General features: G+C 62.2%; 91 protein-coding genes, 1 tRNA gene and 19 pseudogenes (2 of these 111 only partly in view). 56 read left to right on the top strand and 55 right to left on the bottom strand.

The features are described from left to right. The 9 genes from flbT to ACQB61_RS16595 all read left to right on the top strand — a co-directional run. On the top strand, positions 1-291 hold the 3' portion of the coding sequence (gene flbT, locus ACQB61_RS16635) for a flagellar biosynthesis repressor FlbT (RefSeq protein WP_430513519.1). The gene continues 132 nt to the left of window position 1, outside the view; 291 of the gene's 423 nt are visible here — the last part of the coding sequence; the start codon falls outside the window, past its left edge; it ends in the stop codon at positions 289-291. 10 nt (positions 292-301) lie between these two features. After that, complete coding sequence (gene flgD / locus ACQB61_RS16630; RefSeq protein WP_430513518.1) at positions 302-706, top strand: flagellar hook assembly protein FlgD; 405 nt, start codon at positions 302-304, stop codon at positions 704-706. 2 nt (positions 707-708) lie between these two features. Continuing rightward, complete coding sequence (locus ACQB61_RS16625) at positions 709-975, top strand: flagellar biosynthetic protein FliQ (protein ID WP_050474405.1); 267 nt, start codon at positions 709-711, stop codon at positions 973-975. Between the two features lie 148 nt (positions 976-1,123). After that, entirely contained in the window at positions 1,124-3,214 is a 2,091-nt protein-coding gene (gene flhA / locus ACQB61_RS16620; RefSeq protein ID WP_430513517.1) for a flagellar biosynthesis protein FlhA, read from the top strand. 2 nt (positions 3,215-3,216) lie between these two features. Continuing rightward, positions 3,217-3,987, top strand: coding sequence for a flagellar biosynthesis protein FliR (gene fliR, locus ACQB61_RS16615; protein ID WP_430513516.1), 771 nt, complete (start codon positions 3,217-3,219; stop codon positions 3,985-3,987). Positions 3,988-3,994: 7 nt separating this feature from the next. Further along, positions 3,995-4,432 carry a flagellar biosynthesis protein R gene (locus tag ACQB61_RS16610; protein ID WP_430513515.1) on the top strand — a complete coding sequence of 146 codons (438 nt, stop codon included), beginning with the start codon at positions 3,995-3,997 and terminating at the stop codon, positions 4,430-4,432. A 14-nt stretch (positions 4,433-4,446) separates the two neighbouring features. After that, a complete protein-coding gene (locus tag ACQB61_RS16605; RefSeq protein WP_430513514.1) occupies positions 4,447-4,938 on the top strand; it encodes a rod-binding protein in 492 nt (163 codons plus the stop codon). Positions 4,939-4,955: 17 nt separating this feature from the next. Then, positions 4,956-5,369, top strand: a complete 414-nt coding sequence (locus ACQB61_RS16600; RefSeq protein ID WP_430513513.1) for a hypothetical protein — start codon at positions 4,956-4,958, stop codon at positions 5,367-5,369. Next, positions 5,317-5,823: a hypothetical protein gene (locus ACQB61_RS16595; protein WP_430513512.1), complete on the top strand. Its 507-nt coding sequence runs from the start codon at positions 5,317-5,319 to the stop codon at positions 5,821-5,823. The genes ACQB61_RS16600 and ACQB61_RS16595 overlap by 53 nt, the downstream gene beginning before the upstream one ends. A 348-nt stretch (positions 5,824-6,171) precedes the next feature. Here the strand turns inward: ACQB61_RS16595 and ACQB61_RS16590 are convergent, their stop codons facing one another. From ACQB61_RS16590 to motA, 7 genes and pseudogenes are all read right to left on the bottom strand, one after another. Further along, positions 6,172-6,651 (bottom strand): hypothetical protein, encoded by a 480-nt coding sequence (locus ACQB61_RS16590; RefSeq protein ID WP_430513511.1) that lies wholly within the window; start codon positions 6,649-6,651, stop codon positions 6,172-6,174. Next, positions 6,651-7,726, bottom strand: a pseudogene (gene flhB, locus ACQB61_RS16585) (flagellar biosynthesis protein FlhB). Before flhB ends, ACQB61_RS16590 begins: the two are co-directional and overlap by 1 nt. An 88-nt stretch (positions 7,727-7,814) precedes the next feature. Then, positions 7,815-8,849 carry a flagellar motor switch protein FliG gene (locus ACQB61_RS16580; protein ID WP_430513510.1) on the bottom strand — a complete coding sequence of 345 codons (1,035 nt, stop codon included), beginning with the start codon at positions 8,847-8,849 and terminating at the stop codon, positions 7,815-7,817. Positions 8,850-8,943: 94 nt separating this feature from the next. Continuing rightward, positions 8,944-9,219, bottom strand: coding sequence for a flagellar motor switch protein FliN (gene fliN, locus ACQB61_RS16575; protein ID WP_371328666.1), 276 nt, complete (start codon positions 9,217-9,219; stop codon positions 8,944-8,946). 110 nt (positions 9,220-9,329) lie between these two features. Continuing rightward, positions 9,330-9,866, bottom strand: coding sequence for a hypothetical protein (locus ACQB61_RS16570; RefSeq protein WP_430513509.1), 537 nt, complete (start codon positions 9,864-9,866; stop codon positions 9,330-9,332). After that, positions 9,847-10,794 carry a flagellar motor switch protein FliM gene (locus tag ACQB61_RS16565; protein ID WP_430513508.1) on the bottom strand — a complete coding sequence of 316 codons (948 nt, stop codon included), beginning with the start codon at positions 10,792-10,794 and terminating at the stop codon, positions 9,847-9,849. The genes ACQB61_RS16570 and ACQB61_RS16565 overlap by 20 nt, the downstream gene beginning before the upstream one ends. A 3-nt stretch (positions 10,795-10,797) precedes the next feature. Further along, positions 10,798-11,690 (bottom strand): annotated as a pseudogene (gene motA, locus ACQB61_RS16560) (flagellar motor stator protein MotA). A 279-nt stretch (positions 11,691-11,969) separates the two neighbouring features. Between motA and ACQB61_RS16555 the strand changes: the two are divergent. The 7 genes from ACQB61_RS16555 (at position 11,970) to ACQB61_RS16525 (ending at position 17,464) form a co-directional block, all read left to right on the top strand. Further along, complete coding sequence (locus ACQB61_RS16555; RefSeq protein WP_430513507.1) at positions 11,970-12,758, top strand: DUF1217 domain-containing protein; 789 nt, start codon at positions 11,970-11,972, stop codon at positions 12,756-12,758. Between the two features lie 3 nt (positions 12,759-12,761). Then, on the top strand, positions 12,762-13,487 hold the full coding sequence (flgF, locus tag ACQB61_RS16550) for a flagellar basal-body rod protein FlgF (RefSeq protein ID WP_430513506.1): 726 nt from the start codon (positions 12,762-12,764) through the stop codon (positions 13,485-13,487). Further along, positions 13,484-14,200 (top strand): hypothetical protein, encoded by a 717-nt coding sequence (locus tag ACQB61_RS16545; protein ID WP_430513505.1) that lies wholly within the window; start codon positions 13,484-13,486, stop codon positions 14,198-14,200. The genes flgF and ACQB61_RS16545 overlap by 4 nt, the downstream gene beginning before the upstream one ends. Then, positions 14,187-15,509, top strand: coding sequence for a flagellar protein export ATPase FliI (gene fliI / locus ACQB61_RS16540; protein WP_430513504.1), 1,323 nt, complete (start codon positions 14,187-14,189; stop codon positions 15,507-15,509). Before ACQB61_RS16545 ends, fliI begins: the two co-directional genes overlap by 14 nt. 313 nt (positions 15,510-15,822) lie before the next feature. Further along, positions 15,823-16,566, top strand: coding sequence for a response regulator transcription factor (locus ACQB61_RS16535; protein ID WP_430513503.1), 744 nt, complete (start codon positions 15,823-15,825; stop codon positions 16,564-16,566). 178 nt (positions 16,567-16,744) lie between these two features. After that, positions 16,745-16,936 carry a hypothetical protein gene (locus ACQB61_RS16530; protein ID WP_430513502.1) on the top strand — a complete coding sequence of 64 codons (192 nt, stop codon included), beginning with the start codon at positions 16,745-16,747 and terminating at the stop codon, positions 16,934-16,936. A gap of 3 nt (positions 16,937-16,939) precedes the next feature. Beyond that, positions 16,940-17,464: a glutamine amidotransferase gene (locus ACQB61_RS16525; RefSeq protein ID WP_430513501.1), complete on the top strand. Its 525-nt coding sequence runs from the start codon at positions 16,940-16,942 to the stop codon at positions 17,462-17,464. A gap of 16 nt (positions 17,465-17,480) precedes the next feature. Here the strand turns inward: ACQB61_RS16525 and glyA are convergent, their stop codons facing one another. Further along, entirely contained in the window at positions 17,481-18,803 is a 1,323-nt protein-coding gene (gene glyA, locus ACQB61_RS16520) for a serine hydroxymethyltransferase (RefSeq protein ID WP_430513500.1), read from the bottom strand. A 107-nt stretch (positions 18,804-18,910) separates the two neighbouring features. Between glyA and ACQB61_RS16515 the strand changes: the two genes are divergently transcribed. The 6 genes and pseudogenes from ACQB61_RS16515 to ACQB61_RS16490 all read left to right on the top strand — a co-directional run bounded on the left by ACQB61_RS16515 (position 18,911) and on the right by ACQB61_RS16490 (position 23,667). Further along, positions 18,911-19,402: a LysR family transcriptional regulator gene (locus tag ACQB61_RS16515; protein WP_430513499.1), complete on the top strand. Its 492-nt coding sequence runs from the start codon at positions 18,911-18,913 to the stop codon at positions 19,400-19,402. Between the two features lie 44 nt (positions 19,403-19,446). Further along, positions 19,447-19,779: a hypothetical protein gene (locus ACQB61_RS16510; protein ID WP_430513498.1), complete on the top strand. Its 333-nt coding sequence runs from the start codon at positions 19,447-19,449 to the stop codon at positions 19,777-19,779. A gap of 115 nt (positions 19,780-19,894) precedes the next feature. Beyond that, positions 19,895-20,928 (top strand): annotated as a pseudogene (locus ACQB61_RS16505) (crotonase/enoyl-CoA hydratase family protein). After that, a complete protein-coding gene (locus tag ACQB61_RS16500; RefSeq protein WP_430513497.1) occupies positions 20,858-21,772 on the top strand; it encodes a TRAP transporter substrate-binding protein in 915 nt (304 codons plus the stop codon). The pseudogene ACQB61_RS16505 and the gene ACQB61_RS16500 overlap by 71 nt, the downstream one beginning before the upstream one ends. 101 nt (positions 21,773-21,873) lie before the next feature. Continuing rightward, positions 21,874-22,293: pseudogene (locus ACQB61_RS16495) on the top strand (TRAP transporter small permease); the annotation flags it as partial. A 51-nt stretch (positions 22,294-22,344) separates the two neighbouring features. Next, positions 22,345-23,667, top strand: a complete 1,323-nt coding sequence (locus ACQB61_RS16490) for a TRAP transporter large permease (RefSeq protein ID WP_430514399.1) — start codon at positions 22,345-22,347, stop codon at positions 23,665-23,667. A 93-nt stretch (positions 23,668-23,760) separates the two neighbouring features. Here the strand turns inward: ACQB61_RS16490 and ACQB61_RS16485 are convergent, their stop codons facing one another. After that, positions 23,761-24,252, bottom strand: a complete 492-nt coding sequence (locus tag ACQB61_RS16485; protein ID WP_430513496.1) for a MarR family winged helix-turn-helix transcriptional regulator — start codon at positions 24,250-24,252, stop codon at positions 23,761-23,763. Between the two features lie 116 nt (positions 24,253-24,368). Here ACQB61_RS16485 and ACQB61_RS16480 point away from each other — a divergent pair, with 116 nt between their 5' ends. Continuing rightward, complete coding sequence (locus ACQB61_RS16480; RefSeq protein WP_430513495.1) at positions 24,369-24,857, top strand: DUF3237 domain-containing protein; 489 nt, start codon at positions 24,369-24,371, stop codon at positions 24,855-24,857. Positions 24,858-24,887: 30 nt separating this feature from the next. Here the strand turns inward: ACQB61_RS16480 and ACQB61_RS16475 are convergent, their stop codons facing one another. Continuing rightward, positions 24,888-25,988 (bottom strand): HD-GYP domain-containing protein, encoded by a 1,101-nt coding sequence (locus ACQB61_RS16475; protein WP_430513494.1) that lies wholly within the window; start codon positions 25,986-25,988, stop codon positions 24,888-24,890. Positions 25,989-26,395: 407 nt separating this feature from the next. Between ACQB61_RS16475 and ACQB61_RS16470 the strand changes: the two genes are divergently transcribed. Genes ACQB61_RS16470 through ACQB61_RS16460 form a run of 3 tightly spaced genes read left to right on the top strand, consistent with a single transcriptional unit; the run spans position 26,396 to position 28,580 of the window. Continuing rightward, positions 26,396-27,211 carry a SulP family inorganic anion transporter gene (locus tag ACQB61_RS16470; RefSeq protein ID WP_430513493.1) on the top strand — a complete coding sequence of 272 codons (816 nt, stop codon included), beginning with the start codon at positions 26,396-26,398 and terminating at the stop codon, positions 27,209-27,211. Then, on the top strand, positions 27,112-27,927 hold the full coding sequence (locus ACQB61_RS16465) for a SulP family inorganic anion transporter (RefSeq protein WP_430514398.1): 816 nt from the start codon (positions 27,112-27,114) through the stop codon (positions 27,925-27,927). Before ACQB61_RS16470 ends, ACQB61_RS16465 begins: the two co-directional genes overlap by 100 nt. Continuing rightward, the gene (locus tag ACQB61_RS16460; protein ID WP_430514397.1) at positions 27,837-28,580 is read left to right on the top strand and encodes a cyclic nucleotide-binding domain-containing protein; all 744 of its coding nucleotides are present in this window, start codon (positions 27,837-27,839) and stop codon (positions 28,578-28,580) included. The genes ACQB61_RS16465 and ACQB61_RS16460 overlap by 91 nt, the downstream gene beginning before the upstream one ends. A gap of 92 nt (positions 28,581-28,672) precedes the next feature. Here the strand turns inward: ACQB61_RS16460 and tcuB are convergent, their stop codons facing one another. From tcuB to ACQB61_RS16445, 3 genes are read right to left on the bottom strand one after another with little or no spacing between them, the layout of a single operon-like run. Then, positions 28,673-29,758 carry a tricarballylate utilization 4Fe-4S protein TcuB gene (gene tcuB / locus ACQB61_RS16455; RefSeq protein ID WP_430513492.1) on the bottom strand — a complete coding sequence of 362 codons (1,086 nt, stop codon included), beginning with the start codon at positions 29,756-29,758 and terminating at the stop codon, positions 28,673-28,675. Next, positions 29,748-31,139 (bottom strand): FAD-dependent tricarballylate dehydrogenase TcuA, encoded by a 1,392-nt coding sequence (tcuA, locus tag ACQB61_RS16450; RefSeq protein ID WP_430513491.1) that lies wholly within the window; start codon positions 31,137-31,139, stop codon positions 29,748-29,750. Before tcuA ends, tcuB begins: the two co-directional genes overlap by 11 nt. Next, positions 31,136-31,804, bottom strand: a complete 669-nt coding sequence (locus tag ACQB61_RS16445) for a GntR family transcriptional regulator (protein WP_430513490.1) — start codon at positions 31,802-31,804, stop codon at positions 31,136-31,138. Before ACQB61_RS16445 ends, tcuA begins: the two co-directional genes overlap by 4 nt. 109 nt (positions 31,805-31,913) lie before the next feature. Between ACQB61_RS16445 and ACQB61_RS16440 the strand changes: the two are divergent. Continuing rightward, positions 31,914-32,929: pseudogene (locus tag ACQB61_RS16440) on the top strand (AbrB family transcriptional regulator). On the opposite strand, the gene ACQB61_RS16435 reads toward ACQB61_RS16440, so the two are convergent. The 8 genes and pseudogenes from ACQB61_RS16435 to ACQB61_RS16400 all read right to left on the bottom strand — a co-directional run bounded on the left by ACQB61_RS16435 (position 32,910) and on the right by ACQB61_RS16400 (position 39,976). Next, positions 32,910-33,875, bottom strand: coding sequence for a D-2-hydroxyacid dehydrogenase family protein (locus ACQB61_RS16435; RefSeq protein ID WP_430513489.1), 966 nt, complete (start codon positions 33,873-33,875; stop codon positions 32,910-32,912). The pseudogene ACQB61_RS16440 and the gene ACQB61_RS16435 overlap by 20 nt on opposite strands. Next, positions 33,872-34,963: a 4-oxalomesaconate tautomerase gene (locus ACQB61_RS16430; RefSeq protein WP_430513488.1), complete on the bottom strand. Its 1,092-nt coding sequence runs from the start codon at positions 34,961-34,963 to the stop codon at positions 33,872-33,874. The genes ACQB61_RS16435 and ACQB61_RS16430 overlap by 4 nt, the downstream gene beginning before the upstream one ends. 62 nt (positions 34,964-35,025) lie before the next feature. Next, positions 35,026-35,379: a hypothetical protein gene (locus ACQB61_RS16425; protein WP_430513487.1), complete on the bottom strand. Its 354-nt coding sequence runs from the start codon at positions 35,377-35,379 to the stop codon at positions 35,026-35,028. After that, positions 35,307-35,609, bottom strand: coding sequence for a hypothetical protein (locus ACQB61_RS16420; protein WP_430513486.1), 303 nt, complete (start codon positions 35,607-35,609; stop codon positions 35,307-35,309). Before ACQB61_RS16420 ends, ACQB61_RS16425 begins: the two co-directional genes overlap by 73 nt. Beyond that, positions 35,609-36,957: pseudogene (locus ACQB61_RS16415) on the bottom strand (tripartite tricarboxylate transporter permease). Before ACQB61_RS16415 ends, ACQB61_RS16420 begins: the two are co-directional and overlap by 1 nt. Before the next feature lie 284 nt (positions 36,958-37,241). After that, positions 37,242-38,135: a tripartite tricarboxylate transporter substrate-binding protein gene (locus ACQB61_RS16410; protein ID WP_430513485.1), complete on the bottom strand. Its 894-nt coding sequence runs from the start codon at positions 38,133-38,135 to the stop codon at positions 37,242-37,244. A gap of 23 nt (positions 38,136-38,158) precedes the next feature. Beyond that, complete coding sequence (locus tag ACQB61_RS16405) at positions 38,159-38,344, bottom strand: hypothetical protein (protein WP_430513484.1); 186 nt, start codon at positions 38,342-38,344, stop codon at positions 38,159-38,161. Between the two features lie 591 nt (positions 38,345-38,935). Continuing rightward, positions 38,936-39,976, bottom strand: a complete 1,041-nt coding sequence (locus ACQB61_RS16400; RefSeq protein WP_430513483.1) for a LacI family DNA-binding transcriptional regulator — start codon at positions 39,974-39,976, stop codon at positions 38,936-38,938. 148 nt (positions 39,977-40,124) lie between these two features. Between ACQB61_RS16400 and ACQB61_RS16395 the strand changes: the two genes are divergently transcribed. The 3 genes from ACQB61_RS16395 (at position 40,125) to ACQB61_RS16385 (ending at position 44,110) form a co-directional block, all read left to right on the top strand. Then, positions 40,125-41,075 (top strand): dihydrodipicolinate synthase family protein, encoded by a 951-nt coding sequence (locus ACQB61_RS16395; RefSeq protein WP_430513482.1) that lies wholly within the window; start codon positions 40,125-40,127, stop codon positions 41,073-41,075. Between the two features lie 62 nt (positions 41,076-41,137). Beyond that, entirely contained in the window at positions 41,138-42,136 is a 999-nt protein-coding gene (locus ACQB61_RS16390) for a TAXI family TRAP transporter solute-binding subunit (protein WP_430513481.1), read from the top strand. Positions 42,137-42,208: 72 nt separating this feature from the next. Continuing rightward, the gene (locus ACQB61_RS16385) at positions 42,209-44,110 is read left to right on the top strand and encodes a TRAP transporter permease (RefSeq protein ID WP_430513480.1); all 1,902 of its coding nucleotides are present in this window, start codon (positions 42,209-42,211) and stop codon (positions 44,108-44,110) included. 51 nt (positions 44,111-44,161) lie between these two features. Here ACQB61_RS16385 and ACQB61_RS16380 read toward each other — a convergent pair whose 3' ends face one another. The 3 genes and pseudogenes from ACQB61_RS16380 to ACQB61_RS16370 all read right to left on the bottom strand — a co-directional run bounded on the left by ACQB61_RS16380 (position 44,162) and on the right by ACQB61_RS16370 (position 48,781). Continuing rightward, positions 44,162-44,926 (bottom strand): DeoR/GlpR family DNA-binding transcription regulator, encoded by a 765-nt coding sequence (locus tag ACQB61_RS16380; RefSeq protein ID WP_430513479.1) that lies wholly within the window; start codon positions 44,924-44,926, stop codon positions 44,162-44,164. Between the two features lie 150 nt (positions 44,927-45,076). Further along, positions 45,077-48,288 (bottom strand): annotated as a pseudogene (locus tag ACQB61_RS16375) (autotransporter domain-containing protein). A 403-nt stretch (positions 48,289-48,691) separates the two neighbouring features. Continuing rightward, positions 48,692-48,781, bottom strand: a tRNA-Ser gene (locus ACQB61_RS16370). Between the two features lie 359 nt (positions 48,782-49,140). Between ACQB61_RS16370 and ACQB61_RS16365 the strand changes: the two genes are divergently transcribed. The 7 genes and pseudogenes from ACQB61_RS16365 to pabB all read left to right on the top strand — a co-directional run bounded on the left by ACQB61_RS16365 (position 49,141) and on the right by pabB (position 55,621). Next, a complete protein-coding gene (locus tag ACQB61_RS16365; protein WP_430513478.1) occupies positions 49,141-49,461 on the top strand; it encodes a hypothetical protein in 321 nt (106 codons plus the stop codon). A gap of 63 nt (positions 49,462-49,524) precedes the next feature. Continuing rightward, the gene (locus tag ACQB61_RS16360) at positions 49,525-49,659 is read left to right on the top strand and encodes a hypothetical protein (protein WP_430513477.1); all 135 of its coding nucleotides are present in this window, start codon (positions 49,525-49,527) and stop codon (positions 49,657-49,659) included. A gap of 15 nt (positions 49,660-49,674) precedes the next feature. After that, a pseudogene (msrA, locus tag ACQB61_RS16355) lies at positions 49,675-50,207 on the top strand (peptide-methionine (S)-S-oxide reductase MsrA). After that, a complete protein-coding gene (locus tag ACQB61_RS16350; RefSeq protein WP_430513476.1) occupies positions 50,207-50,854 on the top strand; it encodes a hypothetical protein in 648 nt (215 codons plus the stop codon). The pseudogene msrA and the gene ACQB61_RS16350 overlap by 1 nt, the downstream one beginning before the upstream one ends. 240 nt (positions 50,855-51,094) lie before the next feature. After that, positions 51,095-52,624, top strand: coding sequence for a methyl-accepting chemotaxis protein (locus ACQB61_RS16345; protein WP_430513475.1), 1,530 nt, complete (start codon positions 51,095-51,097; stop codon positions 52,622-52,624). A 69-nt stretch (positions 52,625-52,693) separates the two neighbouring features. Then, positions 52,694-53,668: a zinc metalloprotease HtpX gene (locus ACQB61_RS16340; RefSeq protein ID WP_430513474.1), complete on the top strand. Its 975-nt coding sequence runs from the start codon at positions 52,694-52,696 to the stop codon at positions 53,666-53,668. 120 nt (positions 53,669-53,788) lie between these two features. Then, positions 53,789-55,621, top strand: coding sequence for an aminodeoxychorismate synthase component I (gene pabB / locus ACQB61_RS16335; protein ID WP_430513473.1), 1,833 nt, complete (start codon positions 53,789-53,791; stop codon positions 55,619-55,621). A 126-nt stretch (positions 55,622-55,747) separates the two neighbouring features. Here pabB and pheT read toward each other — a convergent pair whose 3' ends face one another. The 5 genes and pseudogenes from pheT to ACQB61_RS16310 form a co-directional block, all read right to left on the bottom strand. Beyond that, positions 55,748-58,165 carry a phenylalanine--tRNA ligase subunit beta gene (pheT, locus tag ACQB61_RS16330; RefSeq protein ID WP_430513472.1) on the bottom strand — a complete coding sequence of 806 codons (2,418 nt, stop codon included), beginning with the start codon at positions 58,163-58,165 and terminating at the stop codon, positions 55,748-55,750. 72 nt (positions 58,166-58,237) lie between these two features. After that, positions 58,238-59,319, bottom strand: a pseudogene (pheS, locus tag ACQB61_RS16325) (phenylalanine--tRNA ligase subunit alpha). Between the two features lie 442 nt (positions 59,320-59,761). Further along, the gene (locus ACQB61_RS16320) at positions 59,762-60,799 is read right to left on the bottom strand and encodes a M42 family metallopeptidase (protein ID WP_430513471.1); all 1,038 of its coding nucleotides are present in this window, start codon (positions 60,797-60,799) and stop codon (positions 59,762-59,764) included. Between the two features lie 187 nt (positions 60,800-60,986). After that, positions 60,987-61,472, bottom strand: coding sequence for a bacterioferritin (gene bfr / locus ACQB61_RS16315; RefSeq protein WP_430513470.1), 486 nt, complete (start codon positions 61,470-61,472; stop codon positions 60,987-60,989). Positions 61,473-61,504: 32 nt separating this feature from the next. Further along, on the bottom strand, positions 61,505-61,741 hold the full coding sequence (locus ACQB61_RS16310; RefSeq protein ID WP_334252313.1) for a (2Fe-2S)-binding protein: 237 nt from the start codon (positions 61,739-61,741) through the stop codon (positions 61,505-61,507). Positions 61,742-61,882: 141 nt separating this feature from the next. Between ACQB61_RS16310 and ACQB61_RS16305 the strand changes: the two genes are divergently transcribed. Continuing rightward, positions 61,883-62,647, top strand: coding sequence for an SDR family NAD(P)-dependent oxidoreductase (locus ACQB61_RS16305; protein WP_430513469.1), 765 nt, complete (start codon positions 61,883-61,885; stop codon positions 62,645-62,647). Between the two features lie 198 nt (positions 62,648-62,845). Continuing rightward, positions 62,846-64,561 carry a methyl-accepting chemotaxis protein gene (locus ACQB61_RS16300; RefSeq protein ID WP_430513468.1) on the top strand — a complete coding sequence of 572 codons (1,716 nt, stop codon included), beginning with the start codon at positions 62,846-62,848 and terminating at the stop codon, positions 64,559-64,561. A gap of 60 nt (positions 64,562-64,621) precedes the next feature. Here ACQB61_RS16300 and ACQB61_RS16295 read toward each other — a convergent pair whose 3' ends face one another. Both ACQB61_RS16295 and ACQB61_RS16290 read right to left on the bottom strand, forming a co-directional pair. Then, on the bottom strand, positions 64,622-67,720 hold the full coding sequence (locus ACQB61_RS16295) for a multidrug efflux RND transporter permease subunit (protein WP_430513467.1): 3,099 nt from the start codon (positions 67,718-67,720) through the stop codon (positions 64,622-64,624). A gap of 118 nt (positions 67,721-67,838) precedes the next feature. Then, a pseudogene (locus ACQB61_RS16290) lies at positions 67,839-68,915 on the bottom strand (efflux RND transporter periplasmic adaptor subunit); the annotation flags it as partial. Between the two features lie 167 nt (positions 68,916-69,082). Here ACQB61_RS16290 and ACQB61_RS16285 point away from each other — a divergent pair. The 3 genes and pseudogenes from ACQB61_RS16285 to ACQB61_RS16275 all read left to right on the top strand — a co-directional run bounded on the left by ACQB61_RS16285 (position 69,083) and on the right by ACQB61_RS16275 (position 73,744). Beyond that, on the top strand, positions 69,083-69,766 hold the full coding sequence (locus tag ACQB61_RS16285; RefSeq protein WP_430513466.1) for a response regulator: 684 nt from the start codon (positions 69,083-69,085) through the stop codon (positions 69,764-69,766). A gap of 4 nt (positions 69,767-69,770) precedes the next feature. Beyond that, complete coding sequence (locus ACQB61_RS16280) at positions 69,771-70,811, top strand: ATP-binding protein (protein ID WP_430513465.1); 1,041 nt, start codon at positions 69,771-69,773, stop codon at positions 70,809-70,811. 489 nt (positions 70,812-71,300) lie between these two features. Next, a pseudogene (locus tag ACQB61_RS16275) lies at positions 71,301-73,744 on the top strand (methyl-accepting chemotaxis protein). A gap of 302 nt (positions 73,745-74,046) precedes the next feature. On the opposite strand, the gene ACQB61_RS16270 reads toward ACQB61_RS16275, so the two are convergent. From ACQB61_RS16270 to ACQB61_RS16250, 5 genes and pseudogenes are all read right to left on the bottom strand, one after another. Continuing rightward, positions 74,047-74,844 (bottom strand): FAD binding domain-containing protein, encoded by a 798-nt coding sequence (locus tag ACQB61_RS16270; protein ID WP_430513464.1) that lies wholly within the window; start codon positions 74,842-74,844, stop codon positions 74,047-74,049. Positions 74,845-74,929: 85 nt separating this feature from the next. Continuing rightward, a pseudogene (locus tag ACQB61_RS16265) lies at positions 74,930-77,292 on the bottom strand (xanthine dehydrogenase family protein molybdopterin-binding subunit). Between the two features lie 195 nt (positions 77,293-77,487). Next, positions 77,488-77,976, bottom strand: coding sequence for a (2Fe-2S)-binding protein (locus tag ACQB61_RS16260; protein WP_430513463.1), 489 nt, complete (start codon positions 77,974-77,976; stop codon positions 77,488-77,490). Between the two features lie 68 nt (positions 77,977-78,044). Then, positions 78,045-78,746, bottom strand: a complete 702-nt coding sequence (locus ACQB61_RS16255; protein ID WP_430513462.1) for an SRPBCC family protein — start codon at positions 78,744-78,746, stop codon at positions 78,045-78,047. A 375-nt stretch (positions 78,747-79,121) separates the two neighbouring features. Next, positions 79,122-80,090, bottom strand: a complete 969-nt coding sequence (locus ACQB61_RS16250; RefSeq protein ID WP_430513461.1) for a GAF domain-containing protein — start codon at positions 80,088-80,090, stop codon at positions 79,122-79,124. 236 nt (positions 80,091-80,326) lie between these two features. On the opposite strand from ACQB61_RS16250, the pseudogene ACQB61_RS16245 reads away from it, so the two are divergent. The 7 genes and pseudogenes from ACQB61_RS16245 (at position 80,327) to ACQB61_RS16215 (ending at position 87,593) form a co-directional block, all read left to right on the top strand. After that, a pseudogene (locus ACQB61_RS16245) lies at positions 80,327-81,345 on the top strand (class I SAM-dependent methyltransferase). A 17-nt stretch (positions 81,346-81,362) separates the two neighbouring features. Further along, entirely contained in the window at positions 81,363-82,175 is an 813-nt protein-coding gene (locus ACQB61_RS16240) for a TrmH family RNA methyltransferase (RefSeq protein ID WP_430514396.1), read from the top strand. A gap of 17 nt (positions 82,176-82,192) precedes the next feature. Then, the gene (locus ACQB61_RS16235; protein WP_430513460.1) at positions 82,193-83,047 is read left to right on the top strand and encodes an SDR family oxidoreductase; all 855 of its coding nucleotides are present in this window, start codon (positions 82,193-82,195) and stop codon (positions 83,045-83,047) included. Positions 83,048-83,236: 189 nt separating this feature from the next. Beyond that, a complete protein-coding gene (locus ACQB61_RS16230; protein ID WP_430513459.1) occupies positions 83,237-83,845 on the top strand; it encodes a hypothetical protein in 609 nt (202 codons plus the stop codon). A 13-nt stretch (positions 83,846-83,858) separates the two neighbouring features. Further along, complete coding sequence (locus ACQB61_RS16225; RefSeq protein WP_430513458.1) at positions 83,859-85,544, top strand: methyl-accepting chemotaxis protein; 1,686 nt, start codon at positions 83,859-83,861, stop codon at positions 85,542-85,544. 526 nt (positions 85,545-86,070) lie between these two features. Next, positions 86,071-87,255 (top strand): putative bifunctional diguanylate cyclase/phosphodiesterase, encoded by a 1,185-nt coding sequence (locus ACQB61_RS16220; RefSeq protein ID WP_430513457.1) that lies wholly within the window; start codon positions 86,071-86,073, stop codon positions 87,253-87,255. Positions 87,256-87,392: 137 nt separating this feature from the next. Beyond that, the gene (locus tag ACQB61_RS16215) at positions 87,393-87,593 is read left to right on the top strand and encodes a cold-shock protein (RefSeq protein WP_019963447.1); all 201 of its coding nucleotides are present in this window, start codon (positions 87,393-87,395) and stop codon (positions 87,591-87,593) included. A 179-nt stretch (positions 87,594-87,772) separates the two neighbouring features. Here the strand turns inward: ACQB61_RS16215 and ACQB61_RS16210 are convergent, their stop codons facing one another. Beyond that, on the bottom strand, positions 87,773-88,243 hold the full coding sequence (locus tag ACQB61_RS16210) for an Lrp/AsnC ligand binding domain-containing protein (protein ID WP_430513456.1): 471 nt from the start codon (positions 88,241-88,243) through the stop codon (positions 87,773-87,775). Positions 88,244-88,309: 66 nt separating this feature from the next. Here ACQB61_RS16210 and putA point away from each other — a divergent pair. The 3 genes and pseudogenes from putA to ACQB61_RS16195 all read left to right on the top strand — a co-directional run. Then, a pseudogene (putA, locus tag ACQB61_RS16205) lies at positions 88,310-91,487 on the top strand (bifunctional proline dehydrogenase/L-glutamate gamma-semialdehyde dehydrogenase PutA); the annotation flags it as partial. A 137-nt stretch (positions 91,488-91,624) separates the two neighbouring features. After that, the gene (locus ACQB61_RS16200; protein WP_430513455.1) at positions 91,625-91,888 is read left to right on the top strand and encodes a type II toxin-antitoxin system ParD family antitoxin; all 264 of its coding nucleotides are present in this window, start codon (positions 91,625-91,627) and stop codon (positions 91,886-91,888) included. Positions 91,889-91,992: 104 nt separating this feature from the next. Further along, entirely contained in the window at positions 91,993-92,187 is a 195-nt protein-coding gene (locus tag ACQB61_RS16195) for a type II toxin-antitoxin system RelE/ParE family toxin (protein WP_430513454.1), read from the top strand. A gap of 37 nt (positions 92,188-92,224) precedes the next feature. On the opposite strand, the gene ACQB61_RS16190 is transcribed toward ACQB61_RS16195, so the two are convergent. From ACQB61_RS16190 to ACQB61_RS16160, 7 genes and pseudogenes are all read right to left on the bottom strand, one after another. Next, positions 92,225-93,256, bottom strand: a complete 1,032-nt coding sequence (locus ACQB61_RS16190; protein ID WP_430513453.1) for a histone deacetylase family protein — start codon at positions 93,254-93,256, stop codon at positions 92,225-92,227. Positions 93,257-93,266: 10 nt separating this feature from the next. Continuing rightward, a complete protein-coding gene (locus ACQB61_RS16185) occupies positions 93,267-94,271 on the bottom strand; it encodes an aldose epimerase family protein (protein ID WP_430513452.1) in 1,005 nt (334 codons plus the stop codon). Positions 94,272-94,297: 26 nt separating this feature from the next. Further along, positions 94,298-95,797, bottom strand: coding sequence for a phosphomannomutase/phosphoglucomutase (locus ACQB61_RS16180; RefSeq protein WP_430513451.1), 1,500 nt, complete (start codon positions 95,795-95,797; stop codon positions 94,298-94,300). A gap of 67 nt (positions 95,798-95,864) precedes the next feature. Then, positions 95,865-96,368: a retropepsin-like aspartic protease family protein gene (locus ACQB61_RS16175; protein WP_430513450.1), complete on the bottom strand. Its 504-nt coding sequence runs from the start codon at positions 96,366-96,368 to the stop codon at positions 95,865-95,867. Between the two features lie 71 nt (positions 96,369-96,439). Further along, entirely contained in the window at positions 96,440-97,363 is a 924-nt protein-coding gene (locus tag ACQB61_RS16170) for a ribokinase (protein ID WP_430513449.1), read from the bottom strand. A 26-nt stretch (positions 97,364-97,389) separates the two neighbouring features. Next, complete coding sequence (gene upp, locus ACQB61_RS16165; RefSeq protein WP_430513448.1) at positions 97,390-98,019, bottom strand: uracil phosphoribosyltransferase; 630 nt, start codon at positions 98,017-98,019, stop codon at positions 97,390-97,392. After that, positions 98,001-99,322: pseudogene (locus tag ACQB61_RS16160) on the bottom strand (DUF1688 family protein). The gene upp and the pseudogene ACQB61_RS16160 overlap by 19 nt, the downstream one beginning before the upstream one ends. Before the next feature lie 340 nt (positions 99,323-99,662). Here ACQB61_RS16160 and ACQB61_RS16155 point away from each other — a divergent pair. Then, positions 99,663-100,838, top strand: coding sequence for an MFS transporter (locus ACQB61_RS16155; protein WP_430513447.1), 1,176 nt, complete (start codon positions 99,663-99,665; stop codon positions 100,836-100,838). Between the two features lie 51 nt (positions 100,839-100,889). Here ACQB61_RS16155 and ACQB61_RS16150 read toward each other — a convergent pair. The 11 genes and pseudogenes from ACQB61_RS16150 to ACQB61_RS16100 form a co-directional block, all read right to left on the bottom strand. Further along, positions 100,890-101,883 (bottom strand): annotated as a pseudogene (locus ACQB61_RS16150) (adenosine deaminase). A 136-nt stretch (positions 101,884-102,019) separates the two neighbouring features. Beyond that, entirely contained in the window at positions 102,020-103,246 is a 1,227-nt protein-coding gene (locus tag ACQB61_RS16145) for a phosphopentomutase (RefSeq protein WP_430513446.1), read from the bottom strand. Between the two features lie 117 nt (positions 103,247-103,363). Beyond that, positions 103,364-104,681, bottom strand: a pseudogene (deoA, locus tag ACQB61_RS16140) (thymidine phosphorylase). 1 nt (position 104,682) lies between these two features. Then, entirely contained in the window at positions 104,683-105,468 is a 786-nt protein-coding gene (gene deoC, locus ACQB61_RS16135) for a deoxyribose-phosphate aldolase (protein ID WP_430513445.1), read from the bottom strand. After that, positions 105,461-106,273, bottom strand: coding sequence for a purine-nucleoside phosphorylase (locus ACQB61_RS16130; protein ID WP_430513444.1), 813 nt, complete (start codon positions 106,271-106,273; stop codon positions 105,461-105,463). The genes deoC and ACQB61_RS16130 overlap by 8 nt, the downstream gene beginning before the upstream one ends. 46 nt (positions 106,274-106,319) lie before the next feature. Further along, a complete protein-coding gene (gene cdd, locus ACQB61_RS16125; RefSeq protein ID WP_430513443.1) occupies positions 106,320-106,709 on the bottom strand; it encodes a cytidine deaminase in 390 nt (129 codons plus the stop codon). Then, positions 106,706-107,673, bottom strand: a pseudogene (locus tag ACQB61_RS16120) (ABC transporter permease). The gene cdd and the pseudogene ACQB61_RS16120 overlap by 4 nt, the downstream one beginning before the upstream one ends. 14 nt (positions 107,674-107,687) lie before the next feature. Continuing rightward, complete coding sequence (locus ACQB61_RS16115) at positions 107,688-108,800, bottom strand: ABC transporter permease (RefSeq protein ID WP_430513442.1); 1,113 nt, start codon at positions 108,798-108,800, stop codon at positions 107,688-107,690. Then, a pseudogene (locus ACQB61_RS16110) lies at positions 108,797-110,349 on the bottom strand (ABC transporter ATP-binding protein). The gene ACQB61_RS16115 and the pseudogene ACQB61_RS16110 overlap by 4 nt, the downstream one beginning before the upstream one ends. Before the next feature lie 135 nt (positions 110,350-110,484). After that, entirely contained in the window at positions 110,485-111,465 is a 981-nt protein-coding gene (locus tag ACQB61_RS16105; protein WP_430514395.1) for a BMP family lipoprotein, read from the bottom strand. A 60-nt stretch (positions 111,466-111,525) separates the two neighbouring features. Continuing rightward, positions 111,526-112,521: a sugar-binding transcriptional regulator gene (locus ACQB61_RS16100; protein WP_430513441.1), complete on the bottom strand. Its 996-nt coding sequence runs from the start codon at positions 112,519-112,521 to the stop codon at positions 111,526-111,528. Positions 112,522-113,133: 612 nt separating this feature from the next. Here ACQB61_RS16100 and ACQB61_RS16095 point away from each other — a divergent pair. The 3 genes from ACQB61_RS16095 to ACQB61_RS16085 all read left to right on the top strand — a co-directional run. Further along, the gene (locus ACQB61_RS16095) at positions 113,134-113,889 is read left to right on the top strand and encodes a DUF1194 domain-containing protein (protein ID WP_430513440.1); all 756 of its coding nucleotides are present in this window, start codon (positions 113,134-113,136) and stop codon (positions 113,887-113,889) included. Between the two features lie 149 nt (positions 113,890-114,038). Beyond that, entirely contained in the window at positions 114,039-114,911 is an 873-nt protein-coding gene (locus ACQB61_RS16090; RefSeq protein ID WP_430513439.1) for a DUF1194 domain-containing protein, read from the top strand. Between the two features lie 129 nt (positions 114,912-115,040). Further along, a protein-coding gene (locus tag ACQB61_RS16085) for a methylglyoxal synthase (RefSeq protein WP_430513438.1) crosses the window boundary here: on the top strand, positions 115,041-115,343 show its 5' portion. It continues 141 nt past the right edge of the window; the window shows 303 of its 444 coding nt (coding positions 1-303); it begins with the start codon at positions 115,041-115,043; its stop codon lies beyond the right edge, outside the window.

Raw genomic sequence — 115,343 nt, 5'->3', positions numbered from 1 at the left:
GAGACGACGACGCCGCTGCGCCAGCTCTACTTCGTGCTGCAGTCCATGCTCATGGACCCGGCCAGTGCGCCGCAGGCGCGCGATCTGGCAAACATGCTGCTGGCATCGACCCGCAGGACTTTCACAAATCCGGACATTGTCTCGGGTCTTGGGCAGGTTGATGAGCTCATGGGAGAAGGGCGGCTGTTCGATGCCCTGAAGACCATCAGGAATCTCTATCCGGTTGAGGCGGCCATCATGTCGGGCAGCCTTCCGAAAGAACCGGCCGCTGCCGGCTTTGTTGCAGCCTGAGGAGACGAAAATGACCACAGTTCCGGGTGTCAGTGCTGCGGGCGCAGCCCAGTCCCAATCTGCCAGCACTGCAGCACGTGACCAGCTCATGCTGGACTACAATGCCTTCCTGCAGCTGATGATGGCGCAGATGAAGAATCAGGATCCGACAGAGCCGGTCGACAGCACCCAGCAGCTGGCGCAGCTTGCCAGCTTCTCGCAGGTGGAGCAGTCCATCAAGATGAACACGAAGCTGGAAACCATGCTGGCGAACATGTCCTTCGGCCAGGTCGACGACCTCATCGGCCGGACGGTGACGGACGCAGATGGCGTCACGGGCATCGTCAAGTCCGTGGAAGTCTACTCCGATGGCACCGTTCTCGGCCTCGACAACGGCAAGGGCATTCTGCTTGGCCCAGGTGTGAAGATCTCCTGATCATGAACGAGGCTGACGCGCTTGACCTGGTGCGGACCGCGATCTGGACGATCATCACCGGATCCGCACCGGCGATTATTCCGGCAATGGTCGTCGGTGTCTCGATTGCCCTGATGCAGGCTCTGACGCAGGTGCAGGAAGTGACGCTGACTTTCATTCCCAAGATCGTCGCCATTCTTGCCATGATTGTCATTGCCGGCCCTTTCATCGGGGCCCAGATCTATTCGCTCACTGCATTGGTCTATGGCCGGATCGAAACCGGCTTCTGACGCAAGATTCTGCGGAGCCCTTTGAGCCTGCATAAGGGGCCGGCCATCCTGATGCCTGCCATTGCCGCTCTACTCCCCGGCGCACCATGTTCGCGCAAGCTTCACCGGGCACAGTTGGTGCAGCGATACAGTGTGACCGGGAGTGGGTATGTCCGATACAGTCGTATCAACGAGCGGACCGGATAAGCCGGAGAGCCGCCGCGATATCGGCTTTGCGATTGGCATCGCGCTGATCCTCGCCGTTCTCTTCCTGCCAATCCCGGCCTTCATGATCGACACGGGTCTTGCCCTGTCGATTGCCTTGTCGGTGCTGATCCTGATGGTCGCGCTGTGGATCCAGAAGCCTCTCGACTTCTCGTCCTTTCCGACCATCCTGCTGATCGCAACGATGCTGCGCCTGGCGCTCAACATCGCCACGACACGCGTCATCCTGTCCGAAGGGCATCAGGGCGTGACGGCCGCAGGCCACGTGATCTATGGCTTCTCCCAATTCGTCATGAGCGGTGACTTCGTCATCGGCCTGATCGTCTTCGCCATTCTGGTCACGGTGAACTTCCTCGTCATAACCAAAGGCGCGACCCGTATCGCCGAAGTGGGTGCGCGTTTCACGCTGGATGCGATCCCCGGCAAGCAGATGGCAATCGATGCGGATCTGTCCGCCGGTCTCATCGATGACAAGGAAGCGCAGTCGCGCCGCCGGGAGCTGGAAGAGGAAAGCTCCTTCTTCGGTGCCATGGATGGTGCGTCCAAGTTTGTACGTGGTGATGCCATCGCCGGCCTCATCATTACGGCCGTGAACATTCTGGGCGGCATTGTCATTGGCACCACGCGTTATGGCATGGATCTGTCGACGGCGGCGGATGTCTTCGTCAAGCTGTCAGTTGGTGATGGTCTTGTCTCGCAGATCCCGGCCTTGATCGTGTCACTGGCGGCCGGTCTTCTTGTGTCCAAGGGCGGCACCCGCGGTATCGCCGAGAAAGCGGTTCTTGGGCAGCTCGGCGCCTATCCACGCGCCCTTTTTGTCGGGGCGATGCTGATGGGCATCATGGCGCTGATGCCTGGCCTGCCGACGATCCCCTTCGCCCTGCTTGGCGGCCTGATGGCCTTCATTGGCTACACCATCCCGCGCAAGCTGGAAGAAAAGCGCAAGATGGCCAAGGCGCTGGCCGATGCGGAGGAAGCCAAGGCACAGCGCGAAAGCAAGGAGTCCGTCAAGGAGTCCCTCAAGACTGCGGAGATCGAGCTCTGCCTTGGCAAGCAGGTCGCCGCCCAGCTTCTGATCGGGCACAGCGAACTGGCCCGCCGTGTCGCACGCATGCGCCGCAAGTTCGCTGAGCAATATGGATTTGTCGTGCCCGATATCCGGGTCTCCGACAGCCTGACGCTTCCGCCAAAAGGCTATCAGATCAAGATCCACGGCACCGTGGTGGCGGCGCAGGAGGTGAAGGTCGGCGAACTTCTGGTGATGGCCAGCGACGATCATCCGCTACCGATGCTGGGCGAGCCGACGCGGGAGCCCGCCTTTGGCATGCCTGCCTATTGGGTGCCGATGGCCTATCAGGACGAGTTGAAGCGTGATGGTTTCATGCCGGCGGACAACAACACGGTGATCCTGACGCATCTGTCGGAAGTGATCCGCAACAACCTGCCGCAATTGCTGTCCTACAAGGATATGCGCAACCTTCTGGACCGGCTGGACCCGGAATACCGCAAGCTGATCGAGGATATCTGCCCCTCCCACATTTCCTTCTCAGGCCTTCAGGCGGTGCTCAAGCTGCTCCTGTCCGAACGCGTCTCGATCCGTAATCTGCATCTGATCCTGGAAGCCGTCGCCGAGATCGTGCCGCATGTGCGCCGCGCAGAGCAGGTGGTGGAGCATGTGCGCATGCGTATCGCCCAGCAGATCTGCGGTGATCTGGCGGAAGGCGGCCCCTTGCATGTGCTGCGTCTCGGCAACCGCTGGGACCTGGCGTTCCATCAGAGCCTGAAGCGTGACAGCAAGGGCGAAGTTGTCGAGTTCGATATCGAGCCGCAGCTGGTCGAGGACTTCGGTACCCAGATGTCCCAGACCGTCAAGACACTGGTTGCTGCGGGCAAACGCTTTGCCGTTGTGGCGGCACCTGATGCCCGCCCCTATGTGCGCATGATCGTGGAACGCATGTTCCCGACCCTGCCGGTGCTCTCACATCTTGAAATCGCGCGAGGGGTGGATGTGGAAACAATTGGCAGCGTGTCCTGACCATGGCCGGGGCGGTCCTGTCCCAGTTCGGCGTCGAGGCGCTGCTGGCCACCTTCATGCTGTTCTGCAGGATCGGCGTCTGCCTGATGGTGGTGCCGGGCTTCGGCAGCGACCGCGTGCCGGTGAAGGTGCGGCTCTTCGTGGCGATCTCGGCTTCGCTTGCGCTTGCGCCGATGCTGACGCCTCTGATCCAGACGGCGATGCCGGCCACAGATCTGGAGACGGTCGGGCGCTTCATCCTGAGCGAGCTGTTCACGGGTCTGCTGATCGGCATCATGGGGCGCTGCTTCATCGCCGGGCTGGAGATGATTGGCACCTTCATTGCCATGTCCATCGGCTTGTCGAACATGCCGGGCATGGCCATCGAGGGCAACGAGGCTCTGCCGCCGCTGGCCAGTCTGATGACGCTGACGGCCACGGCGATGATCTTCATCACCAACCAGCACTGGGAGCTCTTCCGGGCGCTGGCACAAAGCTACAACGCCCTGCCACCTGGCGCCGCCATCGACCCTGCGGCTGGGCTCGCACAGCTGACGGACCGGCTGTCCGAAGCATTCTGGCTTGCGCTGCGTATTGGCAGCCCTTTCGTGATCTACGCCGTTGTCATCAACTTTGCCCTGGGGCTCCTGAACAAGCTGACGCCGCAGATCCCGGTCTACTTCATTGCCACTCCGTTTCTGATTGCGGGCGGCATGTACTTTCTCTTTGTCGTCATGGGTGAGGCGATCACGCTCTTTCTTGACGGCTATGCCACCTGGCTCAGATTCGGTTGAGGCAACAATGTCGAAGAACAGCAAGGAAATCGGGCGCATTCTCAAGCTGCAGCGCCAGATCCATCAATTGTCAGCCTGGATGCTGGTCAATCTCGACCGTCAGGACGAGCAGCTTGCCGAGAAGCAGGACCGCGTGCTGCGGGCCCTGTCCGAGGGCGACCTCGCCATGCACGACCGCTTCATCCGCAATGCCTCACAGCGCCTGAAAACCATCGCCGAGGAACAGGCGCAACTTTCTGCGGCGCGGGAGAAGGTGGAAACGGAAATGGCCCGCCAGGGCCGTATGCTGAAGCTCACCGAGCGGCGCCTTGAGACTGTTGCCAAGCTTGAACGCCAGGCGGAGGAGCACTTGAGCCTCGCAGAAATTCTGGAGCGGCACGTGGGCGCGGCAACGCAAGCCTCCCACAAGCTGGACGATCTAGTCTCCAAAGCAATGAAGGCGTGACGAGGACCTTTGCCATGGCGATTTCTCCGATTTCCGACATCGTCCTCGATGTCGCCCGCGCTGCTGATCCGCAGCAGATCCGGGCGGCGGCCGCCAAGCTCGACAGCCTTGCCTATTCGGCTACTGGTGACAGCGGTCTGTTTGAAGACGCCATGGCTGCGGCCGGCCTTTCAGGTGGCCGCGGGCTGGATGGCTCGCAGTGGCCCATTGACGGCTTCATGCCTGCCATCGGCTCCACCGGTTCAGCGCGTGTGGCGATGCTGAACGACACGGCCCTCAACACGCGCACGCTGTCTCCGGCCCAGAAGTTTGAAGCGCTGATGATGCAGCAGATGGTGGAAGGAATTCTGCCTGAAGATGCGGAAAGCGTGTTCGGCTCCGGTACAGCCGGAGGCATCTGGAAATCCATGCTGGCTGAGCAGATCGGTAACCAGATGGCCGCACGTGGCGGCATTGGTATCGCAGAGCTTATCGCCAAGACCCTTGGCCAGCGGGAAACCGCGTGATGGAGCCGCAGCCTGACATGTCTGACGAAGAAAATGCAGAGATTGTTCCGCCTGTTGCCCTGCCGGCCTATGTGAATGATCTTCTGATCATGGCCATCATCAAGGCACATACGGTGGTTGAGGCTGAAACGGCCGCTCTGCGCGAACAGGGCACGGCAGATCTTCGTGCCTTCGAGTTCCGCAAGAGTCAGGCGCTGCTTGAGCTTGCCCGCGCCAGCCGGACGTTGCTTGCGCCAGGCGGGGATGGAGAGCGCGACATCGCCGTCGCCACGGAACTGAGGCGTCTGCGTGCCGCGCTGGAAGCCAACATGCAGGTGCTTTCGCTGCATCTGGATGCTGTCCGTGAGATTGCGGGGATGATTTCCCAGGCGATGCTCGATGCCGACTCTGACGGCACCTATTCCCTTGAACACGCAAGGGCCCGCCCATGATGCGGCTTCTTTTGCCGGCCTTTGGGTTTGCCTGACGACGCTTGGCGCCTCCTATGCCGCTGTCCACTGGATGACGCAGGACGGCAACGGGGCGGCCAGGGACGAGCGCGTCATGGTCGGCATTGACTACGAGCAGCTGCGAGCCATCAACGTGCCGATCATCGAGAATGGCGCACTGCAGGGATATGTGGTGGTGCAGCTCGTGTTCACGGCGGATGGCGATGCACTGCGCAAGAGCGCCATAAAGCCACAGCCGTTCATCATCGATGAGACCTTCCGTCTTCTCTACACTGATGAGACCCTGAATTTCCGCAAGCTTGAGCGCTATGATATCCAAGGCCTCAAGACCAAGGTCCGGGATGCGGTGAACACGCGGCTTGGCAACAATCTCGTGCAGGAGATCCTCGTCGAGGAGTTCAACTACTTCACGAAGTCCGACGTTCTGTCGCATTGAACTGAGTTCGGTTCAGGCTCCGGATCATCTGCATCTTCTGCTCAGCGTCCCGCCCTGCTGCAAGACCCTGCTTGGCTCACGTGCCGGATGAGGCAGCCGAAACTGTCTGCGGCGCCTCATCCCATTTCAGACCCTTGGCAGGGGGCATTGTGCCTTCAGGCTCCTCAGGCGAACCATGGGCAGATATCACCCAGGTTGGCGGATGCCCGCTGTCGGTCTTTGAATGCGGTTGGAGAAGGTAGCCGCTGCGCGAATGCCCTCCTGGCCGGAAGAGCCCTGATCACTGCACGTATGCAGGGCACCTGAGTCAGCTCAAATCACGACACATTCGCGGCGGGACCACTGGCCCTATTGAGGCAGCGGTTTCAGGCGGGCATCTGCCAGCGCCTCGACAAGGCGCCGGGTATTCTCTTCTGGATCTTCCGACGGGTCGGCAAACTCGATGTGATGGATCTCGACGCTCGAGCCGCGGGCATTCAGGGTCAAACTGAAATAGATCCAGACACCGTTGTTGCGGAACTCCAGGTCCAGGCGGACATCCGGCGTCGTGTCCCAATCCGCTTCGACATGGGCGCCGAGGCCGTAGCGCAGGGTCTCGTTCTTGAAGAAGAGCTCTGTCGAGGATTTCACGAGGTCTGAGATATTGGCGTGCTTTTCAGTGCGCACAAAGGCGATCAAGTCCGTGACGTCGATCAGGCGAAGCTCTTCGGCAACGTCAGAAACGGCCTGTGCAAGAGCTTCTTCCCGCAAGCGCACCGAACCCGGAATCCGGGGCATCTGGCTGAAGGAACCCATGCTCATGTCGAAGCCCTCAAAACTCTCGTGCATCACACGACCTTCACTGTCTTGCGCGAATACACGTAACAGATAATTTCCGCAACCATTCTATAGAATTGCGGCGGAATCATTCTTTCCAATTCGGTACTCGCATAAAGTGAACGGGCAAGCTCACGGTTCTCTACGACGGGAATGTTGTTTTCCTCTGCAATTTGCCGGATCTTGAGCGCAATCAGGTCTTGCCCCTTGGCAACAACAATCGGGGCGGCCGTTTCGTCGCGCTCGTAGCGCAAGGCTACGGCAAAATGGGTCGGGTTGGCGATCACAAGCGTTGCCTTCGGCACGGCGGCCATCATCCGGTTGCGTGCCCTGTCGCGGGCAAGCGAGCGCTGGCGGGCCTTCACCAACGGGTCGCCTTCTGCCTGCTTGAACTCGTCTTTCAGCTCCTGCTTGCTCATGCGCAGGTTCTGGCGCCAGTGCATGCGGGCCCACAGCAGATCGACGGCCACAAGAACAATCGTGGCAATGCAGATGCCCGAAAGCAGCTTCATTGACAGATGGAGAATGGTCTCCGGCAGGGCGGAAGGGTCGGTGAACATGGCATTCACCAGCGCGTTGGCGTTCGAGCGCAGCAGCAGAAATGCGACCAGGCTGATGGCGGTGAATTTGAAAACCGACTTGCCGAATTCGACAAGCCCCTGCATTCCGAAAAGCCGGCTCCAGCCTTTCGAGAGCGAAAGGCGCGACAGCTCCGGCTTGATGCGGGTGAGGACCACCTTCGGTGCGTTCTGGAAGAACGAAGCCGCGAGGCCTGCGACCATGAGCATCGCAACGATGGGCGCGAGGAACAGCCCCAGATCCAGGCTGAGGGCATGGGTGAGCTGGATTGCATCCGATCCATTTCCAATGCTGTATCCCCCGCATTGTCGATGAAACCCGAGAGCCCGCCACTGAGACGCTGGACACCCGGCGAAATGACGAAACTTCCAATCAGCAAAACAGCCAGAAAGGCGGAGAGGATCGAGGCCTCCTTGGAAACAGGTATGTTTCCCTTGTCGATCGCATCCCTGATTTTCTTCTCTGTCGGTTCCTCTGTTTTAGAGTCCTTGTCGTCCTGATCTGACATCTACGCGTCCACCGGTTTGCCAGTTCGTCTGCCCTGCTGTACGGCAGGGGCCATTGCCCCGGCTTCTGCCGGGGAGTGTGCGCCAGGCTTACCGCAGGACGGCGCTGTCCTCCTGCTTCGGATTGAGGTCGATCTCTCCGCGGCCTGCCATTTCCAGGGCAAGATCCGTGATGGAGGAGCGCGCCTGAAGCACTTCGCGCTGTCCGGCCGGTTCGCCGCCCGCCAGCTCGTGTTCCACGATCTTGCGCGTCCTCGATGTCATCGACGACAGAATTACCTCGCGGAAGGCGCGGTCGGTTCCCTTCAGCGCCAGCACAATCCGGTCGGTTGGGATCTGATCGAAGATGGCCATGCGCGTACGGGCGTTCAGGTTGATGATATCGTCGAAGGTGAAGAGCAGTCCCTTCAGCAGTTCCGCCGATTTTGGCCGTGCGTCCGTGAGGCTCGACAAGGCATCTTCCATGTGGTCGCGGTCCATCTTGTTGAGGATGTCCGCCATGCGCGCATAGGAATCAGCTTCCATCGTGCCCGAGAGGTTGAGCATGAAGTCTTCATGCAGCGTCTTTTCGACGTCGCGCATGATTTCCTGGACGATGGCCTTGATGGACAGCATCCTGCGCATAAGCTGGTTGCGCAGATCCGGTGGCAGCTGGCTGAGCACCTTTGCAGCGGCAGCCGGCCTGATCTTCGACAGGATCAGGGCCGCCGTCTGGGGGTGTTCCTTCATCAGATAATTGGCGAGCACGGTCTCCGAAACGGTGGCGATCCTGTCCCAGATCGACCGGTTCGAGTTACCGAGCACGTCAGACATGATGTCGGAAAGCTGCTCCTCGGGAAGCACACCCTCCAGCATCTTCTCCACTTCATTTGGCGTGCCATACAAAGTGGTGCCATTGGAGAACTGCATGATGAAGTCTTCGGCGAGCTGATCGAGCTCCTCTGCCGCCACAGTGCCGAGCTGAGCTGCAGCGACTGTGATCATGCGGATTTCTTCCTGATCAAAATGCTGCAGCAGCCGGCGCGAGCTGGGCTTGCCGAGCGCCAGAAGAAGCGCCGCGACTTTCTGCGTTCCCTTCAGGGTGCGCGTCGGCATGAGGGTTTCGGCAGATGTGCTCGCATTCATTTTTGCGGTCTCTCCTGCAGCTTAAGTTCTGCCAAGGCTTTGAGAGGCTTGCGCATCATGCCTTGAAATTGCTCATGCGCTGCACGGCCTGGTTTCAGGCGTCAAGCAGGCTGTTCTGGGCGCTGATGATTTCGGTCAGCGAAACGCCGAAGCGGGAGTTGTCGTCTTCCACGACGACCACTTCGCCACGGGCAACCACGCGGCCATTGACCACGATATCGACCGGCTCACCAACACGGTGATTGAGCGGAATGACGGCGCCGCGGCCAAGCTTCAGCAAGTTGGCGACCAGCATCGTGGCCGAGCCCAGCACGACCTGAATGTTGACCGGAATGCCGAGGATCGTGTCGAGGTTCCGCTCGTCGCCCATCAGGTCGGAGCTGGTCAGCTTTGCGCTCTTGGATCCGCCGGTTTCGACCTTGGCAAATTCAGCCGCACCTGCGGCCTTGGCGGAAGGGGTCTCGTTCATATCATTGCTGCTCATGTCAGATCATCCTTGCGGTGGATGGATACGGATCGGAACGGGCCGGTGGCCAGGTCATCCAGACGATGAACCTTCATTTCCGTTGGCGCGGCTGGCTCGTGGGTGTCGCCTGCTGCCGGTGTGGCGTGACGCAGAACCGTCTCGACAACCGTGGACACCATGTCGCTGGCAGGTGGCTCGATATGTCCGGCCTTGGCACGCATCGCGACTTCGGTGGAAAGCTGCTTCAGCTCGGACCTGAGGACAGATTGCTGGCGCTTGGCTTCCCGGGTGAGGGCGTCGATTTCGGCAATGAGTTCCCTTGCATCGTCCATCCTGGCGCCAAGTGCGTTGAGCACCTGGGCTCCGCGGACGTTGAGCTCCTTGACCGACACCTCGATCCCGTCAAGAGCCAGCGCCGTCTGGTCAAAGATCCGCTGGTAGTCCTCATGATAGGATCCCAGCCGGCGCAGCTCCCGGTACATGGTCACCATCTTGAAGCTCGTGATCGCCAGAGCGATCAACAGCACCGCATCAACGAGATAGGAGATCATCGACGATATCCTTTTCCAGATGGATCAGGTCTTCGACCTGAAGGGTGTAGGAGCCGTCCAGTTGTCCGAGACGGCAGTTGAAGATGGGCTGCTGGTTGCACTCCAGCTTAACCGGGCTGCGGGGCGTGGCCTGCAGCTCAATGATCTGGCCAATCTTCATGTTGGCGATTTCGCCCAGCGTCAGTTCGCGTTCTTCCAGAACGGCCTGAAGCTTCACTTCCGTGCGCTGGATCTCTGCCTGGAAATGCTGGGTCCATTGCTTGTCGCGCCCCGCCATTTCACCCGAGAGCACCTGCGACAGGCGCTGGCGCAGCGGGTTGAGTGTGGAGTGCGGCATCACGACGAAGATCTCGCCGCCACGGCCGATGGCCTGAAGCAAGAGGCGTGCGACAACGGCCGGATTGTTGCGGCGGCCAATAATGGCGAAGTCCATGCGGCTTTCGACACGTTCGATCTTCAGCGTCGTCTCGGCGATGGGGCTGAACGATTCCTGCAACGCATTTGCGGCCACTTCAAAGACCGTACGGGCAATGCGCGTCTCGATGGAGGAGAAAGTGCGCTCCTCGTCAATCGGCGGCTCAGTGCCGTCAGCGCCGAACAGCACGTCAATCATTGTGAAGATGAAGTCCCGGTCAAAGCCGATCAGCAGGCGCGTGTCCCATTCCGGCGAATAGAGCACAGCGACCAGGGCGTTGGATTCGTAGACATCCAAAACATCGCCGATACGCTCGTTGCCGATATCGGAGACGGAAATGTAGGACGGCGAGGCCGACTTCTGACGCATCGCATCGGCAAAGACACGAGCCATGCGGTCGAAGAGCACCGGCAGCATCGGCAACCGGTCGACGGAGATGCCAGCGGCATCCAGCAGGCGGTCGGTGATCTGGGCGCGTTCCGAATGGAACGAGTTGGCAGCGTGATCAAGCATGACTTACGCCGCTCCCTTCATTTCCGGGGCGCTTTCGCCCACGCCGCCAGAGTTCATGGTCTCGTTCTCAACTTCATCGATGGAGGGGCGGTCCGAGGCCGAGATGGTCTTCCGTCCATGCTCAAGGGCGACCTGAGGAGGCGCGCCATTCATGAAGGCAAGGAGGGACTGCTTGACGATCACATAAGGGCGCAGCCGCGCTTCGCGCACGCCCTTCACCTTGTGGGCGACGGGGGCCACCAGCGCATAGGACAGGAAAATGCCAAGGAACGTGCCGACGAGGGCCGAACCGATCAGGGCTCCCAGGATCTGCGGTGACTGGTCGATGGCACCCATGGCCTTGATAACGCCGAGCACCGCAGCAACGATGCCGATGGCCGGAAAAGCTTCGCCAACGGCGGACAATGCATAGTAGGGCTTCATCTGGTCGCGGTGCACCGTCTGCAGCTCTTCATCCATAAGCGCCTCGATCTCATGGGCGCGGGCATTGCCGACGATGATCAGCCGGAAATAGTCACAGACGAAGGTCGTCAGGTTCTTGTTGCGGTAGACGGTCGGAAACGCGCGGAAAATCTCGGAATCCTGAGGGTTCTCGATATGCGGCTCAACCTCGTTGCGGCCCTTGGAGCGCAGCTCGCGCATCAACGCATAGAGCAGCGCGAGGATATCGAGGTAGTCGCGCTTCTTTGGCACAGCGTTGGCCACCGCTTCCTGCACGGCGCGCATGGTGTCCTTGATCGTCTTCATCGGGTTGGCGACAAAGAATGTACCGATTGCCACCCCGACGATGATCAGTACTTCGAACGGTTGCCACAGAACCAGCACCTTTCCCCCATGGCGTAAAATCCGCCGAGGAGAGAGGCCAGTGCGATGATGAGACCCAGCATGATTGTCACGAGCCAGCTCCTGCTTGGTGCGCGTGGGATGTAATGCCATCACGCTAGGAGATGAGGCTTGCCCGAGGCTGTTGAATTTTGCCGGGTTTTTGGCGGGCCGCGATTAACCATGAGCCACCGGCAAGGAGGAGTTGCAGTGCAGCCGGTCAGCCCGGCGCAAGCCTTGGCGGCAAGACTGGATGCAAGAGGTGCGCTATGCGCGCTGGTTTCTGTTGCCTGGCTGTCTGGCCGCGCCGGAAGGGTGCGGACGGATACAAGTTCTCCGGAAGGGCTGCGCCGATGATCAGCACATTGTTCCAGTACCAATTGGTGACGCGGGATCTGAATCGTACACTTGAGCGCACCGCCAAGGAGCCGCAGGTTGAGCGCGAGACAGAATACTATCTGAAGAACATCGAGAATATCAAAACGATCGATGATTTTCTGAAAGATACGCGTATCTTCAAATATGCGATGAAGTCGTTCGGTCTTGAGGACATGGACTACGCCAAGGCCTTCATGAAAAAGGCGCTTGAGGAAGGGGTGGATAGCAGGTCCACCTTTGCCAACAAGCTTTCGGACAAGCGCTATGCGGAGTTCGTGAAGACTTTCAACTTCGCCCGCTATGGTGACACGGCGACGTCCTTTGAACGTGCCAAGCAGCCTGTTGTCGACGCTTATGTCCGGCAAACGCTTGAAGTGAACTCTGGCAGCCAGAACGAAGCCATCCGGCTTGCGCTGTATTTTGAGCGCAAGGCGGCCAGCATTACAGGTCCCTTTGATATCCTGGCGGACAAGGCGCTCGTGAAGGTGGTCTATACGTCGCTTGGCATGCCCGAGAGTTTCGCCATGGCCAACATTGACAAGCAGGCCGCCGTTCTGGAACAGCGCTTGAACTTCGACGAGTTCAAGGACCCGGCGAAGCTCGACACCTTCCTGCGCCGCTTTGCCACTCTGTGGGACTTCCAGAACGGCACCCCTGCAACCTCTTCCATTGCGACCCTCATCATGGCCGGGCCCGGTTCGTCAGCAGCCATTGGCGAGGGCCTGCTCTCACAAATCCAGGCTCTCAGGCTCGGAGGACGTTGATCCATGCAGTCTGCACTTTATGTCGCTCTCTCGGCTCAGGTCGCGCTCTCCAACCGGCTGGAAACGGTTGCCCGCAATCTCGCCAACATGAACACGGCCGGCTACCGCGCTGATGAGGTGAAGTTCGCCGAAATCCTGTCCAAGGCTGGCGCTGATCCGGTCAGTTTTGCCACGGCCGGTGAAACCTATATCTCCCGGCAGGCGGGTGGAGTGACCAAGACGGACAATCCTCTGGATCTGGCGGTTGATGGCGATGGCTGGTTTGCCATCCGTGCTGGAGACACGGTTGCCTACACCCGTGACGGGCGCATGAAGATTGACGTCGATGGCGTTCTGCGCACGCTGAATGGTCATGATCTTCTCGATGCTGGCGGACTGCCGATTCAGCTCGATCTCAATCAGGGCATGCCGCGCATCGGGCCGGACGGAACGGTGACGCAGGGCGAGGATATTGCCGGTGCGGTTGGCCTGTTCCGCATTCCCGATGATGCAAAGCTCAGCCGCTTTGAAAATTCCGGTGTCATCCCGGATCAGCCGGCAGAGCCGGTGCAGGCCTTTGATACGGCAAGCATCGTGCAAGGCTATACGGAAAGCTCCAACATCAACCCGATCCGTGAGATGACCAAGCTGATCATGCTGACCCGCGCCTTCGACAGTGCGTCGAAGATGATCGATACCAGCAATGACACCCAGTCACAGGCTGTGCGCGATCTGGGAGCGGCCTCGTGACGCCGTTGGGGGCTGTGCCTCCGGTCAAGCCGCATGGCTCCCTTGGCAGTGTCGCTTCATCCCGCGAGACCGCAGATGTCTCCACCAGTGAAGCCGGCGGAGGCCTGGGGTTTCGCGATATCGTCGATATCATCAACCCTTTCCAGCATCTGCCTGTCATTGGTGAGGTTTACCGGAATGTGACGGGAGACGAGATCTCGGACGGCGCCCGGCACGCGGGGCATGCGCTTTACGGGCTGGCTCTCGGCGGCCCGCTTGGCATGGCCGGCATGCTCGGCTACGCCATGGCTGGCTCCGCAATAAATGACGCCCTGCAGACGCAGGACGCGGTGGAAGACGCGCAAGCGGTTGTTGGGCAGGTGCCAGATGAGACAGGCCTTCCTTCGGGTAAGCCTGATATTGTTGAGCTGGCTAAGGATGATGCCTCAGCGTCTTCGCAGGGCGTCAAAACAGACGATTTGCTGGGCATGCGTGTTGCCCGCTCGCGAGATGTGGCCGCAGCTGCGCCCGTGAACCTGACGCATTGGCTCTCTGAGCCTGCTAGCGTTTCTGCGCCGCTGCCAAAGCCGTCTTCCGGTTCCCAAGCGCAGCATAACGAACAACCGCCCGCGCTGGATGCGGTTATCCAGCATCCTGCAAACCGTCTGCCCCTTGATGTGCTGGAAACCTTGCGCAACCGTCACAAGGATCTGATCCGCGATGCCCGCGCTTGAACGGCTGGCGCTTGCCATTTCAGCGGCCTCCAAGGAAGTTGACCCGGTCCGGATCGGTGGCCGGGTCATTCAGGTGACACCTGGTGTCATCCGCGTCACCGGGTTGTCGCGCTCTGTCTGCATTGGCGATCTTGTCTCACTTGAAGGCAAGGGCGGCGAGCGGCGCGGCGAGATCATCCGCCTGGATGAGGATGATGTCTATGTGAAGCCCTATGGCAATCTGGCTGATATTGGCATCGGCGCCCGCGCCTGGCGCAAAGGTGCGCTGACGGTGCATCCGCATCATTCCTGGAAGGGCCGGGTGGTCAATGCGCTTGGGCAGGCCGCGGATGGCAAGGGTCCCCTGCGCAGCAGTGCAACAACCATGTCCCTCGACAACGAGCCGCCCCAGATGCTGGAGCGCGCCCGCGCGCGCCAGCCTGTGCGCACGGGCGTCAAGGTCATTGACCTGTTCACACCGCTTTGTGTCGGCCAGCGTATCGGCGTCTTCGCCGGGTCCGGCGTTGGAAAGTCCACGCTGTTGGCGATGCTTGCAGGGTCGGGCGATTTCGACACCGTGGTCGTCGGCCTTGTGGGCGAGCGTGGGCGTGAAGTGCGCGAGTTCGTCGAGGATGTGCTGGGCGATGCGCTGGAGCGGTCCGTTGTGGTCGTGGCAACCGGTGACGAGAGCGCCATGATGCGGCGTCTCGCCCCACGCACGGCCATGAGCGTCGCGGAGTATTTCCGCGGTCTCGGCCAGTCTGTGCTGTTGATCATCGATTCCGCCACCCGTTTTGCCCATGCGGCCCGTGATGTGGCGATGGCGGCTGGTGAGCCTCCGGTTGCCCGTGGCTATACGCCAAGCGTTTTCTCCGATTTGACCCGCCTGCTGGAGCGGGCCGGACCTGGAGCTGAAGGGGAGGGCGCGATTACCGGCGTCTTCTCGGTGCTGGTGGATGGCGACGATCACAATGACCCTGTGGCCGACACGATGCGCGGTGTGCTGGATGGCCATATCGTTCTCGACCGCGCTATTGCTGACGCTGGCCGCTATCCGGCGGTCAATATCCTGTCCTCAGTCTCGCGTCTGTCTCTGCATGCCTGGACACCGGAGGAACGGGAGCTGATCCTGCGGCTGAAAGCCATGATATCTCGCTTTGAAGATACCCGTGACCTTCGGTTGATGGGCGGCTATCAGGCAGGCAGTGATCCGGCGCTCGACAAAGCCGTGCAACTTGTGCCGCGGATCTATGAGTTCATGAGACAGGACGCGCGAGGGTTGCCGTCATCTGATCCATTTGGGGATCTGGCAAGGGCTCTCTCCTCATAGCAGAAAATGACGCTACGGAAGAATAGGGGCAGAAAGCCCCTTGCGCCGCTCATGTTGTGTCACTATAATTTCACAAATGTCACATGATGTGGCCGTGCCCAAGGGTGCGAATCACAATATCTGAGTGACATGAATTTAATCGATTTTTTCGCATCGCTGCTGCAGCGTCGCATTTATCTAAAATATTCAACCTCGGTGTTACGGATTATAGGTCAAAATCACAGGTTTTTTGCCCTGTTTCTTCATGTTATGTTTGACGCGAGCGTCTTCTCCCCATACCACTTGATTGCAAGGCTGTGTTGGGGAAAACACCATGTTTGTGATTGTCGACTCGCGTGAAATCGTCACGGCAGGTTATGCCGCCGGTTTCGAGCGTGAAGGTTTTGCCTGTATGGCATTAACCCCGTCCGAGCTTCCGGAATGGGTGAAAACCGCATCAGAAGATGATCTGGCCTCGATTGAGGCCTTTCTTCTGGGCGAATGTGAGGAACGGCCCGATTTTCCGCGTCTGATCCGGTCCTATTGCGATCAGGCACCAATTCTGGCGCTGGATGAGCGGCCGAGCCTCGACCAGACGCTGGAGCTGTTTGCCTGTGGCGTTGATGATGTGCTGCGCAAGCCGATCCATGTGCGCGAGATCCTCGCGCGTGTCGGCGCCATCCGCCGCCGCACCATGACCGAGGCGGACAATCTCGAAGTCGGCCGCATCAAGGTCTTCTTCGATGGCCGTGATGCCCTCGTCGGCGGTGAGGTGTTCGAGCTGCCACGCCGTGAGCGCCGCATTCTGGAATATCTTGCGCGCAACCATGGACGCCGCGTTACCAAAACCCAGATCTACAACGCCGTTTACGGCCTCATGAATGAGGAAGTCGACGAGTGCGTTGTTGAAAGCCACGTCTCCAAGCTTCGCAAGAAGCTCAAGGCGCGCCTTGGATATGATCCGGTCGAATCCAAGCGCTACATCGGCTACATGCTCAAGGCTCAGCCCCAGGAAGCTGCTGCCCGTCCTGCGCAGGATGCCCGCCGCAGCGCCACCACCCAGGTGGAACGCGTCTGATTTCTCTCCCTTTTTCTCTACCCGCCTTATGGCTGCAGGTTGTTGACGGCAATCTGCAGCCCACAGCTTGCGCCAGCCTGATCAAGTCCGCGAACTACGGCGGGCCATCCACAGACCGCTGGTGATTTCCACAAAGCCCTCTTATTTTCTGCCCGCCATAACAAGGGGGCGTTCACGCATGTCTTCAATCCTGATCATTCAGACCGGATCGCCGCCTGCCGACCTCCGCAAGCAATGGGGTGAGCAGGGCGACTGGTTCCGCTCTGCACTGGCAGGCCTGGGTCTGGATGTGTCCGTGGTGCAGCCGCATCTGGGGGATGCGCTGCCAGAGCCTGCTGAAGTGCAGGGCGCCGCCATCACCGGGTCCTGATCCATGGTGACGGATCGTGAAGGCTGGAGCGAGCGCACGGCGGACTGGATCCGCAAGGCCATGTCTGAAGACCTGCCACTCTTTGGCGTCTGCTATGGGCATCAGCTCATGGCCCATGCGCTGGGCGGGCGCGTAGACTATCATCCTCACGGACCGGAGGTGGGACAGCTGCCGGTGACGCTTTCCGCTGCAGGGCTCGCTGACGCAGCCCTTGCCGGTATGCCGGAACAGTTCGACGTGTTCCTCACCCATGAGCAGAGTGTTCTGGAGCTGCCATCAGGCGCAGAAGTTCTCGCCGGTTCCGCCCATGATCCGCATCAGATCCTGCGCTATGGCCCCAACGCGCTTTCGGTACAGTTTCATCCGGAATTTTTCCCGGACCTGATGCGCAGCTGTATTGAACGCCGCCGTTCGTCCTTCGAGGCAAAGGGAACCGATGTCGAGGGGCTGCTTGGAGCCGTGTCGGAGACGCCGGTATCCCGGCAGATGCTGCGCCAGTTCTGCGCAGGCGCTGCCGGAACCCTTTGACGAAGAGGCTTAGTCTTCAGGCGTGGACATAATGCACGCCGGTGAACTGCCGCCGCAGGGCGGTGGTTTCCTTGGCTAGCGTTTCCGGCTTTCCTTCCGTCAGCGCCGCAGCGATCAATCGCGCCAGCTCCGGCGCGGTGGCGGGGGTAACGCCCCGGCGGACGAGTTCCGGCGTGCCGAAGCGCAGGCCGTTCATATCACCTTCAACCGGTGCGACCGGAAGCCCGATGCCGCTGGCAAGGAACCCTGCCTTGCGCAGGGTCTTTGACGCAGCCTGCCCGCCGCCGAAGCATGCGGCTTCCAGCGCAAACTGATGGCTCTGCGTCATACCGCGCGGGGTTTCAAACACGGGCAGTCCTTCCGCCTTCAAGGCTGTAGCCAATGCCAGCGACAGATCCGCCATGGCGCGGGTGTAGGCGGGGCCGAAATCGCGCCAGTCCAGCATGGTGAGCGCGAGTGCCGCCGATTTTCCGGCATCGAAATTGGCGGTCATGCCGGGGAAGGCGATGTGGTCCAGCCGTTCGGCGATCTGCGCATCGCGGGTGACGATTAGGCCGCCGGCGGGGCCGCCGAGGCTCTTGTAGGTGCTCATGGTCATGAGATGTGCGCCTTCGTCGAGCGGATTGGCCCAGACGCCGCCGGCAATCATGCCGCATTGATGCGCGGCATCAAAAAGCACATGCGCTTCCACCTCATCGGCAATCGCACGGATTTCCCGCACCGGATGAGGGAAAAGGTTGAGGCTGCCGCCGATGGTGATCAGCTTGGGGCGGACCTCCAGCGCCAGCTTGCGCAGGCCTTCCAGATCCACCGTGTAGCCATCGGCCAGCACGGGTGCGGCATGGGTGATCAGGCCATAGAGCCCGGCGCAGCCCGCTGCGTGATGTGTGACATGGCCGCCGATGGAACCTGGCGGGGCGATGATCACGTCGCCCGGTTTCGTCAGCGCCATGAAGCCGTAGAGATTGGCCATGGCGCCGGAGGCAACGCGGATTTCCGCATGGGTGGCCTTGAAGACCTCGGCAGAGAGTTCTGCTGCGATGACTTCGATTTCCTCGATCGCCTCAAGTCCCATTTCGTACTTGTCGCCGGGATAACCAAGCGAGGGCCGTCCGCCGAGGCCACGGGCCTGGGCCGCCTCTGCACGCGGGTTCATCACATTGGTGGCCGGGTTGAGATTGAAGCATTCTTCATCGTGGATCGCGAGGTTTCGGCGGATCAGGTCTTCGATCCTGTTTGCTGTCGCGGCTGACGCCTCTCCCGCCGTTGTGGCTGCGATCTCCATGACGCGGGTTTCGCAGGGCTCGGGAACCCAGGGGCGGCGGACAAGGCTGGTCATGCTGGTATCCTGTAGATGAACTTCGCTAGCCCGACGCTAGGCCGCCTTGCCGCTTGACGGCAACTCAGATCAAGGAAAATCTAGGCTTAGAAAAATTAAGGCTCGCAATGGCTGTCGCACCGCCAAAACCAAGGGATCTGCCGCTCAACGCCCTGCGTGCCTTCGAGGCTGCAGCACGGCTTGGGTCCTTTGTGGCCGCCGCGCAGGAGCTTGGTGTCACGCCGGGTGCTGTAACCGCACATGTCAAGGCACTGGAGAAGACGCTGGGAGCAGCCCTGTTCGAGCGCTCACCGCGCGGGGTAAGGCTCACGCGGCTGGGAGAGCGGGTCAGTCCCGGCTTCACGGAGGCCTTTGATGCGCTGGCGGATGCATCCCGCATTCTTCAGGCAGAGGCTGCGCCCCGGCAGGTGCATATTGCTACCCTGCCATCGCTGGCGCAGCTCTGGCTGTCTCCGCGCCTTCCGGCCTTGCGCGCAGCTGCACCCGAGATCTCCATCTCCATCACCGCCATGGAAGAGCCCCCAATCTCAAGCGCGCCCCCTATGATCTGTGCCTCTTCTATGGGGAGGACGCTGCCGGCTGGCTGGCGCGGGACGTGATTTTCCCTGTCTGTGCGCCAGCTCTTGCAGGGAGGCTGCAGGGGGTGGAAAGCCTTGCCGAAGTGCCGTGCCTGCAGGATGCGAGCTGGGCGGATGACTGGAACCTTTGGGCTGGCGCCCATGCGCCGCATGTGCCGTTGGGGGCTGGCCCGGTCTTTTCCCTCTACGCACTGGCGCTGGAGGAAGCGATCAACGGGGCGGGGGTTCTGATCGGGCATGAGGCGCTGGTGGCACGGCAACTGGCTGCCGGCACGCTGGTTGCGCCTTTCTCAGGAAGGGTTACGCTCCGGCGTGGGCTGCGGCTCTGGTCCTCACGCCGCCCGGCGCCGCGCAGCCCTGCCGCCCGTGTGCGGGACTGGCTGCTGGCCAGTGCTTGAAAGCTGCATCTGAGGCCGTTCCGGCCATGCGTGTTTCCCCTTAAAAACTGCTATGAGAATAAATTGTTCACTGCTATAACAATCTCGATCCACATGGATCGGGAGGGAGGACCCGATGCGTGAAGCAGTATCTGGAACGGATGTCATGCGCGTTGAGGAGCGCGAAGGCATTGCTGTTCTGACATTCAACCGGCCCGAAAAGCGCAATGCCATGAGTGATGCTCTGGTGGATGCGCTGGACCGGTTCTTTTCAGCCCCGCCTGCGCATATTCGTGCCGTGGTGCTGACCGGCTCAGGCGGCCATTTTTGCTCAGGGCTTGATCTGGCCGAGCACAAGGCGCGTTCCGGCGAAGACACGGTCTATCATTCCCGCAACTGGCACAGGGTTTCCGATCTCATTGAATATGGCCGTCTGCCGGTCATCTCGGCGATGACGGGGGCTGTGATTGGTGGCGGACTGGAGATTGCCGCCTCTACCCATGTGCGCATCGCCGAACCTTCGGTGCGGTTTCAGCTGCCGGAGGGACGCCGCGGCATCTTTGTCGGCGGGGGGCCACCGTGCGCGTTGGCCGGTTGATTGGCGCCGACCGCATGCGGGAAATGATGCTGACCGGCCGCAGTTATGGTGCGCAGGAGGGGCTTGCTCTCGGTCTTGCACACTATGTGGTGGGCGAAGGTGAGGCACTGGACAAGGCGATGGAAATCGCCGCCCGCGTTGCCGCCAATGCTCCGTTCTCGAACTATCTGATGATTCAGGCGCTTGGCCGCATCGACGATATGTCGCGCGGGGATGGCCTGTTCGTGGAAAGCCTGGCGGCGGCCATGTCGGTGACGACGCCGGATGCGCAGGAAGGCCTCAAGGCCTTCCTTGAAAAGAGAGCCCCAGCTTCCGCTGAGGGTTCAGGAGGAGGAATGCGCCGCAGCCGGGGTCCGGCTGAGGTGAAACGGGAGGAAAGACATGAAAAAGCGTGGACTTGTTGCATTGATGGCCGCCGGGCTCATGGCCCTTTCGGCTCTGCCTTCTGCGGCACAGGAAGTCACCCTGCGCCTGCATCAGTTTCTGCCGCCGGCCGCTCCGGTGCCTGCCAAGATCCTCAAGCCGTGGAGCGAGGAACTGGCCAAGGCGTCCGGTGGCCGTATCAAGGTTGAGCATTTCGACGCCATGTCTCTCGGCGGGCGCCCGCCGGAGCTGATTGACCAGGCGCGCGATGGCGTCGTGGACATGATCATGACCGTCGTTGGTTACACGCCGGGCCGCTTCCCGCGCACCGAGGTGTTCGAGCTGCCGTTCATGATGACCGATCCGGTCGCCACGTCGCTCGCCTTCTGGAACATGGTCGAGAGCGACTTCCAGAACAATGAGTACCAGGACGTGAAGGTTCTGGGCGCATGGGTCCATGGCCCTGGCGTCATTCATTCCGTCGAGCCGATTGCCAAGCTCGAAGACATGAAGGGCAAGACGATGCGCGGCCCGACCCGCGTCATCAACGACCTTCTGTCCGAACTGGGCGCAACGCCGGTCGGTCTGCCGCTGCCGGGTATTCCGGAAGCGCTCTCCAAGGGCGTCATCAATGGCACGGTGATCCCGTGGGAAGTGACCGCTTCCATCCGCCTTGCCGAACTGGTCAAGAACCACACGGAATTTGGCGGCAAGGAGTCGCTCTACACCGCAACAATCGTGCTGGCCATGAACAAGGACAAGTACGACGCGCTGCCGGATGATCTGAAAGCGATCCTGGACGCAGAGTCCGGCGCCAAACTCTCGGCTTTTGCCGCGAAGATCATGCATGAGTATGACGCTCCGGCACGTGAGATCGCCGTCAAGGCCGGCAACAACATCATCACGCTCGATGAGACCGAAGTTGCCCGCTGGAAGGAAGCATCCCAGCCGGTGGTTGGCCGCTGGGTGGCCGACATGAAGACCAAGGACATCGACGGTCAGGCCCTTATCGATCAGGCCAAGAAGCTGATCGAGGAAAACACTGCCAAGTAACCTGTTGGACCGGGCGGTTTCCGCCCGGTCCTTCCCCGCCAGCAGGATGACGCACCGTGTATTCTTTCTACTCCAAAACCGCTGACTGGGTTGCGCGCACGATGGCCTATCTGGGCGGTGGCGTGCTCATTGTCCTCACAGTGCTTGCCTGTGTCTCGATCATCGGCCGTATCCTGATCCCTTTCGGCCTGCAGCCGGTCAGGGGTGACTATGAATGGATCGAGATGGGCGTCGGCTTTGCCATTTTCGCCTTTCTACCCTGGTGCCACCTCATGAGGGGCCATGCCAGTGTTGACCTGCTGCAGCCCGTCTATCCGGCGCTTATGAACCGGGTTCTGGATGTGCTGATTGATCTGGCGATGCTGGGCGCAGCGCTGGTGATCACCTGGCGCCTTTGGCTCGGTATGCATGACAAGATGCGCTATGCCGAGACCACCTTCATTCTGCAGTTTCCTGTTTGGCAGGCCTATGCGGCTGGCGTCGCAGGATGTGCAGCCTTCATCTATGTCGCCGTGTTCTGTGCTCTGCGCTCTTTCCGGGCGCTGACGGGCAGGACAGGGGAGAAGCGGCAAATGTCTAATTTTGAGCTGGGGCTCTGGTCCTTTCCGGTTTTGCTGGTCCTGATATTCCTGCGCTTTCCCATTGCCCTTGCCATGCTGGCTGTCGGGCTGGGCGGTGCATGGATGGTGACGGGCAGCAACATGATGATGCTGAACCAGCTGAAGAACCTGACTTTCGGTACCTTCGCCAATTATTCCTTGTCCATCGTGCCTCTGTTCCTGCTGATGGGTCAGTTTGCGACCCTGTCGGGCATGTCGTCATCGCTCTTCAGCGCGGCCGCCTCCTTCCTGGGGCACCGGCGCGGCGGCGTTGCCATGTCTGCAATCGGTGCTTCGGCCGGTTTTGGCTCCATCTGCGGCTCTTCGCTGGCCACAGCTGCTACGATGGCTCAGGTGGCTCTGCCGGAGCTGCGCCGCTATGGCTATCCGGGTTCCCTGTCCACCGGCGCCCTGGCGGCCGGCGGCACGCTCGGCATCCTCATTCCGCCGTCGGTGATCCTCGTCATCTATGCCATCCTGACCGAGCAGAACATCGCCAAGCTGTTTGTCGCTGCGATGATCCCGGGCATCCTCGCAGCTATCGGCTATATCATCGCCATCGCCATCTGGGTCCGCGTGTCGCCGAATTCTGCCGCTGTACAGGACCGCGTGCCGTGGTCCGGGCGCCTCGCCGCGCTGGCGAGCGTCTGGCCGGTGCTAACCATCTTCTTCGTGGTTGTGGGCGGCATTTACCTGGGCTTCTTCACTCCGACAGAAGCTGCCGCCGTTGGCGCGGCTGGCACCGGCATTGCAGCCGTCGCCTCTGGCGGCATGAGCTGGCAGAAGCTGCGCAAGGCCATTCTGTCCACCGCCTCTTCCACGGCGATGATCTTCCTCATCGTTCTTGGTGCCGCAGTCTATAACGGTTTCCTGGCCCTCACTCAGCTGCCTCAGATCTCGGCACAGTGGGTCGGCAGTCAGGGCTTCTCGCCCTGGTTCGTGTTGACCATCGTTCTGCTGATGTATCTGGTCTTCGGGTGCATCATGGACTCCCTGTCGATGGTGCTGCTGACAGTACCGATCATCTATCCCGTGATGGTTGGGCTTGATTTCGGCATGTCGCCCGATGATTTCGGCCTCTGGTTCGGCATTCTGGTGCTGATCGTTGTCGAGGTTGGCCTGATCACACCACCGGTGGGGATGAATCTCTTCATCATCAACGGGCTGGCCAAGGACATCCCGATTGGCGAAACCTTCCGCGGTGCGATGCCCTTTGTGATTACCGATCTGGTACGAACGGTCATTCTCGTGCTGTTCCCGCCCATCACGCTGGCGCTGGTGTGGCTCATCTATTGACGGGACTGGCACCTGCCGGACTTGCAAAGACGAACGGCGCGGAGATGATCCGCGCCGTTCGTCTTTATCTCTGTAGGGACTGAGAGGGAGCCGTCAGCCGCCTTCGACGGACCGCCGCACCCGCATCAGCATCTCCAGCAGTTTGGCCTGTTCTTCTGGCGTCAGAACCGAGAAAATCCGCTCTTCATGGCTGAAGACAGCGGCCAGTGCGCGCGTGTAGACCGCTCTGCCTTCCTCGGTGGTATGCAGGGCCTGGGCGCGCCGGTCGCCTTCCACCGGCATACGGCTCAAAAGGCCGCGCTTCTCCATGTCATCGATGATGGATACAAGACCCGACCGCTCGATGCCCAGCTGCCGCGCAACTTCGCTTTGCGTGATGCCCGCAGATTCCACGCTCATGGACAGGACGGAGAACATCCGCGGGGAAATGTCGTCATCCGTCAGGACCTGGCGGAAGTCATTCTGAACGAGAATATAGACGCGCTTCAGATTGTAGCCGATCAGCTGATCAAGCTTTTCCATCGGCTCGGTGGTGCTGGCAGCTGGTTCTGCTTCGCAGTTCACGTTCTCCCCGTCGCCTGTCATGGGGCGGGTTTCCTCCGGTTCTAAGGCTGCTGCCTCCCTTGCATCTTGCAAGAAAAAGCACTGCCTGCTTATGTTGTTTATGAGGTTAACAATATACATCTCCCGGAGGAAAGTCCATGCCCCAGCCCGCCAGCGCGCCCGTTGTCCTGCCAGTTCCGCAACTCGTTCATGTCTGCAATCTTGAGGTGGAACTTGCTCCCATCATGGAGATGGGGGCAGGGCGTGCGGGCAAGCGCCGGATCATCCCCATCATTGGCGGAAAGGTGACAGGCCCGCGCCTCAACGGGCGCATCCTGAACCTGGGGGCCGACTGGCAGACGATCTTCGCTGATGGCCTTGCCGAACTGGACACGCGCTATGCGATGGAGACGGACGACGGGGCGGTGATCGAGATCATCAACTACGGCTTCCGCCATGGTCCGGCCGAGGTGCTGGCTGCCGTTGCACGGGGAGAGAGCGTGCCGCCGGATTCCTACTACATGCGCACGCAAGCAAGGCTGGAAACGGGGGATCCGCGCTACGGCTGGGTCAATCGCACACTGTTCGTGGGAACCGGTGCCCGTCATGCGCAGGCAGTCACGGTCTCGCTCTACGCCCTCGAATAAGCCGAAGGCCAGTCCAGTCGGAAGCGGGTCTCAGAAGCCGCCCGCCTTGCGTTTCACGGTGGCCACCCTGTCAGCTTCAAAGGCAACCTGCCTGAACATCTTCAACAGGTTCTGGTCGATCTTGCGGCCCATGTCGACCAGAATACCATAGGCCTGACGCGGGCTGAGCGCGGGCTTGTACGCCCGTCTTTCTGTAAGAGCGGCGTAAATGTCGCAGATGGTCAGCATGCGCACGCTGTGGCTGATTTCGTCGCCTATAAGCCCATCCGGATAGCCGCTGCCATCGAGATATTCGTGATGATGGACGGCAATATCGACCACTTCGTCAGAGATGCCCGGCTGACCGCTGAGCAGCTCACGCGACTTGACCGGGTGCATCTTGATGGCGGCAAACTCCTCATCCGTCAGCTTGCCGGGCTTGTCGAGGATGGTGAGAGGGATAAAAACCTTGCCTACGTCGTGCAGCAGCGCCGCTGTGCCAAGCCTGGCCCTTTCATCCACCGTCATGCCCATCACATCGGCAAAGGCCAGCGCATAACCCGTCACCAGCATGGAGTGGCAATAGGTATGGCTGTGGTGCATCTGGACGGCGGCCGTCCAGGCGTCCAGCCCTTCCACACGGAAGGATGACAAGGTCAGATCGACGGCCCGGCCGATCTGCGCCAGCGGAAAGGGCTCATCCGAAATGGCGGAGGTGACGCAATCGCCGAGCGCCCTGCTTACAGCCTGCACAGACTTGCGCGTCGCCGGTGGCACGTCACCGGTGACGACAGGCATGCTGTAGGAACCCAGTAGCCGGTCGACATCCTGCAAAACGGTCTTTACCGGGCGGATGCGTGACCAGACGAGCTTGGTGCCAAGCGCATTTGCCTGCACTTCATCCCGGCGGTTGTTTGGCCGCACAAGCGCGACACTCGTCACATTGCGTGTCTCGGAAAGCGCCTGGCGAACCGTTTCCGTGTCGCTGTCATCCGCCTCCGAGACATCGATAAGCACCAGATCGGCCGCGAACAGGCCTGCACGGTGGGCGTCGGCATAGGCAAATAGTTCGGCTGGATACAGCTGGCCGAGCTTGTGCATGATCAGCGGGCAGTGATCGATATTTTTAACTAGTAAGACTAGCTTGAACACAGCTGGTCTCTCCCAAAAATTTGCAATCTTTTGTATGCCGTGACTTCTAAATTTCAGTAAATTCACTTGATGAATTAAATGTTTCCCCAACGTTTGAGGCCGTCAGATCCTCTTTCATACTGTCCTGCGTGACAGGGCGCCGGGTTTGACGCAGCGTTTCAGTACGTGCGGGCGCAGCCCTCATGGGAAAGAACTTCAACGGGCGTTGATGCTTGTGCGCAGGATTGGCTGCTTTGCAAGAGAATGGCTGCAAGCCGCAGATTTCCGGGAAAAAATGGGTTTGCCTCGGCTGGAATCTTCATGCTGTATCGGCTTGCCATGACATTTGCCCAGTTTCAGCTCCAGCTCCTCTCCCGCTTCAGGATGATTTTTTTCATTGAGGGGACCAAGTGTCCGGACTGCCAGCCATGGTCATGAAAGAACATCTGCGATCCGTGACTGCCGGTCTGACGGCAGGTCTCGACAATCTGGGCACGGGTGTTGCCTTTGCTGCGCTGCTTTTTGCCGGGCCTCTGGCGGCCGGGCTTGGCATGGGTGTGGCGGTGCTGCTGCTCAGCGGTGTCATCCTGTCGGTCTACATCGCGCTGCGCAGTCCCTACGTGGGCAATGTGGCCCTGGTGCAGGAAACCAGCATTGCCATTCTCTCTGCGTCCATGGCCGGCATTCTCGCGGGCATGGAAGGGCAGGAGACGGACCGGCAGATTGCCACCATCCTCGCCATTCTTGGTGCCAGCACACTGGTGACCGGGGTGATGTTCCTTTTGTTCGGACGGCTGCGGCTCGGTACGCTGGTGCGGTTTCTGCCCTTTCCGGTCATTGCCGGGTTTCTGTCGGGTACTGGCTGGCTGCTGATCGAGGGGGCGCTCGTCATGGTGACGGGGGAGCACAGCCTCGCCGCCATCGCGTCCGGTTTCGCGGGGGATCTGTCCACCAGCGTGAAAGATCCCGTGTTCCTCGGCGCCCTGTTGCCAGCCGTGTTGATGGCAATTGTGCTTGCGGTCAGTCTCGTCCGCCTGCCACATCCTCTGACCATGCCGCTGGCACTGGCCGGTGCCATGGCTGCATTTTTGCTGTGCTGGCCGCAACCGGAATCTCGACGGATCAGGCGCGCGCCTGGACATGGTTGCCGGACATTCCGGCCGATGCCATTGTCAGTCTGCCGTCACCGCTCTGGATCGCGGGGCAGGCCGATTGGGGTGCTGTCGTGCAGGCGTTTCCGTTGATGCTCGGCATTGCCATTCTCAATATCATCGGTCTGTTGCTCAACACCAGCGGGCTGGAGGCGGCCTCCGGCCGGGAGGTGGATGCCAATGCGGAGCTGCGCGAGAGCGGTTTTGCCAATCTGCTGGCCGGTTGTTTCGGCGGCGCGCCTGGCTATACCGGCCTCAGCCTCACCTTGCTCGCCGCCAGGATGCAGGCAGCGACCCGGCTGACAGGCATCGCTGCCGGGGTGATCCTGCTCATCAGCCTGGCCTTTGCAGGGACGCTGGCCGCCGCCATGCCCGGGTTCCTTGCCGCTGGCTTGATGATGTTCCTGGGCGCGGAACTGATTTACCACTGGGCCATCGCTGCGCGCCGCAAGCTGCCGCAGGGCGAATGGCTGATCGTTCTGGCCATTCTTGCCTCAATCGCTGTGCTGGGGTTCCTCTATGGCCTGATGCTCGGGCTGGCTTTCTCGGTGGTCATGTTCGTCTACAATTACGCCCGCCTGCCGGTGGTGCGTATGGCCGCCGATGGCCGTCAGCTGCGCAGCGGCGTGGATCGTTCGGCGGAAGCCGTGCGCGCTCTGGACCGGGAAGGGAGCAGATCCATGTGCTGCGTCTGCAGGGTTATCTCTTCTTCGGTACCATGGAGCAGGTCGTGGCCCGCGTGCGCAAGCGCGCCGCTCAGGCATCCGGTACGCCGCTGCGGTTTCTCATCATCGACCTTGGCGGCATGAGCGGCATGGACTCTGCCGCGGCTGCCGGCTTTGCCAAGATCCACGGCATGACAGAGCGGGCGGGGGTGCGCCTGATCTTCAGCGCCATGCCGCAGAATGTTGCCGCAGCGCTGGCCCGGTCCGGTCTGAATACGGCGGCTGGAGAAGGAGACAGCGCGCACTGCGTCACCTGCGCGGCCGATCTCGACCATGCGCTGGAGCTTTGCGAGGACGTACTGCTGGTGCAGGAAAAGCTGCTCCCGGCCGGGGCTGAGATATCCCATCACCTGGAATCGATCCTGGGGCCACATCCGCGCCTTGCCGATCTTGCCAGCGCCATGGATCGGATGGAGCTGGAGCCGGGCACCGCGCTGATCCGGGCAGGGGACCCGGCGGACGATGTTTTCCTTGTCGGCGAAGGCCGCGTGCGTGTGGAAATGATGCTTCCCGATGGCCGCAGCCTGCGTCTGCGCACCATGACGGCCGGTGCAGTCGTGGGGAAGTCGGTCATTGCCTCAATGGCAAGCGCACCGCTGATGTGGTGGTGGAGAGCCCGGCCACCGTCTACCGTCTTTGCCGCGCGGATCTTGAGAAGCTGGAGCGCAGCGACAGCGAACTCGCCCTCCTCTTCCACCGCCTCCTGGCAGTCACGCTTGCCGAGAAGCTGGTGCTAGCGAACCGGCTGGTGCAACTCGCGCATGGGTGAAGGAAGGGGTGGCTTCCAAACTTGCGATTTGGGGCCACCCCTTGAATTGCCCGTTCTTCCTTACTCTCCGCCGGCCGGGGCCGGTTTGGCAGCTTCCGCCACAAGGGCGGCGAGGCGGAAGAAGCCGTGCACCATCTTGGAGAAGGGCATCAGCAGGAAAAGCACCATCACGCAGGCCAGATGAATGGCCAGAAGCGGTCCAGTCAGCTCGGTGCCGGTGGCTGCGTACAACGCAAGCCCGGTCAGAGCCACGGCACCCAGCAGCAGGATGAACGCCATTTCCCCACCCCAGACCCGGACTGCGCCAAGCGTGGCATCCGCCCGCAGCTTCAGCCAGGCCAGCCCGGCGGCGCCGGCCACCATCATGACACCGCCTGGAACACCCAGAAGCTTGGGCAGCGAGAACAGCGGGTAGGGGGCTTCCCAGCCGAAAGCGTAGTGCATGACGGTTCCGCTGGCCGTTGCCGCAAAGCAGAGCAGGAAGCCATACATCATCAGCTGATGGAACACGCGGCGCCGGTTGCTGAAGCGGTCACCGTCCTCGAAGTTGCAACCCTCGCCGTGGCCGCCTGAAAGGTTCTTCATCCGCGCGGCACTGTCAAAAGCCCGCAGCACATGGATCAGCCTGAAACGGCCACCGCCGGTCTCGCGCCAGTAGTCACGCACCGAAAGGGCAATGAGTCCGAGCGGCGCAAGAAACGCAGGCACGAAGATTGCCACCATCGTGTTATGTGCCAGATGGGCGTAGAACCCCGCGCCATACTGCGGCTTCAAGGCAGCAAGAGCCCAGAAGAAGAAGGCCAGCGCCGCAGCCAGGAGCCCGGCCATGGCGACACCATGGGTCTGGAACAGACGTGCGATCGCCTGCGGGCGGGCCAGCCGCTCCCAGCTTTCCACACGGACCTCGGCCAGAGCAGCCGGAATGTTCAGATTGAACTCGTGCGGCGCAGTGTACTGGCAGGCGTAGTAACAGCCCCGGCAGTTGTGGCAGAGATTAGCCAGTTGCGTCAGGTCGCCATCAGCAAAGGCCTTCTGCCGGGTCATCGCCGGAAAAACCGAGCAGAAGCCCTCACAGTAGCGGCAGGCGTTGCAGATCTCGATCTGACGGCGTGCCTCGTCAAAGGAAGATGTGGTTTCAAGCGGCATGGGCGGCGGCCTCCTTGCCCGCAATACGTCCGAAAACAGTGCCAATTGTCATGCCAAAGCCGGCCAGATAACCCTGGCCAAGAATGGAGCCGGCCATGATCTCGCCGGCAGCCCAGAGATTGCTGATCGGTCCGGCTGCGCTGTGCACCTGTGCACGGCTGTCAACCTTCAGGCCAAGATAGGTGAAGGTCACGCCGGGGCGCAGCTCGTAGCCATAGAAGGGGGCTGTATCCAGCGGCCGGGCCCAGTTTGTCTTGGGCACGTTCAGCCCTTCCGTGCGCAAACCGTCGAGCTCGGTCGGATGGAAAGGTCCGGGGCGGCAAGCGGCGTTGAACGTGTCGACGGTGCGCCGCACGGCCTCCGGTTCCAGTCCCATCTTCGCGGCCAGCTCCTCGATCGTGTCTGCCTTCACGGGCGGGAAGACGGAGGGCATGAACAGGTCGATCGACTTGGCATCAATGAGCGCATAGCCGACCTGATCTGGCTGGGCGGCCACAAGGCGGCCCCAGATGGCATAGCGTTTCGGCCAGACATCCTCGCCTTCATCATAGAACCGCTCGCCATCCTTGTTGAGCACGATGGAGAAGGGCACGCAGTCGAGGCGGGTGACGATGCCGCCGTCATATTTCGGTGCGCGGCCATCAATGGCAACCGCGTGGCACTGGGTCGGGTCGCCAACGGATTCCGCACCCTGATCCAGCATGTCCCGCAGCACGGTTCCGCGATTATAGGGGGTGCCGCGGATCAGGAAGTTGCGGGCCGAAGGACCCCAGGCGCGAGCCAGCCAGTCGATGTCGGCCTGAAAGCCGCCCGAGGCCAGAACGAAGGTGCGGGCCTGCACGGTGACCGGCTGTCCGGCGATCTCCACTTCGAGGTGGCTGATGCGGCTGCCGTCCAGATGCACGTGCTTGACCTGTGCCTCGTAGGCGATCTTCACGCCAAGGTCGCTGGCCGTGTTGTAGTAAGCGTTCACCAGCGCCTTGCCGCCGCCCAGGAAAAAGGCGTTGGTGCGCGAAAGGGACAAGGTGCCGGAGAGCGAGGGCTGGAACCGCACGCCATGCTCCTGCATCCAGGGCAGGCACTCTTCCGAGGTGCGGATGGCAAGGCGCGCCAGGCCTTCATCCGTCTTGCCCTTGGTCACCAGCATGAGGTCGTGGAAATATTCCTCTTCCTCGTAGGTGCCGGTCAGGGGAAAGGCAGGCCCCTTGTGCATGCAGCGGAAATTGCGGGTGTGGCGTGAGTTCCCGCCCCGGTAAGGCTTCGGAGCCCCTTCCAGGATCAGAACGCTGCAGCCTGCTTCCGCAGCGGTGATGGCAGCGCAGAGGGCTGCATTGCCGCCGCCGACAACAGCAACGTCAAATGTGCCGGGCCAGTCTTTCATACGTCATCCTCCAGCGGAATTTCGCGGCCGCGCATGCTGCGGATTCGGGCCGACAAGGCAGCTTCCACATGGGCACGCATTGCCGCTTCAGCGCCCGCGCCATCGCGGGCCTCAAAGGCGGTCAGCACCGCCGCATGTTCGGCCACGGCCAGCGCAGCGCGCTCCGGGTCTGTCAGCGTGCTGGGGCCGAGAATGAGAAGGGTCTTCTGCAGGGCGCTGATCGACTTCAGCAGAAAGCGGTTGCGGGCCGCATCGAACAGGGTGCGGTGAAACTGCCGGTTCAGCTCACGGGCCTGCGGTCCTGCCGGCGCGGCTGCCAGCTCATTGTTGAGGGCGGCAAGCTCCTCCAGTTCGATGCTGGAGGCAGCGCGTGCAGCCAACCGTGCGGCCGTGCCTTCCAGCACTGCCCGCATTTCATAAAGCTCGACCACTTCCGCATGATCCAGTGTTCGGATCGAGGCGCCCTGCCGGGGCAGATGGACGACAAGACCGTCGGCTTCCAGTTGCCGGATCGCCTCGCGGACCGGCGTCCGGCTTATGCCCAGCCGCTCGGCCAGCTCGGTTTCGCGAAGGCGCATGCCGGGAACCAGGCCGCCATCGCGGATGTCTTCCAGCAAGCGGCGGTAAGCTGCCTGGCCCTGCGGGATTTCATTGTCCTCAGCCATAGGGTAAACTCACTTGTGTCCTTTGGTATCCAGTCGTATACATCTGGATACAAGAAAGCGCAAGGAGGCAAATGTGCCGGCGGACCTGACCAAAAGCATAACAAAAAGGATGATGACGCTTGCCATTGCAGGGCTGGGTGTGGCTGTGTTTTACGGCCTCGGCCTGCCGCTGCCTTTTCTGTTTGGCCCGATGGCCGCCTGCCTGCTGGCGGCGCTGTCCGGTGCCCCGCTGAAGGGAATGGGCACGGTTTCGATTCTTGCGCGGACGGTCCTGGGCGTTGCCGTGGGAGCCTCCATCACGCCCGAGGTGGTTGGGCGCATTCCCCAGATGGCTGGCAGCGTTGCGCTGGTGCCGGTTTATGTGGCGATGATCGGGGCTGTCGGCATGCCATTCTTCCGGCGGCTCGGATATGACCCGGTGACGTCCTGGTACGCGGCCATGCCCGGTGGCCTGCAGGACATGGTGATCTTCGGTCAGGAGGCGGGGGCGAATGTTCGGGCGCTGGCCCTCATTCATGCCACCCGCGTTCTGGTCATTGTCACCCTTGCGCCCATCATTCTGACGTCCCTTTATGGGGCCAATCTCTCGGGTGCAGTTGGTGCACCAATGCGGGATCTGCCGGTGACCGAGCTTCTGCTTATGGCTGCGGCGGCTGTCATCGGGTGGAAGGGGGAGAGCGTATAGGGCTGTTCGGCGCGACGATTCTGGGGCCGATGATCGTGACCGCGGTCCTGTCGCTGAGCGGCCTCATTCACAGCCGTCCGCCCGCCGAGGCGATCCTCGGGGCACAGCTGTTCATCGGCATTGGGATCGGTGTTCAGTATATGGGAGTGACGCTTCGCGAGTTGCGCAGCTTCATCCTGTCCGGCCTTGCCTTCGTCGTGCTGCTGGCAGGGCTTGCAGCTCTTTTCACGGAAATTGTGACGCTCTCAGGCCTTGCTCAGCCGGTCGAAGGTTTTCTCGCTTTTGCGCCGGGCGGGCAGGCGGAAATGACGGTTCTGTCGATCGTGGCCGGTGCCGATCTTGGCTTTGTCATCCTGCATCATCTGACCCGGATCGTCATCGTGATCCTGGGCGCGCCGGTTGCGGCGCGCCTTGTTGGGGTCAAAGCACCTCCGGATTGACCAGGTGCACCGGCTTGCCAGCGGCAAAGGCATTGACCTGATCGAACACGTCGGCGAATTGCAGGTCGAACTCCTCCTCCGTCACAAAGCCGATGTGCGGCGTTGCAATGACGCGTGGATGTGACAGAACGGGATCGCTGGCATCGGTCAGCGGCTCCTCGTCAAACACATCCAGCGCAGCAAGGCCGGGCCGGCCGGCATCCAGTGCTGCCCGCAGGGCGCCGGGCGCGATCAGCCCGGCACGTGAAGTGTTCACCAGAATGGAGCGGAGCTGCATCATGGCAAGGTCTGCGGACGTGATGATGCCCTTGGTCTCAGGCGTCAGGCGCAGATGCAGCGTCACGATGTCCGACCCGGAGAAAAACGCCTCGCGGCTGGCCGCGATTTCACCGCCTTCTGCGGCCGCTCTTGCCCGTCCTGCCTCTGATCCCCACCAGATCACTCTGGCACCAAAAGCTGCGGCATATCCGGCGACAAGCCGGCCTATCCTGCCATGGCCGTAGATGCCGATGGTCTTGCCCTGCAGCGTGCGGCCGACACCGGCCTGCCACTTGCCTGCCTTGGCACTTGCCATTTGCTCCGGCAGGTTACGCAGCGCTGCCAGAATGAGGGCCCAGGTCAGTTCGGCCGCAGCGTGGTTGGGCACCTCAGCCGGCTTCCTGGAGGCGAAAGCGACGCCGTGGGCGGTACAGGCGGCAACATCCACATGCGGCCAGGCACCGCGGCCCGAAATCAGCTTCAGGCCGGGAAGAGTCTTCAGCAGATCGCCGGTCACTTGCGTCCTCTCGCGGAAGAGGCAGACGGCCTCTGCCTCTCTAAGGCGCTCTGCCAGCGCAGCTCCTTCCACATGGTCTGTCCAGACCGTCACCTCATGCCCCTTGAGCCGGTCAAAACAAGGCAGGTGGCGCAGAGTATCGGACCAGTCGTCCAGAATGTGGATCTTCATTTCCCGCCCCACACATCTGCCTGCACCATCACCTCGCCCTTGGCAAGCAGGCGCGCCGTGCGCAGCAGTCCGGCTGACTTCAGTTCAAAGCCGCTTGGGCCATTCTCGTAGTCGACAGTTACGTCGATCACGCCGCCGGGATGCTCGATGAGCACCAGCGCAGGTGTGCCTTGAGGAGCGGCGAACAAACCTTCAGCCACAGTGCCGGGGGTGAGTACGCAGGAGGCAAGGCACTGCGCGCCCGTCACTGCCATGGTGGGGTGGCAGTTCCAGGGCATGAAATAGCGCGCGGTGATGGTGCCGCCATTGCGCGGCGGCGACAGCAAGGCAAACTTCGGAGTCACGGACTTTTCCACATTGCCCATGCCCATCAGTTCGCCCGCCTTGCGGCGGATGGGTTCCATCCGGTCATAGAAGGCGCGGTTTGCGTCCAGTTCCTCGACCGTTTCTGCGCCGCTCAGGCCGAAATCGGAAGCGCGGGCGATGACGATCGGCATGGCCACATCCATGCAGGTCACTTCGATGCCGTCAATCACATCCCGCAGATTGCCGGTCGGCAGCAGGGCTCCGGTGGCAGAGCCCACCACGTCCATGAAATTGAGATAGATTGGCGCGGCCGTGCCAGGAACACCATCAATCGCGGCATCGCCTGCATATTCGACCCGCCCGCCAGGGGTACGCACAACGGCCTCGACCTTGGCGCCGGTGTTGACCGAGAGGATGCGGATGCGGGTTTCGTCACCCTGCGGGGCGATCAGGCCCATCTCGATGGCCGCCGGGCCGACGCCTGACAGTATGTTGCCGCAGGTTGGCTTGAAATCGACCAGCCCATCCTCGACGCTGACCTGGGCGAAGAAGTAGTCGATATCGCATCCGCTCGTTTCGGAGCGCGAAAGCATGGCCACCTTTGTCGTCACAGCAGCACCGCCGCCGATGCCGTCAATGTTCAGCTTGTGCCCGGACCCGAGCGCCGCCACGAGAACACGGGCCAGCGTCTCGCGGTCCTCCGGCAGGTCTTCCCGCCGGAAATAAGGGCCGCGTGAGGTTCCGCCACGGAAAAAATGGAAGGGAATGGCTGTCTGGGCCATCTTGATCTCCTGAAGCCTTTGACTGGCTGACCCGCCCGTTTTTTGGGCGGGTCAGGTTTTGCTTATCGGAATGGCCACGGCAGGTCCATTGCGTCCTGCAGCATTCCAGAGGGGAAGTTGAGGGACAGGGCCCACGCGAGGGTGAGGATGACGCCTGCGGCTCCTGCGGTCATGAGCAGGGTTACGAGCACTCCGGCCCTTGCCCTGACGAGGAGGAAGAAGGGGAAGAACAACAGCATGGCGGCATAGAAGCCGATGAGGGCGGTGAGGCCGACGAGGCCCGCGATCCAGGCAAGGCCGCCCCACAGGTTGCCGATCCCCGGCTGGCCGACGTGGTCTCCGGTCAGTTCCGCATCGAAATGCGAATGATGCCCGGCCTTGCCCCGCACCAGCTGCGGGATGAGGATGGCCAGCATGACCAGTCCGACGAGGGAGACGGACAGGGGAAGACCTGGCCGAGGAAGTCATGCCTGAGCGCATCGTTGAGGGCGACCAGCAAGAGCCCTGCCATGGCCACGGCGAAGGTGATCTGGGGCAGATGCGCGCGCAGGGTCGGCACGTCGGGCGCATCGTCCTGGTTGGGCACCACATGGCCGTGCTCGTCGATGCGGTTGCGCAGGCCGAACCAGATGGAGGCGAGGGTCATCAGGGCGATGACGATGACGCCGGGGCGGAAGACAAAGTCCCAGCCGTTGAACTGCAGCGCCTGATAGAGATAGGTCTCGGCCTGGGGGCCAGCACATAGCCGATCAGCAGCGCCGGGCGCGGCCAGCCGAAGCGCTTCATCAGCACGCCGAGGACGCCCAGGCACAGCAGCGCCACAAGATCGGCGAGCGAGCGGGTGGCCTGGAAGGCGGCAAAGCAGATCAGCACGATCATGAAGGGCGCAAGGCGCTGGAACGGGATCTGGGTCAGCCGCGAGATCGGAATGGCCAGCGCCAGACAGATGCCCGCGCCCATGACATTGGCGAGCGCCAGCGACCAGATCACCGAATAGGTGATGTTGAGGTCCGCGCCCACCATGGAGGGGCCGGGCTGGATGCCGAGCAGGACCATGCCGCCGAGGAAGACGGCCATGGCGCCGGAGCCGGGGATGCCGAACAGCATGGTGGGCAGCAGGGCGCCGCCCTGCATGGCGTTGTTGGCGCTTTCCGGGGCGACGACGCCGCGGATGTCGCCCTTGCCGAACTGCGGGTCCTTCTTCACGGTCTGGACCGCATGGCCATAGGCGATCCAGTCAACGACCGAGCCGCCAAGACCAGGAATGGCGCCGATGATGCAGCCAAGGCCTGCGCAGCGCATGGAGAGCCAGAGGTTCGACCACCAGTCGCGGATGCCCTGGAACCAGCCCGTGCCAAGGGCATTGCCCGAGGCGATGGCGGAATTCTTGCGCAGGAGATCGGCGATCTCGGGAATGGCGAAGAAGCCAAGGCCGATGATGACCAGCGGAATGCCGTCATACAGATAGTCGAAGCCGAAGATCATGCGGAACTCGCCAGTGGCCGGCGCCCCGCCGATGGAGCCGATGATCAGGCCGATGCAGCAGGCTGCAAGCCCCTTGGCCAGGCTCCGCCCCGCCAGCACCGCAACCATGGACAGGCCGAACAGCGCCAGCATGAACAGCTCCGCCGAGCCAAAGGACAGGATCAAGGGCCGTGCGATGACGACAAAGCCGGTCAGGACGACCGCGCCGAAGATCCCCCCGCCATGGACGAGATGAAGGCGGCAGACAGCGCCCGCGCCGCCTGACCCTGCCGGGCCAGCGGAAAGCCGTCCAGCACGGTTGCCTGGCTGGCGGAGGAGCCGGGAATGCCCATCAGCACCGAGGAGAACGTGTCCGAGGTCGGGATCACGGCCACAAGCCCGATCAGCATCGCAAGCGCGCTGATCTCGTTCATTCCATACAGAAACGGCATCAGAAGCGAGAGCCCGGCGATCCCGCCAAGGCCTGGAATGACACCAATCAGAAGCCCGACAGAAACTCCGATCAGCATGTAGAACAGGTGCTGGAAAGACAAAAGCGCGCCAAGCGCAGACAGTAACGTGTCAATCACGGCGGGTGCTTCCGCGTTATGCCATGGCGCAGAAATATGGGCGTAACATGCCCCGGCAGGCTCAGGCTGCAGGCGCCGGCAAGGCAAGAGAGGTCTGAGCACTACCCGGTGCGCCGGGCTCATACAGCCCCGTTGGGGCCGCGCTGCCGCCAAGGATGCGGCATCCACAAAAGATGAGAGACGGCCCCCGGGAGGAGGCCGTCTGATGCGTTGTGACGGAGGCGTTATTCGCCCAGCTTCACACCGTAGTCGGCTGCCAGCATGTTTGCCACCTGTTCACGCAGTTCGGGAGAGATGGTCGTACCCTTCTCGAACAGTGCCTGGGCCAGCTTGCCGGTCACCTGCCCGTAAGTGCCCAGAATGGCTTCTGCGTTGGCCTGGTAATCCGGGTCTGCCTTCATGTCCTCGAAGGCTTTCTGGTAGGTGGCAACGATATCGTCCGGCGTGCCTTTCGGCAGGAACACCATCTTCTGGGCCGGGAAGCCTGCGGTGAAGAAGGCGAAGTAGGCATCGTATTCCGGGCCGGTTGGCTTCTGGCCAGTCAGGGTCTCGTAAGCCTCGACGAAGGACGGCAGGTCCGGGAAGGTCGGGTCACGCACCACGTCACCGGCTTCATTCAGGACGCCCCAGCTGAACAGCGGAACGGCCTGGCCTGCATCAACCAGCGGCTGCACGTTCTTCAGATAGGCAGAGGAGGTCTGATAGTCGATGTTCACTTCGCCGCGTTCAAAAGCGAGGCGGCCGTCGCCGCGGCCCTTGAAGCCGAACACGTGCTGTACCTTGAAGTCCATAAGACGGAAGCCGAGCAGCGGCACAAGGTCGAGCGAGGTTGCGCCCTGGCTGGCATAGACCAGCTCCTTGTCCTTGAGCATGGCAATGTCTTGCGGGCCCTTCAGGCCCAGTTTGGGAGAGGCATAGACGACACCGCCGGTCGGGCCGGCCATAGCGATCTTCCAGTCCTTGTATTCATAGCGAACGCGCGGGTCGCCCAGCAGATAGGGGAACTGGGTCGAGCCAGAGGTGCCAAGGATCGTCAGGCCATCCGGCTTGGCACGGGCGGCAAACAGGTTGGTGCCCTTGGTGGAGCCGCCACCCGGCTCGTTCACGACGACAACCACCGGGTTGCCCGGCAGGTACTTGGTCAGCAGGGGGCATTGAAACGTGCCCAGGTGTCAGAGCCGCCACCAGCGGAGAACGGAATGATCCACTCGATCGTCTTGCCTGCGAAGTTGACCTCTGCCGCAGCCGGGCCTGCCAGCCCGAGAGCCATGGCGCCAGCCGCCAGCCCCAGAGCTACACGGCGCGTGATGTTCAGGTCTTTGATCATTCAGTCCTCCCGTAGATGCGTTACAGCGCTGCCGGTCATGGCCTGTGGCAAGCGCGCCACCGTGCTTGGTTTCTCCTCCGAAGCCCGGCAAGGCTCAGGATCATTAGGCATCTTTCCTGTCCGGAACCTGTCCGGAATGTAAAAAGATGCGCTCCTTGCGTGATGTTCTCCTCAGATCATCCCGCTCTTTGCTGGAGCACCAAGAATGTTGTGAAAGATCGTGTGGCGGAGGTCAAGCATCTTCAAGGCCTCGGCTCAGGTGGTGAAGTGCATCTGGCAGGGATGCGGTGCAGCATATTGAGGGGCTCGATTCAAACAACAACGTTACCTGGCAGTTATTGTTGAGCCTGGCATGCAGGTAAATCCTGTTACGTTTCCTTAGCCAGATTTATGACAAGACCTAAAAGAGCCTTACTCATCGGGTGTTGGCCAAGCCCGTGCGGCGCCCGGATAATCTCAAGGCATGAGGCCTCAGTACCGCATGGCCTGGCGCCGGGCGGCTTCACTCACGTTCCGCCGCACACGCGTATGCCGCCACGCGCAGGGCTGGGGGTGCGCCTATGTACTCTCCGCCGCCGATATTGCCGCAGTTCATTTGCCGCCTTGCGGCGCAGGGGCGGTTGATTTGCGGGGGATCAGGGTTGGGGTGGCCATGCGGATGAGGTCCTGCGGCTTCAGGTCCTCAGCGGCCAGAAGCTCGAATGCGACTGTGGCTATCTGGTCAAAGGGAACCTTGACTGATGTCAGCGGCGTTGGCAGATGGCTGACGATCGGAATGTCATTATAGCCCGCGAGAGAGACGTCACCTGGCACGGACAGTCCCATGCGGCTGAGGGCCGACATGGCGCCAATGGCTGTATTGTCATTGACCGCAAAAATGGCAGTGGGACAATCGCTCAGCTGCATGAGTGCGCGGGCCGCTTCACCGCCCGATTCAATGCCGAAGGTCGATTCCCTTACCCAGCCGGGATTTACCTCAAGGCCTGCTTCTGCCATGGCGGCACGGTAGCCTTCGGTGCGGCCTCTTGCGCTTGAGGCAAAGGCGGGGCCGGCGATCAGCCCAATCCGCCGGTGGCCGAGGTCGATCAGGTGCCGTGTGGCCAGATAGCCGCCAAGGGCATCATCGCCAACGGAGGATCTGCACATCCCGTTGGTGCGCAGGGTGAGCACAAAAGGGACATTCCGGTCCATAAGCTCACCGGTCAGTTCCTCTCCATCCCGCGCTGTCGCCAGGATCAGGCCATCCACGCCCCGCCGCAGCAGCGCGTCGGCGGCGCGCCTGTCGGCTCCGGGCTCGTCTTCGGTTGTTGCCACGATGGTGAAAAGACCAGCTCTTGCGGCGGCGCGGGACAGGGCCTCGTAGACCATCGCCATCACCGTGTCCGTGAGCCGCGGAACAATCACGCCCACCATGCCGGTCTTGCCACGGCGGAGAGAGGAGGCAGAAACATCGCGCACATAGCCAAGGTCTGCCGCCACCTGCCGCACCCTTCGGGCCGTCTCGCTGTCCGACTTCGGCATGCGCTCATCCAGGAAGCGGGAGACACTGGATTTCGAGACGCCAGCAGCCTTCGCCACATCAAGGATCGTGACGCGCACAGGGGAAATCACATCACGTTTGTCACTTTTCATCGAATCGCCCTCTGTCCCTCGCGCCGGGATTTTGACGTTCTACCACTTGACAGCACCAGCGATCAAACAGATATTGGGAACGTTCCCAATATCGTTCCCTTTGCTGATGGACGGCCGTCTGCAGCAAAGTCTGAGGAGGAGAAACTCAATGAACCCGATGGATCTGCGCGGCCTCAGCCCCGCCCCCGTGACCGTGTTTGACCGTGACGGCAACGTCGACTACGCAGCCAATGCCCGTATTGCCCGCTGGCTGGCCTCGATGAAGGGCGTCAAGAGCCTTGTGATCCTTGGCCATGCCGGTGAAGGCACCTTCCTGACCGAGGAAGAGCGCTTGAAGCTCATCGAAGTCTATGTGGAGGCCGTGAACGGCCAGATCCCGATCATTGCCGGCATCACTGGCGAAGGCACCAAGGTGGCAGCAGCCGAGGCCCGCAAATGCAAAGCCGCCGGTGCGACCGGTGCTCTGGTGTATCCGAACCATGGCTGGCTTCGCTTTGGCTACCAGAAGGGCGCTCCGCAGAGCCGCTACAAGGCCATCTGGGAGGAATCCGGTCTGCAGGAAATCCTGTTCCAGTACCCCGATGCCACCAAAGCCAGCTATGATCTGGACACCCAGCTGGAAATTGCCACGCAGGAAGGTGTTGTGGCCACGAAGAACGGCGTGCGCAACATGAAGCGCTGGTACGTTGAAATTCCCCAGCTGAAGAAGGCCAATCCGGATCTTCAGATCCTGTCCTGCCATGACGAATGGCTGCTGCCGACGATGTTCGACGTGGACGGCCTTCTGGTTGGCTATGGCAACATTGCCCCGGAACTGCTCATCGGCCTGATCGAGGCGGGCAAGGCACAGAACTACCCGGAAGCCCGGAAGATCTTCGAGCAGCTTCTGCCCGTCACCCGCGCGGTCTATCACCGTGGTTCGCACATGGAAGGCACCGTGGCGCTCAAGCTCGGCCTGGTCCATCGCGGCGTGCTTGACCATGCCACGATCCGCGAGCCGCTCAAGAACCTGGGCGAAAAGGCAGAGCAGGAGATCTTCGCTGCCTTCGATGCAGCCGGTATCGGCCGCGTCGACCAGCAGCTTCTGGCAGCAGAATAAGGTACAAAGCCCCCGCGGTGAGGCGCGGGGCTTTGCCACAGGGGAGCAAGGGAGGAGGAAACATGATCAATTTCATCAGCAGGTACCTGAAGGCTGGCACCTGGGCACTTGCCACAGCGGTTTTTTGCGGATCGCTGGCTCAGGCCCAGGACATCCGCATCGGCGCCATGCGCGAGGGCACGTCGTGGTATGTCTTTGCCGCCACTCTGGAGCAGATGATCGAACCGGTGCTTGGCTCGAATTCCGTTGAGGTGCTGGCGCGCGGCGGCGGGGTGGCAAATCCCATGGTCGTGCAGTCCGGCAAGGCGGAGATCGCCCTGTCCAATGTGGCTTCGGCAGTCTGGGCGCGTGATGGAAACCCGGTCTATGAAGGCGCTTCCGCACCGGATATCCGGGCTCTGGTGGGCGGGCTTAACGATGTCTACATCGGCATGATTGCGCGCAAGGCCTTTGTAGACCAGATGGGCACAAGTGATCTTGAGGCCATTCTTGCTTCGGGCAAGCCGGTTCGCATTCTGATGAAGCCGGCTGGCTCCAGCGCTGTTCCCGCCGCACACATGATCCTCGAGGCGCTCGGCTCAAGTGCGCAGAAGATCAAGGCGGACGGCGGTGACATTGTTCAGCTGGACACGCCGCAGATCCCCGATGTTCTGCGCAACGGCGGTGCCGATATCTACATCGACACCGTGGTCAAGGGGCATCCGACCATTTCGGAAGTGGCCCTGACGACACCGATGGCCTTCCTCGACATTCCGCAGAAGGCACTGGACGTGATGACGGCCAGTGGCATGACGGCAGGGACCTATGGGCCGTGGTTCGATGGCCAGAGCGTTGCAACGGCCGGTGCCAATCTCGGCACCATGCTGCTCGCCCATGCCTCGCTCGATGAGGAGAAGGCCTATCTGATTACCAAGACTCTCTGCGAGAATGCAGAGACTTTGGCAAAATCCCACGCTGCCTGGGCGCAGTTCAAGCCAGAGACTGCCTGGAAGCCCGAGGCAGTCGGCATCCCGCTTCATCCGGGTGCCGTCCGCTACTTCAAGGAACGCGGCTGGATGTAAGTCCGCCGCAGCCGGTGCCGGTCTTCGGCTCCGGCTGCCTGTCTGTTCGCGCCCTGGGAGGAGGTTCGAAATATGCAAACCCTGTCTGTCCGCTCGGCTGTGAGTTCTACCCGGTTCGTCCTGGGTGTCCTCTTCATCCTGTTTCAACTCTGGATCATTCTTGTGCCGCAGCAGCCGCTGTTCGAGCGGCCCGCCCATGTCTGCATTGCATTGATCCTGCTGTTTCTCTGGTCCCCCTTGCAGAAGGATGGCCGCAGCACCTTTCCAAGGGCGCTTGTGGATGCGGCCTTGATCCTGGCAACGCTGGGTGTCGGCACCTATTACCTTGTCGAGTATGACCGGTTGACCACCCGTATGGAGAATGTGTCGCCGGTACTGCCGCAGGACATTGCCGCCGGCTGTGTCTTCGTGCTGCTGCTTCTGGAAGGAGCGCGGCGTGCGGTCGGCATGGTGCTGGTCTGGGTTCTGCTTGCCTTCATCGCCTATGCGTTCTGGGGCAACCTTCTGCCGGGATGGCTGTCCTTCCGCGGCTTTGATCTGGACGCGGCCATCGAAATCACCACCATGACGACGGCGGGTGTTCTGGGCATCACCACATCGACCTCGGTCAATTTCATCTTCTATTTCATTATGTTCGGTGCGGCCTATGCCGCTGTCGGCGGCGGCCAGCTGTTCATTGATCTTGCGATCCGAATGGCCGGCCGGGCCACTGGCGGCACCGCAAAGGCCGCGATCATTTCCTCCTCCCTCATGGGGTCGATCTCCGGCAGTGCGGTGGCAAATGTGGTCTCGACGGGTGTTCTCACCATTCCGCTCATGAAGAAGACGGGCTTTCCGGATCACCGCGCTGCGGGCATCGAAGCCATTGCGTCGACCGGCGGACAGATCATGCCGCCTGTCATGGGCGTGGCAGCCTTCATCATGGCCGAGATGCTGAATGTGCCCTATGCACAGGTTGCTCTGGCAGCGCTCATTCCGGCCGTGGCTTTCTATGTTGCATTGCTTCTGGTGGTGGATCTGATGGCTCGCCGCGATGGGTTGCGGGCGATGACGGCGGAAGAAGTTGCGGCAACTCAGGCCATCGGCCCGCGCCTTCACCTGCTGCTGCCGCCGCTGATCCTCGTCGGTGCGCTGATGAGCGGCTTCTCGGCGGCCTATTCGGCCGTGGTTGCGGCGGCCTCCTGCTTCCTGGTGCCGTTTCTGCGCAAGAACACGCGCTACAGCTGGAAGGCTGTGATCAATGCTCTCAGGGAAGCTCCGCGGCAGGCCGCAGAGGTCGCCGTACCGATTGCGATCATCGGCGTGGTCATTGCTGTGGCGGTGCAGTCCAATCTGGCGCTTAAGTTTGCCGGCTCCCTCGCATCCGTCGCAGAAGGTTCCCTGTTCGCCTCCCTGATTCTGGCAATGCTTGGCTGTATCGTCATGGGCATGGGCCTGCCGACGGTGGCGGCCTATATCATTGGTGCTGTGCTGTTCGTCCCGGCGATCAAGGATCTGGGCATTCCGCCCCTCGCGGCGCACATGTTCATCTTCTACTACTGTGTGCTGTCCATGGTGACGCCGCCGGTTGCCCTTGCATCCTTTGCCGCGGCTGCTGTGGGCAAAGCGCCGGTGATGAAAACCAGCTTCTCCGCCTTTGGCCTGTCGCTGGTTGCCTTCTTCGTGCCCTTCAGCTTCATCTTTGACCCGGCAATCCTCTGGCAGGGCACTGCAGTCCAGATCAGTCTGGGCGGCCTGTCGCTCCTGGCATCCACAGCACTGTGGGCCGTTGCTTTCGGAGGGTGGTGCGGACGGCCGTTGTCGCTTCAGTCACGGGCAGTCATCGGCGTATTGGGCCTGACAGCCGTCATCGCGCCATCCGGTTCGCTCTTGTGGGTTGGGGCGACCATCGCCGGGTGGCTTCTGGTCGCGGGTCTGGCCCTCGCCGCCCGCTCCAGTTCCTCCGGACTGCTCTTCTCGGCGCCAGCCGAATGACCCGGCGAGCCCGCCGTTGAACGGCGGGCTTGTTGCCGCCGGCCGCGCCCCTTACGTGGCGACGGTGACCTGGACGGCGGCCTGGTCAAGAAGGGCGCGCAAGGGGGCGTCCGGTTCGGCGTCGCAGACGAGCTCGTGGATGCCGTTGAGGCCGGAGAGCTTGACGAGGGCGCGGCGGCCGAACTTGCTGTTGTCCACGGCCAGCACGATACGCTCCGACTGGCGCATGGCGGCCTGCACGGCGGCAACTTCCGCGTGGTCGTCGTCGCCGATATCGCCCGCAGAATCGATGCCACTGACGGAAATGACGGCGCAGTCGAACTTGAACCGGCCAATGAATTCCGGTGTTTCGGCGCGGAACACTCCGGCATCCACCTGCCGCACGAAGCCGCCCGGCACAGCCACGGTGAAATCCGTGCCTTCACTGAGCAGCGTGGCCACCCGCAGGGAATAGGTCACGACCCTGAGGCCCTTGTGGCTGAGCAGGGCGCGGGCCACGGCCTCGCAGGTGGTCCCGGCATCAATGAAAATGGCTGACCCATCCGCAATGCCGCGGGCCACGGCCTCGCCGATACGCGCTTTTGCCGCGGCATTTTCCACCCGGCGGGCGCGCAGCACCAGAGGATCGACTGGCTGGGCGAGAGCTGCTCCGCCATGCAGCCGGCGCACCTTTCCGGCCAGCTCCAGCTCCTGCACATCGCGGCGCGCGGTCTGGGTGGTCACGTTGAATGCCTGGCTGATGTCTTCCAGCGAAAGGTAACGCAGCTTTTCAAGTTGCAGCAGAATTTCTGACTGCCGCCGGGTCTTTTTATCCATTGCCGACCTTCAAGACATAGTTCCGGGTTCATCTGCGTTGCGGCGAAAACTAACCTTCTGCACTGGGACAGGCAATGACAGAGGGCGTGAAAATGCAAAACAAACAGGGCGGATTTCTCCGCCCTGCACTGATGTCTGGCCGATGGATGCTTAGAAACGGATCTTCACACCGGCATTGATGCCATGGGTTCCGCCCTCCGAGGAGAAGCCCCCGGTGTATTTCAGTGACAGGGACGCATTCTCCCGCAGGCTCACATCCACACCCGTCCGGATGAACGCGGTGTCGCGTGCAACGCCTGCGCCTTCGATGCTGAAGGCGCTGCCGCGGTCGAACGCCAGTGTGGCTTGCGGCTTGTCACCAAAAGCATGGCGCCAGCCGGCTTCCGCGGAGACACGCGCCAGCGTTTCCCCAGCTTCAGGTCAGTGAAGGCCCGCAGTCCGAGCGTGGTGAAGGTTGCATCATAGCCGGATGCTGAACCGGACAGGGCCGCTGCACCGCCGCTTTCGGCAAAGGAGCCGCTGTGCACATGCACGTGGGCCAGTCCTGCCAGGGGCTCGAGCGTGACCTTCTCCAGATCAAAGGCATAGGCGGCTTCACCGAACACCTGTGCGGTGGTGCCATTCACCTTGGCCTGAAGGCTGTTGGCGAAGTTGCCAAAGGCAACAGTGCGCTCCGCATCGGCGCGGGAGAAGGAGACGGTGGAGCCATAGGTGAGGCGCAGCTTGTCGATAGCGGTCGCACCATAGAGGCCGATGAGCCCGCTGTTGGCATCTGCAGAAGCCGCCACGCCCTTGCTTGTGAGGTGCGTGTAGCCGTAGCCACCCATGACGCCAAGGCGCGTGGTGCTGTCGATCGCGATGTCCGTGCCGAAGAACACGCCGCCGCTCGTCCGCTTCAGGGTGTCGAGGCCATCACCTCCAGTGCGGCCGAAGGCACCGTAGCTCTGCATCCACGGCTGCCAGCGCCCGTCCGTGAAGCCGGAGGCCGGAGCCCGCATGCGGGAGGTGACTGCGTCGCGGCTGAACTGGCTTTCCTCGGCCAGTGCGCCTGCCATGGAGGCATAGAACTCGCCCGAAAGCTGCTGGAAGCCATCACGTGCCGTTGTGGCATAGAGAGGCAGAAGGGTGTTGAACAGCGGATCGCTGGTACGCATGCCGTCGATGGCCCCTGCAACCGCCCGGCCGTTGGCGCTGCCCGCCACATCGGCAAAGCGCACGTCATTGCGCAGCAGCTGCAGGCTGATGCTGTTGCCGGTGTAGGTCAGATAGGGGTTGAGGAAGGCAAAGCTGGAGGTGACGGAACCGAAGGTGCCCGAGATGCCGCCTGCAGCCGAGAAGATGGTGTAGGCAGTCTGCGGCACGATACTGGTGTTGACCGGCACGAAGTCCAGCGTGCTGTTGTTGATGGTGATCGTGCCCGTGGCTGCCAGCCTGTCGCTGTTGCCGCTCTGGTCCACTTCCACCCGGTAGGTCGAGCCCGGATCGAATGTCACGTCACCATTGACGTTCAGCGTGCCGATGGAGTTGCCGGGCGCCAGGACGCCGCCCCTTGCAATGCGCAGGGCACCCGTGGTGCCGGTGCCGCCAAGCGTGCCGCCGTCCAGAACCGTGACCAGGGATGAGTTGGCGATGGAGCCGTTCACCGACAAGGTGCCGCCGGCGACGGTGGTGCCGCCCGTGTAGGTGTTGACGCCGGTGAGGTTCAGCCGTCCTGCACCTTCCTTGGTCAGGGAGCCCGAGCCGGAAATCGTCCTGGCGATGGTGAGCGAATGACCAGCGGCTTCCACATCGATGGCACCGCCTGTGCCTTCCAGAACCACGGCGCGGTTCAGTTCACCCATGCTGGTGCCCGCAACGCGCAGGCGGCCATCGGCAAGGCGCAGCTGGGCGTTTGAGCCGCCAAGTGCTGCATCCTCGTCAACGATGATGGTGCCACCATTCTTGACCAGGGTTTCGCCGATGAAGCTGTGATCGTCGATGCAGTAGTCGCGGATTGCCTGCTGGAAGCGCGGATCCTTGCTCATGCAGTCGAGCAGGGTCTTCTTCTCGGCCAGCGTCAGATTGGCGAGAAGCGGCATGCCGTCCTCATCGGCAATCTGGCCAAGATAGAGGTCGGTGCGCATGTTGTTGCGCGTCAGGTAGAAGACCTTGTTCTTCTCGTTGAACACGGCAGCTTCCGTGCCCCAGACAAGCCTGGTCTTGTCGGCCGCGCCCTGACCTGCTGCGTATTTTTGCAGTGCCGGGCCAACCCACCTCATGTCATGGGCGGTCAGCTCGTGGTCGCTCAACGGCGTCGTGCCGTTGATGGCATAACCTGTCTTGTCAAGGACGCCGACATAAGGGTCGCTGGCGTCACTGGACAGCTCCCACCATTTACCGAAGGGACGGGAGACAAGGATGTGGTCAATCTTGGCGCGGTCCCAGCTCGGCCAGGTGTTGGTCGCATCCTCTCCGGCGCTGGGCCAGGTGGTGCTGCCATCGCGCAGGTCATGCGGGGCAAACTGCTCACGCTCGCCCGCCTTCTGCAGAAGCATGAACTGCTTCTTCAGCAGGTTCATCGTCTGCGGCGTGTTGTTTTCAACTGCATAGGTCTCGGGCACGAACATCGTGTCCGGAATGTCGGAATTGGCCAGCGTGCGGCCGTTGTTGGCAGTGATGAAGCTGTCCAGCTGCGTGCGGTCCACCGCGTACTGGGTCAGCAGGTCGTAATAGAAGCTGTTGTTGGAGCGCAGATAGCTGCGCAGCAGAAGCTTCTGCTGGTCCACATGATGCAGGCCGCGCTCGGAAACGTCACCGGCGTTGAAGTCACCCGTGACGATCAGCGGGCCATCCACGGTTTTGGCCCAGTCGATCAGGTTGCGCGCTTCCTGAAGGCGGCGCACGGATTCGTCCGCATAGTCGAGGTGAACCGAGGCCACGGTTGTCTGCGGCAGCATGTTCTGCGCGTCGAGCTGGATGAAGCTGAAGCGGTTACCCTGGGTGCCGCTGCCATTCACACCGCCCGCAGTGCCGGTGAGTCGCGACGTGATGCCGGTGTCACCCGTCTGGGTGCTGGTGTAAGTGCCGAGGCCAAGACCCTGCAGCATGGGTGGGACTTGCGCGGCATAGGGGCTGTTTGTGCGCAGCTCCTGCCAGGCAATGATGTCATATTGACCTTTGGCGAAGAAATCCGACATCTGCGACACATCACTGCGGAAACGTTCGCCCCACGTGTTGAAGGTCAGCAGCCGGAAAGTGCCATCTGCAGCCAGTGCCGGCCCGGCAAGGCTTGCAACCGTGGCACTGCAAATCGCAAGGGTGAGACGCGAAACACTGGCAAGCCGCGCAAGACGCTGCGTGCCAGAAAGTAAACTTTGCGACATTTTTAAATCCTGAGATGACGAAACTTATCAAAGATGAGGGCTTTCTCATCTGATGGCGTCGTTATCTCAGGCTAAAATGTAACTTTAATGACATTTTGGACGGCTTGCCGTCATAGACCGACGCTGCCGGCTGCTTAAATCATAATCATACTCTGGGCTGTGCGATTGGAGCGGCCCTTGCGGGTCATGCCTGTACTTGCGAGGTTTCCGCTGGATGAGCTCTAAAGCCTGACCGGCAGAAAGCTTGGGCATATACCGGCTCAGCAGCTGCTCAAGCATCGAAAGAGCGGCTTCTTGCGCGTGTGCAGACAGATGCGATGAGGAATCATGCTCAGAGCAGACAATATCCTGCCAGCAGCAACTTTGCTGCACGCAGGCTGATCACGGTTGTCTTGAAAGAGAATGGCGGACAGAGAGGGATTCGAACCCTCGATACGGTTGCCCGTATACACGCGTTCCAGGCGTGCGCCTTCAACCACTCGGCCACCTGTCCGTCCGCAGCGGGCTTGCCGCTTGGAGTGGGCGGAATATACCCAGATGGACGCGGAGTGCAAGGACCGGCGGCAAATTTTTTCCAGCTTTTCAGAGCGTTGCCGCATAAGGACAGCCAAGCTTGGCTGAGTTTAGCAGAAAGTGGCGGAAAACTGCGGTCTTTTGAAGGTGTTTGGGCGGGCTTAGAACTGTTTTGGGCCGGGGAAAACTTTGCCGTAGCGGTCTTGTCCGCTTTGCGGGATGGTCTTTTGCGGCAAAATCTGAAAAAAGCAGTGAGGCTTGGCTGCCGGGGCCGGACGAGGGTCAGCAAGACCTGAAGAACCGGTGTGTCAGGCTGTGGAAATTGGAGGCTCTGGACGCATGTTTGCCCTCTTGCGCCTGGTATTGCGACTGGGTGGTTTCTTTCTGCTTGGCGTTGCCGTGGTCGCTGCGGTGGTGGATGGGAGCCGTTCCGTCGCTGCATCCGGATTTTCCTTCACGCCCCTGGCCGAAGTCTGGGCCGAGTTTTCCGCTGAAAGCCTCGCCCTTGCCGGCAAGGCTGTCGTGACCCATGTGGGATCCTGGGCGTGGGACTGGGTGATTGGCGCCGTCTTGTCCCTGCCGGTCTGGGCGGTGGCCATGCCTGCAGCCTTTCTGCTGCTCGCGGCAGGCTCAGCCCGCACGCGCCGCGAGCTCATCTGAAGCCGTGAAAGGCTTGCCTGTTTCGTCTGCCCGCCACCATCTGTCTCACAGGGAGTGCAAGACATGTCCTTCATGACCATGCTGAGCCGGAAATTCGTGCTGCCAACGGCGGCCGAGGCCTTGCCGGGCCGGGCAGAGCCGGTGCGCCTTACGCAACCCCACGCCGTGCTGGGCCGTCCGCTCTCTCCCCTGGCCTGAAGGCATGCAGGCCGTATGCTTCGGCATGGGCTGTTTCTGGGGGCAGAACGGGCCTTCTGGAGCCTTGAAGGTGTTTATGTCACTGCTGCCGGCTATGCTGGCGGGCACACGCCAAACCCGACCTACAATGAGGTTTGCACCGGCCGCACTGCCCATGCGGAGGTGGTGCTTGTGGTCCATGATCCGAAGGTTCTGCCGCTGGCCTCGCTTTTGAAGCTCTTTGGGAGAGGCATGACCCCACCGAAGGCATGCGCCAGGGCAATGATGTGGGCACGCAGTACCGGTCGGTGATCTATCTGCCGGACGAGGCCACGCTGGCCGAGGCGCAGGCCTCATGCGCGGCCTATGCGGCTGATCTGAAGGTGGCAGGGCATACGCGTGCCATCACCACGGAACTTGCCACCGGCGTGCCGTTCTATTTTGCCGAGGAATATCACCAGCAGTATCTGGCCAAGAACCCCAACGGCTACTGTGGCCTGCGTGGCACGGGCATCGTCTGTTCGTCTGTACCGCCCATGCCGGAGAGTGCAGAGGAGAGCGGGGCCTGATGCTGGACCGCACCCGAAGCGTTGCAGGTGGAACTTATCTTTCGACCGGAAGTCCGCAGAACGGGCTGGCAGCGCCCCATGGCGCGCCGACGGGCGTTATTCTGCGGGCGATGATTCTTGACGGAGTGATCACGGCGCGGGCGGCCCTGAAGGACCTGCCGGGCCGCGATGCCATTGCTGCGGCGCGCCGGGAGCTCAGGGAAGCGCGCTGGTGCTTCAAGGTCTTTCGCAAGGCGATGGGCCCCGCTTATCCGGCCCGGGCAGCCCGGCTGCAGGCCGCTTCACGCGCCATGAAGCATCTGGCACGCCTTCTGACTGCTGAGACGTCACCAGACCCTGCGGCTCTGGCCGAGCTGGCGGCGGCGGCGGACGCGCTGCTGCGCCGCTGTGAGGGTGATGCGGTATCATTAGCGCCATTTCAGGCGGATGAGGCCCGCTGCAAGGCCTATCTGCGCAAGCTTCGGCGCAAGGCTGCCGGCGGGACGAAAAGGCAGGATGATGGCCCCTTCTTGCAGGAAGGGGAGGCGGAGGACCGCTGGCAGCGCCAGCAGGCGCAGATCGCACTTATCCAGCATGTGCTGGCCTGGGCAGGGCTCTTGCCTGAGGCGGACGCCGTTGCCTTGTCCGAGGCGGTGCAGGGGCCCTGATGGGCTGGTGTCAGGCCCGGGTCTTGCGCTCAGCCGGTAAATCCTGCCTCCATACGCTTGCAGTTTGCCTCGTATTTACACATCGTTAAGCATGATTAGCCTAGCGTTCTCTTGGCTGGGGTGCGTTGTCGTCCGGCTGGCGGTGCCGTCAGCCTTTCCCCGTCCGAACCTTGTGAAAACCGCTGCCGGATGACGGCTGCTGCGAGCGCACCCTCGAGGCGCGCTGAAGGCGAGAACGGCATGATCCGCTACGACAGCCTGCGTGCAGCAGGCTTCAGGCTGCTGATGTTCTTCCTCTGGGCCAATGTTCTGGCCGTGACGGCGGCTGGCTGGTTAAACCCCCAGACTTCGGCCTCCATGGTTTCGGGCGCCGCGCTCATTCTGGGGGCCTGCGCCACGGCCTTGTGGCTGCGGGCGGAGCAGGGCACGGCGGCCCGCATGGTGGCTGCTGCTGTCATGGCCTGCCTGTCGCTCCTTCTGATGGCTTCTCTCACGGATGATCCGGCTTTCATCGCCTGGCAGAACCTTGCGCAGCTTTATGGACTGCTGCTGCTGGCAGTACTGGCGGCCGGGTTGGACTGGCGGATGACGGCGGCCTACGGCACGGCAAGTGCTGCGCTGCATGTTCTGGCCGCTGCCTTTTATCCCTGGGCCATTCCACCCGAGGGCAGCGGCTGGCCGCAGGTGTTCGCCTATGTGGCCGTGACCGGGCTCTTCACAGGCGCGATTTGCCGGTTCCTTGCGCATCTTGAGCGTCTGGAGCAGGCGGACTACGCAGAACTGGCCAGTGCCCAGTCGCGCATCAGCGCGCTTGAGGCGCAGCTGGCAGCGGTGCGACAGCCAGAGCCTTCCGTGCCAGAACCTTCCATGTCTGTCGTGCCTTTGCCAGTCGCAGTCAGTCCCGCGCCGCAACCTGAGCTGCAGCCCTCGGCTGCCTCTGCGTTGAAACGGGCCGAGCTGGAAACTGGTCTGGCGCTGATCTCGGGTCAGATCTCGGATTTACGCCGTCAGGCTGCGGCTCTGGCCTTGCGCATCGGAGATGGCGCGCAAGGCAGCGCTGGTCTGGGCGGCACCGGCAGCGCCACATCGGGCCGGATCGAACGGATCGCCAATGCCTCGGGCGAACTGGCAGTCTCTGCCAGCGATATCGCCCGCAAGGTCGCTGGGGCATCGGGTGCCATCTCCGAGGTGGCGCGCGGCACTGAAGTCTCCAGCCAGCGCATCACCAGCCTGGCCGGTTCCGTGGGCCGCATTGGAGAGGTCGTGGGCATGATCCAGGCCATTGCCGGGCAAACCAATCTTCTGGCGCTCAATGCCACCATCGAGGCCGCTCGCGCAGGTGTTGCCGGGCGCGGTTTTGCCGTTGTCGCCTCGGAGGTGAAGGATCTCGCCACCCAGACAGCCAAGGCAACGAGCGACATCACCGCTCAGATCAATGCCATCGCGGCTGAGACCAAGGGCGCGGTCGAGGCCATTGGCGGAATTACGTCCATCATGGGCACGCTGGATGAAAGCACGGCAGATATCGCCCGTGCGATCTCCGCACAGGAAGAAACGGCCACCCGTCTGGAAGCAACCGCCCGCGATGTGCTGGATGACAACAGCCGCCTTGCCGGAGAGACCGGGGCTCTCTTTGCGTTGACAGCCAGCCTCGGCGCATCGGCCTCCTCGTTGCAGCAGGGACTGGCGGAGCTGGAAGCGCAGGCGGCAAAGCTGCGCGATGCGCTGGAAACCGAAGACAGCAGAGCCCATGGCGCCTTTGCCGCGTGAGGCAGGCCTCAGCAAGCGGGGGTGACGTCAGGGGATGACATTGGCAGCGCATGCGCCTACCTATTTCTCATGAGCCAGAACACAGTCCTTGATGCGGCGCTGCGCAGGCGGCGCGGATTTGAAAACCGGTTGCACACGGCATTCCTCGCCGCCGGCAGCCTTACGCTGCTTGTGGTCTGTGCCTATGTGCTGGGCGGGCAGACGGGCGTGCTGTGGGCGCTGGCAGGCGGCGGCTTCATGCTTTACGGAGCGATGAATGTGTCGCCCGCGCTTGTGCTGAGGCTCTACAAGGCGCGGCATTTGCCGGAACATGTATTTCCCGAGGGCCATCAGGTTCTGACGGTGCTCGCCAGCCGGGCAGGCCTGCCGGCCGTGCCCAAGCTCTATTACGTGCCGAGCCGGATGATGAATGCCTTTGCCGTAGGCCGGGCGGAAGATGCCGCCGTCTGCGTGACGGACGGTTTGATCCGAGGGCTTACCTTGCGCGAATTTGCGGGCGTCATGGCGCATGAGGTCAGCCACATCCGCAATGGCGATGTGCGGGTGATGGCGCTGGCCGATATCGTGGCGCGGCTGACTTCCTCCATGTCTTTCGTGGGGCTGCTCCTGTTCCTGTTCCATATCCCGTCGATGATTGCAGGTGGCGCAGGCGTTCCATGGGTGCTCATCGTGCTGCTGATGGCCGCGCCCACTGTGGGCACACTGCTGCAGCTGGCGCTGTCGCGCACGCGGGAATTCGATGCCGATCTGGGCGCTGCCGAACTGACCGGCGACCCGGATGGTCTTGCCTTTGCTCTGCTGAAGCTGGAGCGTGTGCAGGGCCGTATGTGGGAAGCGATGGCCCTGCCGGGCGCACGTATTCCCGAGCCCTCAATCCTGCGCACTCACCCCAAGACCGAAGAGCGTGTGCAGCGCCTGCGCGAACTGGCAGCCCATGGTGACCCGCTTGTCTTCGACCATGGTGCACCGGTGGCCGGCAAGTCCTTCGTGCCGAATATTGGCAAGCCGCGCTTCCGCGCACGCGGGCTTGGGGTGTGGTACTGACCCGGCACATGGCCTTTCTGCTGGGGGCTGGCGCAGAAGCAGGATGGAATGCCGCTTTGGGGCTTGCCCTAGCGGTATGAGCGCGGCATGTATCCGCCTCCATACCAGACGGATGCTCCCTTGAACGGCACTCACGCGATAGACCCCGGCAACCTCTCTGCACCTTTGCCCGATGGCACGGTGCTGCTGGTGGATGCGTTGAAGACGGGCAGGGCGAAGCTATTTGCTGCGCCGCGCCGTGTGCTCACATGTCACAAACTGGAGGAAGCGCAGGCGTTTCTGGCTGAGCTGGAAGCGGCACGTCAGGGCGGCGCGCATCTGGCCGGGTTCTTTGCCTATGAGTTCGGCTTCGCCTTCGAGCCGAAGCTGGCCGCGAATTATCAGAACACGGGTGAGCTCCTGGGCTGGTTCGGCGTCTACGATGCGCCGAAGGAACTGACGTTGACGGAGGCCCTTGCGCTGCTGGCACAGGCGTCCTGCGGAGCGGAGGCGTCTGTTTCCGGTTTCAGCTACGACATGGACCGGGCACGCTACGCCGAGGCTTTTGCCGCCGTGCAGCATCATCTGGCGGTGGGGGATATCTATCAAGCCAACCTCACCATGCGCGCCCGCTTTGCCCATCACGGGCCGGTGGAAGCGCAGTTTGCCCGGCTGCTGCGCCGCCAGCCGGTGCCTTATGCGGCTTTCATCAAGCTTGACGACCGGGCCATCGTCTCCTTGTCCCCAGAGCTGTTCCTTGAGCGCAAGGGCGAAGCGCTGCGCACCCGGCCGATGAAGGGCACCGCCCCGCGCGGGCGTGATACTGCGGAAGATGCCGCGATTGCCGAAAGTCTCGCCAGCGACCCGAAGCAGCGGGCGGAAAATGTCATGATCGCCGATCTCATGCGCAATGACCTGTCACGGGTGACGGAGGCTGGCTCGGTTGCCGTGCATGATGTCTTTGCGGTGGAGCGTTACCGCAGCCTGCACCAGATGGTCACCGGCGTTTCTGGCCGGCTGCTGCCGGGCATGGCGCTTCCTGCGATCATCGAAGGCCTGTTTCCCTGCGGCTCGATCACGGGCGCGCCGAAGCTCAGCGCCATGCAGATCATCAGGGCGCAGGAGACGGGGCCGCGCGGCGTCTACACCGGCTCCATCGGTTCCATCGCGCCCTCTGGCGATTTCAGCTTCAACGTCGCTATCCGCACGCTGGTGCTGAAAGAGGACGGCACGGGTGAGGCGGGCATCGGCTCGGGGGTGGTGTTTGATTCCGGTGCAGCGCCCGAGTATGACGAATGCCTTTTGAAGCTGCGCTTTCTGACGGCGCCCGATGAGAGTTTCGAGCTGATCGAGACGCTGGGCTGGACACCGGAGGATGGCTATCTGCTGCTTGCCCGGCATCAGGAGCGGCTCACAGACAGTGCTCGCTATTTCGGCTTTACCTGCGATCCGGACAGCATCGAGGCGCAGCTTGAGGAACTGGCCAAGGGCTTCACGGGGCCGCAGAGAGTGCGGCTGTTGCTGTCAGCGGATGGAACCGTGACGCTCACCCATGCGGACTTCGTGCCCACGGCACCGGGGGAAGTGTGGCCCGTTACCCTCTCGTCCACGCGCACTTCGGCTGAGGACCGGTTCTTCTTCCACAAGACCACCCGGCGCGCTCTGTATGACGAGAGCCTCAAGATGGCGATGGCGGCTGGGTTCAAAGAGATCCTGTTTGAGAACGAGGACGGCTTCCTGACAGAGGGCAGCTTCACCAACCTCTTCATCGCCCGTCATGGCCACCTGCTCACACCGGCGCTGAGGCATGGCGTGCTGCCCGGAACACTCCGTGCGGCGCTGCTGGACAAACGGCTCGCCGCAGAAGCAGACCTGACGCGGGGCGATCTTTTCTCCGGCGCGCCCGTCTATGTGGGCAACTCCCTGCGCGGCCTCGTGCGGGTGGAACTGGTTCTGCCGGAGGAAGAAGCCTAAGTCTTCCTGCCAGCGCGCTTGGCACAAGGCGGGTCTGCAAGGATCAGTGGCCGTTCCGCCAAAAACATAAGCCCCGCCGGAGCAGTCTCCGGCGGGGCTTTCTTGTTGTTTCAGGGGTTATCCCGGTCAGCTGCGCAGCGTGCCGCCGGTGGCCTTTTCGACGGCAGCGACGATCTTCTTCGCCACGGTCTCGATTTCCTCTTCCGTCAGCGTCTTGGTCTTCGGCTGAAGGGTCACGTCGATGGCAAGCGACTTCTTGCCCTCGCCAACGCCTGCGCCTTCGTAGATATCGAACAGCGCAACGTCGCTGATCAGCACCTTGTCGGCACCCTTGGCCGCCTTCAGCAGCTTGTCAGCGCTCACATCCGCATTCACCACGAAGGCAAAGTCGCGGCGCACCGGCATCAGATCGGCCACGTCCAGCGCGCCCTTGGAGCGGGTGGACTTGGCTTTGGATTCCGGCACGGCGTCGAAATGGATCTCGAAGCCGACCATCGGGCCTTCCGCATCCATCAGGCCGAGGGTGCGCGGGTGGATCTCGCCGAACATCGCCAGCGCCACTTTCGGACCCAGCTTCAGCGCGCCGGAGCGGCCCGGGTGGAACCAGCCCGGAGCATCGGTGAAGACCTGCAGCTTGTCCACCGGCGCACCGATGGCGGCGAGCACGGCTTCGGCATCTGCCTTGGCATCGAACACGTCAACGCTCCCGGCTGCACCCGTCCAGTGGCGGCCGCCGCCGGACATTTTCGCAGTGCCCCGGCGGATGCCGGCAGCCACCATGCGCTGGCCTTCCGGCGTGTCGTCCACGAAGATCTGACCAACTTCGAACAGCGCCACATCGGCAAAGCCACGGTCGGCATTGCGCTGGGCAGCGGCGATGAGGCCGGGCAGCAGGCTGGGGCGCATGTTGGAAAGGTCAGCCGAAATCGGGTTGGCCAGTTCCAGAGCGGGGTTGCCGCCGCCAAAGGCTTCTGCCTGATCCTTCGAGATGAAGGACCATGTGACCGCTTCGTCCATGCCGCGTGCGGCCAGCGTGCGGCGGGCGCGGGAGCGGCGGATCTGGCCGGTAGTCAGCACCTTGGCACCAACAGAGCCGGAGCGCGGCAGGGGTACGGGAGCGACGCGGTCGAGGCCGACAATGCGCACCACTTCCTCGGCAAGGTCCGCCTTGCCTTCAATGTCCGGACGCCAGCTCGGCGGGGCAACGCGCACCACGTCGCCCTGGCCGGTGACCCAGAAGCCCAGAGCCTTCAGGATCATGTTGATTTCCACCTTGGAAACCTCCAGCCCGGTCAGGCGCTTCACTTCCGCATAGGGGAACTCGATGATGCGCACGTTCTCCGGCACGGTGCCGGTGGTGACGAGTTCGGATGCCTCGCCGCCGCACAGGTCGAGCACCAGCTGCGTTGCCATTTCAAGGCCGGGGATCATGAAGTCCGGATCGACGCCGCGCTCGAAACGGTAGCGCGCATCGGTGTTGACGCCGAGCTTGCGGCCCGTGCGGGCAATGCCGTTCTCGTCCCAAAGGGCCGACTCGATCAGCACGTCCACGGTGGTCTCGTCACAGCCGGAATGTTCACCGCCCAGGATGCCGCCAAGGGACTCGACACCCTTGTCATCGGAGATGACGCACATGCTGCCGTCGAGCTGATAGGACTTGCCGTTGAGGCCGAGGATCTCCTCGCCCTCCTTCGCCCGGCGCACCACCAGATTGCCAGCCACCTTGGCGGCATCGAACACATGCAGCGGACGGGCCTGGTCGAAGGTCATGTAGTTGGTGATGTCCACCAGCGCGTTGATCGGGCGCAGGCCGATGGCCTTCAGCCGGTCCTGCATCCACTTCGGCGAAGGGCCGTTCTTCACGCCGCGCACCAGACGCAGGCCGAAGGCCTTGCACAGGGCATCCGTATCGCCGAAGTCCAGCGTCACGTTCGTGGGGCAGGGGAAGCTGCCACGCACCGGCGTGATCTTGCGCTCCTTCAGCTTGCCAAGGCCGGCCGCTGCCAGATCCCGGGCAATGCCGTAGACGCCCGTGCAGTCCGGACGGTTCGGCGTCAGGCCGATCTCGATCACCGGGTCATTGAGGCCGAGGTAATCGGCATAGGACATGCCGACGGGTGCATCTTCCGGCAGGTCGATGATCCCGTTGTGCTCTTCCGACAGCTCCAGCTCGCGCTCGGAGCACATCATGCCGAAGCTTTCCACGTCGCGGATCTTGCCGACGGAGAGCGTGACATCAAGGCCCGGTACATAATCGCCCGGCAGGCCCAGCACGCCGACAAGGCCGGTGCGGGCATTGGGCGCGCCGCAGACCACCTGCATCAGGGTGCCGGAGCCATTGTCCACCTTCAGCACGCGCAGACGGTCCGCATTCGGGTGCTGCTCGGCGGAGACGACCTTTGCGATGCGGAAAGGCGCGAGCTTGACCGCCGGGTCGGTGACCTCCTCGACTTCGAGGCCGATCATGGTCAGGCGCTCGACGATTTCGTCCAGCGTTGCCTCGGTCTCCAGATGCTCCTTGAGCCAGGACAGGGTGAATTTCATCGGTGCAATCTCATCTTGTTGCCGCCTGGCTGCCGCCCTCGGGGGCGCCCGGCGCAGTCAGAAAATCAGGTCTCAGCTCGACAGGCCGCCGAACAGGGTCGGCAGGTCGAGGGGCGGAAGCCGTAATGCTTCAACCAGCGCACATCGGCATCGAAGAAGGCGCGCAGGTCCGGCATGCCGTATTTCAGCATGGCGATGCGGTCGATGCCCATGCCCCAGGCAAAGCCCTGATACTCGTCCGGATCCAGTCCGCAGTTGCGGATGACATTGGGATGCACCATGCCGCAGCCGAGGATTTCCAGCCAGTCATTGCCCTCGCCGAACTTCACCTCCGCGCCGGAGCGGTCGCACTGGATGTCGACTTCCATCGACGGCTCGGTGAAGGGGAAGAACGACGGGCGGAAGCGCATCTTGATGTCATTCACCTCGAAGAAGGCCTTGCAGAACTCTTCAAGGATCCACTTCAGGTGGCCCATGTGGCTGCCCTTGTCGATGACGAGGCCTTCCACCTGATGGAACATCGGAGTGTGGGTCTGGTCACTGTCGCAGCGGTAGGTTCGGCCCGGAATGATGACGCGGATCGGCGGGGTCTGCGAGCGCATGGTGCGGATCTGTACCGGCGAGGTGTGGGTGCGCAGCAGCAGCCGTTCGCCGTTCTCCTTCGGATTGAAGAAGAACGTGTCGTGCATGTCGCGCGCCGGGTGGCCGAGCGGGAAATTCAGCGCGGTGAAGTTCAGCTCGTCCGTCTCGATGTCCGGGCCTTCGGCAACGGCAAAGCCCATGTCGGCGAAAATGGCGGTCAATTCGTCGATCACCTGCGCGATCGGATGCACGCGGCCCGTCTCGGCGGGGGCGGCGCGCAGCGGCAGGGTCACGTCCACCCGCTCGCTGGCAAGGCGCGCCTCAAGGGCCGCTTCCTTCAGCACCTCCTTACGGGCGGTGATTTCGTCGGCGACGCGGGTCTTCAGGCTGTTCAGCGCCGGGCCCTTGCTCTGGCGCTCTTCCGGGCTCATGGAGCCCAGCGTCTTCATCAGTTCGGAGATGCTGCCCTTCTTGCCGAGGGCGGCAATGCGCACCTCCTCAAGGGCGGCCTCGGTTGCCGCCGCAGCGATGGCTGCGGAAATCTCGGAGTACAGGCTGTCGATATCGGACATGAGCTCTTCGGTCGTTGGTTGGCTGTGGCCGCCGGAGCGGGCCACGGGCTTGAGGCAAATGCGAGGATTGCGGGTCTTTTAGCAGAAAAGGCAGGCGATGCCACAGCCATGCCACAGGTATGTGACGGGCAGCAGGCCTGACGGCGGCCAGAAGCTGGGCAGGTGCGAAAAGGTGCGTGCGCCCGGCTCAGGCCGAGCGGCTAAATCGTCCGCAGGCGGAGCCCTGCGCTGCGGTGTTGCGGAGACGGCGCACGGCAAACCGGCGCGCACAAAGCTCATGCGCGGTGCCAGTCATGTTTGCGATGCAAGGTGCCAGGGTCACGGCAGTTTCATCCCGCAGTCCGGATTGGAAGCAGCGCGAGTATACGTGCCCGCCGTCCGATGGCAAGCCCGCAGGCAAAAGAACCAGCCGCAGCGTGTTACCGCTGCGGCTGGCACTGGATCAGACGCTCTTCAGGTAAGCCGCGATGATGTCGCGGGCGGCTTCCAGATCCTTGCGGGCAATCATCTCGGTGACCGTGTGGATGTAGCGGGTGCCAACCACGATGCCGACGGCGCGGGCACCTGCCGCGGCCTGCTGGGCGGCTGCCCCATCCTGACCGCCCGAGCGCAGCATGGTGCGCTGGTAGGGGATCTTTTCCTTGATGGCCAGGTCCTCGATTTCGCTGACGAGCGCCCGGTCGGCAATGAAGGAACCATCCTTCACATGCAGGCCGAAGCCGCCGCCCATCACCGTGGTGCGGTCCTGCTCCGGCACACCCGGCGTGTCGCAGGCCAGTGTCACGTCGATACCAAGGCCGATGTCCGGCTTGATGGCATAGGCCGCCGTGCGGGCGCCGCGCAGGCCCACTTCTTCCTGCGCGGTAAAGGCCACGTGGATCTCGCACTCATGCTTGGACTTGCCGAGTGCGCGGATGGCCTCAATGCCCAGCCAGCAGGCGATGCGGTTGTCCAGCGCCTTGGAGACGATGCTGTCGCCCATTTCGAGGAAGGGCTCGTCCATGGTCACCATGTCGCCAATGCGCACAATGTCCTTCGCCTTCTCACCGAGGCCCATGTCGATGACGAACTCATCCGGCTCCGGCACCTTCTTGCGTTCTTCCGGCGAAGAGATATGCACCGGCTTGCCACCGGGGTTCATCACACCCTTGAAATCGCCCTTGTCGGTGGACACCAGGACACGGCGGGAGAAGAGGTTGCGGGGGTCGAAGCCGCCGACCGGATGCACATGGACGAAGCCCTTGTCCGTCACGTGGGAAACAAGGAAGCCGATTTCGTCCATATGGCAGAGCAGCATCACCTTCAGCGGTGATTTGGACTTCTTGCGCGGATCGCGCCGGCACAGCAGCGAGCCCATGGCATCGGTGCGCACTTCGTCGAAGAGATCCTTGATCTCGGCTTCGATGAGGGCACGGACCCGGTGCTCATGGCCGGGCACGCCCGGAGTTTCGCAGAGGCGGCGGAGCAGGTCGATATTCATGGAAAGAGGTTCCCGGAGGTGATTTGACGCCTTCAGATTAGGTCATGCCGAGGGGAGACGGAAGTCCCTGCCGGTGGATCGGAGGCCCGGCGGCCGGCCCGTCTTTTCTTTGCCCGGACCAAGCAAAACCCCGGCACCGGCGTGGGCCGGAACCGGGGTCGAAAGATACATCGGATTTCCGCCTGCCTTACTCGGCAGCGTTCGCCGGCTCTGCCTGCAGCAGGCCATAGCGCTCGATGCCGATACGCTCGATCAGTTCGAGCTGGGTTTCGAGGAAGTCGATGTGGCTTTCCTCATCTGCCATCAGCTGCTCGAACAGGGCCATGGTCACATAGTCGCCAGCCTCGTGGCAGACTTCGCGGGCTTCCTTGTAGAGGGCGCGGGCGGAGTATTCGCCAGCCAGATCGCACTCGACGCATTCCTTCAGGGACTGGCCGATGCGCAGCGGGTCCAGAGTCTGCAGGTTCGGGTGGCCTTCGAGGAAGAGGATACGCTCGATCAGCTTGTCGGCGTGCTGCATCTCCTCGATGGATTCCTCGCGCTCCTTCTTGGCGAGCTTGGTGAAGCCCCAGTCTTCCAGCAGGCGTCCATGCAGCCAGTACTGGTTGACGGCCGTCAGCTCATGGCGCAGGGCCTTGTTCAGATATTCGATGACCTTGGTATCGCCCTTCATGGCAGCCTCTCTCTCAGTGGTGCTTGTTGATTTTAGCGGTCTTCTGGCTCGCCTTCCAGTGGCGCTGCCGCTTTTCTTCCCGCCTTATCGGCGTTCTGGTGAATGATATCAATGACATTCGGGAAACATCCGCCGCAGCGCGGCCGGCAGCCGAGCTTGCGGAACACGGCGCCAGGCGTGGGCAGCCGGGCGTCCGGATCTGCACGCATCTCCTCGGCCGCCTGACGCAGCTGCTTGTCGGACAACACATTGCAGGAACAGATGATCATGAACCGGACTTGTCTGGGTTACGGCACAGCTTGCCATGGGCCTTTCATGGACCATCTGGCTATCACGCGACCGGCGGGATAAACTAAAGTTTCCACGCCAAGTCAACTTTATCTAGTGCATCTTTCCGTCAAAGGCCAATCATGAGTGAAGCTGTCACATCTGCCGCCGCTCCGCGCCGGGTTCTCGTGCTCACGGGGGCAAGCCGTGGCATCGGCTACGCCACGGTGAAGCGCTTTTCTGCCGACGGCTGGCGGGTGATCACCTGCTCGCGCCACCCCTTTTCGGACAAATGCCCCTGGCCGTCGGGGCCTGAGGATCACATCGAGGTCGATCTGGCCGACCCGGCGAGCCTTGCCGGTGCGATCGAGGAGATCCGCAGCCGCCTGAGGGCCGACGGCTCGCGTCTCAATGCGCTGGTCAACAATGCCGGTATCAGCCCCAAGGACAAGGGTGGGCAGCGGCTGGATTCATTCTCTACGCCGCTCGATGTGTGGCACCAGGTGTTCCAGGTGAATTTCTTCGCGCCCATCACGCTGGCGCGGGGGCTGTTTCCCGAGCTGAAGGCCGCTCAGGGCTCCATCGTCAATGTCACATCGATTGCAGGCGTCAGAGTGCATCCCTTCGCCGGAACCGCCTATGCCACCTCAAAGGCTGCGCTCGCCTCGCTAACGCGCGAAATGGCAGCTGATTTCGGACCTCATGGCATCCGTGTCAACGCTATTGCGCCGGGGGAAATAGATACGTCGATCCTGTCACCGGGAACGGAGAAGCTGGTGGAGGGCCTGCCTCTGCGGCGCCTTGGGCAGCCGGCTGAAGTCGCTGATACAATTCACTTTCTCTGTAGCAGTCCTTCCTCCTACGTCACGGGTGCAGAGATCCACATCAATGGCGGCCAGCATGTCTGAGGGCCGAGTTTCATCGTATTAGTCACGGTGAAAATACCGGGATATTTGCGTAATAATACGCAAATATCCCGGGGCGCGCCTAATTGCGGGGAAATTTCTATATGTGTGCGGTCCCGAGACAGATGTTTCCTTTTTTACGCGACGTTAAATAGACTAACGGATAGTGGCCTCAGTATTACTCCCTATAGGCCATCTTCGATGCAAAATCCCTTCTCCCGCTTGCGCATCTCGGCAGCCCTTGCCGTTACGAGTTGCGTCATGGTTGCCGCTTCGCTCGCTGTCGTTGGGGCGATTGTTTATTCGGTGATGGTCAATGGTGCGGCAGACGATGCTGTTGCCAAGCAGAACGCCAGCCTGCGAGTGGCGGCGACGATCCTTGAGCGGGATGTGCCCGGGGTGAAGGTGACATGGGCAGCGGATGGCAATGTGAGCCGGATTCAGGCCGATGCCATCCCGGAGTTCGCCGCCCATGACATGATCGATGCAGTCGGCCGTATGACGGGTGAGACGGCGACGGTCTTCGCCTGGGACGCGCAGCAGCGGGACTTTATCCGCAAGACGACAAACATCATCAAGGCGGATGGAAACCGGGCAGTGGGTACACCGCTGGGCCAGAACGGTGCGGTCTATCCGGTGGTGATGAAGGGGCAGACCTACCGTGGTGAGGCGGTCATCCTCGGCAAGCCCTATTTCACCATCTATGCACCGGTCGTGAGTTCCAGTGGTACGCCGGTTGGTATCCTTTATGCCGGGGTCGAGCGCACGAAGATCATGGCTGGTGTCGATACGATGATGACCCGCCTTGGCATGGCTGTACTGCCTGTCCTTCTGGTGGCTGTTGGCGTTGCCGTGTTCGCATCGCGGCATCTGCTGGCGCCTGTAACGAAACTGGCAGAAGTGACGGGCCAGATCGCGGCAGACGATCTTGACGCAGATGTACCCTTCACCGAGCGGCCGGATCAGATCGGCACGTTGGCCAAGGCCGTCGCCACCCTGCGGGAAAGTTCGATCGAGCGCCGCCGCCTTGCCGAAACCGAGGCCAGTGCCGGTCAGGAGCGTCAGGAGCGTCAGCAGCGCATGGAGGATCTGATCGGCGGCTTCCGCCACCAGATCCAGTCCATGCTGAATGCAGCAGGTGAAACGGCACAGGAACTGACGGGAACGGCTGGCAAGCTGGCCGATCTTGCCCGTGCTGGTGCAGCGCGAGCAAGCGACACCGAAATTGCCACCCACGAAACCAGCGGCAATGTCCAGACGGTGGCAAGCGCTGCTGAGGAGCTTTCTGCCTCCATCGGAGAAATCCGGCGTCAGGTGGGGCAGACCACAGGTGTGGTCGGCAAGGCGACCGAAGGCACCCGGATCACCAACCAAAAGGTCGAAAGCCTTGCAGCGTCTGCGGCCAAGATTGGTGAAGTGGTGACGCTCATCCAGGCGATTGCCGAGCAGACAAACCTGCTGGCACTGAATGCGACGATTGAGGCCGCCCGTGCAGGTGAAGCAGGCAAGGGCTTTGCCGTTGTGGCGGCTGAAGTGAAGGGGCTGGCCAATCAGACGTCCAAGGCAACGGAAGAGATTGCCGGGCAGATTGCGGCCATTCAGTCCGCCACCGAAGAAGCTGTTGATGCCATTGGCGCCATCACCCGCACCATGGAAGAAGTCAACAGCTACACCTCCGCCATTGCCTCTGCCGTCGAGCAGCAGGGGGCTGCGACCTCGGAAATCTCCCGCAATGTGCAAAGAGCGTCCGCTGGAACGCAGTCGGTTGCGGGCAACATGAACGAACTGGCCCGTACCGTCGATCACACGGCAGAATCCGCCGATCATGTGCTTGGCGCTTCCGCCGATCTGGCGGGCCATACAGACCTGCTTCGCAGGGAAATCGAAGGCTTCCTGACGAAGGTGGCGGCTGCCTGACCCAAAAACAGCAGCCCTTCCCGGATGCGCCTGCTGGCTGTCCGGGAAGGGCTGCATTTCCTATCTGCCTTCAATCTGTGCTTTTCTCCCGGCAAGACGCATCACGACGGCGAAGAACACGGGCACGAAGAGTACCGCCAGGACGGTGCCCGAAATCATGCCGCCGAAAAGGCCGGTGCCCAGGGCGTTCTGGGTTTCCGAGCTTGGCCCCTTTGCGATGACCAGGGGCAGGATGCCCAGGGTGAAGGCCAGCGAGGTCATGACAATCGGCCGCAACCGCAGGCGTGCCGCCTCGACAGCCGCCTCGTGAAGCGTCGCCCCTTCGCTGCGCAGCTTGCGGGCGAATTCCACGATCAGCACGGCATTCTTGGCCGAAAGGCCGATCAGGGTGATCAGGCCGACCTTGAAGAACACGTCGTTCTCAAAGCCCCGCAGATGCACCGCAATCACGGCACCCAGCACGCCGAGCGGCACAACCAGCATGACCGAGAGGGGAATGGTCCAGCTTTCATAAAGTGCAGCCAGCACCAGGAACACCACAAGAAAGGAGAGGGCCACCAGCAGCGGTGCCTGTGCGCCTGACTGACGCTCCTGAAAGGATTGCCCCGTCCATTCCACGGTGAAGCCGGCCGGGAGTTGTGCGGCAAGGCGCTTGACCTCCTGCATCGCCGCACCACTTGAAACGCCGCTGTTGGCGTCTGCGGAGATGCTGAGTGACGGGTAACCGTTGAAGCGGTTGAGCTGGAGCGGGCTGACCGACCATTGCGGTGTCACCACTTCGGACAGAGGCACCATGCCGCCCCGGTCGTTGCGCACATTCAGCTTCAGAATATCCTCGACCTGCATACGGTCCTTGGCCTGTGCCTGGAGTATGACCTGCCGCAAGTTGCCGGAACGGGGAAAGTCGTTGACATAGGTCGAGCTCATCGTCGCGGCGAGCAGGTCGCTGATCGCAGAAAAAGGCACGCCAAGTGCGCTGGCCTTTTGCCGGTCAATGCGCAGGTTCACGCTTGGCCCGGTGGGCAGGCCATCGACACGTGCATTCTTCAAGAGCTTGCTGCCGTCAGCGAGCTCAATGAGCTGGTCCGCAGCAGCGCGCAGTGCGGCAGCATCGCGCCCGCCTCTGTCGACAAGGCGCAAGCTGACACCGGACGTGGTGCCCAGTTCCTCGATGGCCGGAGGTTTCATGATGAGGACCTCGCCTTCTACCGTCTTCCGCATGGCCTCTTCTGCCGCAGCCATTTCGGCGGCGGTGCTGCCGGTTCTGGCATCCCAATCCTGCAGTGTGGTGAAGGCCATTGCTGCGTTTGCTCCCGAACCGGAGAAGCCAAAGCCCATGATGGACAGGTTGTTGGCAATGTCCGGCCTTGATGCCGCGTGGGTGTCGAAAATCCTGACAAGCTCCCGTGTCCGTTCGGCGGTTGCATCGGCCGGCAGCGTGAAGGATGTCATGAACGTTCCCTGATCCTCTTCCGGCACAAAGGCGGTCGGCAATGCGCTGTATCCGAGGGCCAGGGCGCCGGTGAGAGCGCCATAGATCACCATGATGCGGGCCGGGCGGTTCACAAGCCAGCCTGTCCAGACCGAGTATCGCGCCGTCAGCCGGTCAAAGCCCCGGTTGAACCACGCAAAGAAGCCCTTTCGCTCGTGATGTGGAGCGACTGGTTTCAGGATTGTGGCGCAAAGCGCAGGCGTCAGGCTGAGCGCAAGGAAGGCTGAAAACAGGATCGAGACCGCCAGCGATACCGTGAACTGCCGGTAGATCGCCCCGACAGAGCCACTGGCAAGGCCCATAGGCAGGAACACGGCTGTCAGCACCAGAGTGATGCCGATGACCGCGCCGGTGATCTCCCGCATGGCACGCCGGGTCGCCTCGCGCGGGCTCAGTCCTTCGCTGGCCATGAGCCTTTCGACATTCTCCACCACGACAATGGCGTCATCCACGATGATGCCGATCGCCAGCACCATGCCGAACATGGTCAGCACGTTGATCGAGTAGCCAATCGCCCACATCACGGCAAAGGTGCCCAGCAGCGCGATGGGTGCGACGATGGCCGGGATCAGCGTGTAACGGATGTTCTGAAGAAACAGCAGCATGATGAGAAACACCAGCCCCATCGCTTCGGCAAGCGTCTGCACGACCTTGGTGATCGAGAGCTTCACGAAAGGTGCCGTATCATAGGAGATGGCGTAGGTGACGCCTTCCGGCATCGAGGGCGCGAGCGCTGCAAGGCGTGCTCGGACGCCCTCCGACGTGCTGATGGCATTAGCGCCTGGCGAGAGCTGGATGGCGGCGGCAGTCGCGGGCTTTCCGCCGTCGAAGATCGAAAAGCCCATGGTCTGGGCGCCAATCTCGATCTTTGCGATATCGCCAAGTGTCAGTTTCGAGCCATCAGGGTTGGAGCGCAGCACGATGGCGGCGAACTCTTCGGGTGTTTTCAGTTGCCCGTCGAGGCTCAGCGGAATGCTGACCGCCTGACCGGGAAGGGCAGGCGCCTCGCCCAGCCGTCCGGGCGCAACCTGGGCATTTTGCGTCTGTATGGCCTGCATTATCTCGGCCATGGACACGGAATAGGCCGTCATCAGTGTAGGATCGAGCCACACCCGCATGGCAGCTTCCGAGCCGAAGGATTGCACCCTGCCGACGCCGGGCACCTGTTTCAGTTCCTTTGCCAGCTGGCGCGCCAGATAGTCATCCAGTGCCAGAGGGTCGGTCTTGCCGCCTTCGGAGCGCAGGGAGACAATCATCAGAAAGCCTGATGATGCGGCTTCCACCGACAGGCCCGCCCGGCGGACAGGTTCCGGCAGGCGCTGTTCAATGGCTTTCAGACGGTTCTGGACATCGATCTGCGCCAACTCCGGATCTGTGCCGGGCTTGAAGGTCACGGTGATGGTGGCGGAGCCGGATGAATCGGAAGAGGAATCGAAATAGAGCAGGTTCTTGACCGCCGTCAGCTCCTGCTCGATGGGAGCCGTGATGCTGTCGTTGATTGTCTGCGGACTGGCGCCTGTGTAGGTGGCCATGATGCTGATGCTGGGTGGTGCAATCACCGGAAAGCGCGAGACCGGCAGCTGCGGGATTGCAGCGACACCGGCCAGGACGATGAAGATTGCGATGACCCAGGCAAAGACCGGGCGTTCGATGAAGAACTGGGGCATGGACGGTCTTCTCAGATGTGAGGCTGGGGGCGTTCGGATGGTATGCGACAGGCTCAAGCGGTGCGCCTGTCCCGGCGCGGTCCTGTCCGCGAACCACAACAGTCTCGCCGGCTTGCAGTCCGGACAGGATCAGATACTGGCCGCTATTGAGGGCACCCAGTTCAACAGTGCGGTTGCTGACGGTGTTGTCTGCACCAAGCACGATGACGTGTGCCTCGCCTGATGTATTCCGCAGGACCGCTTCCTGCGGCACGGTAAGAGCCTGCAAATAGATAGCGCTTGGGACACGGGCACGCAGATACATGCCCGGCAGCAGCTGCCGGTCCGGATTGGGCACTTCAAGACGGATGGCAATACTGCCTGTCCCGGTGTCGACAGTGCTGTCCGAGAACAGGATCTTGCCCGTGAAGCCGTAAGGCCTGCCCGTGATCGTGAAAATCTCTACTGGAAGGCTGTCTGCCGTCTCGCTTTTCCGGCTTTCCAGCATTTCTTCCAGCCTCTCCCGGCGCATGGATGGCTGGCGGACATCCAGATAGACGCTGTCGATCTGCTGGACTGTCGCAAGCGCGGTTGCGGTGCCGCTTGAAGCCAGGCCACCTTCGGTGATCAAGGCCTGACCTATCCGTCCTGCGATCGGGCTGCGAACGGTCGCATTGGCCAGTTCAAGCTTGCGGCGTGTCAGGTTGGCCTTGGCCTCTGCCGCATTGGCCCGCGCCCGCGCCAGATCGGCTGTGGCGTCACCAAGTGCTGCGGTGCTGGCCGTGTGTGTCGCCGCAAGGGCTGTTATCCGGTCATATTTGGAAAGCGCATTGGCAAGCTCGGCTTCTGCACGCGCCAGCACCGCAGCAGCTGCGTCGACATCGGCCTCAAATGGCGCAGGGTCGATCTGGAACAGTGGTTGTCCGGCCACAACATCGGAGCCTTGGGTGAACAACACCTTCTGCACGATGCCGGTGACCTGCGGCCTGATCTCTGCTGTGCGAACCGCCGACACCCGTCCCGGAAGCTCATCGTAGATGACCACCCGGCTTGGCTGAACCGTCTGCACGGCAATGCGGACAGCGGTTGTTGCTTCGGCGGATGTCTGGTCTGCTGCCCTGTCCGCCTTCTTGCCATCTGTATCGTCCGAACAAGCGGCAAGGCAGAGCACTGTTGCAGCAATGAAAGCATGTTTCAGCGTGTGGCGAAGGCGCATGGTCGCGATCATCCTATATGCGGCTGCCTGTTTCAGGCGGCATCACCGCATCTATCGGACGGTCAGGTTGGCGCTGTGTGGAGATTGTGTTGCGGTTTCATGGAGAGGTGCGCGTCGTGCTCGACGGCAGCCGCAGCTGATGGCATCAATGGCACAAGGAGAACGCCATGACAGCCCTCGTTCTGATTGCCGAAGACGACGACGAGATTTCCGCAATTCTGGATGCCTATCTTGTGAGGGAGGGATTCCGCACTGTTCAGGCCCGTGACGGCCGGACGGCGCTTGACCTGCATCTCGCGCTCAAGCCCGACCTTGTGCTTCTCGACGTTACCATGCCCCGGCTCGATGGCTGGGAGGTACTGGCGGAGCTGCGCCGCAGGGGCAATACGCCTGCAATCATGATCACTGCGCTCGACAAGGATATCGACCGGCTTCAGGGGCTTCGCATCGGTGCGGATGACTATGTCGTCAAGCCCTTCAACCCGATAGAGGTCGTTGCCCGCGCCAAGGCTGTTCTTCGCCGCTCGGGCGTGGCTTCGGCCGCAGGGGTTCTGCGCGCTGGCAATCTCGCCATTGATCTTGATGCTTATGAAGCAAGCTTTGATGATGGCGCCGGACCTGTGCGCCTGTCTTTGACGCTTACGGAATTCCGCATCCTGGCGCATATGGCCCGCAGTCCCGCCCGCGTCTTCAGCAGAAGCGAACTGGTGGATGCCTGCCTGCCTGGATCCGATGCACTGGACCGCACGGTGGACAGCCACCTCAGCAAGCTGCGCAAGAAGCTTGAGCAGGCGGGCGCCACCGGCCTTCTGCCCGGGGTGCGAGGCATCGGCTACCGGCTGCTGGCGTGACATCATGAGACCGAGAACCGGATTGAGCCGCCAGATCCTGATCGCCATGTCCGCCATCACGGTAATGGCCGGTTTGCTTGTGTTCTTCGGATCCTATCTCACCTATAGCGTCATCATTGCCCTCTATCCGGCGCCTGAGGATCTGGATGGCTGGCTAACTGTGACGGATCTCGTCATCCTCGGGTGCGTTATTCTTCCGGCGCTGGCGATCGCAGCCATTGTGTCGCTGCGTCTGTCGCGCAGAATTCTGGCGCCGCTTGAATCTCTGGCCCGAAGCGCGCGCGAGATCTCTGCCGGTGACCTGACGTCTCGCGCTTCGGCCGGAGACAAGGCCCTCGGTGAGACAGCCGCGCTGATCGGTGACTTCAACACGATGGCGCAGCGCCTGCAGGACATGGCGGCCGAAATGGCCCTGTGGAACGCGACCATCGCGCATGAACTGCGCACTCCGCTGACCATCCTCAAGGGCCGGCTGCAGGGCATGATTGATGGCGTCTTTGAGCCGGATGAACAGTCGCTGCAGGGGCTGATCCAACAGGTGGATGGGCTTGCCCGTCTGGTGGAAGACCTGCGGACGGTGACATTGGCCGACAGTGGCCATCTGGATCTGCAGATCGAGCCGGTTCACCTCGCGCAGGAAGTTGCTGGCGTGGTCAACCTTGTCGGGCATGACTTCCGGGCGGGCGGTTTCCGGCTGGAGCTTGACCTGGAAGACCTGGTGGTTCCCGTGGATGCAACGCGCATCCGGCAGGCGCTTCTGGCGCTTCTCACCAATGCAAGGCGCTATGCTGTACGTGGCCGGATCACGGTCAGTCTCGCCGCGGTGGACGAGCAGGCTCTTCTCTCTGTTGCGGACGAGGGACCGGGACTACCTGCCGATATCGTTTCCCGCGGCTTTGTGCCTTTCGTCCGGGGAGATCCGGTGCGCTCGCGGGAGGTTGGCGGCAGCGGTCTGGGGCTGTCTGTGGTGCGCGCCATTGTGGAAGCGCATGGAGGACGCTTCAGCTACCGGACTAAGCCGGGGGCGGAGCGCTGTTCGAAATAGCGCTTTTGAAGACGAAGCCTTCTGCGGCTGCTGGCGGATTGTGAGAGGAATGCGGCGTTTGCGCCTTCCGGCAGGCCGCAAAGCTGTGGATGCCGCCAGGGCGTTGGCGGGGACAGGGCTATGTTGCGACGCAGTATCGGATCGGGTTTGGATTAAGAATTTATCCCTGTCATTTTTTACAATAAAATCGCCATTTGGTCCCATCCGTTCCTGACGCAGGTGCAGTGCGGCTTCCTTGTTTGCAGGAGCTGCGAAGATTGGGCCTCTTCCCAAGTTTTTCTACTTATTTCACGTTTGAATCGGTATGTTTTCTTTGTTAATTAGATTTTTGATTTATGTCGTTACGTATATTCATGTATTTTCAAATGAAAATACATGAATAACGATTTGAATGTCATATAAATTTCATGATATTCAAGCTGCGGATTAAGATCCAGTTCACTCAATGATGTGATCCAGTGCGGCGGGAGATGAAATTCTTCGGAGCGAATGGATATCATGGGCAGACTATCCCTTTCCTTCACCAACCTCTCGTTCCTGTACAAGGTCTGGGGTGGCTTTGGTGCGATTCTGGTTCTGACCGCGCTTGTCGGAGGCGTTGGCATCGTCACGCTGACGGGTCTTTCGCAGCGCAGCGAGATTGCTGATGAGGCGTTGGCCACCATCACCGAGCTGAAGGCGCTGTCGGCGGCACGCGAAGCTTTCCTGCGGCAACCGGATGCAGACGGTGCGGTTCAGGTCACAGCGGCGCTCAGGTCTCTGGATGCGACGCTAGAGGGTCTTGCCAGATCACTTGTCAGCAATCCTCAGCCTCAGCAGAATGTTGCCGCTGCCCGTGGCATGGTCTCGGAATTCGGGGCGACATTCTCTTCTGTCGAACAGGACACCCAGTCCCTGAAGGACAAGCTGGACGTGATTGAGCGCGCAACGGCGCAGCTCGACAGTCTGACCCGCACCATTGCCAACGAGTTGCAGCGCCAGCAGCGTGATGCGGCGGATGCAGCCACGCTGAGCACCTCCTCTCAGGAAGACCTGCGTCAGCTCGGCCGGATTGCGCAGGACATGCAGGATCGCGTTGCCTTCCTTCATCCAATGTTCGGCATGGGGGCTGACTTCAAGCTGAATGAAGTGACGCCGGAGCTGCGTGTGCAGATCGCCGAAACGCTCGATACGATCAAGAGCCAGGCTGAAAAGCTTGAAGGCTCGCGGTTCAAGGTGGTGCCCGCCGGGTTGATGGAGCAGGCTTCTGCCCTGCATGCTGTTCTGCCGGTGATGCTGGACGAAACCAACCTCTTCAACCGCATGGGGCAGAAGAAGGAAGTGGCAGACCGGATCGGCGTCCTCACCACCCAGATCATGGAAGCCCGCTTTGCCATCTATGGTGCGCTGGACCGGGCACTGGACGATGCCAACGGGTTGCAGCAGAAGCTGGCCACTCTGACGCGGATCGGCCAGCAGGCGCTCGAAATCTCCGGTTCGATCTCCACCGTCAAGACGGACACCACGAGCTTCGTTGCGGATATGGGCGAGACAGATCCCAACGCTGTGGAAGCGGAAATTGATATGCTCAGCATGCATGCCATGCAGCTGGACGGCGCCTCTGCCTATGTGCCGGCCGCTGCCAGTGCAATCGGATCGATGCCGCAGGCCCTTGAGGATTATGCCAGCGCTTTCACGGCCATCCGTGATGCGAAGTCCAGTCTGGAGGCCAACCGGGCCGAACTGGACCGGCTGAGTGTGCAGCTGCAGGCCACGGCGACGGACCTTGCCAGAGCGCAGTCTGCGGCCAACCGGGCAGCCGGATACCGGGCAGTCACCACAATTGCCGTGTCGGTCATTGCCGCCGTCGCACTTGGCCTTGCTCTTGCCGTTGGCCTTAACCGCCTGATTACCCGCCCAATCCGCGCGATGACCTCTTTCATGCGCCGTCTGGCGGATGGTGACACCACGGCTGAGGTGCCCGGTCTTGGCCGAGGTGACGAAGTTGGCGGCATGGCTCAGGCGGTGCAGGTGTTCAAGGATAACGCACTGGAGCGGCTGCGGCTTGAGCATGAACGGGCCGCCAGCGAAGCGGTCAGCTTGGCCCGCCAGCAGAAAGTGGATGCGCTGATCTCCGGCTTCCGGGCCACAGCCCAGAACCTGATTGAAGCTGTCGGCAGCACGGCCGGCAATCTGGATGCGACCGCACATCGTCTCGCCGTCATTGCCCGCGAGAGCTCCGAGCGCGCCAGCCAGACGGCGGATGCCTCGGAAGCGGCGCTTGCTGGGATGGACAGTGCGGCAGCGGCGGCCGAGCAGCTCTCCATGTCCGTGCAGGAAATCGGCAATCAGGTTTCCCGCACCACCCAGGTGGTCAGCCGCGCCACGCATGCCACGCAGGAAACCAGCGCCAAGGTGGACGGGCTTGCGGCAGCAGCAGCCAAGATCGGTGAGGTGATCACCCTCATTCAGGCGATTGCTGCCCAGACCAACCTTCTCGCCCTGAACGCCACCATCGAAGCGGCGCGGGCAGGGAGGCCGGCAAGGGCTTTGCCGTGGTGGCGTCCGAGGTGAAAGAACTGGCCAACCAGACCTCAAAGGCAACCGAAGAAATCGCTGCACAGGTCAGCGCCATCCAGTCCGCCACCAGTGATTCCGTCGCCGCCATCACCGGCATCAGCGAGACAATGGGGCAGGTGGACAGCTATACCGGCGCCATCGCCTCGGCCATGACGCAGCAGAACTCGGCCACCTCGCATATCTCCCGCAGCGTGCGGCAGGTGGCGGACAGCTCGTCTGCTGTTGCTGGTAACATTCAGGAACTGTCTAACGCCGTTTCTGAAACCAGCAGCTCTGCCGACGTGCTGCTGGGCGCCTCTGAAGAGCTGAACAGCAAGACGCGCATGCTCAAGGAAGAAGTTGACCGCTTCCTCGCCGAAGTGGCGGCCGCGTGAGAGAGGGGAAGGAAGGCACCTCCTCGCTCTCCGAGGTCGCCCCGGCCAAGAAAAGCGCGAGCCGGGGTCCACTCGCCTGCAGAGCGGTGAGAGCAGCATCCGGCGGCGCTGCAAAGCTCCAGGGCAATGCGCTCAGGATGCGGAGCCCTCAGCAGACTTTGGCAACCCTCTGGAAATGAGTGAGCCCCGGGTCTTCACTGCGTTCGGCTCGGGGTGACGCCTTGTGTGCCTTGCTGTCCGGTTTTCTTTCGTACGAATGTGAAGCGGGGCAGTGCCCCGCCCCGCCCCGCTTAAGTCTTGCCTCAGGCCGCAGCAACAGCGCGCTTGGCCATCACGGTGACGAGGTTCGCCCGGTATTCGGCAGAGCCGTGGATGTCGGAGAGCATATCATCCGCCTCAAGGGCAATGCCTGCCACCGCATCTGCCGACCACTTTGCCGCCAGCGCTGCCTCCATGGCCTCTGCCCGGAACACGCCGCCCTGACCGGCGCCGGTAACGGCGACGCGCACCGAGCCATCCTTGTGGCGGGCAACGAAAACGCCAGCCATAGCGTAGCGGGAGGCCGGGTTCGGATATTTGGCGTAAGCCGACTTTTCCGGAACCTTGAAGCTGATGGCGGTGATGATCTCGCCGTCCTCCAGCGCCGTTTCAAACATGCCCACGAAGAAGTCCGCAGCGGCAATGTCACGCTTGTCCGTGTGGACGGTCGCATCCAGCGCCAGCACGGCGGAGGGGTAGTCCGCTGCCGGGTCGTTGTTGGCGACGGAACCGCCAATCGTGCCCATGTGACGCACATGCGGGTCGCCAATGCCGCCCGCAAGGCTGGCAAGGCCGGGGATCAGGCGGCGGACCAGATCGGAAGTGGCCACATCCGCATGTTTGGTGCCTGCACCGATGCGCAGCGTGCCGCCGCTTTCGGTGATGCCCTTCAGCTCGGCGATCTGGCCGATGTCCACCAAGTCGCTGGGTGCGGCAAGGCGTTGCTTCATGGTGGGGATCAGGGTCTGGCCACCGGCCAGCAGCTTGCCGTCATCCGCCTTGGCGATCAGGCTGGCAGCCTCCGTGACCGAAGCGGCCCGGTGATAGCTTGTCTCGTACATCGTGTTCGTTCTCCTCAAAGGAAAGCGTCAGAAGAGGGTAGAGCCGGGCGCCGCCATCGGGCGCGCCCGGTTCTGCCGTGTCAGATCACTCAGCCGCCAGAGGCTGGCTTGCGTTGCGGATCGCCTCCCACACCCGCTGGGGCGTGGCGGGCATGGCAAGGTCGCGAATGCCGAGCGCATCCGTGATGGCGTTGATGACAGCCGGAGGCGAGCCGATGGCGCCGGCCTCGCCGCAACCCTTCATGCCGAGCGGGTTGCCCGGGCAGATGGTCTCGGTCGTCAGCAGCGTGTAGGACGGCACATCATCGGCGCGCGGCATGGCGTAGTCCATGAAGGAGCCGGTCAGAAGCTGTCCGCCCTCGTCATAGGCTGCGTTTTCCAGCAGCGCCTGGCCGATGCCCTGCGTCAGCCCGCCATGCACCTGGCCTTCCACGATCATCGGATTGATGATCTTGCCGAAATCATCGGCGGCCACGAAGTTGACGATGGCGGTCTTGCCGGTCTCCGGATCTATCTCCACCTCGCAGACATAGGTGCCTGCGGGGAAGGTGAAGTTGGTGGGATCGTAGAATGCCCCTCCTTCAGCCCCGGTTCCATGCCAGCCGGGAGATTGTGAGCGGTGTAGGCGGCGAGTGCCACCTGGAAGAAGGGCAGGGACTTGTCGGTGCCGGCCACTTTCAGCTCGCCACCTTCAAACACCACATCGCCCTCGGCTGCTTCCATCAGATGCGCGGCGATCTTCTTGGCCTTGGCCTCCACCTTGTCCAGCGCCTTGACGATGGCCGACATGCCGACCGCGCCGGAGCGCGAACCATAGGTGCCCATGCCGAACTGGACCTTGTCCGTATCGCCATGAACGATGGACACAGTGTCCGTATCGACGCCGAAGCGCTCGGCCACAAGCTGGGCAAAGGTGGTTTCGTGGCCCTGGCCATGGCTATGCGAGCCGGTGAGCACCTCGATGGTACCGACCGGATTGACCCGCACTTCCGCCGACTCCCAAAGACCGACGCCTGCGCCCAGCGAGCCGACAGCCGCCGAAGGGGCAATGCCGCAGGCCTCAATGTAGCAGGACAGGCCGATGCCGCGCAGCTTGCCCTTACGGGCGGCTTCCGCTTTGCGGGCCGGGAAACCGGCATAGTCGATGGCCTTGAGCGCAGCGTCCAGCGTCGCGTCATAGTCGCCCGCGTCATAGCACATGATGACGGGTGTCTGATGCGGGAAGCTGCGGATGAAGTTGCGGCGGCGGAACTCGGCCGGGTCGAGCCCGACCTCACGCGCTGCCGTCTCCATGATGCGCTCGATCAGATAGGTGGCCTCAGGGCGCCCCGCACCACGATAGGCATCAACCGGTGTGGTGTTGGTGTAGACGGCCTTCACATTGCAGTGGATGGCCGGGATGTCATACTGGCCCGAAAGCAGCGTGGCGTAGAGATAGGTCGGAACGGAGGAGGAGAACAACGACATGTAGGCGCCGAGGTTCGCCACCGTGCTGACCCTGAGGCCGATGACCTTGTGATTGGCATCGAGGGCCAGCTCCGCATGGGAGCGGTGATCGCGGCCATGAGCATCGGTGAGGAAGGCTTCCGTGCGGTCGCAGACCCATTTCACCGGACGGCCCGTGCGCTTGGAGGCCCACAGGCAGACCATCTCTTCCGGGTAGATGTAGATCTTGGAGCCGAAACCACCGCCCACATCCGGCGCGATCACGCGCAGCTTGTGCTCGGGCGCGATGTTGTAGAAGGCGGAGAGCACCAGGCGCGCCACATGCGGGTTCTGCGATGTGGTGTGCAGGGTGAAATGCTCTTCGGCAGTGTCGTAGTCGGCCAGTGCGGCACGCGGCTCCATCGGGTTGGGCACCAGCCGGTTGTTGGTGATGTCCATCCGCGTCACATGGGCGGCCTTTTCGAAGGCGGCATTGGTGGCCGCCTCATCGCCGATCACCCAGTCGTAGATCAGGTTGCCCGGCGCTTCCGGGTGCAGCTGCGGCGCGCCCGGCTCGAGAGCTGCCACCGGATCAATCACCACCGGCAGCTCCTCATAGGACACCTGCACGGCTTCGGCGGCATCGCGGGCCTGGCCCAGCGTCTCGGCGATGACCACGGCCACCGCCTGACCGGCATAGCGCACGGTTTCCGGCTCCAGCGCGCGCCAGGCGCCCATCTTCATCGGGCTGCCGTCGCGCGAGTGGATCATCCAGCCGCAGATCAGATTGCCAACGCCATCCCCCACCAGCTGCTCGCCGGTCAGCACTGCCTCGACGCCTTCCATCTCCAGCGCGGCGCTGGCGTCGATGCCGGTGATGCGGGCGTGGGCGTGGGGCGACCGCACGAAGGCCGCATAGGTCATGCGCGGTGCGGTCATGTCATCGGTATACCGGCCCTTGCCGGTGATGAAACGCTTGTCTTCCTTGCGCAGCGCACGTGCGCCAATGCCTTGAACTCCCATGGCATAACTCCCTCAGACAGGTTTCCTGCCAGGCCTTTGCCCGCAGGCCGTTTCCGTGTTCCGCAGGGCCGGACGCCGCCTCCTCACGGCATGTGTCCGGCCTTCGGCTTGTCATGTGCCGTGCAGGTTTCGCGTCCGCACGGATGGGGATGCTCGGCGGCGCCTTGAGAGGCTCAAGCGCCGCAAGGGCTGGTCTTATTCGGCAGCAGTCCGCATGCCGGCCATCTGGTCGGCAGCCGCCTTGATGGCCTTGACGATGTTGTGATAGCCGGTGCAGCGGCAGATGTTGCCCTCCAGCTCGTGGCGGATGGTGGCTTCATCCAGATTTGCGCCATGCCGCTCGATCATATCCACGGCGGCCATGATCATGCCGGGGGTGCAGAAACCGCACTGCAGGCCGTGATGCTCGCGGAAGGCTGCCTGCACGGGGTGCAGTTCATTGCCATTGGCAAGGCCTTCGATGGTGGTCACCGTGGCCCCTTCCGCCTGCGCGGCCAGCATGGTGCAGGACTTCACGGCCTTGCCATTCACATGCACCACGCAAGCCCCGCATTGGGACGTGTCGCAGCCCACATGGGTGCCGGTCAGGCCCTGCGCCTCGCGCAGGTAGTGAACGAGCAGAGTCCGGTCTTCGACAGCGGCCGAGACCTTCTTGCCGTTCACGGTCATTGACACTTTTGCCATTCATACCTCCCTCAATTGTTCCCGCTCTCCGGTCGCGTCACCAGCGGGGAAATCGTATCTCATGCTCCTCATATGCTCATGACGGCGAGGATGATGATCACCACCGCCAGTGCGGCAAGGCCCCAGACCATGGGGCCGCCATAGCTTCCCTTCGCCGCCGCAACCTCGACTGTCTCCTCAGCCTCATGCACGGCGTGTCCGATTTTCTTTTCCACGTCCTCGACAGCATGGACCACGGCGTCACCTGCGTGCTCCATGGCCAGCGTCCGGGCTTCTTCCAGCGTGCCCGCGTCAGGCTCGCCATCCTCGGCCGTTTCTGTGGCTGCGGCGTTTCCGGCAACCATCTGCGAGAAGTTGCCGAAGAACTCATCGGCCATCTTGCGGGCGGTGCTGTCGATCAGGCGGCTGCCCAGCTGGGCCAGCTTGCCGCCGACCTGTGCTTTCACGGTGTAGCTGAGGATGGTGTCCCCGCCGTCTTCGGCAAGGTGCACATCAGCGGAACCTTTTGCAAAACCGGCGACGCCGCCCTTGCCCTCTCCGGCAATGGTATAGCTTTCCGGCGGATTGAGGTTCTCAAGCGTGACTGCGCCCTGGAACTTGGCCTTCACAGGACCGATCTTGGCAGTGACGGCTGCCGTCATTTCCGTGGGCGAGGTCATCTCCAGGCTGTCGCAGCCAGGAATGCATGCTTTCAGCACGTCCGGATCGTTCAGGGCATTCCAGACATCGGTGCGCGGTGCCGGGATGCGGTATTCCCCTGTCATGTCCATTGTGTTTCGTGCCTCTCTCTCCTTGGGGGCAGGCTTGCCGCAGCTCTGGCGCCTGCGATGGCTCTCCATCCACATGCCGTCCGCAGTCTGCTCTTCCCATATGGCTCTTGTCTTGCGTCTTCCCAAGGGTGCCGGACTGGAACGCAGCTGGCAAGCCCATGGAGAGAAAGAAGAAAGATTGAGGCCAGAGCCGGGTAGACGTCACTTTCGCGCGTCCTGTCTGCCCCGTGCGGCCTTGCGCTCCTCCCTGAGCTGCCGGGCTGCCACCTGCCCGGCAAGGACCCGAAGTGTGCGCCGCTCCTGTTTAAGGGAAAAGACCTGCGCGGCAATAAAGCATGCCGGATCTGTCGCAGATTTGAGACAGGTGCGGGAGTGTCAGCCGTCGAGGCCGAACACGCCCATCTTGCGGTACATGGTGGCCCGGCTGATGCCAAGGTCTCGGGCGGCGGCCGAAACATTGCCTTTCGCCCTGGCGAGCGCCCGGCGCAGCGCGGCCTTTTCCGCCGCGCGAGGGTCTTCCTCCGCAACGGTGCCGAGATAGGCGGCGGCGCCTGGAGCAGAGGCGAGAACGGCGTCGGTCAGGCCAAGCGTCTTGCGGGCAAGACGGGTCGCACCGGTGATTACATCATCGGGATCCAGCGCCAGAAGAGAGACGCCGCCGTGTCCGTGTCCCTTGGCCACGACAATCCGGCAGCCAGGGTAGGCCATCCGGAACAGGTCGCTCTCCATGGCCCGGGCGCTTTCCGTGACCACCATCCCGAGCACCTGCGCATAGGGGAGGGTGAGGTCGCGCCTGCAACTGGAAATGTCCAGCACTGCGGCAAGGTCGCCAAGATGATCGAAGATCGGCGCGGCAATGCAGCTTATTTCCGTGTTGCTGACGCGGAAGTGCTGATCCTGGTGCACGATGACCGGCCGCTTCTCGATGGCACAGGTGCCAATGCCGTTGGTGCCTTGCTGCGCCTCGCTCCAGACACCGCCTGCCGTCAGGCCCCAGCGGGCAAATTCGCTCTGATCACCTGGCGCTTCGCGGGTCTCCAGTAACAGGCCATCCCTGTCACTCAGCAGGATGCTGCAGCCGCTGGGCGCAAGCGTTGCATTCAGCCTGTCCAGGGTAGGCACGGCGATCTCGAGCAGGCTTCCCATCCGGTCGCGCGCTTGCGCAAGCGTCTGCTCCTCCACCCGCTCGGCAGGCCGGTCCATGTTGGGGTCAAGGCCGTGATACAACATCGAGCGGCGCCAGGAAGCAGCGACAAGCGAATGCGCCGCGCAGCCGTTGTTATCGACCGTTTCCCGCACCCTGTCAGCGTGCCTGCGCATGGGATCATGAGAACCCGGCAGCATCTAATCCTCCCCGACATGATGCTTCAATCACCCTGTATGGGCGCAGCCGATCAAATTCGCACCAGGTTGTCAAAGTAATTTCTGTAGGAATTTCAATCTCAAGTCCAGTCAGCTATGTCCCTTAGGGCAGTTTTCGCAGGGCGCATAAATCAGGGCTAGCCGATTGACCGCAGGCCCGCTCCGCCCTAATGGCTGAGACTATACCGTGTTATCGAGACTTCCGGAAAGTTTTGCCCGTGGCCCAGGCCCCTCAAACCCCGCAAAAGCCCGCCGCCGCCGTTGATACCGGCCATGCCTCCTTGCCAGAGCGCGGGGCTGCCGTTTCTGCTGCGGCCCGTCCGGGGCTGCCGCCCGCGGCCCGCTGGCCGGTGATCCTCGAAACGGCCGGGTGGAAGGACTATGCCCTGCTGGACATGGGGCGCGGGCAGAAGCTGGAGCGCTATGGCCGCTTTACCGTTGTCCGGCCAGAGCCGCAGGCTATGGGCCTGCCTCGCCTCAAGCAGTCTGTGTGGGACAGGGCGGACGCGGTCTTTACCGGCGACGTTGACGAAGAAGGCCCAGGCCGCTGGAAGTTCGCTGGCAGCGTGCCCGAGACCTGGGAAATGGCCTACGGCCCCGCGCGCTATCTCGGCCGCTTCATGTCCTTCCGCCATGTGGGCGTGTTTCCTGAGCAGGCCCCACACTGGGACTGGGTAATGGAGAAGGTTCGCGCGGCACGCGCCGCCGAACCCGGCCGTCAGGTCAAGGTTCTGAACCTTTTCGGCTACACTGGCCTTGCCTCGCTGCTGCCGGCTGCGGCTGGCGCTCATGTCACCCATGTGGATGCTTCGAAGAAGGCGATCGCCTACGCCCGTGAAAATCAGGACCTCTCCGGCCTTGGCGATCTGCCCATCCGCTGGATCCTGGAAGATGCCAGCAAGTTCGTGGCGCGCGAAGTGCGGCGCGGCAGCACTTATGACGGCATCATCCTGGATCCGCCGAAATATGGCCGCGGGCCAAAGGGCGAAGTCTGGGATCTGTTCGTCAACCTGCCTGAAATGCTGGACATGCTGCGCCAGCTGCTGTCTCCCAACGCCCTGTTCATGATCCTGACGGCCTATGCCATCCGTGCATCGTTCCTCTCCGTCCATGAGCTGATGGCTGAAACCCTGTCGAAGCAGGGGGCCTGCTGGAATCCGGCGAGCTTGTCATCCGCGAGGAAAAGGGCGAGCGCTGCCTGTCCACATCCCTCTTTTCCCGCTGGAGCGGCGCATGAGCGAGCAAAGACCCCGCATGGGGGCGGTGAAGCAGATCACCAGCCATTCCAACCCCATCATCAAGGAGATCAAGGGCCTCGTCACGCTGCGCAAGCACCGGACGCAATCCGGTCTCTTCGTGGCGGAAGGGCTCAAGCTGGCAACGGATGCGCTCGATGCGGGCTGGACCGTTCGCTATCTGGCGCTCGGCCCGGAAGCGCGTGAAAATCCGATCGCACAGAAGGCGGCAGCCACGGCCAAATCACGCGGCGCGCTGATCCTTGAGGTGAATACGCCCATTCTTGAGGCCATCACCCGCAAGGAGAACCCGCAGATGGTGGTGGGCGTCTATGAGCAGCAGCTGACGCCGCTGGACCGCATTGACCCGGCCCAGTCCACCGTCTGGATTGCCCTCGACCGGGTGCGTGATCCGGGCAATCTGGGCACGATCATCCGCACGGCTGACGCGGTGGGGGCTTCCGGCGTGATCCTCATCGGCGACTGTACCGATCCCTTCGCGGTGGAAGCCGTGCGTGCCACCATGGGCTCGCTCTTCCATGTGCCGCTGGTCAAGACCTCCGCCGAGGCCTTCAAGGCCGTGATGGCCAAGTGGCCGGGCACTGTGGCTGGCACCCACCTTGCCGGTTCCGTCGATTACCGCACGGTGGATTACCGGGAACCGGCGCTGCTCGTGATGGGCAACGAGCAGCAGGGCCTTTCCGATGATCTGGCGGCCGCCTGCAAGACGCTGGTGCGCATTCCGCAGGCTGGTCAGGCCGATAGCCTCAATCTGGCCGTCGCCACCGGCATCACGCTTTACGAGATCCGCCGCAAGAAACTCAGCCTCTGACCATCCGGGAGACACCCATGCGCCTGTTCATCTTCGGAGTCGGCTATTCCTCGAAGGCTTTTGTTGAGCGCATCCGGCACCGCTGCAGCTGGATCGGCGGTACCACGCGATCCGGGGCCAAGGCAGAGCAGCTGAAGGCGCTGGGCGTCCAGCCGTTTCTTTTTGACGGCAGGCAGCCGGGTGAGGGTATCGGCGCGGCATTGGCCAGCGCGACCCACATTCTCCAGTCCATTGCACCGGATGAGGCCGGTGATCCGGTTCTGCTCCATCACGGCGCTGATGTTGCCAGAGGCCGCCCGCAGTGGATTGGCTATCTTTCCACCGTCGGTGTCTACGGCGACCATGATGGCGCCTGGGTGGACGAAGACACGCCCTGCCGCCCGGTGTCGCGCCGGTCAGTGCAGCGAGTGGCCGCCGAAAACGCCTGGCTGGAGTTTTCGGCACAGGAGGATTTGCCGGTGCAGATCTTCCGTCTGTCAGGTATCTACGGGCCGGGCCGCAATGCGCTCGTGAACCTGCGTGAGGGTACGGCCAGACGGCTTGTTAAGCCGGGTCAGGTGTTCAACCGCATCCGTGTCGAGGACATTGCCGGTGCGCTTGAAGCATCCCTCGAGCGGCCAAACACCCGGATTTACAATGTGACCGATGATGAACCCGCGCCGCCGCAGGATGTGGTTGCCTATGCTGCAGAAATCATGGGAGTACAACCACCGCCGGAACAGGATTTCGAAACGGCGGAACTGTCACAAATGGCTCGTTCATTTTATGGTGAGAACAAGCGTGTTTCAAACGAGCGTATCAAGCGCGAACTAGGGTATCAGTTGCTTTACCGGGATTATAGAATTTCCTTACGTAATTTGCTGAACGATTGAGTATTGTCATATTTTACAATGGATTGATCCTGGAAATTGTATGCAAATTTGATCTTGTTGACTTCAGATTGAGTATTCTTGACCAGATGTGCTCTTATTTTGGTCGGCCTGTTCTTTCGTTGAGCAGTTTCATTCATTCTTAACGCGCTTCTTTCAGTCTCGTGAAAATAAAAATATACGAGGCATGACATGAAGTACCTCTACGCAGCCCCACTTCTAGGACTGGCTGCATTCGGGTTGCAGGCTGCGGCGCAGCCCGCAGTGCCGGATACGGCTGCGCTCATCACGCCGGCGGTGATCGAGGAGATCAGGACGGCGCTGCAAAACCCCATTGTTCCTCTGTCCATCAAGGCGCAGAACCAGTTGCGCGGAAAGCTCGCGCAGACGGATATTGAGGCGCTGGACAAGCAGTGGGTTGCCGAGCGTGAGGGATCCGACAAGCCCTTGATTTCTGCAACCCTTTCGGCACCGCTTTCGATCTATCTCTTGCGTGTGCAGGCTGGCAGCCTCGGGCTCTATGCCGAGATGTTCGTGATGGATGCGAACGGCCTGAACGTAGGGCAGAGCAGTATCACCGGCGACTACTGGCAAGGTGATGAGGCGAAGTTTCAGAAGACGTTTCCGCTTGGCGCCGATGTCGTTTTCGTTGATGAGGCAGAATGGGATGAGGAGCGCAAGATCTGGGTCACGCAGGTCAACATGACGCTGACAGATCCGGATGGTGGAAAGCCCATCGGGGCCGCCACGATCGACCTCAACCTGACCGAACTGCAGCGCCGATCCGGCACAGGCAGCTGACAGGAGGCAAGACATGCTCAAGAATATTTCTGTCACGCAGAAAGGGATCCTGGCATTTGCGGGCCTCTCCCTGATTAGCGCCATTGCCGGGTTTACGACCTACCAGAAAACCGTAGAAGTCAGCCACACCGTCTCAATAGTAGCTGACTTGAACGAGACCGTGTCGGAAATCGATAAGCTCAACGGTCTGATCATCGAACAGAATCTCGACCTCAAGACGTTTCTTCTGACAGGTGACCGGGATTGGCTGCGCCTGTCCGAGGAGAAGTCTCCCGAGATCACCACTGCATTGTCGGGCATTCGCGAGCATGTGGCTGTTCTTGTTCCGGCTGCTGTTCCGCTGGCCGATGAGGTGCAGTCCGCCTGGTCCGATTGGCAGTCCGGCTTTGTGGCGGTGCAGGTTCAGAACATGCGCACACCGGAAACAGTTGATCTTGCGCGGGCGATGGAACTGACAGGTGAAGGCCGCGCCTTGCATGCGCGTGCCGCAGACGGCATCCACAAGCTGGAAGAGGCGCTGAATGCGGCCACAAGGCAGCTTGGGGCGGAGGAAGAGGCGGCACTTTCGTCTGCCCGGATGATCTCCCTTGGCAGTGCCGGGCTGATGCTGGTTGTCGCGCTCGTGTTCGGCTTCCTCAACTACCAGCTGGTGTCACGTCCATTGAAGTCACTGTCTGTCGTGCTCGGGCGGCTTGCCAGCGGTGATCTGACTGCACAGGCAAAACTGGGTGACCGGCGCGACGAGATTGGCGACATGGCCAGTGCCATGGAGATCTTCCGTGAAAACATGTTGCGGACCCGTGACCTTGAAGCCGCTGCAGAGCACCAGCGCGCGGAAGCTGAGGAAGCGCGCAAACGCGGCATGGGAGAGGTTGCCAGTTCCTTCGAGCAAGCCGTGCTCTCCATCTCCGACGAGATGATTGGCGGGCTGACAAACCTCAAGGGTACGGCCTCTTCTCTGGCGTCCATCGCCAGCGAGACAAACAGTCAGGCTGCGTCCGTTGCCGAGGCATCCCAGCACACGACGAACAACGTCAACACCGTTGCCAGTGCCACGGAAGAGCTTTCTGCCTCCATCGCCGAGATCAACGAGCAGGTGCACTCTGCCTCAAAGGTTGCAGCCAAGGCAGAGACTGAAGTTGACCGGTCCAATCAGGCGGTTGGAAAGCTGCAGGATGTGGTGGTGCGCATCGGCGATGTGACGCGTCTTATCAACGACATCGCCAATCAGACCAACCTGCTGGCCCTGAATGCCACCATCGAGGCAGCCCGCGCGGGTGAGGCTGGCCGTGGCTTCGCGGTTGTCGCCAGCGAGGTGAAGGCACTGGCCGAGCAGACCGCCAAGGCGACCGAAGAAATTGACAGCCAGATCTCCGAGATGCGCGCAGCTGCGTCGGAGTCAATTGAAGCAACCGCCGCTGTTGCGGAAATGGTGAAGCTGATTTCCGAACGCACCACGGCGATGGCTGCGGCGACCGAGCAGCAGAACGCAGCTACCAACGAGATTGCCCGCAACGTCTCGCAGGCAGCCAGCAGCACCCATGGCGTGACAGACTCCATCGGCACCGTCAGTGCATCCGCACAGCAAACCGGCGCCATCAGTGAGGACATGCGTCATGCCATTGAGGATCTTCATGACCGCTCTGCCCGCATGCGGCAGGCGATGACGGACTTCCTCAATCAGGTTCGCGCAGCCTGATAGTATGAGCCAAAAATGGTACGGCCGGGCAGAGACGCCCGGCCGTTTTCATGTGGGGGATGCCACCCGCTCTGGCTGGTCTAATTGCGGGTTGTGTTTTGTTTAAAAGTTGTATTTTTCCCATCCATGGAATAGCTGGTAAGTTCTTGGGTGAACGTTGAATAGTCAAAATATTGATTAGAATTTTAAATAAAATCTGCGATGATCTGAAGCTGGCCAAGTCAGATGTTTCGAGCTGGGCGCCGAAAGGACAGCACAATACACGTATTCGAAGTGTGGTGCTGGTTGGCGGGTTGGTAACATGTGTCATCAGCTCTACGTGGGCTGTTCATTCCCTCATGTTGGGGGCGGTTCCCAATTCTGTCTGGATCTTCTTTTCCGCCCTCACCGGACTGGTGATGGCGGCACTTGCGTTTGCCAACCGGCTGCGTGCGGCGTCGATGATCATGGCACATGCTCTGCTGGCTGTTGTTTTTTGGCCAGCCTGTTTGACATGCCTCCCGAAGGTCTCCCCAGATCGATTCACATGAGTTTCCTGCCGGTGATCGCTGCGACCTTCCTGATCTTCCAGAATGAGGGCCGGTATCTGCGGTTGTTTCTGCCGCTGCTGGGCGTTCTGGCCTTTACGGTCTTTTCCCTGGATGCGGCTCCCAGGTTTCTGCCTGAGCTGGCAACACCCAGTGCGGGGCACCCTGTCACTGTCTGGGTGAATACAATTACAGGTGTTGTCAGCACCTGTGCCGTGGTTGCTCTGCTACAGACAAATCTGAATGCGAGCCGCGCCATGGAGAGCGAAATCCGCCATGCGATCGCAAAGGGCGAGTTCTATCTCCAATATCAGCCTCAGGTGGATTCAGCCGGCCGGATACAAGGCGCCGAAGCGCTGCTGCGCTGGAAGCACGGCAAGAAAGGCAATATTCCGCCAAGTGAGTTCATCGCGCTTGCCGAGGAGACGGGACTGATCATTCCCATCGGCGAATGGGTGCTGCGGACGGCCTGTGCCCAGCTTGCGGCATGGGCTGCCTCTCCCCTGACAGCGCAGCTGACCGTTTCCGTCAATGTCAGCGCCTCGCAGTTCCGTCAGCCGGATTTCGTCGAGCAGGTTCGCAGTATCTTGCGGCTGAGCGGGGCGTGCCCGGAGCTTTTGAAGCTGGAGCTGACCGAGAGCGCGCTTGCCGAAGATGCGGCGGTTGTCTGCGGCAAGATGCGGGCGCTCAAGGAACTGGGCATCAGCTGGTCGTTGGATGACTTCGGCACGGGCTACTCCTCGCTTAGCTCCTTGAAGCAGCTGCCGTTTGATCAGCTGAAGATCGACCAGTCCTTTGTCAGGGATCTCCTGAGCGATGACCGCAACCTTGCGATCGTGAGCACCATTCTGACGCTTGGTCAGAGCCTCGGGCTGGAGATCATCGCCGAGGGGTCGAGACACAGGCGCAGTTCGAGCTGCTGCATGAAGCTGGATGTTTCAGCTTCCAGGGCTTTCTGTTCAGCCGCCCGGTATCTGCAAGCAGTCTTGCGGATTGCATCGAGGAAGGCCTGCGAGGTGTACGCGCTATCGTTCCGGATTCTGCACCTATGCGCGCGGCGGAGCTCGCCACCACTTGACATTGCCCCTCTCAAGGCCCATCTGTGTATCCGTGCAGCAATGCCGCAGCCTGCAATAGGATGCGGAGAAGAGGCCGTTAGGCTTCTGTTAACCACGCAAGTGTGAAGCTGACACAAGGCAGCCACCAGTCATTCCTGACCAGAGGTGGCGATCCTCCAATGACAACTGTCATCGAGCCGTCGAAAAAGCCAGCTATAGAGCTGGCCGATGACCTGTGATGTGACGTGAAGAAAGAAGAAAAAATGGACCACGGAAACGTAAAGTGGTTCGACATGCACCGGGGAATTGGTGCGATCGAACCTCAGGAAGGGGACGATGTCCTCGTTGATCTGGCGAGCCTGCGCCGCTCTGGCATTGGCAGCCTGCATGAAGGCCAGCTTGTTGCCTTCGACATGGCCTTCCGCGCTGGCCGCAGCATGGCCGAACATGTGAAAGTGCTGTAAGCCGCTCTACCCCGCGGCTTGCAGCTTGTTCCTTGCCCGCGCGTTTCTGCCTGCGGATGGATGACGTTTCTGGAAGACGGACTGATGCAACGTTCGCCCGGAAATGCCTGCAGGGCTACCATCTGAAACGCGCAAGGCTTCCTACGGCGGTCTCACCGGCCGCCGCCAAACCTCCCCTCTCAAATCGGCAGAACGTGGGTGTCCTTGACATCCTCCATCACCGCGTAGGTGTGCGTTTCGCGCACGCCCGGCAGGTTCAGGATCACCTCTGCCAGAAACTGCCGGTAATGGGTCATGTCGCGCACGCGGCTTTTGATGAGATAGTCAAAGCCGCCCGCGACCATGTGGCATTCCAGCACCTCCGGAGACCGGGCGACGGCAGCGGCAAAAGCGTCGAACACATCCGCCGTCGTCTTGTCCAGCTTCACCTCCACGAACACCAGCAGCCCGAGATTGAGCTTTTGCGGGTTCAGCTCTGCGGTGAAGCGCAGGATGTAGCCGTCGCGGATCAGCCGCTTCATCCGCTCCGAGGTGGCGGTGGCGGACAGGCCGATCTTTTCGGCCAGATCCGTGTTGGTGATCCTCCCATCCTCCTGCAACGCTCCCAGGATTTTACGGTCAATGCGGTCAAGATCCGGAATATTCTCCATCGGGCGGCCTTATTTCAAGAAAATGTCAGGTTTGATAGCCTGTCTTTGGCGAAAACAAAAGAAGGAATGCAGGTAATCTGGTGGAAAGCCCTGTTGCGCCTTGCGCCTGCCGGAGATCCGATCTTGAAGCCTGTGTCTGTCCCGCTTGCCCCCGCTCTCCTTGCTTCCCCTTTCCGTGCGGAATTCGCTCCCGATGATGGCGCACTGGTGCGCCGCATGCTGGCCGAAACCCGGCTTGCCGCTGATGCGGAAGCTCGGATCGACGCAAAGGCCACGGCCTATATCGAGGACATGCGCGGTGCGCGCTCCGGCCTTGGTGGCGTCGAAGACTTCATGCGGGAGTTCGGCCTGACCACCCGCGAGGGCCTTGCCATGATGGTGCTGGCCGAGGCGCTGCTGCGCGTGCCGGATGCGGCGACTGCCGACAAGCTGATCGAGGACAAGCTGGCCGCCGCGAAATTCGGCGAAGGAGAAGGGCGCAAGTCCGACACATGGCTTGTTTCTGCCTCATCCTGGGCGCTGGGCGTCACCTCGCGGCTGCTGCATCCGGGCGATACGCCGGACAGCATCCTCACCAGCCTCGTGCGCCGGATTGGCATGCCGGCTGTGCGCACGGCAACGCGGCAGGCCATGCGCCTGCTTGGCCATCAGTTCGTGCTGGGCGAAACCATCGAGGATGCGCTGAAGCGGGCCAAGGTGCTGGAGCCGAAGGGCTACCGTTTCTCCTATGACATGCTGGGGGAAGGTGCGCGCACACAAGCCGATGCGGAACGCTACTTCCGCTCCTATGCCGCTGCCATCGAGGCCATCGGCAAGGCAGCCGGGTCCCGCCCCCTGCCGGACCGGCCGGGCATCTCCGTCAAGCTTTCGGCGCTGCATCCGCGTTATGAGGCGGTGAAGGAAGAGCGGGTGATGAGCGAACTGCTGCCCCGCGTGCTCGACCTTGCTCGGATGGCCCGCGCCCATGATCTCAACTTCACCATCGACGCGGAAGAGGCCGACCGGTTGGAACTGTCTATGGACCTGATTTCGCGGCTTGTGGCTGACCCGGTGCTGGACGGTTGGAGTGGTTTCGGCCTTGCGGTGCAGGCCTATCAAAAGCGCGGGCAGGAGGTCATTAGCTGGCTTATTGATCTGGCACGCCTTCACAACCGCCGCCTGATGGTGCGCCTCGTCAAGGGCGCTTACTGGGATACGGAGATCAAGCGCGCGCAGGAGCGGGGCTGGCAGACTATCCCGTCTTCACCCGCAAGGCCGCGACGGACCTGTCCTATCTCGCCTGTGCCCGCCGCCTGCTGGCGGCGCGGGACGTCATCTATCCGCAATTCGCCACCCACAATGCGCTCACCGTTGCCCAGATTCAGGAGATGGCAGGAAAGCCGGAGGGCTTCGAGTTCCAGCGCCTGCATGGCATGGGCGAAAGCCTCTACAAGGCCGTGGTGGAGCGCGATGGCTATCCCTGCCGCATTTATGCACCCGTTGGTGGTCACAAGGATTTGCTGGCCTATCTGGTGCGCCGCCTGCTGGAAAATGGTGCCAATTCCTCCTTCGTCTCCATCGTGGGCGATGCCAGCATTCCCGCAGAAGACCTTCTGAAGCGCCCGGCGGAACTGCTGGAAGGCGGTGAGCGGCCCCGCAACCGCTCCATCGCGCTGCCCGCAGATCTCTATGCTCCCAGCCGCCGCAATGCTGCCGGGCTAGAGCTGGGCGTGGAGACAGAGCGCAACGCGCTGCTTTCCGGCATGGCCCGCCAGAGCTTCCCGGCCGTCACCGCCCGCCCGCTTGTGCCGGGCCATGATGCTACCGCCCGCCCGCGTGCCCTCCTTTCCCCCATTGACGGCAGCCTTGTGGCCGGTGAAGTGACCGAGGCTGACGCCAGGCTGGCAGCTGCAGCCATGGAGGTTGCGGCCAAGGGCTTTGAGAGCTGGTCCCGCACGCCGGTGGAAGACCGCGCTGCCGCGCTCGACCGGATGGCGGATCTGATGGAAGAAAACCGCGACCGGTTGATGGCGCTTCTGGCCGTGGAAGCCGGCAAGACCCTGCCGGATGGCATTGCCGAAATCCGCGAGGCGGTGGATTTCTGCCGCTACTATGCTGCCGAGGCGCGCGGGCTCTTCGGCGAAGGCCGCCTGATGCCCGGCCCCACGGGCGAGGAAAACCGCTACCGCCTGCGCGGACGCGGCGTCTTCGTCTGCATTTCGCCCTGGAATTTTCCGCTCGCCATCTTCCTCGGTCAAGTGGCCGCCGCGCTTGTTGCGGGCAATGCAGTGGTGGCCAAGCCTGCCGAACAGACGCCGCTGATTGCCCATGAGGCCGTCCGCCTGTTCCATGCCGCTGGAGTGCCGGAAACCGCGCTGCTCTATGTGCCAGGCGATGGATCGGTGGGCGCGGCGCTGACGTCCCATTCCAAGGTCGCGGGCGTAGCCTTCACGGGCTCCACGGAAACGGCTTGGGCGATCAACGGCACGCTCGCCGCACGGCGCGGGCCCATCGTGCCGCTAATTGCGGAAACCGGCGGCATCAACGCCATGCTGGTGGATGCCACGGCGCTGCCAGAACAGGTCTGCGATGATGTGGTCACGTCAGCCTTCCGCTCCGCCGGGCAGCGCTGCTCGGCCCTGCGGCTCTTGTTCCTGCAGGAGGATGTGGCGGACCATCTGCTGGAAATGATCGAAGGCGCGGCGCGGGAACTCACCCTCGGCGACGCGCGCCTTGCTGAAACCGATATCGGCCCGGTGATTGACCGTGAAGCGCGGGACAACATCCTCACGCATGTGCGGGTGATGGAATCGGCCGGGCGGCTGAAATTCTCCGGCAAGGAGCCGGACGTGACCCTCGCGGGCGGCACCTATGTGGCCCCGCAGATCATTGAGCTGGAACGGCCCGAGGACCTGACGCGGGAAGTCTTCGGCCCGGTGCTGCATGTGGTGCGCTACAAGGCAAAGGACTTCGGCGCCATGCTGGAAAAGATCGCCGCCTCAGGCTACGGCCTGACGCTCGGCGTCCATTCCCGCATCGACGCCACGGTGAAGCAGGTTGTGGACCGGCTGCCGGTGGGCAATGTCTACGTCAACCGCAACATCATCGGCGCCGTCGTCGGCACCCAGCCCTTCGGCGGCGCGGGCCTCTCCGGCACCGGCCCCAAGGCTGGCGGCCCGGCCTATCTGCAGCGCTTCGCCCTCGAACAGGTCATCTCCTCAACACCGCCGCCTCCGGCGGCAATGCCAGCCTGCTGGCCCATTCGGGGAGTAGGGGGAGCGTCATGTGTCTCCCGGCGAGCTTGAGCTTTTCCGTGCCTGCCATAAAACGCTCCCTCTGGCATTGCTGCCAATCGGCATCATAAGTATGATGATGTATGATGATGCTGCAGGAGTTTCCGTCATGGGCGCTGTCGAACGAATGACGATCACTGTACCGGCTGAAATGGCCGAAACCCTGCGTCAGACGGTGGCGGCGGGTGAATATGCCTCGACCAGCGAAGTGGTCCGGGAGGCTCTTCGTGCCTGGACGCGGAGCCGGGATGCAGAGCGGAAGGAACTGGAGGCTTTGCGGGAGGCGATCAAGGCGGGGCTGGACAGCGGACCAGGCATCCCGGCGGATCAGGTGTTCGCAGAGCTTCGTGCAAGATATGCGATGAAGCCCTGATTCATGGCGCGGCTGATCATCCTGCCGGCCGCCATGGCCGATCTGATCGAGATCGGTGACTTCATCGCCCACGACAATCCTGCCCGAGCCCAGTCCTTTGTTTTGTGGCCGAGATCGAAGCCAGGATGCGTCAGGCCGCTGAACGCCCGGACAGTTTCCCTACCCGGGACGATCTTTGCAAGGGGCTGCGTTCAGCCAGGCATGGGCGCTATCTGATTTTCTTTCTCGATGCTGGTGAGGAGGTGCAGGTTGTCCGGGTTCTCCACGCCATGCGCGATCTGCCGGACCTGCTGGGCTGAGCCCAGAGGGCCTGCTATATGCAGATGCCGCCCCTCCTCACCCTCCGAGAAATCCTTCCAGCACGTTGACGCAGTTGGAGCCGAGGGCGTCGACGGCGTAGCCGCCCTCCATAACGAAGAGGGTAGGCTTGCCGAGGCGGGCTAACCTCGCGCCGAGGCGCAGGAAGTCTTCCGGCACGAAGCGGAACTGGGAGATCGGGTCCTTCTCGTAGGTGTCTAGACCCAGCGAGACGATCAGCACGTCCGGGGAATAGACCGTCAGCCAGCGGCAGGCTTCTTCCAGCGCTTGGGCGTAACGGACCCAATCGGTGCCGGGTGGCAGCGGCCAGTTGTGGGTGAAGCCCTTGCCTGCCTTTTCGCCCGTCTCGTCCGCATGGCCGAGGAAATAGGGGTACTCTTCCTTGGGGTCGGCGTGGATGGACAGGAACATCACATCGGCGCGTTCATAGAAGATCGCCTGCGTGCCGTTGCCATGATGATAGTCCACGTCAAGGATGGCAACGCGTGCGGTGCCCTGATCGCGCAGCCACTGGGCAGCGATTGCGGCATTGTTGAGGAAACAATAGCCGCCGAAGTAATCGGCCGCTGCATGGTGTCCCGGCGGGCGGCAGAGGGCGAAGGCCGAGCGGTCACCTTCGCGCAGGAAACGGGCGGCAGTGAGCGCCGAATTGGCGCTGGCGGTGGCCGCTGTCCATGTGTGCTCGCCCAGCGGTGTGCCGGCATCAAAGGAGAAGCGGCCCAGCATACCGTCGATGTGGGTGGGCGTTGGCGAGGAGCGCAGCTGGCGCACGGGCCAGACGAAGGGGAAGGCCTCACCTTTCCGTCCGGCAGCTGTCCAGCGGCTCCAGAAGCTTTCGAGGAAGTCGAGGTACTCAGGCGCATGCACCCGCTCCAGCGGGGCGCGGCCGAAGTCCTGCGGGGTCCACAGGGGGCCGATCTTGCGGGCCAGAATTTCGTTGCGGACCATCTCGGCCCGGCTGGGAATTTCGACTGCGGGTTTCAGCATCCCGTCCGAGATTTCCATCTTCGGATCATGGGTCAGCTGGACGGGCGAAAAAACGGTCTTCATGCGGTGAGGCTCACGGCTGGAAGCGGAACTCGGTCACCTGACTATAGGTTGTTCCGGGCCGTAGAACAGCCCCTGCGAAGTCCGTATGGTTCGGGCTGTCCGGCCAGCGCTGTGGCTCCAGGCAAAGTCCCGCGTGCGGGCCATAGCGGCGCCCCTCCAGCCCCTCGTAGGGCACGCCAAGGCCGGAGGCATCATAGAACTGGACGCCCGGCTCGGTGGTCCAGAGCTCCATGGAAATGCCCGAGGTCTCGCCTTCCAGCACGGCAGCAAGGCGCAGGGTATCTGATGGCGTGTCCGCCACGCAGAAATTATGGTCGTAAAGCACCCGCGCATGGTCCGCGCCGGTCCGGCGGATGGGGCGCTTGGTGCGGAAATCAAAGGCGGTGCCCTCGACAGGCAGGATCTCACCGGTGGGGATGCATTCTGCATCGACCGGCAGATAGCGATCGCCAAGGATTTGCAGCCGGTGGCCGCTGATATCGGTGGAACTGTCGAGATTGAAATAGCTGTGGTGGGCAAGGTTGACCAGCGTCGGCTGATCGGTCACCGCGCTCATCTCAAGGCGCAGGATGCCGGTTTCCAGCAGCGTGTAGCGGCAGCGCAGGTCCACATTGCCCGGATAGCCTTCCTCGCCATCAGGCGAAGTCAGCGTCATAAGCAGGCTGGATGAGGAGAGTTCGGCAATCTGCCAGAGCTTCTTGTCATAACCAGACAGGCCGCCATGCAGATGATTGCGGCCTTTCTCGTTGCAGGTGACCTGATGGGAAACGCCATCCAGCGTGAAACGGCCAGCAGCGATGCGGTTGGCATAGCGCCCGCAGGTACCGCCGAAATAGGCGCCGTGGGCCTGATAGTCCTCAAGCGTGTCGAGCCCGAGAACCAGCGGGCGGCCATGAAGGCGCAAGTCCCTGAGGGTTGCACCGTAGGTCAGAACGGCAGCTTCGAGGGAACCGGCCCTCAGCGTGACTTCATTGACGGTTTCACCGCCGGGAAGGGTGCCAAAGGGCCGGATCATGTCTTTGCCGTCCGTTCAGGTCAGGATCAGAGGGTCTGGTTGTAGGCACCCACTTCCGGGTTCTCGCGCAGCACCGCATCCACGGCCTTGAACATCTCGTGCAGGCGGGCTTCGGACGCCGGGCTTTCCACCACCACCACAAGTTCGGGCTTGTTGGAAGAGGCGCGGACGAGGCCCCAGGTGCCGTCTTCCGTCACGACGCGAACGCCATTGACGGTGATGAGATCGGTGATGGCCTGTCCGGCCACTTTCTCGCCGGCAGCCTGCATAGCCTGGAAGCGGGCAACCACCTTGTCGACGATGCCGTACTTGATTTCGTCCTCGCAATGCGGCGCCATGGTCGGCGAACCCCAGGTCTTCGGCAGGGCGCGGCGCAGGTCGGCCATGGACTTGCCGGGGTTGCGGTCCATCATGTCGAGGATAGCGATGGCCGAGACGAGGCCGTCGTCATAGCCACGGCCGATTGGCGCGTTGAAGAAGTAGTGGCCGGACTTCTCAAAGCCGACGATCGCACCCAGCTCCGTCACGCGGCGCTTGATGTAGGAGTGGCCGGTCTTGTAGTAGTCGGTCACCGCGCCATTGGCCTTCAGCACCGGGTCGGTGTGGAACAGGCCGGTGGACTTCACGTCCACCACGAACTTGGAGTTCGGATAGAGCGAGGAAATGTCGCGGGCAAGCATCACGCCCACCTTGTCGGCAAAGATCTCTTCACCCTCGTTGTCCACCACGCCGCAGCGGTCGCCGTCGCCGTCAAAGCCGAGGCCAACATCTGCGCCGGTTTCCAGAACTTTGTCGCGCAGGGCATGAAGCATCTTCATGTCCTCGGGGTTCGGATTGTAGTTCGGGAAGGTGTGGTCAAGTTCTGCGTCCAGCGGAATGACTTCTGCGCCCAGCATCTCGAGGACGCGCGGAGCGAAGGCACCAGCCGTGCCATTGCCGCATGCTGCCACAACCTTGATCGGGCGCTTCAGCTTGGCACGGTCCGTCAGGTCCTTGATGTAAACTTCCGCGAAGTTGTCGACGTAGCGGTAGGAACCCGAGCCCTTGGCGACAAAGGCCGAGTTCAGCACGATGTCCTTCAGGCGGCCCATCTCTTCCGGGCCGAAGGTGAGCGGGCGGTTGACGCCCATCTTAACGCCGGTCCAGCCATTGTCATTGTGCGAGGCGGTGATCATGGCAACGGCCGGCACGTCCAGCGCGAACTGGGCGAAGTAAGCCATCGGCGACAGGGCAAGGCCGATGTCATGCACGTTGATGCCCACAGCCATCAGGCCGTTGATGACCGCCATCTTGATGGATGCGGAATAGCCGCGGAAATCATGGCCGACAACGATATCCGGACGGATGCCGCGCTCATGCATCAGGGTGCCAATCCCCATGCCGAGGGCCTGCATGCCCATCAGATTGATTTCCTTCTCGAACAGCCAGCGCGCATCATACTCGCGGAAGCCGGTCGCCTTGACCATCGGCTTGGATTCGTAGGCGTAGGTATTCGACTTCAGAAATGCTTCGGGCTTGGGAAACATGAGTAACCTCACAAGAGCTTTTGCCGGAAAAGACTAACGAAATGAGTGGTGTCCGAGCGGCTGGACATTATTGAACCAGAAGCATCGTGTCACCAGAAATATCAAATCGTTTAAACCGGCGCAGTGCGGACATGCCAAGCAGTGGTGTCGATAATGAGGCATCCGGAATGACCACCGCATCTACATTCCGGAGATAAAGAGGGCCCAGCTCCAAAGTATCGATCTTCACCGGCGCAGCGGCAATGATGCCGTTGGCGGTGCTGATCCGGGCCGTGAAATCCTGCTCCTGCGGCTTTATCCCGGCACGCCGGGCCTCGGACGCAGGCAGGGCAACGAAGGTGGCACCAGTGTCCACCATCATCTTCAACGCTTTTCCATTGATGCGGGTTCCCGCGATGAAATGGCCGTTCCGTTCAGCTCGCAATTTCAGCGTGCCGCCGGCGGTCCGTCCGGTCTGCGCGCTGCTGGCTGTTTCCGGTCCTGCCTCTTCCTCTGTCCCATGCCCAACCAGCCCCGGCACGAAAGGCACCAGGGCGGCAAGAAGCAGGAGAATAAGAAGATAGCGGAACATGGCCCTTCCGGACTGGCGGGTCTGGATCGCGCCATCCTTGCCATATCCGGCTTAGCATCCGGTGAACGGGTTCAGCTGCGGGTGACGGGCAGGGTCGCGGCAAGCTGGCGGATCGAAGCGGCGTCCGGTGCGCTGCCCTGCGCGCCATTGGCCGTGCAGGCGAGACTCCCGGCGGCTACGCCAAAGGCCAGGGCGGCCCCCAGCTCATCTCCCCGGTCCAGCGCGGCGGCAAAGGCACCGCAGAAGGCATCCCCCGCACCGGTGGTGTCCACCACTTTCACCTTCGGTGTGGGGACGCTGTACAGCGCTTTGCCATCGTGGGCGATGACGCCTTTTGCGCCGAGCGTCACCACGGCGAGACGTGCAGTGCCCAGTCGGCCTTCTGCAACGGTGCGCACGAAGGCTTCCGGTTCGCTGGGCAGGCCCAGTTTCGTGGCGATTTCCATCGCCTCGCTCTCGTTGGCGATGACAATATCGCTGAGGCTGGCAAGCTCGCTGACGGCCGGGTCTCCGGCGGGGGCGGTGTTGAGGATCACCGTTGCGCCGGCCTCGCGTGCAGCGGCAATGGCGGCGCGGATTTCGGCTACAGGGGTTTCCATCTGCATCAGCAGGATGGAACCATGAGGCAGCCTGCCCTTAAGCCAGGCGGCCGAGACGCGGGCATTGACGCCGCTGGCAACGATGATGAGGTTCTCGCCGCTGGCCTCGACGCCGATCATGGCAATGCCGGTCGCCCCATCGAGGCGGCGCACGCCGGACAGATCAACGCCAGCCGCTTCGAGATTGGCAAGGGCAGGGGCGGCGAAAACATCCGTTCCCACCGCAGCGGTCATGGCGACGTCCGCTCCGGCGCGGCGGGCGGCTAGCGCCTGGTTGGCACCCTTGCCCCCGGGAAAGTTCTGATGGTCCGGCCCGGCTGCCGTTTCACCCGGCAGGGGCAGGCGCTCGACCGCCGCAACGAGATCAAGATTGATGGACCCGAAGACGGTGATCATGCGGGCTGCTCCTGCCGGTGTTTTTCTTACTTCGTTCCGTACATGCGGTCGCCCGCATCGCCAAGGCCCGGGACGATGTAGCCGTGATCGTTCAGCTTTTCGTCGATGGAAGCGGTGTAGACCGGAACGTCCGGATGCGCGGCATTGAACTTGGCAACGCCCTCCGGGGCTGCCAGCAGGCACAGGAAGCGGATGTTGTTGGCACCGCGCCCCTTCAGCTTGTCGATCGCGGCAATGGCTGAATTTGCTGTCGCCAGCATCGGGTCCACGACGATGACAAGGCGTTCGCCCAGATCTTCGGGCGCCTTGAAGTAGTATTCCACCGGCGTCAGGGTTTCCGGGTCGCGGTAGAGGCCGACATGGGCAACGCGGGCGGAGGGTACCAGATCCAGCATGCCTTCCAGCAGGCCATTGCCAGCGCGCAGGATCGAGGCAAAGACAAGCTTCTTGCCAGCCAGCGTGGGGGCCTGCATTTCGCAGATCGGGGTCTCTATGGTGATCTGCGTCAGCGGCAGGTCACGCGTCACCTCATAGCACAGCAGGGTCGAGATTTCGCGCAGCAGGCGGCGGAAGCCCTGGGTGGAGGTGGACTTGTCGCGCATGATCGTGAGCTTGTGCTGGACCAGCGGGTGATCAACTACGATGGCTCCGGACATGTCTGCCTGTCTCCTGTTCTTGCGGCTTTCCGCCGTTGTGTCTTCTGATGTCTCTGTCTTTTCCTATGCACCGAAGAGCGCTCAAAAACAGTCCCGGCGGCGGCAATTTTGCCGAAGTCCTCAACAGCCACCGGGTTTTCCCGCAAAAGCACATCGGCAAGCGGCAAGGTGCCGGCCTCCTCGATGCAGGTCAGCGGCAGGTCCTCTGCCTCCAACTCCAGGATCTCCCGAACCTTGTTTGCCAGCTTAGCGGTCAGCGCTCCGGTGAGGCCGCGCAGGATTGCCGCCTGCGCCCGTGCATCGCCGTCCTGAAGGGTGAAGGAAACAACGCCGCCCGCCAGCATCAGCTGCACATGCTCTGTATCGGTGGGGCCGCCAAGGGCATCCAGATCCAGCGGTTCAATGCCAGCCCAGGCCAGCGGCTCAACGAGGGAAATTGACAGAAACCTTGCGCGTTCATGCAACGGGAGCAGGGGCTCGCCGTCCATGCGGCCTGCAAGCGCTGGCACACGGACTGTATCACCCAGTGGCACGCCATTGAGGCTTTCCGTGCCCTCCCACAGCGGCACCAGTCCTTCCATCACCAGCGCAAAAATCCGCGCAAGGCTGAGGCTGCCGTCCTCCTGTCCTTCATCGAAAAGCACATCGAACAGCCCGCCGGGGCGCGGCTCGTCATCGCGTGCAAAAAGATCGGGCCGCATGCCTGCAAGTTCTCCAAGCCGGTGAAGACGGGCCGCGAGCGTTGCTGCATGCCCCTCGTCCACCTGCAGGGCGCGGGCAAGCTCCTCCGTTTCCACCCGGATCAGCGCATGGGCATCGGCGCGGATGGGGTCGGCTGGCACGGCGGAAAAAGACCGCTGGCAAAAGCGGAAAGTGTCGCCGCCGTCATGCCTTGCGCGCCTGAAAGGCTCTCCCCGGTGAAAGGGTCGTCGAACCGCCACTGCGCATTCGCAGGCGGTGTCATCAGCACGGCCGTGATGGCCGCATCAAAGGCGGCGCGGCCCATCATCCGCACATCCGGAAAGGCGCGTGCACCGGCGATCATGCCCCAGCGGTCTTCTCCGCCTGCCTCCGCCAGCCGCCACAGTGTGTGCGGGGCAAGGCCTGCTTCCGGCGCCGCAGCACGCAGGATGGAGGCCACCCTTTGGGCCAGCGGTTCTATCTGTTCGTCATCCAGACGGACACTGGCAAGCGCATTCTGCCGTGCCAGATCCAGCAGTCGGCGGGCACCTTCACGCAAGGCATCTGCGGTAAGCAGGCTGATGGCCTCGGAGGGCAATTCGGGAGCGGCGGGCGTTGTCATCGGCTTTGCGTCCTTTTGATGGAACGGACTGCTGATACAGGCGTTGGACCTTCAGGTCATGTCAGATTGTAGGGGAGGGGCTGCCATGTTGCTGCCGTGAAATCATGAACGGTTGATAAACCAGCATCATGCACGATCCGGGACAAGCTTGTCTTGTCGTCTGACCTCTGTCTCGGGCAGCATGAGCCACGCTCCTCACGCCAGTTGCGCTGATGGGCCATAACACGATCATTGTTGCTTTTCCGGATTTCTCCATGTCGACCGCGCTTTCAATTGCCGCTCTCCTTCTCGGTTCCGGCCTCTTGCTGATGGCCGGGGGCTGCATGGCCTGCTGCTTCCCGTGCGCGGCCTTGCTGAAGGGTTTTCTGACACGTCACTCGGCATGCTGGGTGCGGGCTGGGCCGCCGGATATATCGCTGGCTGTCTGCTTGTGCCGATGATCGTGAAGCGCGTCGGCCATATCCGCACTTTTGGCGTCCTGGCCTCCATTGCCGCGATTTCCATGCTCCTGAACCTCCTGTTCATGATGCCGGAGGTGTGGATCCCCTTGCGCTCGGTGACGGGATTCTGTTTCGCGGGCGCCGCCATGATCGTGGAAAGCTGGCTCAACGAACGCGCCAACAACAAGACGCGGGGACGCGTCTTCGGCATCTACACCATGATCAACCTGGGCTCGACGACGATCGGGCAGATGCTGCTGACGCTGGGCGATCCCACCGGCTTTGTCTTCTTTGTGGTCGGTTCCATCATTTATTCCCTGTCGCTGCTGCCCACGGCCCTTTCCACCGCCGCGACCCCCACGCCGCTGACGCAGGCACGGCTTGATCCGCGCAAGCTCTGGGAGAACTCGCCGGTTGCGGTGATCGCTGTGATCCTGACGGGCATTTCCAACGGCGCCTTCGGCACGTTGGGCGCGGTTTATGGACGGCGCATTGGCCTTGAAGTGGGCGATGTTGCGATCATGATGTCACTGTCGCTGCTGATCGGTGCTCTCATTCAGGTTCCGGTGGGCATGGTTTCCGACCGCATCGACCGCCGCCTCGTGCTGATCGGCATGGGACTGGTGGCCATGGTCGTGGAGACTGTCCTGTCGCTGCTCTCTGCGCCCGGCAGCACCACAGTGATTATCTTCGTCTCGCTCTTTGGCGGCATGATCTATTCCATGTATCCGGTGATCGTCGCTCACGCCAATGACCACGCAGCGCCAGGCGAGTTTCTGAAGACCAGTGGCGGGCTGCTGATGCTCTATGGCGTCGGCACCATGATCGGCCCCATCGCGGCGGCCGCACTTATGTCTGCTACCTCGCCCTCTGCCCTGTTCCATGTAACGGCGGGCGCTCATCTGCTGATGGTCCTTTTCACCGTGTGGCGCATGACCCAGCGTGCAAGCCCAAGTGTTGCAGAGAAGTCGGACTTCGTGCCTGTCATCACGACGGGCCGCCTGTCCACTCCGGAAACGGCTGCCATGGATCCGCGTTCGGACGAGGAACAGCAGAAGCAGGAGGCGGCTGCCTGAGGGTTTCCCTGCGGTTTGTTTCCGGTTGCCGCACCCTATTCCTGCAACCACTTAGCCAAGCTTCTGGTTGTCCACCTTCGCCAGCAGCCGCTCCTTCGTCGCCTTGTCGCAGAAGGCGGCTTCGATCGCGGTGCGGGTGAAGACGCGCTGGTCTTCCTGCGTCCAGTTGAAGGTCTTGGCCGTGAGGCTGTACTCGCGCCCCAGCGTGGTGCGGAAGAAGGGGGATCATCCGAGTTCAGCGTGATGCGCACCCCTGCCCGGCGCAACAGGTTGACCGGGTGGAAACGCAGCACAGGATAAAGCCCCAGCGCCGCGTTTGAACCGGGGCAGACCTCCAGCACGATCCGTTCCGCCGCCAGCCGGTCCACCAGTGCCGGGCTTTCGATGGCCCGCACACCATGGCCGATGCGCCGTACACGCAGGAAGTCGAGCGCGGCGCTGATGCTCTCCGGGCCGCCGAACTCGCCTGCATGGGCGGTCAGCCCCAGTCCGGCTTCACCAGCCATGCGGAAGGCGCGGGCGAAATTGGCCGGATGGCCCTCGCGCTCGTCGCCCGCGAGGCCAAAGCCGGTCACCAGCGGATGTGGATTGGAGACAACCTCCTTCGCCACCCGCTCCACCGAGGCCGCACCGAAATGGCGCACGCCGACGGCAATCATCCGGCCTTCGATGCCGGTCTCTGCCTTGGCCCGCTCCAGACCCGCCGCCAGTCCTTCCACGTAGGACCGGTAGGAGAGCCCTGCCGATGTGGCATGGTCGGGAGAGATGAAGATCTCGCCGTAGATGGCCCCTTCTGCCGCCAGCATGCGGAAATAGGTTTCGCTCAGCTGCGCGTAGTCGCCGGGGCGGCGGAAGACGGAACTGGCAAGGTCATAGGCGGACAGGAAAGTGGTGAAGTCGCTCCAGCGGTACTGGCCCTTGGCGTCGATGATCGAGGAAACGTCGACTTCCTCACGCTTTGCGAACTTCTGAACGAGTGCAGGCGGGGCCGCCCCTCGATGTGGCAGTGCAATTCCGCCTTGAGCACCTGCTCCTGCACTGCCATGGGCCGCCCGTCCTTCCCTGAAAGCTGCCTGCCGGACGCACGTCATGATCCGGCTCATTCACTGACAAAATTGTTCCTGCCAGCCGAGGCCGCGTCAAGAAGAAGCGGCGTATGCAGGCCGCTTCCCGGTGGAAAGTCAGGCGCTCAGGAAACTGCGGCCATGACGCCCGGCTTCGATGCCCAGATGTTCAGCGATGGTCTCGCCGATATCCGCATAGGTGCCGCGTCCGCCGATGCTGCGGCCTGCGATGCCGGGAGCAAAGCCCAGAACGGGCACATGCTCGCGCGTGTGGTCCGTACCGCGCCATGTGGGGTCGCAGCCGTGGTCGGCAGTCAGCAGAAGCAGGTCGCCATCCTTGAGCTTTGCCATCAGCTCCGGCAAGCGCCGGTCAAATTCTTCCAGCGCTGCCGCATAGCCCGGCACATCGCGGCGGTGGCCATAAAGGGAATCGAAGTCGATCAGGTTGGTAAAGATGAGGTCGCCGTCTGCCGCCATGTCCATGGCTTCCAGTGTCTTGTCGAGAAGTTGGCCGTTGCCGGCGCCCTTCAACACCTTGGTGACACCCTGGTGGGCGAAGATGTCGGAGATCTTGCCCACACCGATGACAGTGCGTCCTGCGGCGGTCAGCCGGTCCAGAAGGGTCGGCTCGGGCGGCAACACCGAGTAATCGCGCCGGTTGGCCGTACGCACAAAGTCTGCCGCACTCTTGCCGGTGAAGGGCCGGGCGATGACGCGCCCGATATTGTAAGGGTCCGCATGCTTGCGGGTGACTTCGCACAGCGCATAGAGCTTTTCGAGGCCGAAGGCCTCTTCATGGGCAGCGATCTGCACGACGGAATCCGCCGAGGTGTAGAAGATCGGCTTGCCGGTGCGCAGGTGCTCCTCGCCCAGCTCCGCGATCACTTCCGTACCGGAGGCATGCTTGTCGCCGATGATGCCGGGAATGCCTGTTTCCGCCACGATGGCGGCAATCATCTCCGCCGGGAATGTCGGGATGGTGGCCGGGAAGTAACCCCAGTCGAACTGCACGGGCACGCCCGCAATCTCCCAATGCCCGGACGGCGTGTCCTTGCCGTTGGAGACTTCCGCAGCATAACCCCAAAGGCCCGTGGGGGCAGGGTCCGGCGCAAGGCCGGGCAGGGACTTGCCGGTAGACAGCGTCGCGGCAGCGCCCAGGCCAAGCCGGTTCATGTTGGGCAGATGCAGGGGCCCGCTGCGAAGGCCCTGTTTATCACCTGCTCCTGCCGCACAGCGTTCCGCGATATGGCCCAGCGTGTCGGAGCCCTCGTCGCCGAAGCGGGCGGCATCCTGCGCACCGCCGATGCCAAAACTGTCCAGCACAACGAGAATGGCGCGAGGCATGCTCTGTTTCCTTTTGTCCCGAGGCGAAAGCCCCTCATTTTGTTTCACGGCAGCTCTTGCGGCTGCTTGTCGTGCGCGGCCTTGCGGCGCGATAGCATTTTCACTCTGTATTGCGCCTTATGGCGCGATACGGGCAGCCACGATCGGGTGGTCCTCGACGCTGGCGGCGTCGCCAATGCGGTAAGCGGCGTTGAGCGCCTCGCCGGCGCGGCGCGCTGCGTCTTCGGTTGCGGCATGCACGATGGCGAGCGGAGCATCCGCATCCACCCGGTGACCGATCCCGGCCAGTTCCGTGAAGCCGACGGAGGGGTCGATCACATCAGCGGCGACACGGCGGCCTCCGCCCAGCTCCACCACGGCAACGCCGACGGCACGGGCATCAACGCCGGTGACGATGCCCGGCTCCTTCGCATAGACGGGAGCAATGACCGGTGCCTTGGCGAGGTAGAGTTCGCTCTTCTCCATGAAGTCTCGCCGGACCGCCGAGGGCGGTGACCATTTCGGCAAACTTCTCTGCCGCACGTCCGCTTTCAAAGGCGGCGCGCATCAGATCACAGCCTTCCTGAGCGCTTTCGGCAATGCCGCCGGTGGCCAGCAACTCGCCGCCCTGTGCCACGGTCACATCCCACAGACGGCTGTCGATGGAGGTGCCCTTCAGGAAATCGACCGCGTTCTGCATTTCAACTGCATTGCCTGCGGCAGACGCGAGGGATTCGTTCATGTCCGTCAGCAGGGCGGTGGTCTTGAGGCCAGCACCATTGGCGACGCGCACGAGGCTTTCGGCCAGTGCCTTGGCCTCTTCGAAGCTCTGCATGAAGGCGCCTGTGCCCCACTTCACGTCCAGCACGAGGCCTTGCAGGCCTGCGGCCAGCTTCTTGGACAGGATCGAGGCGGTGATGAGGTCGATGCTCTCCACCGTGCCGGTCACATCGCGGATGGCATAGAAGCGCTTGTCCGCCGGGGCCAGATCGCTGGTCTGGCCGATGACGGCACAGCCCACTTCCTTCACCACCTTGCGGAACAGGGCATTGTCCGGCTGGGTCTTGTAGCCGGGGATGCTGTCGAACTTGTCGAGCGTGCCGCCGGTGTGGCCAAGGCCGCGCCCGGAGATCATCGGCACAGCAGCACCACAGGCGGCAAGGGCAGGGGCCAGCATCAGCGAGACGTTGTCGCCCACGCCACCGGTCGAATGCTTGTCCAGCACCGGTGCGTCCACATCGGACCAGTCCAGCACGGTGCCGCTGTCGCGCATGGCCAGCGTCAGGGAGACGCGCTCGTCAATGGTCAGGCGGCGGAAGAAGATGGCCATGGCCAGCGCCGAAACCTGCCCCTCGCTGACGCTGCCATCGGCAAGGCCCTTGACGAAGAAGGCGATTTCCTCCCGCGTCAGCTGGCCGCCGTCCCGCTTCTTGCGGATGAGTTCCTGTGCCAGCATGTCAGTATCCTTCGCGCGCGGCGCCTGCGCCGCCCTTGATCACGTCAAGCAGTGCATCCAGCAGCCCGCTGGCGCCGAAGCGGAAGGTGGCGGAAGAAACCCAGTTGGGCCCCAGAATCCGGTCGGCCAGCGCCAGATAGGCAGCGGCCTCGTCCAGCGTGCGGACGCCGCCGGCCGGCTTGAAACCCACATGACGGCCCGGCTGTTCGGTGCGCACTTCGTCGATCACCGTCAGCATGATTTCGGCCGCTTCGAGCGTCGCGTTGACCTTCACCTTGCCGGTGGAGGTCTTGATGAAATCGGCACCTGCAGCGATGGCGGTGAGCGAGGCCTGATGGATCAGCAGCGGATCACCGATCTCGCCGGTTTCCAGAATGACCTTCAGCTGCGCCGGCGCCGGAATGGCGGCCTTGACGCGGATGATCATCTCCTCGGCAAAGCCCCGGCGGCCTTCAACGAAGGCGCGGTAGGGCATCACCAGGTCAATCTCGTCCGCGCCATCGGCAATGGCCTTGGCGGTCTCTTCCACCACGGCGCGGGTGTCCGTGCCGCCTGCGGGGAAGTTGACAACGGTTGCGACCTTCACCGGCGTACCGGCCAATTTCGCCTTCGCCTGTGCGACAAAGGCGGGATAGACGCAGACAGCGGCCACGTGGCCATGCTCCGTCATGGCGCGGGCGCACAGGGCGTCGATGTCGGCAGCGGTGCAGCCGTCATTGAGGTTCGTCAGGTCGACAAGGGCGAGAGCGCGGGCGGCAAGTTCCGCCCTGGTGGCTGCATCAGCCATGGGAAATCTCCTTCACGAAGCCGCGCACGAGCTTCTTCATGCGCGCAAGGCCGAGTTTGGCGACGGACTTGGTCTCGTCGTGGGACAGACCATGGGCCTGCATGCCTGCGCCCAGATTGGTGATGATCGACATGGCGGCTACGCGCATGCCGAGGAACCGGGCAAGGATCATCTCCGGCACGGTGGACATGCCGACAGCGTCAGCGCCCAGAATGCGCGCCATGCGGATCTCTGCCGGGGTCTCGAAGGACGGGCCGGAGAACCACATGTAGACGCCCTCAGCCAGGGCATGGCCATCGGCCTTGGCGGCGCGGTGCATGGCGGCCTGCAGGCCCTTGTCATAAGCCGCCGTCATGTCGAGGAAGCGCTTTTCGTCTTCCTCGCCGATCAGCGGGTTGAGGCCGGACCAGTTGATGTGATCGGTGATCAGCATCGGGCTGCCCGGCTGCACCTCCTCGCGCAGGGACCCGGCGGCGTTGGTCGCCAGCAGGATCTCGCAGCCGAGCGCCTTCAGCGTTTCGACCGGCGTGCGCATGATGGAGGGATTGCCGCTCTCATAGTAATGGGCGCGGCCCGAGAGGATCACCACCGGCACGCCTTCCAGCTCGCCCGCCACCAGCTCGCTGCCATGGGAGGAAACCGTGGAGACCGGAAAGCCCGGAAGCTTGCTGTAGGGAATGCGCACCGCATTCTCCATTTCGCCCGCCAGTTCACCGAGCCCGGAGCCCAGGATCATGCCGATGCGATAGCTGCCCGGACGGGCGGCGCGGACGATTTCCGCGCAGTCATTGCCATAGCCGCTCATGGCGTTCGTCCCTTGTGTTGTTCTGTTTCAGCCTTGCAGGTTTGCTTCAGTCGAGAAGCTGGAAACCGGCAGGGAGCAATTCATCCATGGTGAAGGTGCGGCGGATGCCGTCGAGATTGGCGATGTGGACCTTGACGGAGCCGCCTGCAAATTCCTTCAGCTTCTGCCGGCAGCCGCCGCAGGGCGTGCAAAGGGCCGCGTCCGCAATGACGATGACTTCCTCGATCTTCTGCTGACCGGCCAGAACCATTGCAGAGATGGCCCCTGCTTCGGCGCAGACGCCTTGCGGATAGGCGGCGTTTTCCACGTTGCAGCCGGGATAGATCTTGCCATCTGCGGCAAGGATCGCGGCGCCGACCTTGAAGTCCGAGTACCGGGCATAGGCGTTTTCGCGCGCGGCCTTTGCCGCCTCGAAGAGCTTGTCCACCGCGCTCATGTGCGCTCCTTCAGATAGGGATGCCGCTGGCCTTGGGCGGAATGGCCTTGCCGATGAAGCCCGCCAGCAGGATGACCGTTAGAATGTAGGGAAGAGCCTGGAATACCTGCACCGGAACCTCGCCAATGCCCGGAACCTGCTGGCCCTGAAGGCGGATGGCCATGGCATCAAGGAAGCCGAACAGGAGACAGGCGTAGAGTGCGTTCACCGGCTTCCACTTGGCAAAGATCAGCGCCGCCAGTGCGATGTAACCACGCCCCGCCGTCATGTCCTTGATGAAGCCGGAGGACTGGGCAATCGCCAGATAGCTGCCTGCGAGGCCGCAGAAAATGCCGCACATGATCACCGCGCGGTAACGCAGGAAGGTAACGGAAATGCCTGCCGTATCCACTGCGGCCGGGTTTTCGCCAACGGCGCGCAGACGCAGGCCGAAACGTGTGCGGTAAAGCACCCACCATGTGGCCGGAACGGCAAGGAAGGCGGCGTAGACGAGAATGTTGTGGCCCGAAATCAGCTCGAAATAGATATAGCCGATGACCGGAACGTCCTTGAGAGCGCTGGCGAAGGGCAGCTCGATGTCCAGGAACCGCCCGCCTGCGGAGAGGGACGGTGTGCGCCCGCCCTGACTGAACCAGGCCTGCCCCAGAAGAGCCGTCAGACCGGCCGCCAGAAAGTTGATGGCAACGCCGGAGACGATCTGATTGCCCCGGTTGGTGATCGAGGCAAAGCCATGCAGCAGCGCAAGGCCGACCGCGACAACAATGCCTGCCCCTAGCCCTGCCCAGGCATTGCCGGTGATGAAGGCAACGGAGGCCGCACCAAAGGCCGCACCCAGCATCTTGCCTTCAAGTCCGATGTCGACGATGCCCGAACGTTCCGAATAAAGCCCGGCAAGGCAGGCGAGCAGCAGCGGCGCCGCGAGGCGGACCGTGGAGTCGAGGATGAGGATCAGGGTCTCGAACATGGCTCGTTCTCCCGTCAGGCCGTCTTGCCGGCGGCGGCCGGCTTGGCGGAGAAGCTGAACAGACGCACCAGCGCCGGGCGGAACATGTACTCCAGCGCCCCGGCAAACAGCACAACGAGGCCCTGAATGACCACGATCATGTCACGGGTGATGGCCGGCATTTCGAAGGCAAGTTCTGCCCCGCCCTGATAGAGCATGCCGAACAGGATGGCGGCCAGCACGATGCCCACCGGATGCGCCCGGCCCATCAGAGCCACGGCAATGCCGACGAAGCCATAGCCGGAGACGAACTCGATCAGCAGCCGGTGCTGGGATCCCACGATCTCGTTGATGGCCATCAGCCCGGCCAGACCGCCGGAAATCAACATGGTGATGATGGTGATGCGCACCGGCGAAATGCCCGCATAGACGGCAGCGGTGGGATTGGCGCCGAAAGTGCGGATTTCGTAGCCAAGCCGCGTGCGCCAGATCAGAAGCCAGATGAGCACAAGGGCTGCCAGCGCCAGAAATAGGGCGAGGTTGACCTGCGAGGAGCCGAAAAAGCTGGTGCCGAAGAAATCTCCCAGCAGCGGAAGTTGTCCGCCTTCCTCGAAGGTGCGGGTCTCCGGCTGCATGGAACCGGACTTGTTGATCACCTTCACCAGCAGATAGCCCATCAGCGCCGTGCCGATGAAGTTGAACATGATCGTGGTGATGACAATATGGCTGCCGCGCTTGGCCTGCAGCCAGGCAGGAATTGCGGCCCAGGCTGCGCCAAAGAAGGCTGCCGCGAGTACGGCGACCGGTACAGTGATCCACCACGGCGCATACTGGTCCAGCGCAAGGCAGGCAAGGGCAGCGCCGAGGCCGCCCAGATAGGCCTGGCCTTCACCGCCAATGTTGAAGAGGCCTGCATGGAAGGCAACAGCCACCGCAAGGCCGGTGAAGATGAAATTGGTGGCATAGAACAGGGTGAAGCCAATGCCTTCACCGTAGCCGAGTGATCCCCACAGCAGGATCTGAACTGCATCCAGCGGGTTCTCGCCGATCAGCAGCACCACAAGGCCGGAGACGAGGAAAGCCGCCGTGAGATTGACAAGCGGGATCAGGCCATAGTCGATCCAGCGGGGCAGGGAACCGGCACTCATGCTCTGCCTCCTTGGGCGGCGCGGGCGGGCACGTCATCCGTGACACCGGCCATCAGCAGGCCGCATTCGTTTTCGGTTGCCTCCGGTCCGCGTTCGCCAACGATGCGGCCGTCGAACATGACCAGGATGCGGTCGGAAAGGGAGCGGATTTCATCCAGCTCCACGGAGACGAGCAGCAGGCCCTTGCCTGCATCGCGCAGCTCGATCAGCCGTTTGTGAATGAACTCGATGGCGCCGATATCGACGCCGCGCGTCGGCTGCCCGACCAGCAGAACGGTGGGGTCACGCTCGATCTCGCGTGCCAGCACCACCTTCTGCTGGTTGCCGCCGGAGAAATTAGCGGTCTTCAGCATCGGATTGGGCGGACGGATGTCGTATTTCGCAATCTCGGCTTCGGCGGCCTTGCGGATGGCGCGGATGTCGAGAAGCGGCCCCTTCGAATAGGCCGGGTCGTTGTGATAGCCCAGAATGGCGTTCTCGTATTCGGCAAAGGACGTGACAAGCCCCATGCGGTGCCGGTCTTCCGGCACATGCCCCATGTTCATGGCCCGCATTTCTGCCGGGTTTTTAGGGTTGGCGGCAAGGTCGATTGTCTCGCCATTCAGCCACATGCGGCCCTTGCGGGCGCGGCGGATCCCGGCCAGCGTCTCCAGCAGCTCCGACTGGCCGTTGCCCGAGACACCGGCAATGCCGACGATTTCACCGGCGCGGATTTCGAAGGAAACATCCTTCACCACATCCACGCCCCGGCTGTCGGTGACGGTGAGGTTTTCGATGGCCAGCACCCGCTCGCCAGGCTTGGCGGCCTGCTTGTTGACCTTCAGCAGCACGCTGCGGCCCACCATCAGTTCGGCCAGTTCCTCCATGGAGGTGTCTGCCGTCTTGCGGGTTGCCACCATTTCGCCGCGGCGCATCACGGACACCGTGTCGGTGATGGCCATGATCTCGCGCAGCTTGTGGGTGATGAGCAGGACCGTCTTGCCCTGCGCCTTCAGGACTTTCAGAATTTCAAAAGATGGTCGGCCTCCGCCGGGGTCAGCACGCCTGTGGGTTCATCGAGGATGAGCACCTCGGCGCCACGGCACAGCGCCTTCAGGATCTCCACGCGTTGTTGCAGGCCAACAGGCAGATCGCCGACGACGGCATCCGGATCGATCTTTAGATCATATTCGCGTTCCAGCCGGGTGAGTTCCGCCCGCACCTTGCCTGCGCCGCCCGCCAGCAGGCTGCCGCCTTCGGCGCCCAGCATGACGTTCTCCAGCACGGAAAAGGTGTCCACCAGCATGAAGTGCTGATGCACCATGCCGATGCCAAGGCCGATGGCGTGGCGGGAGTCGCGGATGGTCACGGTCTTGCCATCCACCAGAATGTCGCCGCTGTCGGCATTGTAGAAGCCGTAGAGGATCGACATCAGGGTCGATTTTCCGGCCCCGTTCTCGCCGATGATGCCGTGGATCGATCCCTTGCCCACGACAAGATCGATGTTCTTGTTGGCATGCACGGGCCCGAAGGACTTGTTGATCTTGCGAAGCTCGATGGCGGCGGTCATGAACGCTCCCGCGCGTCTGGCCACAGGGCCGGCGTCAGTCGGTGAAGGGGCCGGGCACATGGCACGGCGTCATCAAGGAAGGGCCCTTGCACCGGCCTTCCGGCTCAGGGGCAAGGGCCGCAGTCCCTCAGGTGATTACGGGCAGGTCTTGTCCGACATGTAGTCGTGGACAGTGATCTTGCCCGAAATGATGTCGGCCTTGGCCTGGTCAGCAGCGGCCTTCATGTCGGCGGTGATCAGCTTCTCGTTATACTGGTCGAGAGCATAGTCCACGCCGCCTTCGGCAAGGCCCAGCACTTCGATGCCGCTGGTCCACTGGCCGTTCTTGGCATCGGTGAAGGCCTTGTCCACGGCCACGTCCACGCGCTTGAGCATGGAGGTCAGGACCTTGCCCGGATGCAGGGCGTTCTGGTTGCTGTCCACGCCGATGCCGAGCTTGCCCGCGTCAGCGGCCGCCTGCAGCACGCCGATGCCGGTGGCGCCGGCAGCGTGATAGACAACGTCCGCACCACGGTCGAACTGGGACTTGGCGAGCTCGCCGCCCTTCACCGGATCGTTCCAGGCAGCGCCGGTCGTGCCGGTCATGTTCTGGAAGACTTCAGCCTTCGGGTTGGTGGCCATCACGCCCTGCTTGTAGCCGCAAGCGAACTTGTGAATGAGGTCGATGTCCATGCCGCCGACGAAGCCGACCTTGCCGGTCTGGGAGGCCTTGGCAGCCAGCAGGCCGACGAGGTAGGAGCCTTCATGCTCCTTGAAGACGATCGAGCGGACGTTCGGAAGGTCGACAACCATGTCGACGATGGCGAACTGAATGTCCGGGAATTCCTTGGCGACCTTCTCCACTGCGTTGGCGTGGGAGAAGCCGATGGCGATGATCGGGCTCATGCCGCGCTTGGCGAAGTTGCGCAGGGCCTGCTCGCGCTGGCTGTCATTCTGGATTTCGAAGTCACGGTACTCGACGCCCGTGTCCTTCTTGAACTTCTCGGCACCGGTATAGGCAGACTCGTTGAACGACTTGTCGAACTTGCCGCCGAGATCATAGACGACCGCCGGCTGGAAATCCGCCGCAAAGGCGGTGCTGGCCATCATGACGCCTGCAATGGCGGCGCCCGTCATCAGGAACTTCTTCACGTTCTTATCCTCCGGCACTGGTCCAGCCACCATGGCTGGCCCCGCTTACTTCCCCTCTTGGACACTGCCGGGCAGCGCTGCTGCCGCCACAGGTCCGCTCGATCCGAGCCGTTGCTTCAGAGCCCTTGCCAGGGTCTCATCTGCAACCAGGTCGGTGATGACACCGGTGCGCAGCGCAGCAAGCGTGGCTTCCGCCTTGCTCTCTCCACCCACCAGCGCAATGACACGAGAGCCCCGGACTTCCTCGTAGTGAAGACCGACGGCGCACTCGCCAAGACTTACAGGCACCTGGGTACCTTCGATGGTGACAAAACGGCCCATCAGGTCGCTGACCGCGCTGCTGCGCATCAGGCCGTCCTGATCGTCCTTCTGGATGATGCCGCGCTGAACCAGATGGCCGTCATCGTCAATGGAACCGATGCCGACGACAAAGGCGTCCGAACGCCGCGCACGCGCCAGAAGATCCTGCACGCTGCGCTGGCCGAGGAACATGTCGCGCTCCTCAAGGCTTTCGGCAAAATAGGGCACCGGCAGATAGTAGCCTTCCCCGCCCGTGCGCTCGATCAGCGGCTGCACGATGTCAAACGGGTTGGCCGACAGCTTGCGCATCAGCGAGCCGGAAATGGAGATGATGGCAAGGTCAGGCCGGGAGATGCGCGGCATGGCCGCGACCGATGCCTTCAGCGTCCGGCCCATGCCGACGCCAAGCTGGCGGATTTCAGGCCCGGCCAGCAGCGTGGAGAGAAAGGGGCCTGCAACGGAAGCGACGGCACGGATTGCTGTCGTCTGATCGCCGCCACCAAGGTCTGGTGCGATGATGCAGCTGGTCAGGGCAAAGTGCCGCGTCAGCTCGTCTTCCAGCTCCAGGCACTCGATCGGGCGGCCCTCGATCTGAAAACGGACAAGGCCTTCTTTCTGGGCATGGGCAATGAGACGGTGTACCTTGGCCGGAGAAACGCCAAGGCGCGCTGCAATCTCGCCCTGCGTATTGCCCCCACGAAGGAAAGCCACGCGGCGCGGATCGAGAGATAGGTCGTCCAATCCTCGTCCTGCACGAATTGCCCCGCCTGCTGTGTCCAGGTCTTTCGCCTGGCTGCTGAGTTCTGCATGGCTGAAATTTTCTTCAGCCGCTGTGAATTCTTTCAGGAAAGATGCCTGCCAGCTAGCCCGCCGTCAAGCGTGTTTGGCGTGTTTTCCGGCTGAAACTTGCGCTTTTCCGTTTGGCGTGTTGATGGCCGCAAGCGTGCTGCCGTGTGATGCAGTTTGCGTGGAGGTTAGGCAGGAATTGCCCTGTAAGTGTGCTGGTCCGGCAAAATCTGCCTGTTGCTGGGCAAAATTTGCCGAGCAAATCACGCGGGCGCATTCTGTGCGCCTTTTGATTTGCTGGCACAATTTGCCGTCTCATCTCTGGCATAGTGCTTGCTTGGAACTATTCTACACGGCAAGTGTTTCCGGCCCTGAAAATACCGGCAATTTGTCGATATTTTCGGATTAACCGTCTGTTCAGCCGCAAGAATAAAAGTAAATAGGGAGGTGTGGGAAACCGGCTTCGGCCAGAACATGGAGAAAACCATGCGTCTCACACTGTGCAGAACCAGATTGGCGGCTTGCGGTGCTGCGATAGGCAGTATTGCCATCTTGGCATTTACTTCAATGACATCTTTCGCGGAGCCGCAGCGTTCCGGCAAGTTTCACATGGCCTATTCGGCAGATGCCGAGGTGGATGTGGAGCTGGTCCTCGCCGTTGACATTTCCCAGTCGATGGACAGGGATGAGCAGGAGGTTCAGCGGGCGGGCTACGTCTCGGCGTTGACCTCGAAGGAAGTGCTCGCCGCCATCCGTGAAGGGCCGACAGGCCGCATCGCCGTCACCTATTTTGAATGGGGCGGAGTGGGCGAGCATTTCACCGTCGCGGAATGGTCGATCATCCAGGACGAGGCAACGGCGGCCGCCTTTGCCGCCCGCATCGCCGAGGCGCCGCTCCGGCAGGTGCAGCGAACCTCGATTTTCGCAGCACTTGAAAAATCCGCCGATCTGATTGCCTCCAATCAATACGAAGGGCTGCGCCGGGTCATCGACATATCCGGCGATGGGCCAAACAATCAGGGCGGCACCGTCACCAGAATGCGCGACAAGGTGATCTCAGCGGGCGTTACCATCAACGGCCTGCCGCTGATGATGAAGTCGGAAACCTCCGCCTGGCAGGCGATGCTCCATCTCGATCACTATTACGAGGACTGTGTCATCGGCGGGCCGGGTGCCTTTGCCATTCCGGTCCGCTCCAAGGAGGGCTTCGCCGATGCCATCCGCATGAAGCTGGTGCTTGAGATTGCAGGGCTGATCGAAGACCAGCCTCTGATCATCCCGGCCGCAGGCCGCAAGCTGGTCAGCTGTAATCTGTTTGACTAGGAGCTTGCCGCCGCTCACGAAGTTGCGCCCCGTGAGGCGGAGGCTTGCCGACGTTCACGAAGTTGCGATTGGGTTTTTGCAGGCAAGGCTGACAGACTTTCCTTTGTCCGGTGGCGTATTGGCGCTGGCGGAGCAAGGGGAGGTCCGGCATGACGCTCTTCAACATTCTGCGCCGGTTGGGCTCATGCGCCGGATGGCTGCGTATGGCACTGGTGCTCCTGGCTTTCGCGCCAGTGACGGACAGGGCACGCGCCCAGCAGGAACTGACCCAGGAAGTGGATGTCGCCCTCGTTCTGGCCGTCGACATTTCCTACTCGATGGACTTTGACGAACAGCGTCTCCAGCGGCAGGGCTATATGCGGGCAATCACCTCGCCGGAGGTGCTGGAGGCTGTCCGCAGCGGTCTGACTGGCAGTATTGCGGTGATCTATGTGGAATGGGCGGGCACCTTGTCCCGCTCTGTCCTCGTTGACTGGCATGTGATCTCGGATGAGGCCAGCGCGCAGCAATTCGCCGATGCGCTGGGCGAAGCACCCATAAGCCGCGCCTACCGCACCGCCATCGGCGATGCGTTGCTGTTTTCCGCGCAGCAATTCGAAACACTGCCCTACAGTGCCGCGCGTAAGGTCATCGACATATCCGGCGATGGGCCGAACAATCAGGGCACCTATGCACCCGTTGCACGCGACCAGGTTGTGGCGCAGGGCATCATCATCAACGGTCTGCCACTGCAGCTGAAGGACGTGCGGCCGGGTTGGTTCGACATGGAAGATCTCGATCGCTACTACGAGACCTGCGTCATCGGTGGCCCCGGCTCCTTCATCGTGCCAGTCCGGGGTGCGGAGCGTTTTGCCGAAGCGGTGCGCCGCAAGCTGGTGCTTGAAATCGCCATGCCGGTCCAGCCCCTGCCCGAAGCACCGGACGGACCCCGGCTGATCCGGGCAGCCGATGGCATCGATCCCTTCTGCCTGGAAGGTGAGCGGCGCTGGCAGCAGCGGCGCTACCTATACGAGGAGCCATAATCAGCTTTGTTCCTTGCGGCATCTTCCTGTGATCGCGGCTCAGCTCACGCTTTGCGTTTCCCGCACAAGGCGCTAAAGCTGTTGCCGTGATTTTGATGGTGCTTTTGCGCCAGAGTGAGCTTGCGGGAGATGATGCGGATGGAGGCTGAACGTCCGGTGCTGGCCCTGGTGGCCCATGACGCCAAGAAAGACGCCATGGTTGCCTTCGCGCAGCGCAATGAGGAAAAGCTTGCAGCCTTCCGGCTTGTCGGCACAGGCACCACGGGCGGTCGCATCAAGGCGGCTTGCCCCAGCCTTGACCTGACGCCCCTGAAAAGCGGCCCGCTGGGCGGTGACCAGCAGATCGGCGCCATGATTGCCGAAGGCCGCCTTCATGGGTTGATCTTCTTTGCCGACCCACTTTCTCCCATGCCGCATGATGTGGACGTGAAG

The sequence above is a fragment of the Pannonibacter phragmitetus genome, from assembly GCF_050510895.1.
GTDB lineage: Bacteria > Pseudomonadota > Alphaproteobacteria > Rhizobiales > Stappiaceae > Pannonibacter > Pannonibacter phragmitetus_B.
Note: the sequence above shows the minus strand (reverse complement) of the source record. Positions and strands in the feature narration are given on the sequence as shown.

Coding starts and splice junctions, on each gene's coding strand:
- ACQB61_RS16235 (WP_430513460.1), top strand. CDS start 82,193: ATGCGCCTGTTCATCTTCGGAGTCGGCTATTCCTCGAAGGCTTTTGTT.
- ACQB61_RS16430 (WP_430513488.1), bottom strand. CDS start 34,963: ATGGCCCAGACAGCCATTCCCTTCCATTTTTTCCGTGGCGGAACCTCA.
- ACQB61_RS16625 (WP_050474405.1), top strand. CDS start 709: ATGAACGAGGCTGACGCGCTTGACCTGGTGCGGACCGCGATCTGGACG.
- ACQB61_RS16535 (WP_430513503.1), top strand. CDS start 15,823: ATGTTTGTGATTGTCGACTCGCGTGAAATCGTCACGGCAGGTTATGCC.
- ACQB61_RS16215 (WP_019963447.1), top strand. CDS start 87,393: ATGGACCACGGAAACGTAAAGTGGTTCGACATGCACCGGGGAATTGGT.
- ACQB61_RS16200 (WP_430513455.1), top strand. CDS start 91,625: ATGGGCGCTGTCGAACGAATGACGATCACTGTACCGGCTGAAATGGCC.
- ACQB61_RS16130 (WP_430513444.1), bottom strand. CDS start 106,273: ATGAGCGGCTATGGCAATGACTGCGCGGAAATCGTCCGCGCCGCCCGT.
- ACQB61_RS16270 (WP_430513464.1), bottom strand. CDS start 74,844: ATGTACGAGACAAGCTATCACCGGGCCGCTTCGGTCACGGAGGCTGCC.
- ACQB61_RS16225 (WP_430513458.1), top strand. CDS start 83,859: ATGCTCAAGAATATTTCTGTCACGCAGAAAGGGATCCTGGCATTTGCG.
- ACQB61_RS16095 (WP_430513440.1), top strand. CDS start 113,134: ATGACATCTTTCGCGGAGCCGCAGCGTTCCGGCAAGTTTCACATGGCC.
- ACQB61_RS16580 (WP_430513510.1), bottom strand. CDS start 8,849: ATGAATGCGAGCACATCTGCCGAAACCCTCATGCCGACGCGCACCCTG.
- ACQB61_RS16360 (WP_430513477.1), top strand. CDS start 49,525: ATGTCCTTCATGACCATGCTGAGCCGGAAATTCGTGCTGCCAACGGCG.
- fliI (WP_430513504.1), top strand. CDS start 14,187: ATGCCCGCGCTTGAACGGCTGGCGCTTGCCATTTCAGCGGCCTCCAAG.
- ACQB61_RS16555 (WP_430513507.1), top strand. CDS start 11,970: ATGATCAGCACATTGTTCCAGTACCAATTGGTGACGCGGGATCTGAAT.
- ACQB61_RS16280 (WP_430513465.1), top strand. CDS start 69,771: ATGAGACCGAGAACCGGATTGAGCCGCCAGATCCTGATCGCCATGTCC.
- ACQB61_RS16515 (WP_430513499.1), top strand. CDS start 18,911: ATGGCTGTCGCACCGCCAAAACCAAGGGATCTGCCGCTCAACGCCCTG.
- ACQB61_RS16420 (WP_430513486.1), bottom strand. CDS start 35,609: ATGACCCTCGCCTCCATCTGGTTCGGCCTGCGCAACCGCATCGACGAG.
- ACQB61_RS16365 (WP_430513478.1), top strand. CDS start 49,141: ATGTTTGCCCTCTTGCGCCTGGTATTGCGACTGGGTGGTTTCTTTCTG.
- ACQB61_RS16350 (WP_430513476.1), top strand. CDS start 50,207: ATGCTGGACCGCACCCGAAGCGTTGCAGGTGGAACTTATCTTTCGACC.
- ACQB61_RS16255 (WP_430513462.1), bottom strand. CDS start 78,746: ATGGACATGACAGGGGAATACCGCATCCCGGCACCGCGCACCGATGTC.
- ACQB61_RS16340 (WP_430513474.1), top strand. CDS start 52,694: ATGAGCCAGAACACAGTCCTTGATGCGGCGCTGCGCAGGCGGCGCGGA.
- glyA (WP_430513500.1), bottom strand. CDS start 18,803: ATGACCAGCCTTGTCCGCCGCCCCTGGGTTCCCGAGCCCTGCGAAACC.
- ACQB61_RS16220 (WP_430513457.1), top strand. CDS start 86,071: ATGAGTTTCCTGCCGGTGATCGCTGCGACCTTCCTGATCTTCCAGAAT.
- ACQB61_RS16460 (WP_430514397.1), top strand. CDS start 27,837: ATGGAGCAGGTCGTGGCCCGCGTGCGCAAGCGCGCCGCTCAGGCATCC.
- ACQB61_RS16230 (WP_430513459.1), top strand. CDS start 83,237: ATGAAGTACCTCTACGCAGCCCCACTTCTAGGACTGGCTGCATTCGGG.
- pheT (WP_430513472.1), bottom strand. CDS start 58,165: ATGAAATTCACCCTGTCCTGGCTCAAGGAGCATCTGGAGACCGAGGCA.
- ACQB61_RS16240 (WP_430514396.1), top strand. CDS start 81,363: ATGGGGGCGGTGAAGCAGATCACCAGCCATTCCAACCCCATCATCAAG.
- ACQB61_RS16570 (WP_430513509.1), bottom strand. CDS start 9,866: ATGATCTCCTATCTCGTTGATGCGGTGCTGTTGATCGCTCTGGCGATC.
- ACQB61_RS16590 (WP_430513511.1), bottom strand. CDS start 6,651: ATGCACGAGAGTTTTGAGGGCTTCGACATGAGCATGGGTTCCTTCAGC.
- tcuA (WP_430513491.1), bottom strand. CDS start 31,139: ATGAAAGACTGGCCCGGCACATTTGACGTTGCTGTTGTCGGCGGCGGC.
- flgD (WP_430513518.1), top strand. CDS start 302: ATGACCACAGTTCCGGGTGTCAGTGCTGCGGGCGCAGCCCAGTCCCAA.
- ACQB61_RS16425 (WP_430513487.1), bottom strand. CDS start 35,379: ATGCTGGCCATCCTCATCCCGCAGCTGGTGCGGGGCAAGGCCGGGCAT.
- ACQB61_RS16445 (WP_430513490.1), bottom strand. CDS start 31,804: ATGGCTGAGGACAATGAAATCCCGCAGGGCCAGGCAGCTTACCGCCGC.
- ACQB61_RS16435 (WP_430513489.1), bottom strand. CDS start 33,875: ATGAAGATCCACATTCTGGACGACTGGTCCGATACTCTGCGCCACCTG.
- ACQB61_RS16260 (WP_430513463.1), bottom strand. CDS start 77,976: ATGGCAAAAGTGTCAATGACCGTGAACGGCAAGAAGGTCTCGGCCGCT.
- ACQB61_RS16395 (WP_430513482.1), top strand. CDS start 40,125: ATGAACCCGATGGATCTGCGCGGCCTCAGCCCCGCCCCCGTGACCGTG.
- ACQB61_RS16320 (WP_430513471.1), bottom strand. CDS start 60,799: ATGAATATCGACCTGCTCCGCCGCCTCTGCGAAACTCCGGGCGTGCCC.
- ACQB61_RS16485 (WP_430513496.1), bottom strand. CDS start 24,252: ATGACAGGCGACGGGGAGAACGTGAACTGCGAAGCAGAACCAGCTGCC.
- ACQB61_RS16385 (WP_430513480.1), top strand. CDS start 42,209: ATGCAAACCCTGTCTGTCCGCTCGGCTGTGAGTTCTACCCGGTTCGTC.
- ACQB61_RS16180 (WP_430513451.1), bottom strand. CDS start 95,797: ATGTTTCCCAAGCCCGAAGCATTTCTGAAGTCGAATACCTACGCCTAC.
- bfr (WP_430513470.1), bottom strand. CDS start 61,472: ATGAAGGGCGATACCAAGGTCATCGAATATCTGAACAAGGCCCTGCGC.
- ACQB61_RS16145 (WP_430513446.1), bottom strand. CDS start 103,246: ATGCCTCGCGCCATTCTCGTTGTGCTGGACAGTTTTGGCATCGGCGGT.
- flgF (WP_430513506.1), top strand. CDS start 12,762: ATGCAGTCTGCACTTTATGTCGCTCTCTCGGCTCAGGTCGCGCTCTCC.
- ACQB61_RS16525 (WP_430513501.1), top strand. CDS start 16,940: ATGGTGACGGATCGTGAAGGCTGGAGCGAGCGCACGGCGGACTGGATC.
- ACQB61_RS16565 (WP_430513508.1), bottom strand. CDS start 10,794: ATGCTTGATCACGCTGCCAACTCGTTCCATTCGGAACGCGCCCAGATC.
- ACQB61_RS16610 (WP_430513515.1), top strand. CDS start 3,995: ATGTCGAAGAACAGCAAGGAAATCGGGCGCATTCTCAAGCTGCAGCGC.
- ACQB61_RS16090 (WP_430513439.1), top strand. CDS start 114,039: ATGACGCTCTTCAACATTCTGCGCCGGTTGGGCTCATGCGCCGGATGG.
- ACQB61_RS16390 (WP_430513481.1), top strand. CDS start 41,138: ATGATCAATTTCATCAGCAGGTACCTGAAGGCTGGCACCTGGGCACTT.
- ACQB61_RS16250 (WP_430513461.1), bottom strand. CDS start 80,090: ATGCTGCCGGGTTCTCATGATCCCATGCGCAGGCACGCTGACAGGGTG.
- ACQB61_RS16480 (WP_430513495.1), top strand. CDS start 24,369: ATGCCCCAGCCCGCCAGCGCGCCCGTTGTCCTGCCAGTTCCGCAACTC.
- ACQB61_RS16605 (WP_430513514.1), top strand. CDS start 4,447: ATGGCGATTTCTCCGATTTCCGACATCGTCCTCGATGTCGCCCGCGCT.
- ACQB61_RS16105 (WP_430514395.1), bottom strand. CDS start 111,465: ATGACGGGCGCCGCCATTGCAGGCGTCATGATGGCCAGCACCGCCTTT.
- tcuB (WP_430513492.1), bottom strand. CDS start 29,758: ATGCCGCTTGAAACCACATCTTCCTTTGACGAGGCACGCCGTCAGATC.
- flhA (WP_430513517.1), top strand. CDS start 1,124: ATGTCCGATACAGTCGTATCAACGAGCGGACCGGATAAGCCGGAGAGC.
- ACQB61_RS16490 (WP_430514399.1), top strand. CDS start 22,345: ATGTCTAATTTTGAGCTGGGGCTCTGGTCCTTTCCGGTTTTGCTGGTC.
- cdd (WP_430513443.1), bottom strand. CDS start 106,709: ATGAGCGCGGTGGACAAGCTCTTCGAGGCGGCAAAGGCCGCGCGCGAA.
- ACQB61_RS16405 (WP_430513484.1), bottom strand. CDS start 38,344: ATGATCAAAGACCTGAACATCACGCGCCGTGTAGCTCTGGGGCTGGCG.
- ACQB61_RS16210 (WP_430513456.1), bottom strand. CDS start 88,243: ATGGAGAATATTCCGGATCTTGACCGCATTGACCGTAAAATCCTGGGA.
- ACQB61_RS16345 (WP_430513475.1), top strand. CDS start 51,095: ATGATCCGCTACGACAGCCTGCGTGCAGCAGGCTTCAGGCTGCTGATG.
- ACQB61_RS16175 (WP_430513450.1), bottom strand. CDS start 96,368: ATGTTCCGCTATCTTCTTATTCTCCTGCTTCTTGCCGCCCTGGTGCCT.
- ACQB61_RS16295 (WP_430513467.1), bottom strand. CDS start 67,720: ATGCCCCAGTTCTTCATCGAACGCCCGGTCTTTGCCTGGGTCATCGCA.
- ACQB61_RS16595 (WP_430513512.1), top strand. CDS start 5,317: ATGCCGACTCTGACGGCACCTATTCCCTTGAACACGCAAGGGCCCGCC.
- ACQB61_RS16310 (WP_334252313.1), bottom strand. CDS start 61,741: ATGATCATCTGTTCCTGCAATGTGTTGTCCGACAAGCAGCTGCGTCAG.
- ACQB61_RS16190 (WP_430513453.1), bottom strand. CDS start 93,256: ATGAAGACCGTTTTTTCGCCCGTCCAGCTGACCCATGATCCGAAGATG.
- upp (WP_430513448.1), bottom strand. CDS start 98,019: ATGTCCGGAGCCATCGTAGTTGATCACCCGCTGGTCCAGCACAAGCTC.
- ACQB61_RS16285 (WP_430513466.1), top strand. CDS start 69,083: ATGACAGCCCTCGTTCTGATTGCCGAAGACGACGACGAGATTTCCGCA.
- ACQB61_RS16185 (WP_430513452.1), bottom strand. CDS start 94,271: ATGATCCGGCCCTTTGGCACCCTTCCCGGCGGTGAAACCGTCAATGAA.
- ACQB61_RS16400 (WP_430513483.1), bottom strand. CDS start 39,976: ATGAAAAGTGACAAACGTGATGTGATTTCCCCTGTGCGCGTCACGATC.
- ACQB61_RS16170 (WP_430513449.1), bottom strand. CDS start 97,363: ATGATCACCGTCTTCGGGTCCATCAATCTTGATCTCGTTGCGGCGGTC.
- ACQB61_RS16115 (WP_430513442.1), bottom strand. CDS start 108,800: ATGAGTGCCGGTTCCCTGCCCCGCTGGATCGACTATGGCCTGATCCCG.
- fliN (WP_371328666.1), bottom strand. CDS start 9,219: ATGGGCGACGAGCGGAACCTCGACACGATCCTCGGCATTCCGGTCAAC.
- ACQB61_RS16380 (WP_430513479.1), bottom strand. CDS start 44,926: ATGGATAAAAAGACCCGGCGGCAGTCAGAAATTCTGCTGCAACTTGAA.
- ACQB61_RS16300 (WP_430513468.1), top strand. CDS start 62,846: ATGCAAAATCCCTTCTCCCGCTTGCGCATCTCGGCAGCCCTTGCCGTT.
- ACQB61_RS16305 (WP_430513469.1), top strand. CDS start 61,883: ATGAGTGAAGCTGTCACATCTGCCGCCGCTCCGCGCCGGGTTCTCGTG.
- fliR (WP_430513516.1), top strand. CDS start 3,217: ATGGCCGGGGCGGTCCTGTCCCAGTTCGGCGTCGAGGCGCTGCTGGCC.
- ACQB61_RS16600 (WP_430513513.1), top strand. CDS start 4,956: ATGTCTGACGAAGAAAATGCAGAGATTGTTCCGCCTGTTGCCCTGCCG.
- ACQB61_RS16530 (WP_430513502.1), top strand. CDS start 16,745: ATGTCTTCAATCCTGATCATTCAGACCGGATCGCCGCCTGCCGACCTC.
- ACQB61_RS16470 (WP_430513493.1), top strand. CDS start 26,396: ATGGTCATGAAAGAACATCTGCGATCCGTGACTGCCGGTCTGACGGCA.
- deoC (WP_430513445.1), bottom strand. CDS start 105,468: ATGGCTGATGCAGCCACCAGGGCGGAACTTGCCGCCCGCGCTCTCGCC.